This window comes from Thermonema rossianum DSM 10300 (genome assembly GCF_000426825.1).
Lineage (GTDB): Bacteria > Bacteroidota > Bacteroidia > Cytophagales > Thermonemataceae > Thermonema > Thermonema rossianum.
Window position 1 is genome coordinate 57,489 of sequence record NZ_AUGC01000007.1, and the last position, 115,343, is coordinate 172,831.

Genomic DNA, 115,343 nt, shown 5'->3' on the forward strand with positions numbered 1-115,343 from the left:
CAGCACTATAAGGGCTGTGGCGAATAGCAGATAATATGCCGGCACGAACCAAAAACCATTTTTTTCGATTCAAACAGTTTACCGTAGAGCATGCCTTGTGCGGCATGAAGGTAAGCACCGAAGCTTGCATCTTGGGCGCTTGGGCACCGGCACCGGCCACACCCCCCACCCGCATTTTAGATATAGGCACGGGCAGTGGCCTGCTGGCACTCATGCTGGCGCAGCGTTTTGCGCAAGCCGAAGTCCATGCCGTTGAAATAGAAGCCAATGCCTGCCGGCAGGCATCGTTGAATTTTGCACGCAGCCCTTTTGCGGAACGTCTCCGGCTGTTTGAACAGCAGGATGTATTGCGATGGGAAGCCCCTTGTCTTTACGACCTTATCGTGGTGAACCCTCCCTTTTTTGCCAGCAGCATGCGCCCACAAGATCAACGCAAGCAGCTGGCAACCCACGGTGTCGATTCACTTCCGCCCTCCCGACTGGCTGCCTGTTGTGCCCGCTTGCTTTCAACCGAAGGGCATTTGGTTGTGCTCTATCCCCCGCACGAAATGCAACAGTTTGAGCAGCATGCAAGGGCAAGCGGCTTGCATCCGAGGCAGCAGCTGTGTATTTACCACAGCGAAAAGCACCCGCTCTTTCGTCTTATTACGGTATTTGGCAGACAGCCGGCAGCCGGAAAACAACAGCACACGCTTTACATACGCCAAGCCAATCAGACAGACTACCACCCTGCTTATGTAGAGCTGCTGCGCCCCTTTTACATTATATTCTAAGCGACGGTCTCTTGCAAATACTCCGTGTCAGGCTTGCCTTCCAATGCTTCAATGACACTTTCTAAATATTCTTTGTTTTCGTGAATCATATTAAGAAAAGTAGCGGCTTCGTTCAGCCCGTAACGCACCGTACCCTGCAGCACTTCTTCGTTTAGCTGTCGCTGCCATTGGCGGTTCCGCTCCCAAAGAGCTTGCATCACCAAATCTTGGCTCTGCAGCCAAAACTCTTTTTTCTCTTCCAAAGCAGCCAAGGTAGTAGCTACTTGTTCGCGCATGTGGGCAAGCAACAGCTGCACTGCTTCGCGCTCGTCGTGCCTGTAGTGCTCTATGTTGTGGCGTATGTCTTTTAAACTCTTGGCAGCACGCAACAGGCGACGTACCGACCATAAAAGGGCGGTCAGGTTTTGCGCATTGGCTTCGGTTTTCATGTGCTGTTGCAACTGTACGATGTAAGCGATGATTTCGCTTCCCAGCTGCTTGATGGAGGCATAAACCACAGTAGGCTCACCGGCACCGGCTGCCTCACCCAAGCCCCACAACAAGCGCCCCCACGCCAACACGCGTTCTGCCAAATGCACTACTTCTTTTTGAAGGGCAATCAGGGCGGCATCGGTTTGTGAAACGGGCACCCGGTGAATGAAGTGGGCTTCTGTCTTTTTCTTGGGTTTCACCAGACGTTCAATCAAACGCATGAACGGACGGATGAAAGGCAGGAAGAGCACAGCGCCCAATATATTCATTCCGGAATGAAAGGTAACCAATGCCAGCAGGGGATCTGTAATGCCCAATAGTTTTTCCACCGCGGCAATTTCCCAAGGCAGCAGTGCAAAAGCTATCAGGTTGATAATTAGGTTGTAAAGAAAATGAGTCAAAGCCACTTGCCGCTTGGCAACGTTGCCATCGAGTGTTCCCAGAAATACGGTTATGGTAGTGCCCAAATCTGCGCCAATCATCAAGGCTGCCCCCTGATAAAAGCCCAAAATGCCGGCATGCATGGCACTCAAAGTGATGGCCATCGTAGCCGAGCTCGATTGAATGATGGCCGTCAACACAAAGCCAAAAACAAAAAGCGTGAGACTGCCTGCATCTTGCCAGGCAGAGAGGTCCACCACCTCGGCAAAACGGGCAATGGCATTTTTCATCCACTCCAAGCCTATGAAAAGCAAGGCAAAGCCCGCAATGGCTTGCCCCGACAGCTGCAGCCAACGTTTATAGTTCCATATGACCGCCAAAAACGCCCCAATGCCCAAGCCCCACAGAGCCAGTTCTTCTATGTTTAATTTAAAACCCAGCAAGGTTACCAGCCATCCGGTAGCCGTCGTGCCTATGTTGGCGCCCATAATCAGACCGAAGGCCTGCGCGAGCGTCAAGATGCCGGCCCCCACCAAAGCCACCACCATCAAAGAGACCAAAGAGCTGCTTTGCAGCAGGGCAGTGGCTACTGTTCCCCAGAAGATACCCAACAGGGGGGTACGCGTAGCCTTTCGCAACAGACGACTGAAAGAGCTGCCGCCGAGCTGTTCCAATCCTGTTTCCAAAAGATGCATTCCCAGCAAAAAAGCGCCCAGTCCGCCCAAGAACCGGCTCCATTCAATGACTTGTCCCATCGTGTATTTTCTTTTGGTGCGAAAATAAGACTTATCTTTTAAGTCTGTGGCCTAAGAAGAAAAAAAACAGCTGTGGCTTCCCCTTAGCAGTCCTCTTCTGTTGCGTCTGTTTCTACCCGGAATAAAATCTTGGCTTGTTGCAGCTGCTGCCGGAGCAGCGCCGCCTCTTTATGCTGCATGATAACATAACCGAAATGCTCCCCCACCCCCGCACGCGGTTTCACACGGGTGCCTGCTTTCAGCTTTGTGAAGCGGCTTTCTACAACCGCAGGAAGCGCGGCTATGTCTTTTAGCCCATCCACCGAGCGAATCACGCCCACAGGCGGATAAAAAAAGCGCACGGCTGCATGTCTGCTTGCTTCTGCCGGGAAGGGCGCCACGGGCAAGTGGCTCATCAGACGCCACCACTGCCCCCAGCTGTCGATACCATAGGCAAGGTCCATGAGCTTCATTATATGCCCTCCGGGCGGTCGCAGGGCTATTTCTCCGAATATCCATTGCCCCGAAGGGGTAAGAAAAGCCTCCAGGTGTGTGAGCGCATTGCGTAGCCCCAAAGCGGCAATCACCTGCCGGTTTAGTTCTTTCAACCCCTGCAAATGCTGCTCTGCGAGCATGGCAGGCAACAAATTGGCAAACTTGGGCTCTACATATTCGGTGCAGTTTTCAAGCAAAATATTACCTTCCTGTACCCATGTTTCCATGCTGTACTCCACGCCTTCCACAAAAGACTCCACCAGCATGCCGGCAGGTAAGTGTGCCGGTAACTCTTCTTCGCTGCGAAAGATGCTTGTACCTCTGCTTCCCGAGCTGTCGGGGGGCTTAAGCACCACGGGCAACTGCCAGCTTTTCAAAAAATCTTGTTTGGAAACGGGCGCTTCCAAGAAAGCAAAGCGGGCCATAGAAATGCCGGCTGTCTGCAAAAAGCCCTTCATGACATGCTTTAAGCTGCCGCGCTCCGCTTGTTCTACGGTTATGCCCGGGAGCCCCAACACCGCCCGCATGTAGGCAGCAGGCAAAACAGCGGCTTCGGTGCATGCCAAAACTGCCTGCGGCATACCATACTCTTGAACGAGCTGCAAGGCTTGGGCTTCCCAAGCCGGGCGCAGCATGCCCCGCTCCATAGCAAGCACTTTTAGGCAAGCGGCTTGCACAGGCGGCGGGTTCAGCTTGGGGTCACACCATAAAACATAGCGCACGGTGGCAGGTAGCACATGCAACAAAGGGGCACGCAAGCCTACAAGCCATAAAGTTATAGACTGCTCCAAGTGATTCCCTGTTTATTTTTTCTTTTTTTGTTGCCCGGGTGCATAGGGCTTTGCCGACTGGCTGCCCGTTACTTTTTTCATCTGACCGGGTGGCAAGGGCTTCCCTGCCGGCACATGCACGGAAGCGCTACAGGCTGATAAAAGCCATACTGCCACGCTCATAAGCCATAATCCCCAACGACGTCTCATAAGAAAGAATTTTGGAGTTGAAATAACGTTTTTTAAATAAATTTGGTTACCTTTTCAGTACGAATATTGTCTCTTGGCTGTTCGTTCATCTTTCATACTTTTCGTAACTTTAAAGCACTAAACAACTTCCGGTATGCAAAAAATAATTTCCCTGTTTGCTTTATTATGCCTTGCAGCGATTGCTCCTTCAGCCATTGCACAACAAAAAGAAGACAGCCTGCAAACCGCCGACAGTGTGAGTGTGGAACAGCGTCGCCTTGACGCCATAGAAAAAAGCTGCCTTTCCAAGATAGCAGAAGGCTTTCAAGTAGTGAAGACTTACCGTTTCAACGTATCGACCAATCCCAAAGAAGGATACAAAATCAATCAGAATTACATATTCAGCAGTACAGCCCAATATAATATTGCCATTTGTGGCGAATGGGAAGAAGACCGGATGCCGGTAATTTATGTATTCGACAGCCGGAATAACAAAATAGCAGAATCGAAAAACGGCAGCGTAAGCATCAAGCCACAACAAGGCGGCATCGTGCGTATTGTGTATGACTTTAAGAATCCGCCTGCTCAACTGCTGGGGGTGAGTATTATTGCTTCGGCACCTAAGGCAAAAAAGAAATAGGCAGCATTGGGAAAGCTTACTTTTCTTCCTCAATGCTCCACTTGCTTCCGGGGCTAAGCTGCTTTTTCTTTCATCTTTGCCATCTGCCTTTCCTTTTTTGTCATTTCGAGCGTAAGCGAGAAATCTCTTTTTTTCTTCTTGCGGCAGATTTGAGTTTTCTCGCTCCGCTTACGCTCCGTTCGAAATAATACACTTTGCCGCACCCCGTTTGCACTTGTCAATAATTTAATAACGGAAGGGGCGGCTTTGTAAGTTGTGGAAGTAATGAAAGGTGGTTTGCCCGGCTTCCACATCAAAGACGAAGTTATAGGTCTTATTTTCGCCTTCTGCGCCTTGCACTACCAGCTTTACCGTTTGCTTTCCTTCCGGCAAGCGCACACGCGTGTAGTGAATGGCATAGGGCAAAGTCATCCATGCGCGGGTGTCGGACTGCTGCCCCATTTGTAACAAAAGCCCCACCCACATGGCGGCCTCTTCGTTGTCTTCTTCTATACCCTTTTCTATGGCTTTGCGTAAAGCCATACGAAGCACCGCCGAAGACACTTCCCAGAACAAACGTTGTTTCAGTGTATAAAAGGCAACCGCATTGATATCTTCTGCCAATTCAAAAGCAAGCGTGTCATTACCTGCCAGCAAATAGGCCGACTGATAAACAGGGGGGCGCTCTTTGTATTCGGGAATTACTACATTAAAGACTTCCAGCTTGTCCAGCTTCTCTTTTTCGTCTTTAGACAAACGACTTTCAAAAGTCCAGCCGTACTCTTCGTTATAAAAATAGGCTTTGTTGCCCTTCACACGCGTAGCAAATGAAATGCTTTTATCTACTTTCACCGGCGCCAAGCCTGTATGCCAAAAGAATATGAGTTCGCCGTAATCAGATTCGGACGGTTCGGCTTCATAGGTCATGCCAAACTCTTTTTCATAAGCGTGCATTTCTTCAATGAAGCCGCTCAAATAAGCCGTACGTAGCAGATCTTTTTTCAATTGCTGTGGTGCATGCACCCCGAACAACTCGCTGTGAATGGTTTGGTATGCGTTCCACGCATTGCGGTAAGCAATGAAGGCATTGTTGTAATCGTGCATGGCGTCGTAGGCAAGCCCCATAATCAGGTAGAAGAAGGCATCGCTTCTATACTTCACCTCTTCCGTATTCTTGTAATAGCTTGTCCAGCGTCGCAGCAAAATATCGACGCGGCGGCACTCCACCAGCGCTTCTTCGTAGCGTTTTAGTTTTAAGTAAGCCAGCGCTTTGTAGTAGTGCACCATCAGCAGCTCGAAGTACTCTCCCCGGTAAGGCGCGTACATGGGATTGATCAGCTCGGCAGCCCCTTCCGCCAAGTAATTGCGCGACAGATTGTCGCCCAAGCGATAGGCTATTTCAAAATACTGAATGGCATCTTCATAACGCTGCGCCATGAAGGCAGCCATACCCATGTTCATATAATGCAGCAGGTAATTGCGGCGGGGCACTTTCGACTTCTTCAATATCTGCAGTGCCTGCTCAAAGTCGCCTTTTTCGAAGGCTTTGTGGTATTCAAGATAACGCACATAGTAGGAAGAGCAGCCTCCTAAAAAAAGCAGGCAGCAGCCAAGCAACAAGCTACGTAGCCGGCGGCGTATCATCTGTTTAGTTCTTTACAAACTTTTTGATTTCTTTTTTGCCTATCCAAACCACTTCGTTGGTCTCGATATTGGTAAGTTCCAAATTCACCTGATAATAGATGACACGCTTACGCTTTTCTATGTCCACAATGGAAGAGATGGTCCCCAACAACATGAAATCGGCACCCAACTCTTTGCCCCACTGCTTCTGTGTAGAAGGCGACGCAAAGTTTTGTTGGTCAAGGCGTTCTTCCCGCACTTTGTCGCGCAGGGCGGCATTTTGCACAACCCGCACCCGGCGCGACTCGATAAGTGCCCGCTCAATGTCTTTAATAAAAGTCTCTGTGTTGATGTGTTCGTGTGTTTTATTTTGAATGAAGCCCACTATCACGACCGGTTCGCGTTCATGGTCCATATAAAAATTACGATGCCAATGGGCTTCCATGATTTGGCGTGTCATTTCTTCGGCTACCAAACGGGAATCGGTGTCGTTCCATACACCGCTTAGGTCAATGGCCTGTGCGGCGTCGATTCGCTGAACACTATGGGGGGCACAGGCTGCCGACAGCATCAAACAAAGGCAGGCAGTCAATAGTGATTTTATGCTTTTCATAATGTAAGTTTTGAGTTTTAAGCTTAAAATTCTCCCACTATGCGAAAGTTCAAAAACCTTGCCGAAAGCGTATTGGGCACGGCATATCTTTGCCCGGATACATCTTCTATCCATGTGTAGGAAATCACGTTGTTGATACCCAATACATTCAATATATCGGCGCCTATCCATAGGGACTTCAGGAAGGGGCGTTCGCGCCAGCGCACATCGGTAATGTATTTTGAAAAGCCCAAATCCACGCGCCTGTAGGCTCTTCCTTGAAAAGCACTGCGAAAAGCCGGCTCATTGGGCACGCCAAAGGGCAAACCGGTCCCCCACTGAAGTTGCATATTCACCCGCCAAGACGGATTGGAAGGCAAGTGGTCTTCGAGATAGACCCCCACAGTCAGACGCTGATCCATGGGGCGGCGCAAGTACCCCCTGTCGTCAAAAGCGAGGTCTTCTTCGGTGCGCAGCAAACTGAGGCTTATCCAAGACTCCGTGCCTCGAATCAGTTCGCCGTTCAGGCGCATGTCCAAGCCGGCAGCATAGCCTGTGGCATCATTGCGGGCATAATATCGAATGCGCACATTCTCCACGTCATAAGGATTCAACTGCATCAGATGCTTGTAGTAGGCTTCGGCAGTGAAACGAAACGGGCGCCCCAACAGCGGCAAAAGCAAATCGGCACCCATCACCACATGCCACGCTTGTTGGGCACGCACCCCGGGATGCAACTGCCCGGCGAAGTCGCGTAACTCGCGATAAAAAGGGGGCTGCTGATAAAGCCCCACGGCCCCACGCCACACCCAGTCGGGGCGCCGGCGGCGGCGCACACTCCATTGCAAAGAAGGACTTACGTTCCATTCGTTGTTGTAAGTCCAATAGGTAGCACGCACACCGGCACGCAAGCTCACCAATGAATCAAGGTAAAGGCTTTGTTGTGCAAAAAAACTAAGGCGTTGCCCTTCTACCCGGTTGTGCCCGTCTATTTGCTCCGTGATGCGCACGTAGCCGGCAGAGTCCACAAAACGGTATTCGTCAATAAACTCTTCCACTGTTTCATAACTCCACCGCATCCCCCACTCGGTAAGGTGCCCTTGGCGCCAATGAAAGGCCGAACGGTTTTCCAGGGCGGCCACCCATGCCCCCATACGGTTGCGCAGGTGCAGGTAATTGCTGCCTGCCCCCACTTGTTTCACACATTGATTGAAACCACCGGCGCCATAATTTTGCCCTACTTCACAGAGGCGGTAAGCCCCCTCCACCTCAGTAAATTCCCGCTCAACGGTGCGCATGTAAGAGAGCACCCACTGTGTTTTCAGTTGGTCGTTCCAGTGGCTTTCCAGCTGCAGGCTGTTTTGAGTAATGTCATAACGCATCTGCTCTTGCCCGTCGAAACCCACTGACAAGCGTAACTTGCGATTGACGGTGCCGAAGTCTGTTTGTGCAAAGTCGGGCTGCACAAAATAACGGTTGCGCGCATAGGTCAGCAGGCTCTTCAGACTATGGCGCGCACTCAGCTTGTAGGTAAGCCACGCTTGCACGTCTATAAAGTTGGGCAAATACTGCCCCTTTACCGGTAGCGTATTGAGCAAATAGCGGGCACTTTTGCGACGCACACCGGCTACATAGGTCAAACGTCCACCGCCTGTGCTGCCTTCTACATGGGCAGCGCTGTTGAGAATGCCCGCACTCACCGACGCCTTGAATTCTTTAGGTTCTTTGTAACGGATGAGCATCAAAGACGACAGTTTGTCGCCATAGGCGGCTTGCCAACCGCCACTGTAGAAGCGTACTTCTTCCACCAAGTCGGGATTCACGAAGCTGAGCCCCTCTTGCTGACCGGCCCGAATCAACAAAGGGCGGTACACCATCATGCCATTGACATACAGCAAGTTTTCATCGTAGTTGCCACCACGAACCGAATAGGACGATGACAGTTCGTTGTTGCTCACCACCCCGGGCAAGGTAGCCAATATCTTATTGAAGTCGCCGAAGGGTGTGGGCGCCCGCTTGGCCTGCAGCGCAGTAAAACGGAAGGCACTTACCTCTTCTTGCAGCAAGGTATCCTTGGCTTCCACCACTACTTCTTCTATGCGCAGGTTCTCCCAAATCCACCGTACAGGCTCTGCGGCGGGCATTTGCACCGAAAAGGTCTTTTCTTTTCCCAAAAAATAAACGCGCAAGGTTTGGGAACCGGCAGGCAGACGCAGTTCAAAATAACCACTGCTGCGCGTGACGGTATAGCGGCTTGAGTCGGTTGTCCACACCACCACTGCCTGCTCTATGCCTTGCCCTTGGGGGTCGAGCAAATAGCCACGCAAGGGCGTCTCTTGCTGCGCCCATGCATGCCCCCATAACAACACAAGCAAGCACCCCCATGCCCAACGTGCCATCATGCCGTTGTTTGTTTAAGCGTGGCAATTGTGTGCAGAGGATCGGCAGCAGAAAAGACAAAGCTGCCTGCCACCAACACATCGGCACCGGCAGCGAGCAAATCTGCCGCATTGCTTTGCTTTACGCCTCCGTCTATTTCAATCAGCGTCTGCAAGCCTCGTTCATCTATCATGCGGCGCAGACGGCGCACCTTGTCGTAGGTGTGTTCAATGAATTTTTGCCCGCCAAAGCCGGGATTTACCGACATCATGCATACCAAATCGGCTTCGTGCAAAATGTCCCGCAGTGCTTCCACAGGCGTATGTGGATTGATGGCAATGCCTGCCTTGCATCCCAGTTGTTTGATTTGCTGCAAAGTGCGATGCAAATGGGGGCATGCCTCATAGTGCACACTGATAATGGAAGCGCCCAAACGGCTGAAAGCTTCCAAATAGCGCTCGGGCTGCACTACCATCAGGTGCACGTCCAACGGCTTGGTGGCATGACGCTGCACGGCTTCACACACGGGCATGCCAAAAGATATATTCGGAACAAAAACGCCATCCATAATATCGAGATGCAACCAATCGGCTTGGCTTTGGTTCACCATCTCAATGGCTGATTGTAAGTTGGCAAAATCGGCGGCTAAAAGAGAAGGGGCTACAATAGGCGTTCGCATCTTTTTTGTGCTTTGGTTGGTTTTGGTTTCAATAAAAAAAGGTGTTTTCTTCTTTCTGTTGAAGCCGTCACTGCCTTCAACTCAACAAAGATAATAAAGATAGCGTGGAATAAACGCCCTGGCGCCTTTGTCTTCCCCTGCTTTTGCGTTCGCCTTTCTGTCATAGCAAAGGACGAAGCATGCCGCCACGTCCATCTTTTTTCGTATTTTAGCTATGCGTTTCAAAGAACAACACCATGCCACAAGAAGAAAGAGTACGCTGCCCGCAATGCGAATGGGAACCCGACGGGGGCGCCTACTGGCAATGCCATTGCGGGCAAGTGTGGGACACCTTCGAGACCTACGGACAGTGCCCCAATTGCAAGACCGTGCACCGGCACACGCAATGCCCCATGTGTCATCGCTGGTCACCACATGCCGACTGGTACATAGACCTCCCTCCCATTCGTTTTGAAGAAAAAGAAAATACCGAAGCCAACTCAAAGAAAAGCACTTCATGAAACTACGGATGCTTGTTTGTCTGTGCTTGTGCCTGAGCCTTGGCACACAAGCACAAGACCTTACGCGCGTGCGCCAAACCATCGACACTTTGTGCAGCCCTTTCATGGATGGGCGCGGCTACCGCCACGACGGAAGCCAAAAGGCAGCATTCTATCTGGCAGAAGAATTCCGGAAAATAGGGCTTCGCACATTTGCAGATGCCCCTAATTACCTGCAGCCGTTCAAGCTGACAGTCAATACTTTTGATAAGGCTGTGCTGCGGCTAAACGGGAAGAAGCTGCGGCTTGCCTACGACTACCTGCCACACCCGGCAGCGCGTGGCGGCAAAGGACGAAAACGCCTGCTTTTTTTGGACTCTTCCTTTGTTTGGGACACCTCCAAACGTCAAGCCTTACTTCAGATGAAACGCCCCGGGCGCTATGCCGTCGTGACGGATGAACGCAGCCTTGCCTACCTGCAAGAAGACAGCCTCATAGCCCGTAAGCTACAGCAAACCGGTGCATGGATAGACTTTGTGCCCCGTGTCATGGGCAGCCTTGCGCCCCGCGCGGTGCTGGTGCCCACTTTTCAAGTCCATGATTCGCTTGCCGTCTTGGTGCATGCGAGCAAGCGGCTGCGGTTCAAGCTGAAGCAAAAACAAATTGCCGGGTATCCTTGCTACAATGTGGCAGGATATGTAGAAGGCAGCCGCTATCCACAACGTTTTTTGGTCATCACGGCACATTACGACCATCTGGGCAGCATCGGCGAAGTGTATTTTCCGGGCGCCAACGACAACGCCTCCGGGGTAAGCATGCTGCTGGATCTGGCCCGCTATTTCAAAGCGCACCCGCTACCCTATTCGGTGGCTTTTATTGCTTTCGGTGCCGAAGAAATAGGGCTAAAAGGCTCTTTGCACTATGTGCAGCATCCCCTCTTTCCTCTTTCCGATATCCGCTTTTTACTTAACCTGGACCTGGTAGGCACCGGCGAAGAAGGCATTACCGTGGTGAATGGCAAAGTGTATGAAGAAGCCTTCCGCCTGCTTACGCGCATCGACCTGCAAAAACAGTATGTGGCAAGCATAGAAGCAAGGGGCATAGCGGCCAACTCCGACCACTATTTCTTTTCACGCATGGGCGTGCCTGCCTTCTTCATTTATGCCCGTGGCGGCTCGCAGGCTTATCATGACCCCAGCGACCGCCCCCAAGCGCTCTCGCTTGCCGCCTACCGGAATCTTTTTTCCCTGATTGTGGATTTTTTTCGAGCCTTGAGCGAAGATGCACACAACACTTCTCAGCCATAGGCAGAAGCCACACATTTTTATATCTTTGCGTTGCAAAACCAATCCATCCGGTACCATGAAATTCTTTATCGACACCGCCGACTTAGACGAAATACGCGAAGCCGCCGAATTCGGCATTTTAGATGGCGTAACTACCAACCCCTCTTTGATGGCAAAAGTGGGCGTTTCGGGCAAAAAAAACATTCTCGACCACTATGTAAAAATCTGTGAGCTGGTAGATGGCGACGTAAGTGCCGAAGTGGTAGCTACCGACTTCAAAGGCATCATTGAAGAAGGCAAAGAGCTTGCAGACCTGCATCCCAATATTGTGGTGAAGGTGCCCATGATTCCCGACGGCGTGAAAGCCATCAAGTATTTTTATGAAGAAGGCATCCGCACCAATTGCACGCTGGTATTTTCGCCGGGGCAAGCCATTCTGGCTGCCAAAGCCGGGGCTACCTATGTGTCGCCCTTCATCGGACGCTTGGACGACATCTCAACCGACGGCATGGAACTCATCGAACAAATCGTAACCATTTACAACAATTACGGTTTCGATACGCAAGTATTGGCGGCGTCTGTACGCCATCCCATGCATATCATTCAGAGCGCACTGATTGGTGCCGATGTGGTTACTTGCCCCTTGAATGCCATCAAAGCCCTGTTTAAGCATCCTTTGACGGACATTGGCTTGGAAAAGTTTCTTGCCGATTACAAGAAAGCCAATCCCGGGGCGTAGGCTGTTCTTATCCGGAAAGGCATGTATTTCATCCACAGGGGATGCCTCCTCTGTGGATTTTGCTTTGTTCCAAAGCTAAAAACTTATTGAGCCCCCCTTTCGAGCGTAAACAAGAAACCTCTTTTGCAAAAAAGCTTGGTTTGAAGAGATGTCTCACCTCGTTCGACATGGCAAAAGCATGTTTGGTTTGATAAGATTTCTCACTCCGCTTACGCTCTGTTCAAAATGACAAGCCGTGCTTCGCTCGTTCGAGATGACAAGCTGCGTGAGGTCTTAGACTTGTAAACTTGCATAAAGAGGCAGTGGGTTTGCCCCTAAAAATAAAAAACGGCTGCCCCAAAGAGGGCAGCCGTTCGCTTGTCGTTTCCGGATGAGATGGGATATTGATTAGCGGTGCAAGTCGAAGCGGTCGAGATTCATGACCTTATCCCATGCCTTCACGAAGTCATGTACAAACTTCTCTGCGGCATCGTCGCAGGCATATACTTCTGCCAGTGCGCGCAATTCGGCATGTGCTCCAAAGATAAGGTCCACGCGGGTAGCGGTCCACTTGGGCGCTCCTGTTTTGCGGTCACGTCCTTCAAACAGATACTGTTTGTCATCGATGGCACGCCATTCGGTGCTCATATCCAACAGATTCACAAAGAAATCGTTGGTCAGTGTTTCGGGGCGGTCTGTGAAGACACCATGCTTCGAGCCATCGTAGTTGGCGTTCAACGCACGCATGCCGCCTATGAGCACGGTCATTTCGGGGGCAGTCAAATTGAGCAGCTGCGCCTTGTCCACCATCAGGTCTTCCGGACGTGCCAGGGCATCGTCGCAGATGTAGTTGCGGAAGGCATCGGCTACGGGCTCCAACACTGCAAAGGCCTCTACGTCGGTTTGTTCTTGGGTGGCATCGGCGCGGCCGGGTGTAAAGGGCACTTTCACCTCAAAGCCTGCTTTGCGCGCCGCTTCTTCCACGGCAGCACAGCCGCCCAACACAATCAAGTCGGCCAAAGATACCTGCTTGCCGTCTTTTTGTGCGGCATTGAACTGCTGTTGAATGCTTTCAAGCACTGCAAGCACTTTATTGAGCCGTTCCGGATTGTTGACACGCCAGCTACGCTGCGGCTCCAGACGTATGCGCGCCCCATTGGCACCTCCACGGCGGTCTGAACCACGGAAGGTAGCCGCCGACGCCCATGCCGTAGTCACCAAATCGGATATGCTCAAGCCCGATGCCAGTATTTGCTTTTTCAATGCCTCAATATCTTGCTCGTCGATCAACGGATGGGTTACCGGCGGCAAGGGGTCTTCCCACAAGAACACTTCCTTGGGCACGTCAGGACCTAAATAGCGGCTGCGTGGTCCCATATCGCGGTGGGTGAGTTTGAACCATGCACGAGCAAAGGCGTCGGCAAATTCATCGGGGTTTTCATAAAAACGGCGTGCAATTTTTTCATAAACCGGGTCGAAGCGCAAGGCAAGGTCGGTAGTCAACATAACCGGCGCATGCCGCTTGTTGGGGTCGTGGGCATCGGGTACAGTGCCCTCGCCTGCACCATTTTTGGGCTTCCATTGCCAAGCCCCGGCAGGGCTCTTGGTCAATTCCCATTCATATTCGAAAAGGTGCTTGAGGTAGTCGTGCGTCCAACGGATGGGATTGGTGGTCCAGGCACCTTCCAAGCCACTGGTAAAGGTATGCTCCGAATGCCCTTTGCCGTAGCTGTTTTTCCAGCCCAAGCCCATTTGTTCTATGGGGGCAGCAGCCGGTTCGGGCCCAATGTATTTGGGGTCAACGGCACCGTGCATTTTACCGAAGGTGTGCCCGCCGGCAATCAGTGCCACGGTTTCTTCATCATTCATTGCCATGCGGCTGAAAGTGGTGCGTATGTCGCGTGCTGCCAACACGGGGTCGGGCTTGCCTTTGGGTCCTTCGGGGTTCACGTAAATCAAACCCATATGGGTAGCAGCCAGCGGGTTTTCCAACTCGCCCCCCGGCTCTTGTTGACGTGCCTCATGTCCGAGCCATTCGCGCTCGCTGCCCCAATAAATGTCTTCTTCTGACTGCCATATGTCTTCACGCCCACCGGCAAAGCCCAAAGTTTTGAAGCCCATGGACTCCAAAGCGCAATTGCCTGCCAGAATGATAAGGTCTGCCCAAGAAAGCTTGCGTCCATATTTCTTTTTGATGGGCCACAAGAGATAACGGGCTTTGTCAAGGCTTACGTTGTCGGGCCAGCTGTTGAGCGGCGCAAAGCGAATGGAACCACGACTGCCGCCCCCGCGCCCATCGGCAATGCGATAGGTACCGGCCGCATGCCAAGCCAAGCGGATGAAAAGCGGTCCATAGTGCCCATAATCTGCGGGCCACCAGTCTTGCGACTGTGTCATCAGCTCCATGATGTCTTTCTTCACCGCCTCCAAATCCAGCTTTTTAAACTCTTCGGCGTAGTTAAAATCTTTGCCCATGGGGTTGACCAACTCCGAATGTTGGCGCAGAATGTTGAGCCGCAGCATATCGGGCCACCAATCGATGTTTTTCGGTCCCTTGCCGCCGGCATACTTCATTTGCCCGTTGTGGAAGGGGCATTTGTTTACGCTGTTTCCGCTTTGTTTTGTTTCCATAGTCTGCTTCCTTTTTTAGATAAATAATTTAATAATTGCTATTTTCAAATAATAATTTTTACTGACTACAAAGTAAAAAAAAGCATCATTATCATTCAAATCAATTTTGACTATATAGTTATAACTTTTAATTATAAACATTGATTGTTTTTATGTAAGGCAATAAAAAAAGCCTCCACCGGAACGTTATGGCTTGGTGGAAGCTTTCGGCTGAGCGGAAAGTCTTTTATTTTATTCCCCTTTCCAATACATTTTCACATGCAAGATGCCACACTCATCAAAAATATCGCCTTCAGGCACAAAGCCGGCGCGTTCATACAGGCGGCGCGCTGCCAATTGAGCATGCAGGTAAATCTTCTTGCCGGGATGCTGCCGGCGCACGTCATCCAAAACAGCCCGTACCAGCTGCGCGCCTATGCCCCGGTTCCGGTATTCGGGCAGCACTGCAAAGCGCTCGAGCTTGACGCCTTCGCCGGTTACACGCCAACGGGCAGTAGCTACCGGCACGCCTTCTACCAAGACCAAAAAATGCCGGCTTTCGTTTTCGTGCTCATCCAACTCTTCGGAAGCAGGCACTCCCTGCTCTTCCACAAACACCCGGTAGCGAATGGCAAAGGCTGTCTGTAGCTCCTCTTGTGAATCAATGCGACGTATTTCCGGTGTATTCATGAACTACAATGAATTTTATAACAGAGCCGGTAAAAATAACGAAAGCCGGAAGTAAAAAGCAAAGCAAGAAGGGAGCATTTGCCAAAAAAGCTTTTGTTTTCAATCTTTTAATGTTTTATCTTTGCTGCTCTGAATAGGTTCTATTAAATTACGCGCAAACCGTCATTAGTATGAAATTCGTCGTATCAACCGGAGCACTTCATAAAAAACTATCTGCCATATCGGGCGTCATCAGCAACAACCCGATAGTACCTATTTTGGAAAACTTTCTATTGAAGATAGAAAACGGACAGTTGACGGCCATTGCTTCCGACCTGCAAACCACCATGATGACCTCCTTGCCGGTGGAAGTGGATGAAGAAGGCAGTGTGGCCGTGCCCGCCAAAATATTGATGGACACGCTCAAGAGCTTGCCCGAGCAGCCGGTTACCATCAGTGTGGATTTAGAGAGCTTCGTTACCGAAATCCATTCTGCCAACGGACACTACAAGCTGGCCGGCGAAAACGCCTTGGATTTCCCCAGCATTCCTACACCTCAATCGGGCACCGAAATCTTTATATCTGCCGACGTACTGAGCGAAGCCATCAGCAACACCATCTTTGCTGTAAGTAATGACGAGTTGCGTCCTGCCATGAACGGCATCTTCATAGAGCTGAAAGGTGACCATATCAATTTCGTGGCTACCGATGGCAACCGTCTCATTCGTTATCGCCGCAACGACATCAGCACGCCCATAGAAAGTGCATTCATTGTACCCAAAAAAGCTTTGAACCTATTGAAGGGGGCGCTGCCCAATGACAACACCGAAGTAGCCATTACTTTCACGCCTCATAATGCTTTCTTCTCTTTCAATAATACCCGGACGGTTTGCCGCCTGATTGAAGAGCGTTTCCCCGAATACGAAAATGCCATTCCGCAAAACAACGATAAAATACTGATAGTCAACCGTCAGGAGATGCTCAACTCTTTGAAGCGCTTGGATATTTATGCCAACAAAGCCACGCACCTGGTGCGCTTCAAGCTGGGGGGCAGCCGTTTGGAAATCTTGGCCGAAGACATCGACTTTTCTAACGAAGCCAGCGAAACCATCGCTTGCCAGTATGAAGGCGAAGCCATGGAGATAGGCTTCAATGCCCGCTATTTGATAGAAATGCTAAGCGCCATTGCCACCGATGAAGTGAAAATCACTTTGTCGGAAGCCAATCGTGCCGGCATCATTATGCCTGCCGAGCAGTCGGAAGAAGAGGATATCCTCATGCTGCTCATGCCCATCATGCTGAACAACTACGTGTAGGCTGTAAGACACAAAGCAAGAGCATACTTATAAAGAGAAGGGGCATCACATCGCCCCTTCTTTTCTTTTTTATAGCTGCCAAGTTAGCTTGCACAAGATATTCAACGGACGAAGGCTGTAGCGTTGCTCTTGCCGGCGGTTATTTTCCACACTCTGCAGCTCAAGTGCCGAAGTGTTGCCTATATTCCACCATTGGCATTCGAAGGACATGCGCCGCAAGCGATAGCGCACTCCCGCATCCATGAAAGCAATTGTCTGCTGCTTCCGCTCCGTGAAGCTGCCGAAGCCCTCCCACTGCAGGTGTAGCTCCCAACGCTCAGCGGGCAACCAACGCAGCAAGTAGCGTTGGCGCAGTTGCCATACCATAGGTGACGGGGGCTGCTCGCCCCACTGCGTACGGTTCCCTCTTGCTTCCAACTCTGCTACCAAATGAAAGAAGGTCAGTTTTTCGAAGGAAAGACTGCTACGCAGATGATAGCTGCTGTTTGTAAACCAAAAACCCTGCCCGTCCTGTTGCATTCTTTGGCGCAGGTAGAAGCTTGTACCGCTCAGCTCCCAAGTCGTACGCCAATGAAAGAAGTGTTTCTTGAAATGGAAGTTCGTCATGGTATAACTTACCGGTGCAGGTTCCGGCAGACGGTGGCGTGTCTCCAAAAAGCCGCTGTAATCGAAGGCATCCAAATAATTTTGCTCGCCTTGCTGCCGGCTTACGCTAACAAACAACCCCCACCCACCTGTGATATTGCTGAATGACAGCGTGTAGTTTCCGGATACCACCTGTGACCAAGGTATGAAGTCACCATTGACGAACGATTGCCTGTAGGTGCGCCACAAAGGTTGCCGGTTATTGACAAAGCGGCGTTCCGGTTGCCGGTAGGCAGACAACGAAAGCCCCATGCCCCAACGCCCCTGCCGCCAATTGAGCGAAGAAGAAGCTTTGCCGAAAGGTATAAAATCCAACAATTGATTGATGCGGTGCTGCGAGGCGCTGTACTCCCCTTCCACACGCCACTGAAAGCCACCTCCCAAACGCCGCTGCCATTCGCCGGCGGCAAACAGATAAGCTGAAAGGCGCTCCGTATTTCCACTCAGAGTGTCTTTGGTCCCCAAAGAGTTGTTCATGCTTATGTTTTGGCGTAGTGCCTGTGCCTGCAAGTCCGTGCCTATTTGCCACTGCCACTGTGTGCGCATGCTGCCGCCTCTTTGGTTACGGAACAAAAGCGTTTGCCATTCCGACAGGCTCGCCTGTTGCCGCCAGCTTTCTGTTTCGGCAGAAAACCACTGTGCCGGACTTACGGTCAATTGTTGTGGCAAATGACGCGCATAGGTATTGGCTACCCACTGCCTGACACGGCGCCCCTGCCCGGGCAGATAGCTCATATATTCGTTTTTCAGTTCCCAATAGGGCGTTTCCAATTGTTGAAGCAATTGGTTGCTTCCTTCCAACTGCCCCCAATGCCGGTCCATGTGGGCGCGTATCAGGGTAGTATTTCTTTGATAGCGTTTTGTGGTGTTTTGTTCGTAATCCAGCTCGGCTTGCAGCAGATGGCGCCGGCTCTCTACGCGCTGCCTTTCGATGAGCCGGAAGGTATCTTGTAAAAGAAAGAAGCGGCTATCGGTATCAAAATCATAATGGGCAGCGTCGTAAAGGTAAGTTACATGGTAGCGCAGCTGCTCTGAAGCAGACAAGCGGCTCACGCCGTTCAGTGTAGTACTTGCCGATTGGTTGAACCTGTAGCGCTCGGGGGGCAGCAGAGGCACTGCCTGTGACGAGAGCGCCAGCAAGTCTTCCCGCGGAAGGTGATAGCGGCGCAAGCGTAGATTTTCCACGCTCAACGGGTGCTCTGTAAGTGCTTTTTCAAGGTCTTTGGCTATGTTGTTGCTTTCTGCCACATGGATGAACTGATGGCGGTCGAAAAATTTCACAGCCACCAGCCGGGCGTCCCAAAGTAAAAATGGTCCCCCCACGCCCGTTTCACCATTGAGTTGTACATGACGCATTGCCTCGGGGGTAAGCTTCAGATTGAGCGCCGGCCCACCCCCTGCCACCCCCAGGCTGTCAAGCAATTTCACATCTTGGTGGTTTTCATAAAATTCCACCTCTTCTACCCACTGCCATGGCACATTGTTGGCAGCTATGTTGTAGCGCTGCCCCAGCATATCTAAATTTTCTATATAAAAACGCCGGATGGGCATGCCTTTATATTTTATCATGCCGTCGGGGCTTACTTCCACCCCCGGCATCTTTTTCAGCACCTCTCCTATGTTGCGGTCTGCTTCCGAAGCAAAAGAAGCTACATCATACACCACCGTATCTTTTTTGATGGTTACGGGGGCTACCTCCACCTTTACCTCCTCGATATCGAAGGCGGATTCCTGCAACACAAAAGATCGGCGCTGCGTAGTTGCCGCAAGCACCTCGCGATAGGTGGCATAGCCTATATACCTGATTTCTATGCCTATGCTGTCAGGCGGGGCGGGCGGCAGACTGCACACAAACTGCCCTTTTTCGTCTGTAATAGTGTTTTTGATGATTTGCCCGAAAGCCGCATCATAGACAATGACAGTAGCAGCTATGAGCGGCTCCCCTTGGGTATCTGTTACCTGCCCGCGGATGACCGCCTGTGCCCGGGCGGCTTGCACTGCCAACAGCCCACACAAACATAGCAGTATCCATCTGTGCATTTTACTCCAATTCTATGGGATTGGAAACTACTTTGGTAATTTTTTTATTCAGTTTCTTGCGATCAATACCTTCAACTTCTATACTTGCATTACTGTTCCCACTCATTGCACGTACATGGTATGTGAGAGGGTCCTCCAAGAACATACTTAATTCTTTCAGGTAGCGTTCCCTGCTTATCTTCACAAAATTTCTCGGTTCGGAAGGGTCATAGTGTGTGACCATCTCATAGCCGGCGGGCAGGCGTTCAAAGCCTATCAGTTCGAAGCGGAAGTGGCGCAGGCTGTCTTCGGCATAGACCACCAAGCCGGGCAAGCCGTAAAACTTCCAAGGTCCGAAAGGCGTCGGTATATCGGTGGTGTACCACACCTCCCACTGTCTGCCACGAAACGTCGCCACTGCCTTTTGGCAAGTGTAATTACCGATTTTTTTGCTTTCCTGCCGGTACTGCCAGTCAAACAAAGGATATTCTTCTTCGTAGCGCCAGAAGGCGCCCAACAAATCCGCTGTAAAAAAAGTAAGCTTCTTGTTGTTTGGATAATGATGAACTACTACAGCGCTTGTGTAAGCACGTATCTGTTCCCCGGAAACCGGCATTTGGAAAGAGGCACCGCTTTTTATGGAACGACGGATGCCTTCATACATTAACGAATCATAGTAGCGCCGGGTAGGCGAATAGAACACCGAATGCTTCGAAGAGAATTCCAAATACATGGTGTCCACTCGAAGGCTCGTAGTGTCTGCGGGGTCAGTTACTGTCTCTACGCGGTACACTGCCCGGAATTCACCTTTTCCTAAGCGGGCTTGTGCCCAAACTGCTGCAACAGAAATCGCAAATACAAATGTTAGTAGATACTTTTTCATATCTGCTTGTTTTTAAAAATTCAAACAAGGTGTATAGAGAAAAGCCGCAATCGGGCTTTAAACAGCCACGATTGACGGCTTTATAATTTAGAATCAGAACATAATCACTACTTTATCTGCCCCGCCACAAATAGCCACGTCGGCAGAAAGAATAGCAGTAACTATTTGAGAGGTTGTTACGTTACACGCCGTGACCGTAACCGCTACCCCACAACTTAAAGTAGCCCCAAAAGTTACACAATCATTAGGCTTGGCCACTGTTGCCTCTTCATTTGAGCTTTTGGCTAAAGTTGCCTCAAAAGCAGGCACAGTGGGAAGCTGCGATGCGGCCTCATTTGCCCAAGCAGCAGGCACAGCAGCAAGAAAGCTTAGAAGGAATAACAACAATAACTTTTTCATAGTACTTGATGTTTTTGGTGAAACATTAAGTTATCGAAAGCTTGCGCGCTTGCTTTCTTGCCACTAAGAAAGAAAGAAAGAAAGAAAGAAAGAAAAAGTCAACACTTTTGCTTAAAAAATTTTTAACAACCTGATATTAACAAAGATAGAAATGCAAAACAAATTTAAACCAAAAAAATAAACCTTTATTAAATCAACAAAAAAACGCAAAACAAAACAAATCAACGAAAAAACATACACCAAATCACGCTTTCTTATGCTTCTTGCTTGTAAGAAAACTTTCCGGTCCGGGCTGTTTTAGTTTTTATCAAGCAAAGTTGCTTGTCCGGCAATGCATGTAATTTAAAAACGATGAAAGATAATTTTTACACGACGAAAGAAGCATTTTTAACGATAAAAGAAAAAAATCTTTAAAAACAACCACTCCCCTTTCCGGCAACACCACACACTAATCGACAAAAGATATATTTTGCTCGACGAACGAAAAAAGCACCGGCCTAAAACCGGTGCTGCACACAGAATAACCAATACAAAACATACTTGCGATTTACTGCACAGCAGACAACCAATATACTTTTGGATAAGGTGCTACTTCTTGCGGGCGGGTAGCCAAAAGAAAAAGCAGCCGCGTGGTGAGTGCTGCCACAGCCCAACTACCTACCGCTAATTGAGGCGGCGACTGCCTTTCCGGCATGGCAACATAGCGCCGGGCTATCTCATGCAACCAAGCGGTTTCTTCCTTTGAAAGTTGCGCTTCCAGCAGGTGTTGTACAAAGCGCACCTCTGCCCTTTGCGGATCAGCACCAATAATATCATCTAAGAATGGCCCTTCCGGGGACACCACTATTGCCAGAGCAGCCCACCCCAGATTGTAAGGGTGAATAACCGGTATTTGACGGCGTGCACAAGCACGGTCAAACAAAAAAGGAACATCAGAAGTAAAATCCAAGGCATTCACGGCTATATCCACTCCCTGAAGGCAGTCTTCCATATTGTTTTTATCGATAAAAGCAGATATTGCCTCTATGGAAGCTTGCGGATGGATCGCCCGCAGGCGTTTGGCAAGGGTTTCGGCCTTTAACCTGCCGATGTCCTGTTGTGTGTAGTTCTGCCTGTTCAGGTTGCTTAATGATACGGTATCGCCATCGACAAGCCGCAGGCGCTCAAAGCCCAAGCGCAAGGCGCATTCGGCAATGTTGCTGCCGATGCCGCAGCCACCTAAAAGGACGCGACATGTTGCCAGGCGGGCTTGTTCTTCCGGCTCTATGTAAAGGTAGTTTCTATCGTAGCGCATAGCGTTCTGTTTGAGCATTTACCCAATCTTCCAAGTCATGGTGTTCTATCATGACGGGCACCGTCAGCGATCCTACGATGTATTTTGCTTGCCCCAGCTCCTTAATATTCAACCCAAGCTTCTTTAACAAGCGCAGCACGCCGGCATCTACTTCCGCCACAAGCACTCCCTCGTGGGCTGCCACAAAACCTACTGCCCAGAAACAAAGTGCCGGCAATACACTTTGCTTTTCGAGGGGGATGTCGTCGTGCCAAGAGGCAGCCAAGCGCCCACAATGCCAAATGGGACGGTCACTTAAAGTAGCGGGGTCTATGCCGAAGTATTTCTGCAAAGGCAGCTCCAATGAGGGGTTCCACAAGGTAAGCTTTACGCTTCCTACCGTGTACTTGCCTATTTTAAAAAGCCAATAGTGTGAAAAAGGATAAAACAGTTCATCTTCTTCGAGCAGCTCCCGGTAGTCGTCCTCTGTGGGGCGCCAACCATTGAGGCGGGAATAGGTGCGCGCATACACATCAAAAACAAAACGGGTAAAATCCGGCAGCTCTTCATAGCGAACCTCCCATACACCAAAAGGACCGATTTGCCCTGCCCATTGGTGTCTCTTTGCTTGTCCGGTTAAAAATGCAGTTGTGTTCATCACCGTATCTGTTAGTAGTTTTACCTACACAGAGTTACGCAATGCCGGGGCGCTTGTTGGCTGCCCCGGTACCATTCCAATATCATCGGTGCAATATTTCCCGGAGAGTTGGCCGTTTTATCAAAAAAGCGACATACCAAAGGCAAAGTCGCTCATAACAAGTGTTTTGTGTTATTTTTTTTGTAACTTGTAGAAAAACCAAATCATTGAAAAGCTATGACTAAAATCAGAGGTAAAAAAGTGCTGGTCACCGGCGGTGCCAATGGCATTGGGCGCTTGCTGGGCGAACGCTGCCTGAAAGAAGGCGCAGCCCATCTGGTCATTTGGGACATCAACGAGCAGCGCTTAGCCGAAACAAAAAAAGCATTTGAGAAGCAGGGCTACCAGGTCAGCAGCTATATTGTGGATGTGTCGAATGTAGAAGAAATCAAGACGGCAGCGGCGCTTACCTTATCCGAAGTAGGCAAGATTGACATTTTGTTCAACAATGCCGGTATTGTAGTGGGCAAGTTCTTTCATGAACACACTCACGAAGAAATCAGCAAAACCATCGATGTGAATGTTCTGGGGGTGATGCATGTGGCACGCGCTTTCTTGCCTGACATGCTGCGCGAAAAGAGCGGCCACATCGTGAATATAGCATCGGCTGCCGGCCTGTTGGCCAATCCCAAAATGTCGGTGTACGTGGGCAGTAAGTGGGCGGTGCTGGGCTGGTCTGAGTCGCTGCGTATTGAAATGGAAGAAGAAAAAACCGGTGTGAAGGTAACCACGGTCACGCCCAGTTACATCAAAACCGGCATGTTCGAGGGGGTGAAACCACCGCTGTTGGCACCGTTGCTTGAGCCGGAAGAGATTGTAGATAAAATCATCGATGCAGTAAAAGAAAATGAAATTTTGGTTACGGCGCCCTGGTCGGTACACCTGATTCCTATCTTGCGCGGCTTGATGCCTGCACGTATTTTTGATTGGGTCATAGGCAAAGGGTTGGGCATTTACGAGTCGATGGCAAGTTTTGTGGGACGCCCCAAAGAAGAAGCCGTGCCGGAAAAGAAAAGCTCAAAAATCAAACTGGATGAGTAGCATTTGATTATTGTCTGAAGCGAGCCTCTGCCGTATGGCAGGGGCTTTTTTTATTCCACCGCTTTTTTTAAAGTGCAGGCGTATTCCTGTTTTTGTATTTTTGCCGGGTAGCCTCTAAAAAAACCGGAAAGACTATGACATTATGGAAGCATTTTGTATGGGTAGCAATTGGCGGGGCAAGCGGCAGCATGCTGCGCTATGGTACGGCACTGCTTTTTAAAGAATGGCAATGGGAACGCTTGCCGTTTGCCACGCTTACCGTCAACTTACTGGGCTGTCTTTTGATCGGTTTTCTCTATGGGTTATTGAACGAATTGCCTCACTTTCCCAGAAAATATATATTGCTGTTGGCAACAGGTTTCTGTGGTGGGTTTACTACTTTTTCTTCTTTCGCCTTTGAAAATGTGGAATTGTTGGAGACACAAAGCCTTGGGCACAGTTTGCTTTATATCTTTTTGAGTGTTGCCGGGGGGATTCTCTGTGTGATAGCCGGCGTGTGGATAAGCCGCCAGGTAGTGTAAAAACAAACTTATCTTATTGATCATGCCGAACGCAGTGAGACGCCTCGTCAAACCAAGCTTTTTTAAGACAAGAGATTTCTCGCTTGTGCTCGAAATGACAAAAGGAAATGCTCGAAACGATAAGTACAAAAGCGGGACGACGAAAGCAAGCCAAACAAAAAAACGGGCAGCCGTCTGACTGCCCGCAATGATTGGCTTCTTCGTTCGTATGAACAATCTTACGCCAACTCGCCTTTCACTGCCTTTTGTACCTTCTCGGCGGCTTCTTGCAGCGTGATGGCAGAATATACTTTCAAGCCTGATTCGTCGATGATTTTGGCAGCTTCTTCGGCATTGGTGCCCTGCAAGCGCACGATAATCGGCACATTGATTTCACCAATGTTTTTGTACGCTTCCACTACGCCATTGGCTACGCGGTCGCAGCGCACAATACCACCAAAGATATTGATAAGAATAGCTTTCACGTTCGGGTCTTTAAGGATGATGCGGAAGCCTGCCTCTACGGTTTGTGCATTGGCTTTGCCACCTACATCCAAGAAGTTGGCGGGTTCGCCTCCCGACAGTTTAATCATATCCATGGTAGCCATTGCCAAGCCGGCACCGTTTACCATACATCCCACGTTGCCATCCAGCTTCACGTAGTTTAATCCATACTCACCGGCTTCTACTTCGGCGGGGTCTTCTTCGGTGATGTCGCGCAGGGCAGCCAAGTCAGGATGACGGAAGAGTGCGTTGTCTTCCAAGTTTACTTTGGCATCTACGGCAATGATTTTATTGTCGGAAGTTTTAAGTGCCGGGTTGATTTCCACCAAAGAAGCTTCAATATCTACATAGGCACGGTAAAGGTTCTTGATGAATTTCACCATTTCTTTCATGGCGTCGCCTTCCAGCCCCAACGCAAAAGCTACTTTGCGGGCTTGGAAGTCGCGCAAGCCTACACGTGTATCGATAAATTCTTTTACGATTTTATCGGGGTGTTTTTCTGCTACTTCTTCGATGTCCATGCCCCCTTCTGAGCTGGCAATGATGACGTCTTGCCCCGTGGCACGGTCCAGCAAGATAGATACGTAGTATTCTTTAGGCTCGGAAGGTCCGGGATAATACACATCTTGGGCTACCAGCACTTTGTGTACTTTTTTGCCTTCGGGGCCGGTCTGGGGGGTTACCAGCTGCATGCCCAATATTTTGCCGGCTACCTCTTCTACTTCGTTGATGCTTTTGGCAAGCTTCACACCACCACCTTTGCCGCGTCCACCGGCATGGATTTGCGCTTTGATAACAAAGATTTCGGTACCGGTTTCTTCTTGCAGCTGACGGGCAGCCTCTACGGCTTTGGCAGGCGTGTCGGCTACGATGCCTTCTTGCACGCGCACACCGTAGCGCTTCAATATGTCCTTAGCCTGATATTCGTGAATGTTCATGTTGTATAGACGTTTATTGATTAGAACACGATTGTTTGAACGTTTCAAATATACAAAAACAAGCGGCTTGAAAGCAAAAAAAGATGCCCGAAGGCATCTGTATTCTTATGTATTCTTAGGCTTCCAGCTCTACACGCTCTGCCAGGCTTGGGTCGAGCATGTCGGTTTCTATGCGCAGATTATTGATAATAAATTCCTGACGGTCAGTTGTATTGCTTCCCATGTAGTAAGAAAGCAGCTTTTCTATGTTGGTATGCTCTTGCAAGATAACAGGCTCGAGACGCATGTCTTCGCCGATAAACTGCTTAAACTCTTCGGGCGATATTTCACCTAAGCCTTTGAAGCGTGTGATTTCCACACCCTTGCCCAGCTTTTCTACTGCCTGTATCTTCTCTTGTTCCGAATAGCAGTAAATGGTTTGTTTTTTATTGCGCACGCGGAATAAGGGGGTATCTAAAATATAGACATGACCGTGGCGTACCAAGTCAGGATAAAAGCGCAAGAAAAAGGTCAGCAACAGCAAGCGTATGTGCATGCCGTCGGTATCGGCATCGGTGGCAATTACCACACGGTTGTATCGCAGCCCTTCCAGGCCGTCGTCCAGCCCCAAGGCGTGATGCAAGAGGTTCAGCTCTTCGTTTTCATACACTACCTTCTTGCTGGCATTCCAGCAGTTGAGCGGCTTGCCACGCAAAGAAAACACGGCTTGGGTGCGCACGTCGCGCGCCTTGGTCATGGAACCACTGGCAGAATCGCCTTCGGTGATGAAGATGGTGGTTTCGTAACGCTCGTCTTTGTTGGTATCGTTGAAGTGAATGCGGCAGTCGCGTAGTTTGCTGTTGTGCAAGCTGGCTTTCTTCACTCTCTCTTTTGCCAACTTACGGATGCCGGCAATCTCTTTACGCTCCTTTTCCGACTGCTGAATGCGCTTGAGCAGGGCTTCGGCGGTTTCGGGGTGCTGGTGCAGGTAGTTGTCCAGCTCCGTTTTCACAAAGTCAAGGATAAAAGCCCGTATGGTAGGACTGTTGGGGTCGGGCGACAGGTTGGTAGAACCCAGCTTGGTCTTGGTCTGCGACTCAAACACAGGTTCTTGCACGCGGATGCTAATAGCTGCCACAATGGAAGCCCGGATGTCGGTGGTGTCGAAATCTTTTTTGTAGAAGTCGCGCACCGTCTTCACGACTGCCTCACGGAATGCCTGCTGGTGGGTGCCCCCTTGGGAAGTGTATTGCCCGTTCACAAACGAATAATAATCTTCGCCATATTGCGAGCCATGGGTCATGGCTATTTCTATGTCTTTGCCTTTCAGGTGAATGATGGGGTAGCGAATTTCCTCTTCATTCACTTTATGACGCAACAGGTCCAAGAGGCCGTCCTTAGAATGAAACTCTTTGCCGTTGTACACCAAGGTCAGTCCGGCATTCAAGAAAGCATAATTCCACAGCAAGTTTTCCACGAACTGCGGAATGAATTTAAAATGTTTGAAAATGGTTTCATCGGGTTCGAAAACAACCAAGGTGCCGTCCGGCTCGTCGCAAGGCTTTACGGGGTGGTCTTTGACCAGGACGCCCCGCTCAAACTCCGCTATTTTGGTTTTTCCTTCGCGCACAGACTGCACCATAAAGTAGGTAGAAAGGGCATTGACGGCCTTGGTACCTACCCCGTTCAAACCAATGGACTTTTGAAATACGGAAGAATCATATTTTCCGCCGGTATTTATCTTCGACACGCAGTCAATCACTTTGCCTAAGGGGATACCGCGCCCATAGTCGCGCACACGCACGCGGCGGTCTTCTATGGTTACCTCTATGCGGTTGCCATAGCCCATCAAATGCTCGTCTATGGCATTGTCTATCACTTCTTTCAACAAGATATAAATGCCGTCTTCTTGCGAAGAGCCATCGCCCAGTTTTCCTATGTACATGCCGGGACGCAGGCGTATGTGCTCCCGTGGTTCAAGGGTGCGAATGCTGTCTTCGGTATAAGCTACTCCGTTGCTGCTGTTTGTGTTTTTCTTTGCCATTGTTCGTTCCTTCAAAGCTTATGTTCTGCAAATGTAAAGGAAAAATATGTTCCTTCAGTCTTGTTTGATGATACAACTTTTCACGAAAAGAAGCAAGGGCACCCCCGGTAAGCAAAAAGCGGAAGGCTGTCAAACAGCTCTCCGCTTTTGTTTGAAATGTGGGCGGTCTGTCAGGCGTCGAACTCCAGAACAAGGTCGTTTTGTTCTACCAGTGTGCCTGCCGGCAGGTGTATCTTCCCTACTTTTCCTGCACGCGGCGCTGTCACTACCGACTCCATTTTCATGGCTTCAATCACAAAAAGCGGTTGGTTCACCTTTACCTCCTCGCCTTCTTTCACTTTGATTTCCGATATTTTGCCTTGCAAGGGGGCGCCTACGTGGTGTGCTTCGGTGGCTTTGGCATGTGCTTGTTTCACTTGCCCCACCGACTCATCGCGCACACGCACGCGGCGCAGCTGACCGTTCAGCTCAAAAGAAACCGTACGGTAGCCCTCTTCATCCACAGTAGATGACACGCCCACTTTTTTAATCAGGATGGTTTTGCCTTCGTCTATGTTCACCAAAATTTCTTCCCCATCTTTCAGGCCATAATAAAATGCCGGTGTGGGGATATACCACACATCGCCATAGCGGCTGCGGTGCTCGTGGTATTGCTCAAACACCGCCGGATATAAGCAGTAGGACAGGAAGTCTAAGAAAGAATATTCCTCACCAAACTTTTGCCGGAAAGCATCAAATTCAGCATCAAAATCGATGGGCTCAAGATATTCGTTCGGGCGCTTGTCGAAGGGTTGTTCCCCTTTCAGCACCAGCTGCTGCAGCTTTTCGGGAAATCCGCCATAGGGCTGCCCCAGCTCGCCGCGGAAAAACTGCTTCACCGACTCGGGGAAAGCAAGCGTGGCGCCCTTCTCCAAAATTTCCGCGGGGGTGAGCCCGTTCGAAGTCATGAAAATAGCCATGTCGCCAACTACTTTTGAACTTGGCGTTACTTTGACGATATCGCCAAACAGTTCGTTGGCAAGACGGTAATTCTCCTTGATGGTCTCGAAACTTCCTTCCAGCCCCATGGATTCGGCTTGCGCTTTCAAGTTAGAGTATTGCCCACCGGGCATTTCGTGCTCATATACCGTGGCAGTGCCGGCCTGCAGCCCGGCTTCAAAGGGGTAATAATACGCCCGCACGGCTTCCCAGTAGTCGGAAAGTTTATTCAGGTGATTAAGGTCGTAGGGGTTTCCCCGCTCGTGTCCCTTGAGCATGGCTACAATAGAGTTGAAGTTGGGCTGCGAAGTAAGCCCCGACAGTGCGGCAATAGCCACGTCCACCACGTCCACGCCGGCATCGATGGCTTTCAGGTAAGTGGCCGGCTGCACCGAAGCGGTATCATGGGTATGCAGGTGAATGGGTATGCTCAGGTGCTCTTTCAGCGCATTGATAAGCATTTCAGCAGCATAGGGTTTCAATAAACCGGCCATATCTTTGATGGCTAAAATATGCGCGCCGGCATCTTCAATGCGACGTGCCAAATCAATATAGTATTGCAGGTTGTATTTCTTGCTGCGCCCGGGGTCTTGCAGGTCGCCCGTATAACAAATGGCAACTTCAGCAAGGCTATTGGTGTATTTGCGTACTGCCTGAATACTTACTTTCAGGTTTTCAAGGTAGTTCAGTGAGTCGAAGATACGAAAGATGTCGATGCCCTCTTGCGCTGCCTTTTCTATGAACTTTTCTATCAGATTATCGGGATATGCCTTATAGCCCACGGCATTGGAGCCACGCAGCAGCATCTGAAGCAAAATATTGGGCACAGCTTGGCGTATCATACGCAGCCGCTGCCAAGGGCATTCTTTCAGGAAGCGCAGGGCTACGTCGAAAGTAGCACCGCCCCATACCTCCATAGAGAAGGTTTGAGCGTGGTGGTGGGCAAAGCAAGCCGCCGCCTCCACCATATCGATGGTGCGCATACGGGTAGCCAACAGCGACTGATGGGCATCGCGCAGGGTGGTGTCTGTAAACTGTATTTTCTTTTCTTGCTTCAACCACTCTACAAAACGCTCCCGCCCCATCTCTTCAAGCATCTGCTTGGTTCCGGGCGGCGTTTCGGTATAACGGTCTTTGGTGGGCAGCTTCGCTTGTTTGAAAGTGCGGTCGTCCAGGCGTTTGTTTTTCAGGTCAGGATGTCCGTTCACGGTGACATGCGCCAAATATTGCAGGGTGCGGGTGCCGCGGTCCAAGCGTTTCTCTATGTCGAAGAGCTCGGGGTGTTGCTGTATAAAGTTCACGGTGGCTTCGCCCCGCTGAAAAACCGGATGGGAAATCACATTGAGCAAAAAGCCGATGTTGGTCTTCACGCCCCGGATGCGGAACTCGCGCAAAGCACGATGCAGGCGCTGCGCAGCCCCTTTCAGGGTACGCCCCGAAGCAGATACTTTCACCAGCATGGAATCGAAAAAAGGCGAAACACGCACACCGGGATAAGAGCTGCCCTCATCAAGGCGTATGCCAAAGCCGGCTGCATTGCGGTAAGCAATGACGGTTCCGAAATCAGGCTTAAAGTCGTTCAAAGGGTCTTCGGTGGTGATACGGCACTGAATGGCAAAACCATTGACCTGAATGTCGTCTTGGCTGTGAATCCAAATGGGTGGGTCGCTCAGTTTATAACCACGGGCTATTTCTATTTGTGAACGCACGAGGTCAATGCCGGTGACCTCTTCGGTGATGGTGTGCTCTACTTGGATGCGCGGGTTTACCTCTATGAAGAATATATTTTCTTGCGGGTCCACCAAAAACTCTACCGTGCCCACATTGTTGTAGTTCACGTAGCGGGCAATGCGCAAGGCATAGTCGTAGAGCTTTTGTTTGGTTTCGTGCGAAAGTGTTTTGGCAGGGGCTACTTCCACTACTTTCTGAAAGCGGCGCTGCACCGAGCAATCCCGTTCGTAAAGATGCACAATATTGCCATAGTTATCGCCCATGATTTGCACCTCTATGTGCTTGGGGTTGTCTATGTAGCGCTCCATAAAAATGGTATCGTCGCCAAACGCACGTCCTGCTTCGCGCTTGGCTTCTTCGAAGGCTTTCAGCAGTTCCTGCTCACTGCGCACTACACGCATGCCCCGCCCCCCACCACCGGCTGCTGCCTTCAACATGATGGGGTAACCAATGCGTTCGGCTTCTTTTAGGGCTGTTTGTTCGTTGGTAATCGGGCTCCGGTTGTCTTCAATCACGGGTACGCCGGCTTGGCGGGCTATCTCTTTGGCAGACACCTTATCGCCCAGTGCCGCCATGACTTCCGAACGCGGTCCTATAAAAATAATGCCTTCTTCTTCGCAGCGGCGGGCAAAATCCACGTTTTCAGAAAGGAAGCCATAGCCCGGATGGATGGCATCCACCTGTTTGCTTTTGGCCAGTTGTATGATCTCTTCAATGTCCAGATAAGGCTTCAAGGGCTCGTCTTCGTCGCCTATCAAATAGGCTTCATCGGCTTTGAAGCGGTGCAGGGAATAGCGGTCTTCATAAGTATAAACAGCTACGGTGCGAATATGTAGCTCAGAAGCAGCGCGTAAAATACGAATGGCGATTTCACCACGATTGGCTACCATCAACTTCTTGATGGGACGCGGAGGCAAAGGTGTTACCATAGTATTGAATGATTTTTAAAATGGAAGACAGGTGTTATACAAATACAGTAGCGAAACTAATAAAAAAGTGTATTTTTTTCAAAAAGCGAATTTTCGCAAAAATGATTATGGCAAATAAAAAAGCTGCGGAAACAGTCTTTCGCTTCCACAGCCCTCTTTTTTGGTTTGGTTGATATAGTTTCCTAAACCCCTCGCCGCTTGATGCGTTTTTCCACTTCTTCGGTTTCTTGCTGTATTTTTCGAAGACGCTCGTTGTTTTTGGCAGTCAGAATCACCGAAGCCAAGTTTTCCGATACGCGTGCCAGGAAGTCCCGTTTGTATTCGGGTATGGGGGTCAGACTCATCAACTCCACTACCGCATATACGTTTTCGTTCAGCTTCAATGGTGCCACCAATACACTACGGGGCTTGGCACCGCCCAAAGCAGAGCTTATTTTATCGAAGGTCGGGGGTACATCTTCGAGGTAAATCATATTTTTATCGCGAAAAGCTTGCCCCACAAGCCCCTCGCCGGGCAAAAATTCTTTGTCTATATAGCGCCGCTTGTTCAGGGCATAGGCTGCATAAAGCTTAAGAGTAGTTTTGGCAATATTTTCTTCAACGAAATAGATGGCTCCCTGCTGTAGGTCCATGTATTTTACGAGATTGGAAACAATGAGGTAAGCCAACTCATCAAGCGCCAGGTTGGAGGCGCCGCGCAGTACGCCTGCGAAATGAGCGACCCCTGCTTCTATCCAGCGCTCTTCTTGGTCGCGCCGGGCTACTTCTTTCAATTGTTGCCGCATTTGCTCGAGAATCACGATGAGGTTGTTTTCCGTATCGCTCAGTACTTCTTTACTGCCTTTATATTGTGCATCGAGATTCCCTTGCCCTATTTCCTTGGCAAACTCGGAAGCATGGTAGAGTGTCTCGGAAATGCGGTTCAGGTTGCGTGCTACAGTACCTATCTCATTGTTGTTGTAGTGTGTTACCTTCACGCCCAGCTGCCCATTGGCCAGCAAAGCCGTAACCCTTGCTATCTGGCGTATAGGTTGAAGAATTAAGTAACGCCCCACAATAAACAAGATAAAAAACAGCAATACGGTCAGGCTAAGCAAAGTATAAAACCACACATATTGAACATGCTCCTGCTTTTGAGCCCAGTCCAAATAAATTGCCTTCAAGGCATTGTTTTTACTTGCAAATTCAGAGGCTTGAATACTTACCCACGCCCTGTCGTAAGTAGCTTGACGGGCTTCGGGCATACCACTCAAGTAACGCACCAACCATTCTATGGAAGGCGATAGTTCCTTCCAGTCTTTACGCAGCTCTTTTAGCTTTGCTTCGGCTTCTTTGACCCGCACAATTTGCACTTTCTGCCGGTTACCGATGGTATGCACGCCCCCACTTTGCAGCACTTCCAAGTAGGTGGTGTAGCGTGCCCGCAGCTGTTCCAACTTATCGGCAGAATGAGAAAGGACGACGGTAGTATCGGACGTAGTAGCCCACACTTCTACCATGCCGGCGATTTCATCTGCCAAGCGACCGGTCTCTACTGCCAATGCTACCGTATTGACATGCTTCATCTTAATGCCTTTGTAGTACACAGTAGCGAAGTAGGCAAAAAGCAACAGCATGGAAAAAGCGGCTGCCACCAAGGCAATCAGTCGCAAAGGCAGATTGTTCAATAATTTCATAGGCACTCACTTTGAAAGTGAAATATAAAAAAACTTTGCCATTCTCTTACACCTTATTTCATTTATTGAAGGCTGTTTGTGAGTGTGCTTCTTCCGGATCAAGTGCCCGGAAAAGGTCTTCGCCTTGCTCCTGCGGCAAAATGGTAAGCACGTTTGCCAACACCAGTAAAGTAAGCGTGCGGGAAGCCATACGTCTTGTAATGCCGGCTACTTCGGCAAAAGTGGATACATTGATATGTCCATGCTCAGCCAGGTGGCGCATCAGCAGCTGCTCTTTGGTGCCATAACGAAAACGGAAAGATTTATTTTTCCGCTTCTCCCGCAGGATGACACGCATTTCTTTGCTTGCCTGTATGGTCTTGTCATTGACCCGCACATATACTTTTTTGCTGCCGCTTTCGTCTATAAAGTAAAGCAGTGTCGGTGACTTGGGGATGTTAAATATAAGCACTTCCCTTTCTTTCCGGTCTTCTACTTGGAGCACATCCAGGCGGTACTCCAAAGCCGGCTGTATGTGTTTCTGTATGGCACGCCGCAGCACGTATAATTCTTCATCCGGAAACTTTACGCCTTTTATTTTCAGATCATCGCTTACACCTACTATCAAAATGCCGCCTTCGGTATTGGCAAAGGCAATCATCTCTTTAATGATTTTTTCCGGGTGTGAAGATTTCAGTTTGAATTCGAGATGCAAGCCCTCGCCTTGCCGTACCAGCCGCTTTAGCTCTTGCCATTCCATAACTATGTGTTTTTCCAAAAAAACAGGACCTATATGATAGGCAACAAGGCGCAAAGAAAAAAAATTACAGCAAGCAAAGCGAATTTTTAAAAGCATGCCTTTGCAGCCCTCTCCATGCAGATGAAAGCGGTAGCTTTTTTAGCAGGGCTTCTAAGTGCCGTACATGGTGCGCGTCGGTAGCCACAAAGTCAGCCATTCCTTCTTTGAGCAAAGTTTCGGCCTGTTTGCGCACGCCGGCGCCATAGTAGCCTATAAAAGAAAGCAAATTCAATTGAAAGAGTCCGTCATAGCGGCGCCAAAGCTCTATCAGTGGCTTTCCTATGTAAAGGTAGCGCTCCGGGTGCGCCAATACAGGCACATAAGCCCGGTGACGCAACTCAAAGAGTACTTCGGCAAGCAGGGCCGGCTGTTGAAATACAGGCAATTCAAGCAAAACATACCGCTTTCCAAATGTAAGTAGCGTTTCGTTCTGTTTCAGTGCATCGAGCAAGTGTTCATCGGCATAGTACTCGGCGGCATAGGCAGTGCGAGGCAAAGGGGCAGCCACCGCCTGTGTCTTCACCTCCTTATAGGCAGCGGCAATGGTATGGGGTGTATTGGGATAATGGGGCGGCAGTATGTGGGGCGTAGCCACGGTGGAATGCCATCCCATATGCCGCATAAGTAGCAGCATATCGAGAGATTCTGTAAGAGTCTTTACACCATCATCGATGGCAGGCAGCCAATGTGCGTGCAAATCGGCACCTAAATGATTGGAAATCCAGGTAAATAACTGCTTCTCACGCCGGCGTGTATTCCCCCAAAAGGCAAACCACATGTTTTTTTCATCTTTTTCGTTGTAGTATATGCTTCAAGCGATGCCAGATAGAAGTACTCTCCACGTTTTCATCACCATAGTAGCCGTAGCCGTAGCCATAGCCGTAGCCATAGCCGTAGCCGTGTTCTTCACTGCTCACGGCATTTAGAACCAATCCCACGCGGTCAAGGCGGTGTGCCTTAACCATCTGTTCTATTCTTTTGACAAACAAACGCTTGGAGTAAGAAGCACGCAACACAAATATACGCAGGTCCGCATGCTTCATAATTAACATACCGTCTGTAACTAACCCTACCGGTGGAGTATCCAGTATGACCACATCATACTTTTCCTTTAAGTGTTTTAATGTGGTAGTGAAGGTCTCACGCAAAATCAGTTCAGAGGGGTTGGGGGGTATGGGACCGGCCGGAATAACAAAGAGGTTTTCCACACTTGTAGGGTGCACACAGGCTGCTATATCATGTTGTCCACTAAGCAAGGTGCTGGCGCCCTTGTGGTTAGGCAACTCCAAAGAAAGATGCAAGCGGGGTTTGCGGAGGTCTAAGTCAACCAAAACTACTTTCAATCCGGACATGGCAATAATAGCCCCCAAATTAAGGGTAGTAAAAGTCTTGCCCTCCCCACTAATAGTAGATGATATGGCAATGCTCGTGTTTTTAAATCTGCTTAGTGTCTTATCGGGTGAGGGCGGTAGCATAAAATCAAGATTTGTACGTATGGTACGAAACGCCTCACTCACAAACGATTTGGGGTTATCGTTCACCACTATTTGAGACACCGCCATATCCTTTTTACGGCTTCTGGGCAAGCTACCCAATACAGATAACCGGGTCAGGCGCTCCAAGTCTTGCACAGACTCAACGGTATTGTGCAGCAAGTACTGTATCACGAGCCATAAGAGGGTAAGTACAACTCCGGTCCCTATGGAAGCCAAATAAACATTACGGCGATTGGGAGCTATCGGCTGGTGAGGTACAACGGGCGCAGACAGCACCTCAAAATCAGGTACGGTACCGGCTGCCGCCAAACCCAATTGTATCTTCTGACTAAGTAATTCGTTATAATACCGTTCAATAAGCGAGTACTTTTGCTGTAGTTTATTGAAAGACCGGTTTCGGGAAGGGATACCAACAAACTCGGACTCCGATCGCTCAATTTGGCGATTCAGTTTAAACAATTCCGCAAGCAGATAGCGCCGCTTCTCGGCAATATAGGTGCGCAGTTGTTCTTTTAAAGCGGCTACCTGCATGATGCTTTTTCTGTATAACAAGGTGTTTTCGTTGACTGATAAACGCAGCTGTGCTTGTGACTGCTTCAGTTCATTGAGCTTCATTAAGTTTTGCAGAATAAACTCGTCTTCTATGGCAGTAAAAAAGAAAGAGTAAGGGCGGGTGGTGGTATCATCAAGCAGCTGCTCTACTTTATTAAGGGCCGCTACTTGCTCTTCAAGCAGGGTTTTCTCCTTTGTCAGGCTTTTGATAGCCTGAATATAGTCTTCTATATTATCGCCTACTTCTTGCGATTTGTTTGAAATGATAAACGCTTCTATTTCCCTTTCAATGCCCCCCAGCTCTGCCTCTGTTTCTTGTATTTTCTGCTCAAGCCATTGCTCTTTTTGTTTATTGGCCTTATTCTTAATATCAATGCTTACCGCTGTATATGCTTCCACTGCCTCCTTGATGATTTCATATGTTTTGTAAGGCTCATAGCCCCGGAATGTAATCTGTATTACCTTAGCCGCCTGATTGGCAATGCGCGCCTCCAAATTGCCTTGAAGGTACTTATACAGGTAATTGTCAGTGTGAAATACGAAATACAAGGGGGTTGAAAATTCCTGCAAAGCATTTTCCGGAACGTTGGCGTGAATAAGCAAGCGCATGCCGTCAACTGCAAGCAGCTTCCCCAACGTACCTTCATACTCTTGTGTTTGTTCGCCCGCCTTCACTTTTAAGCGGTAACTTCCATTACCGGCGTAGTCAAAATAAATCTTACGCTCGTACCAAGCAGGGTCACTTATCTCATAGTCCTTTACCTCTATGGGGGCCGTTTTATATAACTCTTTTTCCAGGATGCGTCCTTCGGCATAGTAACCCACGCGCAGGGGCAAAGCATCTATAATCCGGCTGTAAATAAGCGGCGACTGAATGACTTCCAGCTCACCGGCCATTAAGTTATCCCATTCCTGGCGCATCACATTGCCAAAGGGCGAAAACTGCACCTCTGCCTTGGGAATCAGCTTCAGGGTAACTTCTGCCTGATAAAGTGGCTTGGTATAGCGAAGGAACAGGTAGCCGCCTAAAAAGGCAAGAAGCGGGAAAAGCAGCATACTCCACCAATGACGTCGAAAAATAAGCTTTACTTTAGCCCAGTCCACGCCCGGCTCTTCCTGCCCGGACGACGGGGTCTCGAAGGAATATGGATTAGCTTGATAATGGGCTATGGCTTTTAATTCTTCCTCTTTCATGGGTGGGGCTGCTTCAACTTACGCTTATTTTTTTCCATTTAAAACTGCCGGATAAGCAAAATGGTGCTAATCACGAAGGTGCTCAAGCCGGTAATCATACTAACCACCGGCGATACATCCTTGAATGCTTCAATAAAGGGCCGGCGCAGGGGTTCTATATAGATGATGTCGTTGGGAAGCGCTTCCATATTGACGCGCCGCATGCCTTCCACCGTAGTTAAGTCAATCACATACACATTGGGGTTTTGCAAACTACCACGTACCAAGCGCACGTTCGTGAGGCGCATTTGGTTGTTTATGCCCCCCGCTTCGGCAAGCACTTCCAGCAAGGTCATGCCTTCATGCTTCAGAGGCAAGACGGTGGCCTCTTGCCCCCGAAATACTACCACTCGCCGGCTGGTGGGGTTTATTTTCACGAAAGCGCCTTTATAATACGCACTATAGGCTACGGACAGCAGGCTGTCGGCCTGCACAAGTGTATAACCTGCCAGTTTCTGCCTGCCCACCAAAGGCAGCACCACGGTGCTATCGGCCTGAATGCGATAGACCCAAAACCCCTGCTGCGTTTGAAACATCTGCGGGTTTGTGCCTCCTTGTTGCCCTACCCCGCCGTTCAGTGCATCTACTACTTGTATTTCCTCGCCTTGATTGCTGTACACCCGCAACTGAAACTCCTCATAGGGGCGCAGTATGTAGTTGTTTTCTGCCTCATAACGCTTTTCCAGCAAACTGTCATAAATAATGTCGCGCTCTGTCTGTAGCAACAAGCTTTGCCTGTACACCCCACAAGAGGTAAGCAAGAGTAGCAGCGCGATTCCTGTCAACAAGACCCTCATGGCGTATAAAATTCTTTGATTTTGGGTAGTACTTCTTCGCAAAATACCTTAAAGGAAGGCAACTGCCGGTCTTTGCCCGATACAATAGGCGCACTTACACCCCAATCAATAGCCAAGTCAGGGTCGTTCCACACAATACCCGACTCAGCCTCCGGATGATAGTATTCACTGCATTTATAAGCAAAGACCGTATCTTCGAGTGTTACAAAGCCATGTGCCATGCCCTTGGGCACAAACAAGCGCTTATGCTCACGTGCGTCTAAATGAAATGCCTCCCAGCGCCCAAAAGTAGGCGACCCGGGGCGTATATCCACCACCACATCTATGACACTTCCCCATATGACGCCCACCAGCTTGTCTTGTTCATAAGGCGGCAGCTGCAGATGCAGCCCCCTCAACACGCCCTTCTTCGAAAAAGACTGATTGTCCTGCACAAAAGCAACATCAATGCCTTGTGCTCGCAGTTTTTCCTGCTGAAAAGACTCGAAAAAGTAACCTCTTTCATCCTCAAATACACGGGGATATATTTCATATACCCCCTCAATGGTTGTAGGTTTTACAAGCATAATACTTAAACGGATTCGTAACTTTCTTTATAAAATCACAAGCGATTTCAAACAAAAATAGAACTTTTGCCCGGAAAAACAATCAGGCATCAGGGCTTCAAAGCCTGCAATACACGCTCATAGGCTTCTATGACCCGTTGCACATCGAAATGTGCTTCTACACGACGGCGCGCTGCTTGTCCCATGCTTTCACGCACCTCTACGGGCAACGCCATCATGCGCTTCATACACATAGCCAAGGAGTGAGCATCGGCGGGCTTGCACAGAAACCCATTTACGCCTTCTTGCACAATATTGTTACACCCCGGCACATCGGTGGCAATCAGCGGGCGCCCCATGGCAGCCGCTTCGAGCAAAGCCCGAGAGGTGCCTTCCCGGTAGGAAGGAAGCACCACACAGTCTGCCGCTGCAATTAGCGGGCGCACATCATCAAGCACACCGGCATATTCAATATCGCCGGCTGCCACCCAAGCCTCGATCTGTTCGCGCGGGATATCCACCGCTGTCGGGCAGTCAGCTATTTTGCCTAAGAGAATCCCCCGCACCTCAAGCGCATATTTTTGCCGGAGCAAGCGCAGGGCTTCTACAAACTCCACTACCCCTTTGTCGTAAAGTGCACGGGCAATCAAAAGAAAAGTAAAAGGACGGGCAGCAGGCAAGGGCGAGGGCACAAAATAAGAAGTATCGATACCCGAGCCGGGTACCAAGCCGGAGCGTTCTGCCCGTACCAGACGCTTGCGCAGAAAGAGTTGGCGGTCGTCTTCATTTTGAAAGAAAACCCAGTCTGCTGCCGGCAGCATCAAACGATACATCCAACGGGCTACGCGCGTGGCGGGCGTGGCGTGCAGAAAGACCGTACCTAAACCCGATACATTACACACCGAACGCACCCCCGCCCACCGGGCAGCCACCGAGCCATAAAGATTGGGCTTCACCGTAAAATGCAAAGCCACATCGAAGCGATGCTTACGGTAATAAGTATACAGCTGCCACAGAGTCTGCAAATCTTGCCGTGGATTCACCCCTTTGGCTTGCATATGCAAAGGCAAATAAAGAACCCCCAAGCGCCGGAGCGCCGGCGTGAATTCGTCATAAGGCGCAATAGCCCACACCTCCTTGCCTTGTGCAAGAAAATGATGGATAAGGGGCGCACGAAAGTGCAGCAAATTCCAACTGCTGTTAGCCACCAATGCTATTTTATGCATGGAACGTGTAAATTCTATTGAACGAAATTCAAAAGAATGGCTGTTTTATAAAAGAGCTAAACAAAAACACTAATTTTGCAAATTAACACAATTTGCACTGTAAACATAGCCTATGATTGATAACTTCAAAGAGTTAAAAGAAAACGAAAGTGCCGTTTTGGTAGCACTGCAAACCCCCAAACTAAGCCGCGAAAGAGTAGAAGAGTATTTGGATGAGCTGGCTTTTCTGGCACAAACCCTCTCCATCGATGTCAAAGGGCGCTTCATTCAGCGCCTTGAACGCCCCGACCCGCGCACCTTTGTGGGCAAGGGCAAGCTGGAAGAAATCAAACAGTATATTGAAGAACACAAAATAGACACCCTTATTTTTGATGATGAACTTAGCCCTTCGCAAGTGCGCAATCTGGAAAAATATTTCAACAAACGCATTTATGACCGTAATCTATTGATACTTTATATCTTCTCGCAAAGGGCACAAACAGCCCAAGCCAAAGCACAGGTGGAGCTGGCACAATATGAGTACCTCCTGCCGCGCCTGACCGGTCTTTGGACCCACCTCGAACGCCAACGCGGCGGCACGGGCACGCGTAGTGGGGCCGGAGAGAAAGAAATAGAAACCGACCGCCGGATTGTAAAACAAAAGATAGCTCTACTCAAGAAAAAGCTTGAGAAAATAGACAAGCAAAACCAAACCCGCCGCAAGCAGCGCCAAAGCATGGTGCGTGTGAGTTTTGTAGGCTACACGAACGTGGGCAAATCAACCCTCATGAACCTGCTTACCAAAAGCAACGTGTTGGCAGAAAACAAACTTTTCGCGACCCTCGACTCCACGGTAAGAAAAGTAGTATGGGACGGCATTCCCTTCCTGCTTGCCGACACCGTAGGATTCATACGGAAACTGCCGGCCACTTTGGTCGAAAGCTTCAAATCTACCCTGGACGAAGTGCGGGAAGCCGACATACTGGTGCATGTGGTGGACATCACCCATCCCTCTTTCGATGAGCAGATAGAGGTGGTCAACCAAACACTGCAGGAGATTGACGCCGGCGACAAGGATATTCTACTGGTATTCAACAAGGTAGATGCGCTGCCGCTTGAAAAGCAGGAGCTGCCGCAGCTATTGCAACAAAGCCATTGGGTAGGCAAAGTGCGGGGCATTGTAGCGGTATCGGCACTGCAAAAACAGGGCATCGATGAGCTGCGCAGCAAGCTGCTGTCAATTGTAAAAGAACGTTTCTACCAAATCTACCCCAACTATTTAAACACGCCTTAAATACTCTGCATTCTTGACAATTTAGAGGTGATTTCAGATAATTGCACTTGGAAGTTGTCCCCGTAGTTTAATGGATAGAACAGGAGTTTCCTAAACTCTCGGTGCAGGTTCGATTCCTGCCGGGGGCACTATTTTTTGACAGAAAGGGAAATACGCACGCACAAACCTTTGTCGCGCTCGCCGCTGACAGATATGCTCCCGCCCATGGCCTCTGCCTTCACTTGTGCCATGTATAACCCCATCCCCTTCCCGGAATTGCTATGAAAGGTCTGGTAAGGATGCAGTATTTTGGAGTGGAAAGCATCGACCTCCAAGCCCAGGCCGTTGTCTTCTACTTCTATTACATGAAAATCGCCTGACACAAACACCCGGACACGAATAACAAGCTCTCGTACAGGATTCCGGAAGCGAAAACAGTTATCCAAAACGCTTTCAAGAATATCTGTCAAATAGGTACGATTGGCATGAACCACACTCACTTGATATTCTTCTTCCAAAGAAAAAGGAAAAAGATAGCGCGTCTTTAAGCCTTGTAGTACGTCGGCTATTACCTCCTGCACCGGTACCAGCTGTACTTCCACCAAGCCTTCTGAACGTATGGCTACGATTTCATTCAGGTCGTGCAGCACCTCGTCTGCTTCATGGGCAGATTTCACCATGGCTTGCACCAATGACTGCAAAGACACTTGCACGGCTACCGTATCTGCCTGCTTGCGCTCCAACTCCATCAACTGAGCCAGCCCCATCATGCGTGCCAAAGGCGCCCGCAGGTTATGTGCCAAGGCAAAAGCATAATCTTCTACCTGCCGTGCATATTGCAACAAGCGTTCGTTCGATGCCTTCAGCTCAGCAGTGCGTACCCGCACACGCTGCTCCAACTCGGCATTTAACTTTTTGATTTCATTTAACTGCTGTTCTATCTGCTTGTGCTGCTCCGCCAACTGAATACTCTGCTGCAATAATTCTTCATTTTGCGTTTCTATTTCTTCTTTTTGCTGCTGCAAGTTCTGCAGCTTCTCTTGCAGGTCTTTTTGCAAATGCTCGCTTATGTTTTGATACAACTCGGCTTTTTCTTCTTCTATTGCCAAGCGTTCCCGCATTTGAGCGGTTTGCCACAAAGCATAGCGGTGAAACAAAGCCAATACAAAAAATAAACTCTGCAGCAGCACACTCACCTCTGCCCAATGATAACGCGCAAAAAACAAACTGTTACCCGTCAAGGCTGCCACCACATACACCCCCATGCAGAGCGAATAGATGCCCCAGCCTATCATCAAAAAAAACAGAGCACGCTCGCCCCGCCGCCAGCTTAACCATACCAGGTAAGTAATTACGACATTCATCAAAACGGCAAGGCTTCCTGCCAAAGCAGAAATGAGCGCATAAGAAAAAAGCCAGCTTCCCCACAGACACCCCAAACCAAATCCCAAATAAAACTTCAGGGAAATTGCCCCCCAAGCCGGCATGTGTTTGCGGGGCACCAACGTGCGCACCAGCCCCACAGCGCCAATTACCCACACGCCAAGGGCAGAACTCAAAGCTAATTTTGCACTTACCACCGGCAAATGAAACCACCACTGCGGAACCCCCGCATTAATACTCAATGTAATGCCGGCACCCAGTAGAAAAAGGGCAAAATAAAAATATACACGTTCTTTAAAGTAGCCCCATGCCAAGCAGGACAGCACAAAAAGCAAGGCAGTAAAACCGGTTGCAAGACCGTAGAACAGAAAATAAGCGGCTTCTTTCTGATGCAACTCTTGAAGCGACAGACAGTAAACGGGCAGTACCAGCGGTGTTTCAGATCGTATTTTCAGCAGAAAAGCAGCAGTAGTATCCTCTATTGCACAGCGGGGAAATATTGATATATGTTGCTGCCCGGCGGTACTGTCCCAGCACGGTTGCCACCGCCTCCCCGCCACGTCTTTTTTAAAAAACACGACTTCATCCAGGAACGCATTCCCTACTGCTATTACCCACTGTCGCCCCTCCTTTTCCGGCAAAACGATCCTTACCTTGAGCCATACTTCCTTATGGGGCAATACCCCCAGGCTAAGCCCTTTGGCCGGCACGGCTTTCCAAGGCAAAGCAGCCTGCTCAATAGACTGCACACGGAAACTGTCGGCCGGCAAAACTACATAATACATCTCCATCCGGGGCTGTGAGCTAAGCTTTTGCCTTTGACACCCGCCCAGTATCGCACTTAAAAACACCCATAGAAGGGGCAATATGTAAGTATAGAAAAGCCTTTTCCGGTGCCGCACAGACAGTTTTTATTTTGTATTTTTAATGTAGTAGCTTCGCCAATTCCCGGGGGAATTTCCCGCGAAGAGAAGGTGTTTAGAATTTCATACTTTTTACCTATAAAAGCAAGAAAATGCAGCAAATTGTTCTCTTTATTTCGTTACTGTGGGTCTTGGCAGTCATTCCGGCGGCTGCGCAAAGTGTGCAGACCGATATCGCCGGGGCGGTCAATCAAGTATCTGTTAGCCGCCTGCAAGCGCTCCTGCAGGAATATGAGCAACTGGGTATTAAGAACATAGGTAGCCAAAATCTGGAAGCCACGCGTGCATGGATAAAACAGTGCTATTTGGACATGGGCTACGCCCCGGAGCAAATCAGCGAACACGCCTTTTCTTATGCCCAGAAAACCCTGTATAACATTGTCATTACCAAAGAAGGCAGCCTGTTCCCTCACATTTACATTTACTTGACCGCCCACTACGACAGCACGCCCAATGGACCGGGTGTCAACGACAACGGCAGCGGCACCGTGACGCTACTCGAAATTGCCCGTATCATACAATCTTGGGACCTGCCCTACTCGGTACGCCTGGTGCATTTCAGCGCCGAAGAAGCCGGTTTGGTTGGCAGTCAGCGTTATGTATCGGAAGTAGCTGTTCCCCGACACATCGCCATCCGGGCACTCATCAATTTGGATGAAGTGGGCGGCGACAAAAACAAAAACAATACTTTTGTGCATTGCGAGCGCGACGAAAGCAATACTTCTACGGTAAACAATGCCATTTCGGCACATTTCACCCAAAGAATGGCAAACATCACGGAACTGTACACTTCCCTAAATGCCGTGGTCAGTCATGCCTATGCGTCGGACTATATGCCCTTTGAGGCAGCAGGCTACAATATCATGGGCTTTTATGAAAGCTACCAAACGGCACACTATCATAGCAGCACCGACTTGCTACAGAATATGGATGTCCCCTATTTCCACAAAGTGGTGCAGGCTGCCCTGGCTACCCTGCTGCACTTTGCCGGCGAAGTGCCCCCCCAAATCGAGCGCCTCAGCCCACAAGCCGGCGACAGCCTCTACCGGTCGCAGCCGGACAGCCTGCTCATAGACTATGACCGCCCGCTGCAATACTTTGGCGGCAAGTTGCAGATTCGCCGTAGCTCAGATGACCAAGTGGTGCAAAGCATCACGCTTCAGCAAAATCATATTCAAGGAAAGTCAATCAAAATAGCTTTGAGTGAAAAGCTTGCTCCCGGGCAGGGCTATTATGTAACCCTCCCCTTCGGTTGGGTATCCGGTGCAGAAGGCATCCTTACCGACTCACTGGGCAAGGGGCAATGGCAATTTTATGTTAAAGACGAAACCCCTCCTGCCGAACCCGCCTCCCCGCCACTCAACAACGATACGCCGCAACCGCAAGGGCTGCAGCTATATCCCAATCCGGCGGGGCAAGAGCTGCACATTCAACTAAACGGCGTAAAGCCGCAGGCCACCCTCCGGGTGTTCAATAACGAAGGTAAACTCATACATGAGCAATCTTTAACAAGCACGGCAAACATCCGCTTAGATATTTCTCAATGGGCACGCGGCGTGTATTTCATCAAGGTGGAAGCGAAACAAAAACAATGGGTGCGACGCTTTGAAAAAGTTTTTTAAATACTTCTGAGAGGTCATGATTACATAGAAGACAAGTATATTTGTATTCAACATTATACAATGTTTCTTGTCTTTAATTAGTGTCGAAGTTGTTTAAAGTTTCCTGAGTAAAATTACGGTAAAAGCCAATAACCACAAGGACTTCCAAGTTTCATCTTGGGTTTCAAAACGGACTAAAATCGCCTTGAAAGCGTCTAACCAAGCGTTGGTTCTTTCAATAGCAAATCTGTATTTGTAAAGCAAGCGGTCAAAAACATACTTTCCTTGTTTATTTTTTGATTTTCTGCCATTCTCTACAATATTGGCGATGATTTCACGACTACTGCAAAGCTTGCGAAATTCCCTTGTGTCAAAACCTGCATCCGCATTCAGAAACAACCCTTGTGTCGGAACGGACGATTTTTCTAACATTTGTAGCATACTGTTGAAATGCTCGTTTAACTTATATGCATCATGATGGTTTCCTGCCATTGGCCGGCTGATAGCCAACCGAATGCCTTGACTGTCGGTGAGCAATAACATATTGGTTGTTTTACTTTTTTTACGCCCTTGATAGCCTACCGATTCGCCTCCTCTTTTAGCCGGTGTATGGGTGCCGTCTATTTGTATACAAGATAAATCCAAGCTGCCTGCATACTTGCCTACCACCTTATTCCATACTTTTTGCCAACTGCCGTCCATGCTCCATTTACGATAATGGTAATATACACTTTGCCAAGTGTATTTATCTTTGAAAAACTGTTTGACCGGCAACTCCCGCCATTGGCAGCCGGTCTTTAAACGATACAGTATCGCACTGACAATTTGCCAAGCTTGAACCTTTGAATTATTCTTTCTGCCGAACGTTCAATGCGGGCAAATCTCTTTTTTATTATATCTTTGCTTAACACCATGTCTTTTTGAGCGAACACTATTTATTTCTTTCTTCTTTACAAAAAGAAAGTTGGTATTCGCTCTTTTTAATTTTTTAACTTTAAACAACTTCGTCTTAAAAAGATATACCTACCAAATCAAATACAACATTATGGAATTCTCACACACAAAAGTTGCTCTAAAAGATAAGCTCTACCATATAGAACAAGAAATAATTGACCAATACATAAACGATAAGCCTAATCGAGTATGGATTGTAGGGTTTAGCGGAGGCAAAGACAGTACACTTTTACTTCAACTCGTATGGCAGGCTATAAAAAAGCTTCCTGTTTCCGAAAAGAAACGCCCTATTTACGTAGTATGTAATGACACATTGGTAGAGAACCCTCATATCGTATCATTCATTTATGATACACTTTCAAAAATAGAGTCGGCAGCACAGAAAGACAAGATGCCTATAAAAGTTGTCCGTACAGTTCCAAAGCTTGCCGACACATTTTGGGTCAAACTTATCGGCTTGGGTTATCCAGCTCCAAATAAGTTCTTTAGATGGTGCACTGATCGTTTGAAAATAAACCCTACAACTCGGTTTATTAAAGAGGTAATAAAAGCAACGGGTGGCGCTATAATCCTGTTGGGGACTCGCAGTGATGAAAGTGCTACCCGGGCTGCATCGATAAAAAAACACGAGATTAAAGGTAGCCGTCTGCGTTCCCACTCGCTACCTAATGCGTACATTTATGCTCCAATCAAGGATGTTACTACCGATGAGCTATGGCGCTACCTGTTACAAGTGCCGCCTCCATGGGGTGGAACCCATAGGCAACTTGCTGCCCTCTATAAAAATGCAAATGGAGGGGACTGTCCTTTGGTCATAGACACATCTACCCCTTCATGTGGACAAAGCAGATTTGGGTGTTGGGTATGCACAGTAGTTAAACGTGATAAATCGATGGAAGGCTTAATTGATACGGGGGAAAGCTGGATGCAACCTCTCCTCGAAATCAGAGACTTTTTAATTGAAACGCGTGACAATCCAGAAAAATGGCGGATGAAGAAGGGGCGCAATGGCAGTGAAAGAGAAGGCAAGTGGGGACCATACAAATTTGAAACGCGTGTTGAGATATTGAGAAGGCTACTGATAGCACAGAAAGAGCTTTCTAAGGTTGATCCAAACATAAATCTTATATCGGATCGAGAGTTAGCCATTATCCAGCATCACTGGTACAAAGATCTTTTCTTTAATGTAAAAGTTTCAGATATTTATAGGGAAGTTTTACAAAAAGAGTTCTTTATGAGCAAACATGATGAAAAGTTAAAAGAAGAGTTAGAGCTGCTACTAGAAGTCTGCCAAGATGCTGAAAAAGTAAAGCTAATTGAAAACCTATTGAAGCTATACAGAAGCAAAACGCTTTATCTTCGTAAAAGAAACATTTTAAATGAGTTTGAAGACCTTATAAATAAAAATATCAATCTTCAAGAACAAGAAGAAGAAGAATAACACTCAATACAACTACTATGAAAATTAAAGAGATTACATTCTGCAACTACCGAGTATATAAGGGGATAAATACCATTGACCTTAACGTAGAAAATGGTAAAAATATCATTATTATTAGCGGCAACAATGGGTATGGAAAAACATCTTTCTTGACAGGGCTTGTGTGGTGCTTATACGGTAAGCAGATGGAAATGGTAGATGAAATGTATAAAAAAGAGGTTGATAGTCAAGGAGGATACCAAAACCTTTTTCGCAAATCATTAAATAGAGATGCTGAAAGAGAAGGCATATCAAAGTATTATGTTGAAGTTCTTATAGAAGATGTGGAGTTGGTAGATGGAATATATAATGTACGAATAAAGCGGGAATACGATATACAAGATGGTACTGATAAATTGTATATCAACTCTGATACAGAAAACATGCCTCTTCCAGACGAAGAGTATCTGAATGAAGATAAAAATAAAGATTACTTTATTAGAGAAAATATACTTCCAATAGATATTGCCAAGTTCTTTTTATTTGATGCAGAAAAAATAGTAAATATTGCAGAACTGTCTCTTACTCAACAAGGAGAAGAACTTAGTAAAGCTTACTCTCAAATATTAGGGATTCATAAATATGAGCAGATTAGCGACTACTTGGAGCAACTTCTGGGGAAAATAAAAAGAGAGTCAGCAAGTGCTCATGAGGTAGCTGAATTTAAGAATTTACGAAATGAATATGAGACCTTAACGGAGATAACTATTCCGGATATAAAAGCTCAGATTGAAGAACTCAACGAAGAGAAAAGGAAGCTAAACTATCTAAAACAACAGATAGAAAACTCTCTAATGGAAAAGGCTTTTGGATATAGTGAAGATTATATAAATGAACTTAGAAAAAAAGAAGAAGAGTTAAAACAGAAAGAGAGTGAACTCAAGCAAGAACTGCTGTCACTTTACGAGCAGACCCCGTTGGCAAGTGCAGGTAACTTACTCTTACTAATAAGAGAGAAAATAGATGCCGAATTACAAGAAAAATGGCAAGAAGCAGCGAACAAAGATATCGATGAAAAAATAGACAAAATAATAGAAAAGTTCTGGGAAGAGTATGAAAAGCTAAATGAAGATATGTTTGCTCTTCACAGAAGTGTCAGAACCGCTATTGAACAAGCTATTGAACAAGCAGTACGAGAAAATCTTTATAAATCGCCAGTAGAAAACACTTCTATTTCAACAAGCGCCTTCAAGCTTAACTATACAGAAAATCAAAAAAAAGAGGTAGAAAACCTAATAAGCTACATTACTACATCTTTCAAAGAAAGATTTGAAAAAATAATTGAAAATCGCAATATAATAGAAAACAACCTTCTTGATATAAGAAATAACATAAAAAAAGCCGAAGCATCTGTTAATACAGAAGAAACTCAGCAACTACGAGAAAAAAAGAAGCAAGTAGAAGAGAAAATAGAAAAGCTATTAAAAGAAATAGGAATCAAAGAACAACTACTGAAAGAAACTGAAAATAAAGCAAATGAAATAAACCACAGCATCAAAAAGCTGGAGGAAAGGGTCAAAACCCGTGAAGAGTTTAAGAAAAAAGAAAAGTTTATTAAAAGCCTGCGTTCCAATCTTAACGAATTTATAAATAAGTTCCATAAACAAAAAAAGGAAACATTAGAGAAGCGGATTCTTGCAGGCTTAAAGTCACTTATGCATAAAACTAACTTAATTGATAAAGTAGAAATTCAGACTATTGAACGCTCCATGAGTATTAAGTTATATAACAATCACGGAGAAGAAATACCTAAAAGTTCCCTTAGTAAAGGGGAACAGCAGATGTTAGCTACAGCTATTCTTAAAGGACTGGTCGAAGAAAGCGGCATTGAGTTTCCTGTATTTATAGACTCACCAATGCAAAAGTTCGATCAACTCCATGCTACAAATATCATTGAACACTTTTACCCCAAAATAAGCGATCAAGTTGTAATTTTCCCTCTTTTAAATAAAGAGCTAACAGAAAGCGAGTATAAAAAACTTAGCCCCTATATCGCTAAAAGCTACCTCATTATAAACAAAGATGGCAAAAGCTCTTTTAAAGAAGTAAGCCCAACAGAACTACTAAGTACCTACAATAAAAAATATTTAACTTATGATAAGTAGTATTCATATAAAAACATCAAAAGAAAATCAAGATAGAATAAGTACCCTAACTAAAAAAATATACACCGATGCTCCAGAGAACCACATTGCACGTCTTGCATTGGTGCTTTCTCTGCGCACCGGAAGAAAAATAGACTTAGACACAGAAAAAAAAGATAGTGGAGGAAAGGAGTATAAAGAAGAAACATTGTTCGGCAGGTATAAAGACATCTATATAGCCTTGGTCTGTCAACACTATGGCATTTCTCCTGATGACCCCAAGCTACCACAGTATGTAAAAGCGCATGTAGATCATGGAATAGAGCTCATATACAATGAAGTAAGTCAATCCAGTACTATTAGAGGCACAGACTATCTTCTAAAAAAAGTAACCGATGGAATATTTGAATTAACCTCTATTGATACTTTAGCTCCTACTATATCAAATACCTCTTATAACAGTATTCCAGACAAAAGCTATTTCTCTGCTCCTATTAGGATAAAAATCGGAGACTTAAAGAATGGTGAGGTAATTCACTTGGAGTGGAATAATACACAATTTCGCCCCAACTGTCATATAGCGATTGCGGGAACTTCTGGCAGTGGAAAAACAAGATTTGCCCGCCACCTCATCAAAGAAATAGTAAATAACACGAATCACCAAGTAAACTTTTTATTTATAGATTTCAAAGGCCAAGGTAGGCAACAAGAGAGTTATTCGGATCAGTTTATTAATGAAACGAACTGTGAATATAGAGATTTATCTAAAAGTAAATTTCCTATTAACCCCTTATCTATTATCAATACAATTAACGAAAACGAAAAAATATCTTCTATTCTCAGATTTATAGATATCCTTACAAAATGTAACCCTAAAATCGGTGAGGTACAGAAATCCCATCTCAAGACAGCTATAAAAAATGCAATCGACAATTTAAGCCCAGGTGAGCCTTTAACGTTCAATGACATATACCAACAGCTTGAATCCAATAAACCTGATAGCCTTACTGAATTAATAGAACGTCTGGCAGAGCTCCCACTCTTCGATACACAAAACAATGCAGAGGTCATCAATAAAAACTACTATTTAAGTATTCCCAGCAGCTTACCTGAAAATGTTCGAATAACAGCAGTATTTCTTGTCATATACTACATATACAACACTTTCATCCAGATGTCCGATACTCCCAACGAACAAGGTTACCAAGGAGTCAGGTTCTTGTTAGTTATAGATGAAGCACATTTTGTCTTTAAAGACAAAGCTACACATAGCTTACTGGAGGAAATCCTACGAACTATCCGTAGCAAGGGAGTTGGTATTATACTAATATCTCAAAGCATTGCAGATTTTGTGCATAGAAGCTTCAATTTAGGTAGCGCTTGCAGCACCAATTTCCTTTTTCAACTAAAAGAACAAAAAATTCAGACTATAAGAGAGTTCGCCAATTACCCTCAGAGTTTGGACTCCAAAGTAAAACAAGCCATGGAGCAATTAAAACCGGGAGAAGCTCTTGCTAATTTAAGGAAGGAAGAAGGATATCAATTAGGAACTCCATTTCAAACTTATACCACCTAATTAATTTGCTCTTGTGGAAGATATCTTCCACAAGAGTTTTCATTTATAATGAAGCCAAGTCTCGGAGCTCTTTTACAGCAAGGCTTATTCTATGAACTGCAATATCTATTTCTTCTTCAGTTGTAAACTTGCTTAAAGATACTCGTATGCTTCCAGCTGCATCATCTTCTGAAAGCCCCATTGCTCTCAAAACATAAGAAGGTTCAATAGAATGAGAACTACATGCACTACCATTACTTATAACAATCCAAGGTATGTCATCATCATCTGGGCATAGAGTAGCAATCAAAGCTTCCGAATCAATAGCCGTTATAGCTATGTTGCTTGTATTGCATACTCTTGGAGCGGTTTCTGAGTTAATCTTTATACCATCTATAGATTTTTTTATTTTCTTTTCAAAAGAATTTCTCAGATACTCCATTCTCTTTATATTACTTTCCATTTCTAAAAAAGCCACTTCTGCTGCCATCCCCATGCCTACAATTGCTGGAACATTTAGAGTGCCACTTCTTTTGCCTTTTTCATGTCCTCCTCCGTGTAATAAAGGAGATATCTTTAGCCGCATTCCATCAATAATTTTTTGGGTGTACCATATTCCTCCAACCCCTTTTGGTCCATGAAACTTATGCGCACTAAAGCATGCTATATCAACCCCATCTTTGTTTAAATTCACTGGAAGCTTTCCTAAAGCCTGAGTATAATCAGAAAAACAGATAGCACCTACATTATGAGCCATTTCAGCAATCTTTTGTATGGGCTGAATAACTCCTGTTTCATTATTCACATACATAATAGCCACCAAAGCCACATCATCTGACAAAATATCAGCTAACATGTCCAAGTCTATTAGCCCATTATCTTTTACCGGCAAGTAAGTAACACGATAGCCTAAAACTTTCTCTGCATAGGCACATACATCCAGAATAGCCTTATGTTCTGTTTGACATGTTACTATGTGGCGCCTCTTAGTATTATCAGGAAGAACTGCTTTTATTACCTGATTAATAGCCTCAGTGGATCCGCTAGTAAAGACAACTTCTTCTGGATGCGATGCACCAACCAATGCAGCTACTTGCTTCCTTGCCTTAGCGATAGCTTGTTCTGCCAAAAAACCAAAACGATGTCTGCTACTTGAATTAGCATATATTTCATCAAAAAACGGTAGCATAGCATTCACTACTTCGCTCGGCACTTTCGTTGTTGAGTTATTATCAAGGTAAATAATCCTACGCTCATTCATATTTTTGGACTTTTGTTTTGTGTACTTTTAAAATAAACCAAACTTTCGTATCGTTGTTAACAAAAGTATTAAAACCTCAAACAATATGCATAAGCTATACACTTTACTCATATCCGGCTTGCTCTTTTGCTTGGCAAGCCACGCCCAAAATCCGGCGCCGGCGCCGGCACAGAGCCGGCCGGTAGTGATAGAAAACACTACTTTGCACCTGGGCACCGGGCAAGTCATGCAACATGCCTACCTGGCTTTTGAAGAAGGCAAAATTACGGCCATCAGCCAAGAACCCATCCGCATCGAAGGGGCAGAAGTCATCGACGGGCGTAACAAGCACGTGTATCCCGGCTTTATTTTACCCAACACAACGCTCGGCTTGCGTGAAATCGATGCGGTGCGTGCGACCTTGGACTTTGCCGAAACCGGGCAGTACAACCCCAATGTACGGGCGCTGATTGCCTACAATACCGATTCGGAGATTATCCCCACTGTGCGCCTCAACGGTGTGCTGATTGCACAAACGACGCCCCGCGGTGGGGTTATCTCGGGCACTTCGTCTATTATGATGCTCGACGGATGGACATGGGAAGAAGCCGTGCTGAAAGCCGACGACGGCATTCACCTCAACTGGGTGCCTATGTTCCGGCGCCGCGGCTGGCGGGGCCCCATTGAGCCCAACAAGGAACGCAACAAGCAGCTGCAATACATAGAAGACTTTTTTGCCGAAGCGGCCGCCTATGCACGCCAAAGTAAACCGGCAGAAGTCAATTTGAAATTTGAAGCCATGCGTGGCTTGTTTGATGGCAGCAAAACCCTGTATGTGCACGCCGACCGGGCACGCGAAATGGTGGAAGCCGTTCAGTTTGCAAAAAAAATGGGCATCCGCCGCGTGGTGTTGGTTGGAGGCACCGAAGCATGGCTCATTGCCGGTTTTCTGAAAGAGCACCAAGTGCCGGTATTGCTCAACCGGGTGCATGACCTCCCCCCCTATGAAGACAGTGACGTGGACCATTTCTATAAGCAAGCAGCGCTTTTGTTCCGCGCCGGTGTTTTGGTAGGCCTGCAGTATGCCGGCGATATGGAAGCCATGGGAAGCCGCAATTTGGGCTTTACGGCCGGTACGGCGGCGGCTTATGGCTTGGACCCCGAAGAAGCATTACAGTTGATTACCCTCAACAATGCCCGTATTTTGGGCATAGACAAGCAGACAGGCAGCCTCGAAGTGGGCAAAGATGCTACGTTGTTCATTTCCCGCGGCGATGCCCTCGACATGCGCAGCAATCAAATAGAACGTGCCTTTATTCAAGGTAGAGACATTACGCTTGAAAGCAAACAAACCCGTTTGTATCATATTTACAGCAAAAAATACGGTTTGGAAGAATAGAACAACTTCGCTTGTCTTTTTTGCATAAAGCGACTGCCGGCAAGCTGCCGTGAGCAGTCGCTTTTTCTGTTTTTCCTGAAAAAAGTCAAACTGCTGACCAAGTTTGTTTTTCAAAGAAAGTATCTTTCGTGCCAATGAAAATGCTTATTGTCATGCATAGCCACGAAACGAAAGACAAACTTGCTTTTTGGCAAAACAACAACTGGGAACCGGAACTGTTTATCTCCGGTGGGGCTATTTTTGTACTTATGCAGTTGAACGAATGGTTGCACAGATTCAGCACACTGCTTTTTGAACAAAGTGGCTTTTTTGAAAACATTCTCATCTTTCACTTTGTCATTACGGCTATTCAAGCCCTTATTTTTGGCTTTGGCTTACACTTGATTTGCCGTGGCTTTTGGGTGGCTATGGTAGGTCTAAGCATTGCCTTTCCGCAAGACATACGCCCCGAAAAGCTTCCCCAACAAGAGCCTTTTCGCAGCTTCATTCAGAAACACCTAAGCAGCAATCGCACTTTCATAGAGAAACTACACCACACGGCCGGGCTGGTGTTTGGCTTGTCGGTATTGTCGGCATGGGTCATCTTGAGCATATTCACGGTATTGCTGGCACTGGTGCCCCACACAGGCTTGCGTTATGCGCTGGGCGAATCGTGGTTTTTGCTGCTGCGCCTTGCCGCCGGCTTCTTGCTGTCTGCCGGTCTTCTGTATCTGCTCGATTTCATTACTTTCGGTTGGTTAAAAAAGCAGGCAGGCATTGCCCGGCTTTACTACCGGGTTTACCGCTTTTTTTCTTTGCTTTCTCTGGCTTTCTTTTATCGTACGGCTTACTACACCATTGCTACCAACATTAAGCGCTGGAAGTTTGACCTGTATTTGCTGGTGTTTGTCAGTATTGCCGTGCTCAGTACGGCTTACACTTATGGCGGCTTGATTCATTGGGGCAATCCGCTGCATTACCTTCACCTTCAGCAAAACAACGAGCAAATAGAAGCCCGCTTCTATGACAACTTGCGTCCCGAGGGGGCACTTATTGAACTGGCAAGCATTCCTTCCGATATAGTTGACAAGCCGGTGGTGCGCCTTTTCGTCGTACGCCAAGGGTACATAGAAAGACTGGCAGGCATTGACCCCAAACAAGCCAATATCTCTACCCTTGCGCGACATTACCGCGTTTCGCTCAATGGCAAAGCATGTGATGCTTTACAGTGGTTTTACTTTACCCACCCCCAAACCAAAGAGAAAGGCATAGCCACCTACATTCCACTTCATGCCCTTGCCCCCGGCTTGCATACGCTCGCCGTTCACTTGCCCCACCTGCCGAATCGCTTCCGGCAGGGCTACGTGCAGATTCCTTTCTACAAGAGCACTCCGGCTGAGGGGCAGCCAAAAGCTCAACACTGACAATAAACAGGCGGCTTGCCCGGCATTGCCACACCAACAACCTACCCCCTTTTGCTTTGCGCCAACAGCTCACGGGCACTCTGCAGTGCCGAAGGTGATGGCTGCTGTCCGCTAATCATCTGCGCGATTTCGTGCACTCGCTCCTCGGGGCTCAACAACTTCAAGCGGCTGAAGGTGCGGCTGCCTGCTTCGTCTTTATAGACGTAATAATGTGCATCGGCAAGGGCAGCAATCTGGTGCAGATGGGTAATGGCTATCAACTGATGTTGTTTGGACATGTCGGCCATCATGCGTGCTACCTTCATGGCGGTTTCGCCCGAAATGCCCGTGTCTATTTCATCCAAAATCAAGGTGGGCAAGGCTGTTTTTTGCGCCAGCAGATATTTGATGGCCAGCATCAAACGGGAAAACTCCCCGCCGGATGCCACCGCCTTCAGGGGCCCCGGTGCAATACCTTTATTGGCACTGAACAGCAGCTGCACTCTGTCTAAGCCCCCCTCATAAAGCACCTCACAGGGCTCTACCAGCACTTCTACGGTAGCATGCGGCATGGCCAGCTCCTGCAGAAGGTTTACCAACGCTTCTGCCAAGGGGGGGGCATGCTCCCGGCGGCGTGCCCGCAGGGTCAGCGCCATTTCCTGCAATTGCTTTTCTTGGCGCTTGATATCCTCTTCGAGCGCTTCCAGCTCCTCGCGCGATACCGATGCCTGCTCGATGCGCCGCGCCAGTTCCTCTTTGCGCTGCAACAGCTCTGCCTCGCTGTTTACTTTATGTTTTTTTTGCAGGGAATAAAGCAGGTCCAAACGCTCTTGAATACGCTGCACCTCACGCGGGTTGACTTCTACCTCTTCCACGGCGTCGGCTATGTCGCGGCTCAGCTCGCGCACCTCAATCAAGACGCTTTCGGCACGTTCGTGCAGCTCGCCAAAGTCTTCGGAATAAGAACGCAAGCGTTTGAGCGCTTCCACGGCTGTCAGCAGCACACTTTCAGCCCCGTATTCTTCATTTTCCAGGGCTTGCATGGCTTCGGCTGCCGCCTGCTGAATGGCTTCGGCATGCTCCAGCTTTTCCAAACGCTGCTCCAGCTGCTCCTGCTCCCCCTCTTCCAGCTGTGCCTTTTCCAGCTCCTGCCATAAAAAGCGTTCATAATCGAGTGCCTGCTCTTGTCGTTCTATTTGTTGCTTAAGCACTTCATAGCGCTGCAGTGTGGTGCGGTAATGGGCAAAACAGCGGCGATATTCATCCAACAGCGCCCCATTACCGGCAAACGTATCGAGCAAAGCAAGCTGGTAAGCCCCCTCGCCCAACAAAAGATGGTCATGCTGCGAGTGGATGTCTATCAAGCGGCGCCCCAAAGCCTTCAACACCTCTAAAGTTACGGGGGTGTCATTGACAAAAGCCCGCGACTTGCCGGCGGGGCTAATCTCGCGCCGCACAATGGTGAGCGCCTGATAGTCCAGGTCATGCTCTTCAAAAAGCGCCTCCAGCTGATAAGGTGCCAAATCGAAGGTAGCCTCTACAATGCACTTCTCTGCCTCATTCATCAAGGCTTTTTTGTCGGCACGCTCGCCCAAGAGCAAGCCAATAGCCCCCAACATGATGGACTTGCCGGCGCCCGTTTCGCCGGTAATGACGTTCAACCCACGATGCGGGCGCATCTCCAATTGCTCAATCAGGGCATAATTGCGTATAGACAAGTGAATAAGCATGAGCCAATGTTTTTGGATGTTTTTATGAAGCCGGCAGGTCGTACCATATTTCTTGCAATTGCCCCAGCTCAAAAGTCAGGCGCTTGCCTTTGCTGTCTATGCCTGAAAGCTCTTGTGCGTCGAGGCGATCCGCTTGTATGGTCCACACCCGTCCTTCGTTGTCAACAAGGTGCAGATGTGGCGTAGGCAGTTCTGCCCACCGCCGGGGCAAGTCTTCGGGCATTATATACGCCAAACGTTTAGGCATCGTTCAACGGTTTTGTATTTGTAAGCTGCCGGCGGCATTTTGTCCAAATGCTTGTTGAAACAAGGGTACCTTGGGCGGGTCCACACGCCGGAATATGTCCGTTACTTCTTTCTGCTGCTGCGCCGGTATTTTTTTCAAAATAGAAGCCAGCTCCTGCGCCTTGGTGTCGCTGAGTACTGCCAACAGCAAGGCGTTGGGTTTCAAACGGGCGGCTTCGCCCATGCTGCGCACCAGCTGCATGGCAGCCTCCACGGCGGCTTCGGGCTTTTCGGTGTAGTAGTCCAAGCCCTTGCGATGATACACATAATACGCTTGCAAGACGGGCTGCAGTTGCTGGCTCAACAGGTTTTCTGCCAGCCAATAGCGGTTGCGGACGTCACCACGCCGCCACCCCACATTGCCTGCGGTCTGTGCCAGATTCACCAAGTTGTTCATCTTTTGCACCCACTCATCGCCGCCCTCTTCGGCAAACGAATAGCCATCCATGGCCAGCACAAAATAGGCATAATAAGCCAGCATGGCAGTGAGGTCGTCGGTAAATACATTTTCGTTAAAAATCAGCTGTTGCCCTTTTTGAAAGCGGAAATTAAACTGACGGTCCACGTAAATAAGCAAAGGGGTTTCGTAATCGCTATTGTACACGGGGCGTAGTGCCCGAATCTGAGCGGTAGCTTGGTAGTTTCCGCTGTTCACGTCGCCTTGGATAAGCGTAATTTCCAGCGTACAGTCAATGCGCTCTTCGGGCAAATAGGCATCGGTACCCCAGCTGCGCTCGTTCATGAACACCGTGATTGCCTGCTCCATTTCGCGAAAAATGCTGCGCTCGGTGGTCTGTGCCGTCTGTATTTGCTTGTCGTTCACAATGACGCGGCAGTTCAGCTCCTGTGCAGAAGCTGCCGGCACGCTTACAAGCAACGCAATAATAATGATGAGTATTTTCTTTTGCATGAGACAAAGAGCATTTCTGCCAAGTGGTGAAGTTAAAAAACAAAGCCCGCTCTTGCAAGCGGGCTTCTTCACAGCTTTATTTTACCAGTTTTTTGTAACGGAAGCGTCGTATTTCATCGCCTAAGCGCTGACGGCGGTTTTCTTCGTATTCGCTGAAGTTGCCTTCGAACCAATAGACTTGGGCATCGCCCTCGAAGGCCAGTATGTGCGTACAGATGCGGTCAAGGAACCAGCGGTCGTGCGAAATCACCACGGCACAGCCGGCGAAGTTTTCCAAGGCTTCTTCGAGTGCCCGCAGGGTGTTCACATCCAGGTCGTTGGTGGGCTCGTCCAGCAACAAGAGGTTGGCTTCTTCTTTCAGCATCATAGCCAAGTGCACGCGGTTGCGCTCGCCCCCCGACAGGTTTTTGATTTTCTTCTCCTGGTCAGAGCCCGAGAAGTTGAAACGGCTCACATAAGCCCGCGCATTCACCTGGCGGTTGCCCAGCTGAATGAGTTCGTTGCCGCCGGAAATAGTTTCAAATACAGTTTTTTCCGGGTCAAGCACATCATGCTCTTGGTCCACATAAGCCATCTTCACGGTTTCGCCAATGGTGATGGTACCGGCATCGGGCTTTTCTTTGCCGGCAATCAGTTTGAAAAGGGTGGTTTTACCTACCCCGTTGGGACCAATCACGCCCACGATGCCACCGGGCGGCAAGGCAAAAGTCAGGTTTTCGAATAGCAGCTTGTCTTCAAAACCTTTGGTCACGTGGTCAAACTCCACCACTTTGTTGCCCAAACGGGGTCCGGGTGGTATATACAACTCCAAATGTGCTTCTTTCTGCTTGCTTTCTTCGCTCAATAGCTTTTCGTAAGCATTGATGCGGGCTTTGGCTTTGGCTTGGCGGGCTTTGGGCGTCATGCGAATCCATTCCAGCTCGCGCTGCAGGGTCTTCATGCGCTTCGATTCGTTTTTTTCTTCCTGTGCCAAGCGCTGCTGCTTCTGCTCAAGCCAGGATGAGTAGTTGCCCTTCCACGGAATGCCTTCGCCACGGTCCAGCTCCAGTATCCAGCCGGCTACGTTGTCAAGGAAATAACGGTCGTGTGTGACGGCAATAACGGTGCCTTTGTATTGTTGCAGGTGCTGCTCAAGCCAATGCACCGATTCGGCGTCCAGGTGGTTGGTAGGCTCATCCAGCAAAAGCACGTTGGGCTGCTGTAGCAACAAACGGCACAAAGCCACCCGGCGCTTTTCGCCCCCGGACAAATGCTCTATTTTGGCATCGGCAGGCGGCAGTTGCAGGGCATCCATGGCACGCTCCAGCTTGCTGTCCAAGTTCCACGCATCGAGCTGGTCCAGCTTTTCCTGCACTTCCCCTTGGCGTTCAATGAGGCGGGCCATCTCCTCATCGTCCATGGGCTCGGCAAACTTCATGTTGATTTCTTCAAACTCTTTGAGCAGGTTTACGACTTCCTGCACCCCTTCTTCCACTACTTCCCGCACCGTCTTGTTTTTGTCCAATTCCGGCTCTTGGGGCAGGTAGCCCACACTGTAGCCCGGTGACCACACCACCTCGCCTATGTAGTCTTTATCGACGCCCGCAATGATGCGCAAAAGCGTGGATTTACCCGAGCCGTTCAAACCAATGATGCCAATTTTGGCGCCGTAGAAGAAAGATAAATAGATGTCTTTTAACACATAGCGGTTGGGCGGATATACTTTACCCACCCCCGACATAGAGAAAATAATTTTTTCGTTGCTCATACAAGCCTCTTTGATTTGCTGTTGTTGTCAAATGTGCTGCAAGTTAGCAAATTTTGCGCTCATGCGCCCGGCTTCTGCCTCTTGCTCACACCCCTTGCATGCGGCATAAAAGCAGCCAAGTAAGATTTATTTTTTCAAAAAAAATTTAGAACTTAGCAAAAAAGTGGAAATTTGCAGCTTATTGCTGCCCAAAAGTGGCAAAAAAAGAACGGATTACCTTGATTCGTTTCCTTTTTCGCTTGACAGACCCGATAAACACTTTGAATATTGGCAACCCTTAAAAAGATGTACTACCATGAAGTATGATTTAGAAACCACTTACGGCTATGTAAAAGATGGCAAGGTGTATTTGAAAGGCTACCTTGACTACCCCGACCGTGAAATAGGCTTTGTAAAAGAAACCCCTGAAGCTGCCATTGAGTACTTCGAAAAGCGCTACCAATTAGCCGTAAACAAGGTGGAAGAGCTGAAAAAACAAATAGAAGAAGCCGAAAACAAAGGCTCTTACTTAATGAAGCTCTTGCACCTGCGCGAATATCTTTTGAAATTCAACGGTTTGGGCGACTTTCCCAGCCTGCTCAAGCAACTCGACGAGCTGGAGATTTACCTGCGTGAAATGATTGCCCAAAACCGCATCAAAAATCTTGAAATCAAGCGTGAAATACTGAAAGAGCTGGAAGATATTGCCCAACAACAAACCAACTGGAAGGCCAACAGCGAGCGCATTCAAGATTTAAAAATGCGCTGGATTCGTACCGGACCGGTGGATGAAATCTATGAAGAAGAGCTCGAAGAGCGCTTCACCACTGCACTCAAAACCTTCTTTGCCAACCGCAAAGAGTTCTTCCAAACCAAGCGGCAAGAGGAGAAAGAAAAAGTCGATCGCTATCGCCAGCTCATTCAAGAAGTCAACGACCTGAAATATTCCAACGACTTCGAAGCCGTGGCCGAGCGCATCAAAGAAATTCAAGCGCAATGGAAAGAGGTAGGCAAGGTGTCGCACAAGCGCATGGTCAAGCTGTGGAAGCGCTTCCAAAAGGTAAACAATGAGTTTTTCCACCGGTACAAGCAATATAAAGAGGGCGTGCCCGTAGAAAATATTCAGCCGCTCAACATGGATGAATACATACGGGTAAGACAAGCCGAATTTTGCAAAGAGATGGAAGCTTTGGTGGGCATCAATACGGATGAGTCTATCCAACGTGCCAAGTTTCTGCTGTCGGAATGGAAAAAGCTCACCCAAGACCCGCGCCTGCTCGACAAAGCTTTGGCACGGCGTTTCCGTCTCATCAGCGACCGTGTGTTTGAAGAAAGTTATTTGATGCGTGTGGTACGCCGCAAATATCCGGACTTTGACTTCAAACCCGAAGAGGACCAATTAAAAATCAAAATCAGCTTTTTGCGCGAAACCATTCGCCGCGATGAGCAGGAAATAGCGGAAGCCGAACGCGACCTGGAAAAAGTACGCGCCTATAAGCCCAATTTCAACCCGCGCACACAACAACGCAAAGTGATGGTTAAGCAAGTGATGCTCAGAGAATTTGAAGAGCGCCTGCGTGTGGTGCTGGGCGAAGAAGAAAACGATAATTTCAAGTTCTTTTAAGCTTCGAAAAAAAAGCACTGCTTTTTGAAACCTTTTTTTGTAAAAATCGATTACAATTGCGATAATCGATTAGGGATAACTTAAAATTGTGTAGCGTATGTACTGGACACTCGAACTGGCATCTTATCTGGAAGATGCACCTTGGCCTGCTACCAAAGAAGAGCTGATTGACTATGCTCTGCGTTCAGGTGCACCGATGGAAGTGGTAGAAAACTTGCAGGAACTCGAAGACGACGGCCAACCCTACGAAAGCATCGAAGAGATTTGGCCCGACTACCCCACCAAAGAAGATTTCTTCTTTAACGAAGACGAATTCTAACAATCATTAAAAATCAAGCAAAAATAAAAAGAGCTGCTCAAAGGCAGCTCTTTTTATTTTGACAGCAAAGCCGAAGCAATCAGCAAGTCTTCGGCAGTAGTGATTTTTAAATTCCGGTAGTCCCCCTCTACCAAACATAAGCGATGCCCCGCTGCCTCCATTACCGAAGCATCATCGGTGAAGCGTTCCATGTCTCCGGCAAGCCATGCTTGGCGGTAGGCTTCCAGCAGGTCTTGCAGGCGAAACACCTGTGGCGTTTGTACCAAACGGAAACAGCTGCGGTCAAGTGCGCGGTGTGTGCCTGTGGGCGTCACTTCCCGGATAGAGTCCTTCAAAGGCACCGCAGGAATGGCACTGCCATGATTTGCCGCCATGGTAAAAGCACGCTCAAGCAAAGCCGTATCCACCAAAGGGCGGGCGCCGTCGTGCACCCCCACCAATGTGCTTTTTTCTGAGGCACCCAAGCGCTGCGCCAACGCCTGCAAGCCGTTCCAAACCGAATGGCAACGCGTGGCACCACCCGGCACACATACAAAGGGCATTTCCGGCTCTATCTTTTGCCACTCGGCTTGCCAATAGTCAATATACTGCTCCGGCAGCACCACCACCAAGGGCATCCGTGCATCAAACTGCAAAAAAGCCCGGATGGTATGCCACAAAACGGGCTTGCCTTGCAAAGGCAGAAATTGCTTGGGCATGTTTGCCCGCATCCGGCTACCGGAACCGCCGGCTACAATAACAGCTGCAAAAGAGGTCGTACTCATTCGTTTAGTCGAAATGGCGTTTGGGGAATCCATCCATACCGAGTGCCCGGATACGAGGCAACAGCAACAGGGCTTCTTCACGTGTAGGATATGCCCCCACGATGACACGGTAAATGCGTCCACCGGACCATCCCACTTGAATATACACTTCTTCCAGCCCGCCTTCCTTTATGAGCGTACGGCACTGGTCTATGGCATTTTCCACATCGCGATACGAGCCCACCTGAAGTCCTACACCTTTGGGGAAGCGCTCTGTGCCCCACATGCTGTAAGTGTGGCCGGTCTTGAATTTTTGTGCTACCGGCGCGCTCTCTTCTGCCCCCACCGGCACGGCCGGCACCTCGCTGTCTGTGGGTTCAGGCGCTGCCACCTCTTCTACCAGCACTTTGGCGGTACCGGTGCGCACCATATCCAACTGAATGGCTGCCGCCTTGGTAAGGTCTATGATACGCCCGTGTGCATAAGGGCCCCGGTCATTGATACGCACCACCACACTTTTGCCGTTGGCTAAGTTGGTTACCTTTACATAGGTGCCAAAGGGCAAGGTGCGATGCGCAGCCGTCATACGGGAATTGTCAAAAATTTCTCCGCTGGCCGTTTTTCGCCCGTTGAATTTATCGGCATAATACGAGGCCATGCCTTTGGCTTTGTAGGTGCGCTGTGCGTGCAGCGGAATGACTGAAAAACAAATCATTACCCCCCACAACACACACACCCAATAAGAGCTTTTCATACACTTCATTCTCTTAACTTGCTTGATTCACTTCTTCAAAAATACACAAAACACACAAATGAGTGCCTGTTTTTTTAAAATACGAAGAATGAAGCCATTACACAATTGGGCTAAATGCAAAAAAAATAATTCATTATTTTACTTGTGACTTAAGGAAAAAACTTTATATATTTACAACCGATGTTTAACCAAACTGTCAGATTTGTGGAAGAGAAAAGAGTGAACAACGGACAAAAGGAAGAGCTCTTCTCCAAGCGCGTGCGCGCCGGTAAAAGAACCTACTTCATTGATGTAAGAGCTACTCGCGGTGATGATTTTTACCTGACAATCACTGAGAGCAAGAAGCGTTTCCGCAACGGAAACTACGTGTACGAAAAGCACAAAATTTTCCTCTACAAAGAGGACTTCGCCAAATTCACCGAAGCATTGCAGGAAGCCATCGACCACATCAAGAATGAGTTGATGCCGGATGTGGACTTCTCACAGTTCGAGAAAACAAGCGAAGAGCTGACAGAAAGCTTTCTCAACGATGGCTTGGATTCGCTCGATACCGAGTTTTCTACCGAAGACAGCGACTTAAAGTGGGACTAAGCGCCCGGGCGCATAGTTCATTCACGATTTTATGATGCGGGCAGTTCTTTTAACCAAAAGGGCTGCCTTTTCGTTTATTGTTTCATTATCTTTTGCCCACGGTCAACGGCTTCAATTTCTTTTTTCCATGCAGCAGAAAAAACAAACGCGCATTATTGCTCTGGTTCGTTTTATTGACTTTCAAAAGCCTATCAACCGTATTTTGGTGCAAGGTGCCCTGCTGTTGACAGGCTTATGGCTTTTTACTTACTACTTCGGCAATATTGCTTCTTATCTCATCATTTCGCTGATACTGTCGGCCATCTTGGGCCCCATTGTCAATTTTCTGCATGACCTTCAGTTTTTCGGCATTCGCATGCCCCGGGTGCTGGCAGTCATGCTAAGCTTTCTTATATTTTTCGGCTTTCTCATTACTTTTTTGGTGCTGTTTGCACCTTTGGTTTATGACCAAATACAACTCATTAAAAGCATACAGTTCGACGAGCTGCTCAAGCGGGGGCAGATACCGCTTCTCAGAATCGAGCGTTTTTTGAATGACAGCTTCGACATGCAAATCGCCGAAGGGCAACTGCTGCAAGAAATACAGCGGTCACTTTTGCGCCTGCTCGACTCGGTGCGCTTTGGTGACCTGTTCAATACCTTGCTCAGCTTCGCCGGACAGTTTTTTATCGGCACCTTGGCCGTTTTCTTTATTACCTTCTTTTTTCTTTATGAAAAGAATTTCATTCACAACCTGCTCACCGGCATGATTCCCAACCGCTATTTTGAAGTGGGTATCAGCACCATTGACAAAATCGAGCGTTTGCTGTCCAATTACCTGTTGGGCATTCTGCTGCAAATGGTGGCTATCTTCACCATCGTATCTACCGGTTTGAGCCTGCTGAATATCCCCTATGCCATCACCATCGGGGTATTTGCCGCAGTGGCCAACCTCATTCCTTATTTGGGTCCTGTGCTGGGCGGTAGCTTCGGCTTGATTGTGGGCATCTCTTCCATAGCCCTGCACGCCGAATTGAGTACCCAAGCCGTTTCTTTCCTGGCACTGAAAATACTGATTGTCTTTGCCATCACACAACTTACTGACAATGTCGTGCTGCAGCCGGTCATTTTTTCGCGTAGCGTGAAAGCCCACCCGCTGGCCATCTTCATTGCCATATTTTTTGGTGCCAACATAGCCGGCGGCATCGGTATGATATTCGCCATTCCGGTTTATACCATTTTTAAGGTTATCATATCCGAGCTGCAAAGGGGCATTAAAGAATATCAAGTATTCAAAAAAGAGAGAGAGGTTATATTGAAAGACAACAGGGATTTACTGCAACGGCTCCCCTAAGGGCGAAAGTTACGCACGCCTTCTTTTTGTCATGCAAAAGATTGCATAAGTCGTTAAAAAATCAGATATTTGCGCTTCGTATTTTGCCCGCGAAGGGTAATAGCGCTTTGAGACTTAGAGAAAATAGCCTAAGTTTGTAAAAAATTTCAAAACAGGAACGTTTCAAAACCATGGCTGACCCAAACTTTGTCAAACTGTTCTCAGGCACCAGCTCCCGCTATCTTGCCGAAAAGATAGCCGAAGCGTATGGTAAGCCCTTGGGCGCTATTACCATTCAGCGATTCAGCGACGGCGAAATATCGCCTTATTACAACGAGTCTATCCGCGGCTGTGATGTATTCCTCATTCAGTCCACCTTCCCGCCGGCAGACAACCTCATGGAACTGCTGCTGATGATTGATGCAGCCCGCCGGGCATCGGCAAAATACGTAACCGTCGTAATGCCTTACTTTGGCTATGCACGCCAGGACCGCAAAGACAAACCACGCGTGGCCATTGCTGCCAAGCTGGTAGCCAATTTGTTGTCGGCGGCCGGCGCTGATCGTCTAATGACCTGCGACCTGCATGCCGGGCAGATTCAAGGCTTTTTCGATTTTCCGGTTGACCATCTGGACGGGTCTGCCATCTTTGCCCCCTATCTTGAAAAGCTCAACTTGGATAATCTTGTATTTGCAGCGCCGGATGTGGGGGGTGTGGGACGTGCCCGTGCCTTTGCCAAGATGTTTGAAGCCGATATGGTTGTTTGCGACAAGCACCGCAAGCGTGCCAACGAAGTAGCCGGCATGCAAGTAATTGGCGATGTAAAAGATGCCAATGTGGTCATTATAGATGACATTGTGGATACAGCCGGCACCATTTGCCGGGCTGCTGCTGTCCTTAAAGAAAAAGGGGCGCGTAGCGTGCGTGCCATCTGTACGCACCCGGTCTTGTCGGGCAATGCCTATGACAACATCAACAATTCGGTGTTGGAAGAGCTGGTGGTGTCCGATACCATTCCTTTGCGCCAGCAATCACCGAAAATAAAGGTGTTGAGTGTGGCTGACTTGTTTGCTACTGCCATCAAGAAAGTGCACGATTACGAATCCATCAGTTCGTTATTTATCTCAACTCATAAATAAACGTTTAAAACGAAATAAAGAAGGATTACCTAAACAAAAGAAAACAATGAGAACTGTAGAAATTGTAGGGTATAAGCGCAACGAGCTGGGAACTGCCGCAGCCAAAAAACTTCGCGTAGAAGGATATGTTCCTTGTGTGTTGTACGGTGGCGAAGAAGTCGTACACTTCTATGCTCCCATGTCTTTGTTTAAAGACCTGGTGTACACCCCCGAAGCAGCTTTCGTGAAGCTGAACATCGAGGGCGATGAGTACGATGCCATCCTGCAGGAAGCTCAATTCCATCCGGTAGCTGACTACATCACCCATGCCGACTTCTTGTTGCTGCAAGAAGACAAGCCCGTGAAGATGGAAATCCCTGTGAAGGTAGTAGGTTCTTCCATCGGTGTGCAAAAAGGTGGAAAAGCCGAAATCAAGCTGCGCAAGCTGAAAGTAAAAGCTTTGCCGAAAAACATGCCTCAATATGTAGAGGTGGACATCTCACACCTGGACTTGGGTAAATCAGTAAAAGTAAAAGACTTGAACCCCGAGAACTATACCATCTTGAACAGCCCTCAAAACCCCATCGTTTCGATCGCCATTCCTCGTGCTTTGCGTTCGAAACAAGCACAAGAAGCAGCTGCCGGCAAATAAGCAGTGCTTGCATAAAGCTGAAACCAAGCAAGAAGGCTACCTGCCGGGTAGCCTTCTTTGTTTTATGTTGTTCCAATAGACCGGTTTGCCGCTACTCTATGACAGGATAACGCTTAAAAGGTTTTTGGCGGTCAAACAGATAGCGATACGTAATGTGTGTTTTGTAGAGGCGCCCCCCTACATCTTCGGCTACGCGCATCATCTTAGGATTAAAATCACCTATCCAGTTCATTTCCATCTCTTTATAGCGATAGCCGGGCTTATGCGCCATGGTTGAATAATAATAAACAATGGCAGACTCCACGCCTTTCCCCTGATGTTCGGGCACCACGCCAAATACCACTCCAAACAATTTTTTCACTCCCACCACGCGGCGATACCATAAAAACTTCAGCTTTCCCCACCAATTCAATTGCCCATTCAGATGCTTGACAATTTGGTTCATTTCAGGCAACATAATGAAAAAGGCAACGGGCTCACCATCATAATACGCATACAAAATAATTTCAGGATCCAAAATAGGCTTCAGCTTTTTCATGATGGTCAATGCCTGTTCGGTAGTCATAGGCTCTACACCACTGTGTTTTACCCATGCTTTGTTGTAAATGGTGCGAAAATCTTCGGCATACTTTTCCAATTTAGACAGGCGCATGTGGTCAAAGGTGTAGCGCGGGTCGTCGTATATCTTTTTTGCTTTTTCGTGCACCTTTGGCTTTAGCGGGTCGGGAATCCAGCGATAATAAGTGTATTGTTTAAAATAGGTTTGAAAGCCGTAATTTTCGAAAAGGGTGCGGTAGTAAGGGTAGTTATAAGGCATGCAATAATTAGGCTCGGTAAAACCATCGACCAAGCATCCCCACCAACGGTCGCGCGTACCGAAATTAATGGGACCATCCATGGCTTCCATGCCGCGAGCCTGCAACCAGGCTTTACAGGTATCGAAAAGCAGGTTGGCTGCCGCCTGGTCGTTGATGCAATGAAAAAAGCCCATGCCACCGGTAGGCTGCTCGTTGTCTTTCATCGCCAGTTTTTCATTGTAAAAAGCCGCCACACATCCGATGGTTTGCCCCTGCGCATCTTGTAAAATCCAACGGCAGGCATCCCCCCCGCGGAACAACTTGTTTTTGGTGGGGTCAAAAACTTCTTCAATGTCCTTGTCCAGCGGTCGAATATAAGCCGGATCGTTTTTGTAAAGGCGCACCGGAAACTCTAAAAACTCCTTACGCAGCGCCTTGTTGTTCACTTCCACAACTTTCATAAGACTCTCAAAAGACAGGTTTTATTTTTAAATTTGGGCAAAGCTATGAAATTGAACTTTCAGAATAAAATGCTGCACAAAGCTTTTAGCTTCCCCCTTTGGTTGACCATCTGTTGCTGCTTATGGATAAGCGCCTGCAGCAGTAGCCGCATCACCCACAGCACCGACCGGGCACCGGCGGTCGATTTCAGCCAATACCAATCTTTTGTCGTGGTGGATTATTACCGCTTTCGCAACGACAAATACCCGGTAGTAAACAGCGAGCTCAGCCGCCAACGTATGGCACGGCTCATCACAGAGGCGTTGGAAGGAAAGGGTTTATTGCCGGCTTCCGAAGCGGCAGCAGCGCAACTGCACGTAAAATTCCGCATGGACCTGCAAACCCAGCAAGAGTTTCAACAGAGTTTCAACAACAACTGGGGCTGGACAGGCTGGCGCTCCTACCCTTTCTATCCGGCTACCGTGAACACCTACCAGCGGCAATATGAGGAACTCACGCTTGTTGTGGATATTGTAGATGCCCAAAGTGGGCGCCTGCTATGGCAAGGATGGGCGTTTGCAGAGATAGATAAAAAACGAAAAAAGCTGCCCGCACTTCAGGCAGCCATTGTAGCACGCCTTTTTGCAGAATATCCCTATCCTGCTGCAAAGAAATAAGCAAGCAGTGGTTTTTGTTTGTTTATTTCAACAGCCCTTCGGCGAGCATACGCTCTACTTTCTGCACGTCTTCGGGGGTTTCCACACACACGCTGTCGTAGCTTGTCATTGCCGTGCGGATACGGTATCCGTGCTCCAACCAGCGCAATTGCTCAAGCGACTCGGCGCGCTCCAGCATCGAAGGCGACAAGCCACATACCGCTTTCAAAATATCGGCACGATACAGATATAAGCCCACGTGCTTATAGAAGGTGTAGTGTTTCCATGCTTCTTCGAGCGGCATATCGCGCACAAAAGGCACCGGATAGCGGCTAAAATACAAAGCCTCGCCCCGGGTGTTGAGCACCACTTTTACCTCGCCCGTGTCGGTGAGCTCATCCAGGCGCTCTACCTGCTTGATGAGCGTGGCAATTTCCAAGCGGTGTGCTTCATCAATCAGCGCAATCAAGGCTTCAATCTGTCCGGGCACAATAAAAGGCTCGTCGCCCTGTATGTTCAACACATAGTCGTAATGCGCACCGCTTTTTTGTAGCGCTTCAAAGCAGCGGTCGGTGCCACTTGGGTGCGCAGGGTCGGTCATAACCACACGCGCCCCCAACGCCTGCACGTGCCCGGCCACACGTTCGTCGTCGGTAGCTACCAATATATCTGCCAAACCTTGTGCTTGTTTTACACGCTCATAGACACGCGCTATCATGCTTTTCCCTGCAATAGGGTGCAACACCTTGCCGGGAAAGCGAGTCGAAGCATAGCGCGCAGGTATTACTGCCAATACTTTTGTTGCCATATGGTGGATGTGCGTTTTGTTCAAAAAGCAAAATAAGAAAGGCAGACACCGCCTGTGGTGTCCGCCCTCGGTCTATTTTCAAAATTTCATTACTTAGAAGCAGCTTCCACTACGGGTGCCCCACTCATGATTTCGTCGTTGGCAAACTCTTCGTACTTCGCAAAGTTCTGTATAAAGAGCTGAGCCAGCTTTTGTGCTTGCGCGTCATAGGCTTCTTTGTCGCTCCATGTGTCGCGCGGGTTCAGCACTTCGGCAGGCACACCGGGGCAGCTTTGCGGCACAGCCACGCCAAACACAGGATGTGTTTTGTACTCTACGTTCTCCAGCTTGCCTTCGAGCGCCGCACTCAACATAGCACGGGTATAAGCCAGCTTCATGCGCGAGCCCACGCCGTAAGGTCCGCCGGTCCAGCCGGTATTCACCAACCAAACGTTTACTTGGTGCTTACGCATGTTTTCGCCCAGCAGTTCAGCATATTTGGTGGGGTGCAAAGGCAAGAAGGCAGCTCCAAAGCAAGCCGAGAAGGTAGCTTGAGGCTCGGTAATGCCTACTTCGGTGCCGGCTACCTTGGCAGTGTATCCCGAAATGAAGTGATACATCGCCTGACCGGGGGTGAGCTTCGAGATAGGCGGCAATACGCCGAAAGCATCGGCCGTCAGGAAGAATATGTTTTTGGGATGCCCGCCAATAGAGGGTTCCAATGCGTTTTCTATGTGGTAAATAGGATAAGCCGTACGGGTGTTTTCCGTTACCGACTTGTTGGTATAGTCGGGTGTGCGGGTGCCCTCAAAACAACGGACATTTTCAAGAATAGCACCAAACTTGATGGCATCCCAGATTTGAGGCTCACTCTCGCGGGTAATGTTGATCACCTTGGCATAGCAGCCACCTTCAAAGTTAAAGACGCCATCGGGCGCCCATCCGTGCTCGTCGTCACCAATGAGCTTGCGATTGGGGTCAGCCGAAAGGGTGGTTTTTCCTGTGCCCGACAGCCCAAAGAACACAGCCGTATCGCCTGCTTCGCCCATGTTGGCAGAGCAGTGCATAGACAAAATGCCGCGTTCGTGCGGCAACATGTAGTTCAATACCGAGAATATTCCTTTTTTCATTTCACCAGCATAACCTGTGCCCCCAATCAAGATCATGCGTTTGCTGAGGTTCAGGATGGCAAAGTTTTTTTGACGGGTGCCATCCACAGCCGGGTCTGCTTCAAATTCGGGAATGCAGATAATGGTGAAATTAGGCTCGAACTGCGCCAGCTCTTCACGGTTGGGGCGCAAGAACATATTGTAACAAAACAGGTTTTGCCATGCTTTGGTATTAATGACACGCAAGTTCAAACGGTAGTCGGCATGTGCCCCGGCATAGGCATCACGCACATAAATAGTTTTATCCTTCAAATAGTCGAGCATCTTGCGATGCAGGGCATCGAATTGCTCGGGTGAGAAAGGTATATTGATATCCCCCCACCAAACGGTACTTTCGGTGAGTTCGTCTTTTACGATAAATCGGTCTTTGGGCGAGCGTCCGGTAAACTGACCGGTATCGCACATGATGGCTCCGTTGTCGGCAAGTAGCCCCTCGCCATTGGCTAAGGCATGTTCTACAAGCTCTGCGGGACACAAGTTCCAGTACGCCTTGGCAGCCGTTATGTTCATGTCTGCCAAGCTGCGTTTTTCAGACTTCAATCCGAACTCTTGCATTTTTTATAAAAATTAAAAGGTTCAAAATAGACGAAAAGTCACGAAGGACGGGGCAAAGTTACGCATTTGTTTTCAAAAGATTAAATGATAAACATCAAAGCGCTGCCCTAAGGGCAACGCTTTGAGCTACATACGGTAGGCGGTCTGTCTTTTGGGCGCTTTCTTTTTAAAGAGCCGCTTGGTGGCATAGCCGCTCCATGCTGCCATAAAAGCCACTATGCCCCCCAACAAAGCCGATACCAAAAAAAGCCACTCACCGATTTGGGGCATGCCCAGCATGGCCGCAATACGGCGCGAGAGCAGTTGGTCGTTTTGCAGGTCGGCAAAGAAAGCCCGGATTGCCCAAATAAAAAAAACCGCCAGAAAAGCAGAAAAAGTAGTTCCCCAAAAGCGCTTGCCAAACAAGGCAGCCACCACAAAGCAGACCACTGCCATGCTCCACCAGGGGAAAAATATTTGCACCAAGATGCTAAGTATTAAAATCAGAATAAAGACCATAATAAGCAGTGCTTTTAGTTGATTATTTAGATTTTGCCCATTGAATGCCCGGCCCAATTACAAAGCTTATACAACATGCGGGCGCCCACATTGGCGTCCCACTCATCTTCGAAGCTGCCCCCTACTTCCACCAAATCGAAACCTATGATTTTACGCCCCGAGCGTACCACTTGTTTAATCAAATACAAAGCTTCAAAGAACTCCAGCCCGCCGGCTACGGGGGTACCGGTCATGGGGCACAGCTTGGGGTCCAGTCCGTCAATATCAAAGCTAATATATACATTTTCAGGCAGTTGTTCCACGATGGCTTGGCAGTAGTCTTTCCAGCTCTTGCCTTCGTAAATGCCTTCTTTTATTTGCTGGTCGAAGAAGGTGACGATGCGCTCCGGCTGCGAACGAATCAAATCCCATTCTGCTTCGCAGTAGTCCCGTATGCCTACCTGTACCAGCTTGGTCACTTCGGGGAAGTCCTGAAGCACATTGTACATGATGGAAGCATGAGAATAACGAAAGCCCTCATACGCTTCACGCAAATCGGCATGAGCGTCTATTTGCAAAATGCCAATGTCGTCGTAGCGCTCGGCAAGGGCACGTATCAGGCCATAAGGGGTGCTGTGGTCACCGCCCAATACTGCCACTATTTTGTCTTCATCGAGCCAGTCGGAAGCCGTTTCATACACCCACAAGTTCATCTTTTCGCACTCTTGATTGACCACCGACGGTATTTCGTGCATGTAAGGGGCGCCCTCCCAGTCGGCAGGCTTGCCTTGTTCGAGCCAATGTATGTAATCTTCGGTTTCCTCGCGCAAGGTGGCACTCATCTCTGCCAGATGCTCCGGCAAGTCGAGCATGGCGATGCCCATCTTCCAGGCATCGGGAATATCCGGGTCGTAGAGGTCCACTTGCGCCGAGGCATACAATATGTTTTCGGGGGCGTCGGAAGTACCGGTACCATAAGACACCGTCACTTCCCAAGGCACGGGCACAATCACCACTTCGGCATGCTCGGGCTCATAGGGCAAGCCAAACAAGCGCCCTACCTGCCCCACATCATTGGGGTCTATGCTCTTGATAATTTCTTCTTTTGAACGCTTTGCCATATTGCTGCTTTTTTAAAAAGGCTTACTGTATTGAGTCTGCAATGTTACGCATTTTTCAAGACAAGACCGGTAGCTTCTCTATCGCTTCTTGCACTTTGCGATACACCGCTTCCAAATCTATGCTTTCCGGGTCGTTTTGTTGACGGCAGATGTCCAACAAGATTTTATTTTGCAGCTCCCCTCTTTGCTTCGCCACAGAATAGGGAATTTCCGGATGAAAGGTTACCAAAGCATATTTTGAGAAGTAATCCGGATAGTGTTGCTCCAGGCGGTATTCCAGCTTGCGCATGCGCTGAAAGTCTTCATCATTCACCCGGTCGCGCATTTCATAGAAGTTATCTATGGCCAGGTCGGCAATGGCATCGGTATCTTTTTTTCTGCTTGCCTGGTAGGCATCAAAAGCCTTTTGCCAATCGCCCCGGCAGGCATCCAGGTGCTCTTCCAAACGCAGGCAGTCTTCAAAAGCGGCATTCATGCCTTGCCCGTAAAAAGGCACAATGGCGTGGGCGGCGTCGCCAATCAACAACACCTTGCCTTTGTATGCCCAAGGGTAGCAGCGCACCGTTCCCAAAACACCCACCGGATTGCGGAAATACTCTTCGGTAAGCCGGGGCATCAAGGGGGGCACATCCGGGAAGCAGGTATCAAAGAAAGCGCGCACTTTTTCGGCTGTGTTCAGCTGTTCGAAGCTATAGCCCGGGCCCTCTTTAGGCAAAAAAAGTGTGCAAGTAAAGGTGGCGTCCAAGTTGGGCAACGCAATGAACATAAAAGTCTCACGCGGCCATATGTGCAAAGCATGTTTTTCTATCAAGAAAGCGCCATCTTTGCCGGCCGGCAGGGTCAGTTCTTTGTAGCCGTAATCTAAAAAATCCACCTCTTCCTGCAGCAAACCGGCACTCTTCAGGGCGCGGCGCACCACCGAGCCGGCACCGTCGGCAGCAAAAAGCACATCGCCTTCTATGCGTTGGCGTTGTCCATTTGCTTCTACTTCCACAGCCGGGTATTCCCAGTCCACGCCCACACAAGCAGTGCCAAAATGTATGTTTACATTCGGATATGCCTCGGCATGGTTTACTAAAGCCACGTTCAACTCCAGGCGGGAAATAGAGTTGATATATTCGTGGGGCTTGGTGCTGTAGGGCAGCAGCAGGGTGTGCCCCTCCGTGTCGTGAATCATGCGCCCACGCATGGGAATCATCAAAGGGAACACGGCATCTTGCAATCCCAAACGCTCCAGAGCGCGCAAGCCGCGGTGCGAGAGCGCCAAGTTGATAGACCGCCCTTCTTCCATTCCGTACAGACGGGGGTCACGGCGCTTCTCAAATACTTCTACTTCATAACCACGTCGTGCCATGAAAGAGGCGAGCAAAGAACCTACCAAACCGGCACCTACAATGAGCACTTTAGGCATACTACTTTTCGTTTTCTTCGTACATGAAATCGCACATAAATGAAGGGGGTAATTTAAGAAGATTGCCTGTAATTGACCGATGACTTTTCTTCTTTTGCCGGCTTATTTTTTTGTTTATACTCCCAAAAAGGCTGCGGGTCTAAATTCAACCAGGCAAAAGCATTTTCGCCCAAGAGTTTGCGTTTTTGAGCTTCGGTTAACCCTTCGGTTTGCTCTATGAGGCGCCCGGGTGTCAGCTCGCCCAAGGGGAAAGGGTAGTCGGTGCCCAAGGCCACCTTGTCTTCGCCAAACAACTGCACAATAAAACGCAGGGCTTCGGGCGAGTGCACCAGTGAATCCACCCAAAAGCGCCCAAGATACTCTTTCGGATGCACGTTGTTGTCTATGGCGCAGAGGTCGGGGCGCACTTCAAAGCCATGGGCAATGCGCCCAAAAGTAATGGGAAACGAACCGCCACCATGGGCAAAAGCTACCCGCAAGCGCGGCAGGCGCTCAAACACCCCGCCGAAAATCATGGAACAAATAGCCAAAGAGGTTTCGGCAGGCATGCCCACCAACCAAGGCAACCAATATTTGGGCATACGCTCTTTGCCCATCATGTCCCAAGGGTGTATAAAGATGGCTGCGCCCAGCTCTTCGGCTGCCTGAAAGAAAGGGAAGAGCTCCTCGTCCGACAAGTTCCAATCATTGACATGCGTGCCTATCTCTACGCCTGCCAAGCCCAAATCCACCACACAACGCTCCAGCTCTTTGATGGCCAACGAGGGGGCTTGTAAAGGCACCGTGCCCAAACCGATGAAGCGGCGCGGATAGCGTGCCACCACCTCGGCTATGTGGTCGTTCAAGTATTGACTGACGGCAAGCGCATCCAAAGGCTTCGCCCAGTAACTAAACATCACGGGGATAGTAGAAAGCACCTGCACATCTACGCCGAAGTCGTCGCACTCGCGTAAACGTGTCTCGGGGCTCCAACAGTTGTCTTGAATCTCGCGGAAAAACTTACCGTCAATCAACATGCGGGCGCGGCAATTCTTATGATGGTCCAACGACACAAAGCCACCATAGCCGAATTTCTCTTTAAAAGAAGGCAGCTTCTCGGGGATAATGTGTGTATGTATATCGACACGAAGACACATGAGCAGAAAAATTGAGTTGTTTGAATCAATGAAAAGATAGGACGTTTGCAAGTATTTTACAAGCCGGCGCCCCACTCCTTTTCCGGGAAAACTTGCATACAAGGAATTTCTTGCTTATCATTGCGGCAACGATGCTTACGAGAAACCGCATATATTCCCTCCTCACCGGATTTTCTCTGCAATCCGCCCACCGGACTGCATGGCATCATCATGCCTTCCATCATGGCTCTCTGTCCTAAGAGAGCCAAAGCAGCAACATATTACCCCATTCCTTTTGGGGCATGTTCAAAAAAACATGCCGGCATGGTGTTTTAAAACAAACGCCCCATCAAGCAGTTATATTTTCCTTTTTCCATTCGTCTAAAAAAACACAGTTATATGTTGCGCATAGCATTACAAAAATCCGGAAGGCTAAGCGAAGCGTCGCTCAAGCTCATAAAAGAATGCGGCATTAGCTTCACCAACGGCACAGGCAAGCTGAAAACCATTGCCGACAACTTCCCCGCCGAGTTTCTTTTCCTACGCGACGACGACATTCCGCGTTATGTGGCCGACGGCGTGGCCGACATAGGCATAGTAGGTGAAAACGTAGTGGTAGAAGACCGTTCCGAAGTAGTCATCACCAAAGCGCTGGGCTTTTCGAAATGCCGCCTGTCCATCGCCATACCGCGCAGCGAAATGTATGAAGGCATCGAAAGCCTGCAAGGCAAACACATTGCCACCTCTTATCCCAACATTCTGCGCGACTTCCTGAACAAAAACGGCATCGATGCCACCATTCATGAAATCAGCGGCTCGGTAGAAATAGCCCCAAGCATCGGCTTGGCCGATGCCGTCTGCGACATCGTCAGCACGGGCAGCACCCTCATGAGCAACGGGCTGAAAGAAGTGGAAGTCATTTTCCGCTCTCAAGCCGTCTTGATTCAAACGCCCGTATTGAATGAAGAGAAGCAGGCTATACTGCAAAAGCTGCTGTTTCGTATTGAAGCCGTGCAAAACGCACGCAACAACAAATACATTCTTTTGAATGCCCCCAAAGAAGCCATTCCCGCCATCATCGACATACTGCCGGGCATGAAAAGCCCCACGGTCCTGCCTTTGGCAATGGAAGGCTGGTATTCGCTTCATTCGGTCATTCAAGAAGACCAATTCTGGGAAATCATCGAGCAGCTCAAAGCGGCCGGTGCCGAAGGTATATTAGTGGTTCCTATCGAAAAAATGATTTACTGATGAAAGTATTTATTGAACCTGCACCCGACCAATGGGCAGAGCTGTTGGCGCGCCCCGTGTTGCAAACGCAAGACCTGCGCGCACGCATTGCCCCCATCATCGAAGCAGTGCGCCAAGAAGGCGACGCTGCCCTGCTGCACTTCAACCGCCGGTTTGACGGCTACGAAGGGGCTTTGCAAGTCCCCGTGCATGCCATCGAAGAGGCCCCCAAACAAATAGACGCCTCTTTGTGGCAAGCCCTGCAGCAAGCCTATGCCAACATACGGGCATTTCACGAAGCGCAAAAAGAAGAACCCAAAATAATAGAAACCATGCCCGGTGTGCGCTGCTGGCGGCGCAGCGTGGGCATCGAACGAGTGGGCATCTATGTGCCCGGTGGCACGGCGCCCCTCTTTTCCACGGTGCTGATGCTGGGCGTGCCGGCTCAAATTGCCGGCTGTAGCGAAGTGGTGCTGTGCACCCCAGCCAGTGCCGAAGGTGCCGTGCACCCCGCCATATTGGCTGCCGCTTCGCTCTGTGGTATTCGCAAAATATTTGCCGTAGGGGGCGCGCAAGCCATTGCTGCCATGGCTTTCGGTACCGAAAGCATTCCCAAGGTGGACAAGGTCTTCGGACCGGGCAACCAATATGTAACCGCCGCCAAGCAGATGCTTTCAGCCGAAGGCATCATTGCCATAGACCTGCCGGCCGGACCTTCGGAAGTAGCCGTGTGGGCAGATGCCCAAGCCCCTGCCCCCTTCTTGGCAGCGGACCTGCTGTCGCAAGCCGAACATGGGCCCGACAGCCAAGTAATATTGGTATGCGACACCGAAGCTCAAGTACAAGCCGTTTTGCAAGCCATTGAAAAGCAGCTGTCACAACTGCCCCGTGCCGGCATAGCACGCGAAGCCCTGCGCCACAGCCGCGCCTTTGTCATGAAGCAGCCCGAACAGGCTTTGCGCCTGCTCAACAGCTACGCCCCCGAACACCTTATCATAGCCCGTCAAGATGCAAGCCGCTGGGTCAACCACGTCACCCATGCCGGCTCGGTGTTCTTGGGCTACTACACCCCCGAGTCTGCCGGCGACTATGCTTCGGGCACCAACCATACCTTGCCCACCAACGGCTTTGCCCGTATGTATAGCGGCGTGTCACTCGACTCGTTCGTGAAGAAAATCACCTTTCAGGAAATCAGCGCCGAAGGTTTACAAAAGCTGGGCAAAACCATTGGCACCATGGCAGCCGCCGAAGGCTTGGATGCCCACCGCTTAGCCGTAGATGTCCGTTTAAATGCCTTGTCTCCCAATCCACCTCAGCTATGAACATGAACCCAACCATTCGTATTGAAGACATCATGCAGTGTGTGCGCCCCCACCTGCGGGGGCTGCAGCCCTACAGCTCTGCCCGCGACGAGTTCAGCGGGCAGGCACACATCTACCTCGATGCCAACGAAAACCCTTTTGGCAGCCCTCTGTTAAGTGTTTCTGTGTATAACCGCTATCCCGACCCCCACCAGCAAAGCCTGAAAGAGCGCTTGGCAAAGCTGAAAGGCGTGGAGCCCGGACAAATTTTCCTGGGCAACGGCAGCGATGAAGCCATAGACCTGCTCATAAGGGCATTTTGTGAGCCGGCACAAGACCGCATCCTTATCACCCCGCCCACCTACGGCATGTATGAAGTGAGCGCTGCCATTCATAATGTGGGCGTGCTGAAGGTGCCCCTTCTGCCCGAAGTGTTTCAGCTCAACACAGACGAAATAATAGCACAAAGCCGGCAAGCCAAGCTCATATGGCTTTGCTCGCCCAACAACCCTACAGGCAATCTGCTTCGTCGTGAAGACATTCACGCCATTTTGACACAAGTACACTGCCCGGTGGTAGTCGATGAAGCATATATCGATTTCAGCGAAGATGAAGGCTGGTTGCCCCACTTGGAACATTATCCCAACCTGATAGTGCTCCAGACCTTTTCCAAAGCATGGGGGCTTGCCGGCTTACGTCTGGGAGTTGCCTATGCTCATCCGCAAATCATTCATTTGCTCGACAAAATAAAACCACCTTACAACATCAATGCTTACACCCAAAAGATGGCACTGCAAGCCCTCGACCAAAGACGCCAAGTGGCGTTGTGGATAGAAAACACACGCCGTGAACGCCAAGCCCTAAGTCAAGCCTTGACAAGCCTGCCTTTCGTGGAGAAAGTGTTTCCTTCCGACGCCAACTTCATATTGGTGCGCATGCAGCAGGCAAGTGCCATTTACCGCTACTTAATAACGTGCGGCATTATAGTTCGTGACCGCAGCCGCGTTGTTCTGTGCGACAACTGCCTGCGAATCACCGTCGGGAAGCCCGAAGAAAACCGGCAACTATTAAATGCTTTACGGGAGTGGCAAAAAAATGGCTAATTTCCTTTTGCTGCTTTTGGAGTTCCTCTCGTGATTTAGTAGCTTCCATCATATGGTTCAACCCTAAACACTTTTATTCTCATGACTCCCGAAGTACAGAAAGTGCATGGCATGATTGAAAAATTTGCCCAATCGGTAGGTGTCGATCCCAAAAAAGCCTTCGACCCGGAGAAAAAGGCTTGGTATTTTCAACGTGGTTCTGCCCGTATCGAGGTGTTTGTGCAGGGCATTCCGCTCAGCAATGGCGAAATGCGCTACTTCTTGCGTATTTTCTCCCCCATTATGAAAATACCGGCCGGGCGCGAATGCGAAGTGTATAAGCACCTGCTCGAGCTCAACGATCAGTCGCTGGGCGTAAAACTCACGCTGATGCCCAATAGCAATCAGGTATATGCCACCTACGAGCGCGACATACAAGGGCTCGATGACGAAGAACTGGCTACCTGTATGCTCGACTTAGGATGGTGGGCAGACAAGCTGGACGATCAGTTGCAAATCACCTTTTCTTCTGACCGTTAAGCCAACACAGGGGGCGGCCGTTTTGCCCGCCCGGCTGCCCGCCTGTTTTTTCTATACAACAACCCAACAGCAAACCCATGAAGCCCGAAGTGCAAAGAGTACACGATATGATTCGCCAATTTGTGGCGTCGGTAGGCTTGGACCCCGACAAGGCATTCAACCCCGAAAAACAAGCATGGTTCTGGGTGCGTGGTTCTGCCCGCATCGAGGTGTTTGTGCAGGGCGTGCCGCTCAGCAATGGCGATACCCGCTACTTTCTGCGCCTTTTCTCGCCCATTGCCAAAGTGCCCAGTTACCGCGAAAAAGAGTTTTACCGCCATCTGTTGGAACTCAACGACTCGCGCCTGGGCGTAAAACTCACCGTCATGCCCAACAGCGATCAGGTATATGCCACCTATGAACGCGACATACAAGGGCTGGACTACGACGAGCTGGTGACCTGCATTGCCGACCTCGAATGGTGGGCCGACACCCTCGACGATCAACTCATGGCGGCCTTCCCCCCCGACGACCGCTAAAGCAGCCTTGGCTTTTTGCACTTTTTTTGCTACTTTTCTTGTTTAGAAGACAAAAAAGTAGCGGCATTTCCTATGCGTAGTATTTATTTTCTGCTTGCATGCCTCATAGGCTTTGAGCTCCATGCACAAACGCCTTCCATCCTGGAAACCGACAGCATCCCCGACCTTTCGGTAGAACTGTCACAAAAGAAGGAAAAGAAAGACAAGGGGCGAAAAATAAAAAAGCGCCGGGTTTATTATGGTGTCAAAACCAAAAAGACCTTCATCAAGCATGACAACGGCACCGTAGAGATTTTTCACTACCTGCCCGAATGGCACGAGCCATACAACAAAGTGGAAGAGATTGCCTGGTATTGGGAAAAAAGGCGCAAACTATATCATACTGAATACGGCTCCATCAAACGTGGCGAAGCCAAGTTGCTACATGGACCTTATCGCAAGCTCTACAAAGACCAGGTCATGGAAGAAGGTTTCTACTACTACGGGGCAAAGCATGGTCGCTGGGTGCGCTATGGGCGCGATGCCCTTGACCGCGACTGGGTGCTCATCGACAAAACCAAGTATTTCCGCGGCTGGCTCAAAGAGTCGAAACGCACTTACTACGATGAAAAGCAAAACAAGCTGAAGGAAGTCATCCCCATCAAGCACGGCAAGCTGGAAGGCAACTACTATTTCTTTTACCCCAATGGGCGCATTGCCATCAAAGGGCAATATGAAGCGGGGCAGCGCGTGGGCGTATGGATGGAATACTACCCCAACGGGCAGCGCAAACGGGAAATACACTACCCCCGCAAGCCGGATACCAACGAAAAGCCCTACATCTTGCGCCAATGGGATGAACGCGGCAAAGAAACACGCTATCAGCCCCATGAAGTAGAGCTGGACGACTACCACCCCTTGAAAGAAGACCGAGAAGAAGCCCGCCTGCAAAATTAAGGGCTTCTCTTGCACGAGCATGGCCAATGGCTACTCTCTGCGCACTCCCTTCTTTCTGTGCGTCTCTTTGCGCTTGTCTTTTCGGGCTTTCCTTCCTGTCATTCGCTCCATCCCTTCATTTCGGGCGCAAGCAAGAAACCTCTTTCACCTCTTGTTGCTTGGTTTGACGAGGTATCTCGCTATACTACATTCGAAGAGACAGGATTGGCTTCCATGGCGTTCGACACAATATATGTCGCTTTCATTTTAGAGCAGGGCAATAAAAAAAGCCCGGCTTTCACCGGGCTAAAACGTGCAGTGGCTATGGACAGTTACTCGCCAATAATTTTGAACCCTATGGTAAATTGGAAAGTGCTCACACGGTCATCGGCTTCGAAAGTGCGGTTAAATACCTGATAGCTGTCTTTGCCCAACTTACTCAGGCTGCCTTCATAGCGGGCATCAATAGTGAACTTGCCGAAGTCGAAACCCACCCCCGCCTGATAGCCGATGGTCGAGTTCTTTACTTCATAATCGGTGGTGGTGGTTTGTCCGTTGCTGTCGGTCGCTTCTTCTTTTACAGAATAAGGGAAGCTCAAGACCGGACCGGCGTTGATGCGCATCACGCCACCCAAGAAACGGCGCCCCAGCAAAATGGGCACATCCAAGCTGTTGATATTGCGCTTCACGGTTTCGATATTCGAGAAGTTGCCACTGCCTTTCATGTTGGCACCCTTTTGCGAAATCAATAATTCCGGTTGCACAAACCAGTCGCCAATGCCCAAACGCAAGAAAGCGCCGCCCACAAAACCATATTTATACCCATCGTTTTTCAGGTCGTCGCTGTTTGGTATCAACTTATTGGCATTGATACCGGTGCGAATACCAAAGCTATAAGACTGCGCCCAAGCCGAATGAGCAAAAAGGGCAATCACTGCCATCATCATCCATTTTTTCATAGCGAGTTTTCTTTTTGGTGAACATTGAGAGCATACGCAAAAAATAGACCAAAGTTTGCCTAACGCAGTTTCAGCGTAACCAAAGTCAAGATTGCCAGCAAGATACCTACTATCCAAAAGCGTGTTACAATCTTGGCTTCATGGTAGCCCAACTTTTGATAGTGATGGTGTAAGGGCGCCATTTTAAAAATACGCCGCCCCTCGCCGTATTTGCGTTTGGTGTATTTGAAATACCCTACTTGCAACATCACCGACAGGTTTTCAACTACAAAGATGCCGCACAGCAAAGGCAACAAAAGCTCTTTGCGCACACACAGAGCCAGCACCGCAATGGTGCCCCCCAGCGAAAGGCTGCCCGTATCGCCCATGAACACCTGTGCCGGATAGGCATTGTACCACAAAAAGCCGATGCAAGCCCCGGTAAAAGCGGTACAGAAAATGGCTGCTTCGCCCAAATGCGGGATATACAACACGTTCAAATAATCGGAAAAGATGACGTTGCCCGAAATATAAGCAAAGATGGCCAGCGTGGTGCCTATAATAGCCGATGAGCCGGCAGCCAAACCATCGATGCCGTCGGTAATGTTGGCACCGTTCGATACGGCCGTGATGATAAATGTAACCACCAAAATATAAATCAGCGGCGTAAGCCAATCTACACCGAAGACATTGAGCATTTCATAATCAAACTCGTTATTCTTCATGAAAGGCACATTGGTCTTGGTGCTTTTGTACGTAACAGCCCAATAAGCGCTGCCCTCGCGCACAACCAGCCGCTTGCCCGTCACAGCCGGCAATGCTGCCATCTGTTCCGAGTGCTCGACAGGTATGTTCTCCTGCAAAACCACCTCTTCGTGAAAAAAGAGCGTAGTGCCTACTACCACGCCTATAATCACTTGCCCCACTATTTTCAACTTGCCCGACAAGCCCTCTTTGCTTTTTTTCAGCTTCAAGTAATCATCTACGAAACCAATGATACCCAAGCCCCCCGACGTAATGAGCAACAATATCACATAGATATTCGACAGGTCGGCAAACAACAGCACGGGAATAAAAATAGACAACAAAATGATGATGCCGCCCATGGTAGGCGTGCCTTGCTTTTCGCTTTGCCCTGCCAAGCCCAGCTCACGCACCTTTTCGCCAATCTGCTGTTTTCTTAAAAATAAAATGATTCTTTTGCCCAAGATGGTGGCAATGAGCAATGAAAAAACGGCCGCCATGCTGCCACGAAACGATATGTAACGAAAAACACCGGCACCTATCAGATCAAATTCTTGGTCTAAGTAAGTAAACAGATAGTACAGCATAATAATTTTCGACTTGTTTTTCTTTCTTCATTGAAAAATGAGCACTCACCAAAGGCACAAGTTAAAGCGCTTATGGAAATCAAACAAAGAAGTCAGCGGCTTTCGGTGTTTTTTTGCCAAATAGCCTTTTGCATAGCCTTTACAAAAGATTGTTTTTCAGAGCCTTGTGGTATTTTGTAGCCTTCAATTTCCTGTATGCTGCGCACCCCGGTTACATTCACCAGCCAACAGCCTTCGGCCCGAGCCATAAGCTGCGCAGGCTGCAACCGTACTTGGCGGCATTCAATGCCTTGTGCGTGCAAATAGCGCAGCCATTGCAGGCGCATGATGCCCGCCACGCAGCCCGTATGCAAGGCAGGCGTATAGAACACATCACCCACTGCCCAAAATAAATTCGACGAAGTGGCTTCGGCCACATGCCCCTCCACGTCCAGCAGCAGGGCGTCGTCGAAGCCTGTTTGCTGGGCATGGCGTGCTGCCAACACATAGGGCAAGGCTGCCAGGCGCTTTACCCCCGCCAACGGATGGGCATGCAGGCGGTAGGCATCATAAAGCGTGACGCGTATTGCCTCCCCGTCATGAAGGCGCTCCTGTACCCTGACGCCAAGCATACAGTGGGCATCGGCATGCGTGGCTCCATAAAGCCCCCCTTCGCGCCGCCACAGCATGATTTTCAAGCGCAAGCAAGGCGCTGCCACCCCCGACAGACGCTGCCACTCTGCTCCCCTTTCCGCCAGCCAAGCCGCAAAACCGGACGCTTTCGCCGGCAAATAAGCAGGCAAATCCAAACCCAAAGCTTCGGCACCGGCTTGCAGGCGCGCGTAGTGGTCTGCGGCAAACAATGCCCGCCCCCCACGCAAAATAATGGTCTCGAAAATGCCGTCACCATATTGAAAAGCACGGTCTTGCGGGGCAATACATGGATTTTTCACCCATTGGTTATCGAAATAATACCACATTTTCTTTGAAATATTGTGTACCTTTACCCACAACAAAACTACAAGATTATGTCTGAAGGCAGCAGCATCTTCGATATGATTGGACCCGTTATGATTGGACCCTCCAGCTCACATACCGCCGGAGTGGTGCGCATCGGAAGAGTGGCCGTCCGTTTATTGGGCGGCATACCCGAAGAAGCCACCATCACCTTTTTCAACTCTTTTGCACGCACCTACGAAGGGCACGGCAGCGACCGCGCCATCATTGCCGGCTTGCTCGACTTTAAAACCGACGACAAGCGCATCAAAGAGTCGTTTGAGTACGCCAAGCAACAAGGCTTGAAGTACCGCTTCCGGGCAGTGGGCAACGCCTCTACCCTGCACCCCAATACCGTCAAGCTGGAGCTTCGCCGGGGCGAACGCAGCATAGAAGTAGTGGGCGAAAGCCGGGGCGGCGGCCTCATCAATATTGCTTCTTACAATGGTTTTCGTGCCAACTTTTCTGCCTCACTGCATACCCTCATCGTGATGGCGCAAGACACCAAAGGGGCCATTGCTTTCCTTGCCGACATCCTTGCCCACGACGATTGCAACATTGCCACTTTATCCGTATCGCGCAAGGCAAAGAACGAGCTAGCTTGCCATTGCTATGAAATGGATTCGGGCATCCGCCCCATCACCCTCGAATACATGAAAAGTATTCCGTGGATAAAAGAAGTCATCTACATTCCCGACATCGACCTGTAAGCAGCTCTTTCCCGTCGATTCGCTGTTCGATTCAGAGAGCAAAAATGCAAATCTTTTTGCCCATAGCATACTAAAAAGTAACTTGTAAGAGTTATTTCAACAAAAAACCGATACAGCATGAAGCGAATCACGGGACTTTTCCTTTTGCTTTTTATTCTTGCAGGCACGGCAAGCCACGCCCAGCAAACATACACGCTGGAACAGTGTGTAGAAACCGCCGTACAAAACAGCCTCAGCATACAACGCAGTAGCCTGCAAGTGGAAGCTGCCCAAAGTAACTTCCGTCAATCGAAAGAGAACCTCTTGCCCACCATCAGCGGCAGTGCCACCGAAACTTTTCGCACGGGGCGCTCCATCGACCCTTTCACCAACCAGTTCATTCAAACCACCATCAATTCCACAAGCGTAGGCATCAATGCCGGTATGACCCTCTTCAATGGCTTTCAGCAAAGCAACAACATACGCAAGAACCGCATCGATTATCAGGCTGCGCAATACGATGTGGAACAGCAAAAGCAACAGGTAGCCATCGACGTAGCCAATGCTTACCTGCAGGTGGTCATGGCAAAAGAGCAGCTGAAAGTAGCCCAAGCACAGCGCGCCTCTACCGAAGCCCAGCTTAAGCGTGTGCAGGCGCAGTATGCAGCCGGGGCGGCAGCCGAAAATCAGGTGCTCGACCTCGAAGCCCAACTGGCAAACGACGACATCAACATAATAGCTGCCGAAAACCAATTGCGCCTTGCCAAGCTCAACCTGCAGCAAATCATGAACATTCCTTTGGATACTGCCTTCGACGTGGCAGATGTGCAAATAGAAACCATCACCAATCCTTACAGCGGGCAGTCTGTTGAAAGCCTGTACCAAATGGCTGCCCGGCATCAATACAGCCTCAAAAGCGCCGAGTTGCGCGCCCAAAGTGCCCGCATCAGCCGCGAAATAGCCCAAGGCAGACGCCTGCCCACCCTCTCGCTCAATGCCGGCTTGAGCTCGTTTTACACCAGCTCGGCACCCGAGCAGATTTTTGAGCCCGACGGCACCACCCGCACCGTAGAAGTGCCCATCGGTTATTTGCAAAGCGACCCTTCGCAGGTGGTTGTTGCCCAACAGACCGTGCCCAACGGCAAAATCGTAGATAACCGTTTTTGGAATCAGATGGATTATAACCTCAGCTCTTTCGTATCCATCAACCTGAACATACCCATCTACAGCGCAGGCACCACCCGCAACAGCATACAGCAAAGCAAAATACAAGAGCGCACGGCGCAAATACAAATGCAAGAAACACGCAACCAACTGCGCCAAAGCATAGAGCAGGCATACAACAACCTGTTGAGTGCCGAAATCACCTACAATGCACGCCTCAAACAGGTAGAAGCCCTCGAACGCACCTTCCGCAATGCCGAAAAACGCTTTGAGCTGGGCGGCACTTCCTTCGTCGATTACAACCTGGCAAAACTCAATCTTGCCCGGGCACAAGCTGACCTCATCCGTGCCAAATACGAATACTTGTTCCGCATTAAAGTGCTCGACTATCTCACCCAAGGCAACAACCCAAACGGACAGTAAAAAAGTATTTCACGCATCCCTTTTCATCCAAGAAAACAGAACTTTATTCATCATGGAACAGCATACGGTTATGAAAGAAAACAAAACTAAAAAAAGCCGCCGTTGGAAAGCATGGCACTTCATCGTGGCCGGCATCGTGTTCATTGTGCTGCTTATTGTGGCTCAAAAAGCCGGCTGGATAGGCAAAAAGCCGCTGCTTGAAGTAGAAACAGCCAAAGTGCAGCGTGCCACCATCGTAGAGAAAGTGGCAGCCTCCGGCAAAATACAACCCGAAGCCGAAGTGAAGGTAAGCCCCGAAGTGTCGGGCGAAATCATAGAGCTCACCGTGCAGGAAGGCGATTCGGTAGTGAAAGGGCAACTGTTGGTGCGCCTGCGCCCCGACCTGCTGCAAGCCGCCGTGGACCGCGCCCGTGCCGCCCTGCAGCAGCAGCAAGCGCAGCTCATGCAGGCACGCGCCCGTGAATCGCAAGCCAACGCCCGCTATATGATTGCCAAAGCCAACTTCGAACGCAACGAAAAGCTTTATGCCGAAAAAGTCATTTCGGACCTTGAATACCAGCAGTCGAAAACCGACTACGAAGTAGCCAAAGAAGAGTATGAAGCAGCCAAAAGCAGCACCAAAGCCGCCGAATATGCCGTGGCAAGTGCCCGCGCCACGCTCAAAGAAGCACAAGACAATCTGCGGCGCACCACCATTTACGCCCCCACCAGCGGCATCGTTTCCCTGCTCAACGTAGAATTGGGCGAGCGCGTCGTGGGAACCGCTCAAATGGCAGGCACCGAGCTGCTGCGCATTGCCGACCTCAACAACATGGAAGTGCGTGTCGATGTGAACGAAAACGACATTGTAAAAGTGTCGGTAGGCGATACGGCCACCGTCGAGATTGACGCCTTCATGGATGTGGAAGAGCCCATCTTGGGCGTGGTTACTGCCATTGCCAACACAGCCAACCAAACGGCCACCGCCGATGCCGTTACTGAATTCGAAGTGCGCATCCGCATTTTGCCCCGCTCCATAGAGATGCTGCGCCGCCATAGCGGCAAGCGCTACCCCTTGCGTCCGGGCATGACCGCTTCGGTAGAAATCACCACCAACCGGAAGGAAAACATTTTGGCAGTGCCCATTGCCGCCGTCACCACCCGTTTGCCCTCCGAGCTGAAACAGTCCGGCAACAAAGCCCCGGACGAAAACAAAAAACAAGCAGACAGTGCGCAAGAAAAATCCAATGCACAGACCGAAGAAGAGCCGCTGACCGTGGTCTTTGTCTATAAAGACGGAAAAGTAGAAGCCCGTGTGGTGGAAACCGGCATCAGCGACTTCGACAACATAGAAATCACCAAAGGACTGAAAGAAGGCGAGCAAATTGTAGTAGCTCCCTTTATTGCCATCTCCAAACAGCTGACCGACGGCAAGGAAGTGCAGCTGAAAGGTGAAGAAAAAGGCAAAAAAAGCAAGTCCGGCAAAGAACAAAGCGAAGACAAATAGCGCACTCACACCACACGCAAGCAAGACGCCCGGCATGGGCGTCTTTTTTTGTTTCGGCCTGCTTACAGGACTTTCAAGAACACGCCGCCTGTTCTTCTTTGCAAGACAAGCGACAAGAAGTATTGCGCGCCGAAGCGGATAAATCAAAACCAAAGAGCTCACAGGCAGCCCGTGCCCTTCCTTTCTATGCCCCTTTCAGCTTTTAGCTGCCTGCATGGCAAAACGGTTTTTCTTTTTGTCTTTCCGCCTGCCCTTTCGGGCACCTTCTTCTTTTGTCATTTCAAGCGCATGCGGGAAATCTTTTTTAGCTGCCTGACGCTTGGTTTGAGTGTGCCCAAAGCCTTCAAAATGCATGAAATCACTTCCGTTTAGAGAAGCCAACCGGCAACAAAGGCGCCAAAACCAGAAGGAAGAAAAAAAGGCAGCCCGGTGGCCTGAGGCTGTTGAGGCATCTCACGCCTGACTGTTTATCCTTCCCTCTGTCAAAGATTTTTGACTTATGAAGTAATGACACAAAACTATTTTCAATTGTCCCAAAAATTGCAAAAAAATTTACCGGCACCGTGCCATAAACGCTTTTGCACACACAACATGCCCTGCTACCCCGCAGCCCTCCTTTTGAGGATAGATGCACTATGTGGCATAGGCAAGCTTACCGAAGGTATCCTGCGGGATTCCGGAAACAAAATAAGGTATGCCTTTTTTCATGGGGAAGGCACTTGTTTCCCCCGCCCTTAAAGGCAGCAGGGAAAAGATACTCGAAAAACTGCGCAAGCTGTTAAAATAAAAAATGCCCCGTCGGGGTGGTCTTATGTGCCGTAGCACTGCCACCCGGGGCGGAGCGTCTTGCGACGCGGGTACCCTGCCAAAACAGGGCGCCCGCATCGCAGCGCGTTGTTTCGAATATAGCAAATTAAAACCAATCTTCCAAATCTCGAACCATCGCAATCCTTCTTTTAATGGTAGATGCGCTGCGCGGTTTCGCTTAGTCGAACTTTTGATAACTCTCTGGCTGAAAACGGCGAAAGTGCTGTGTATTTAAGTTGTCTAAAATTGTCAGTAACTACGCCATCATAATTTGGTCCCGTCAAAAAGAGAACAACATTTGGTTTGATAATTTGTAACTCGTCTTTTATAACTGAAAAATGTTTTCTTTCAGTTTCATAAATAATGTAGCCGGGTGGAAAACCTTTTTCACCGGACTTTCCTATTTTGACAATGTTATTCCAGATGTATTTAATTTTTTTGTTCGAAAATTTTTCTTCAAACATTGTCCTGAACTTGCTGAACCCATTCCAAAATTGTCCACCGTAACTCCAACATTCTCCACCGTTGTAAAACTTGTCGTCATAATCAAGAATTGGTTTTATGTGTTTGTGAATTGATGCTCCGTCTGTAAGAACTATGTCTGTATTAAAATCTCCCCAATCATTAGTTTCCTGTCCGAAAATCATAACACGAATGTCTGCATTTTGCCATTCGTTTTCTTTGTCAATGTAGAGCAGAAGCGGATTTGTTTAGGAATGGCACACAACGGTTTGCATATGGCTTGTGACGGTTTAGAAGCGTTTTCCTGTCCAACGAAACCAAAGCTGGCTACGAAGCGAAAAATCTTGCTGGCAGCCGTTCACCCACCATAAGCTATATGCTTTGTTGTGTGGCGTTTTATTTTAATTCGTATGTTTTCTAATCAATATTTTGTTCTCTAAATACCAAGATTTACCATTGTCGCCTGTTCCAAAAAAGAAGTCAGGATGTCCATGGTAATTAGGGTTGCTATTCAATAATTCTTCTCGTATATCGTTTGGAAGCCAATCAAAATTGAATTCCTCTTTCTTAAAATTTGGTGCGTCATACTCTGTATTTCTGTCAAACTCATAGAATTTCTCCATTGTAACTGTGTCAAAGTACAAAAGTGCTTCAAGAGAATAGTCAGATGGTCCAGATACTGAAATTCGCTTGTTTTGCCCTAAATTGTCAATATAAGTGTACTTGAATTTCACAGAAATAGGTTTGTAGGTCGAAAAGTCAAGTAATTTTCCGAGTTTATCAATGTCTGTTGAAATAGTTTCAGTAACGTTCTTAGATTTCACTACTTCTTCATTCTCTCCAGCTTTTTCAGAGTTTTTGTTAGCCTGCCGATCACAGGCAAACAATAGAGAAGACGTCAATAAAAATGCCAATATGTATTTCAAGTTATTCATATCTTAATGCCACATAGCAGTCTTGTATATGAAAAGTAGGCGGTTTCGGATCACTTCACTGTCAACCAAGCACAAATGTTGATAGAAGCACTGCACTTGATTTAAGCAAGTCAGCCCCCATTGCGGCAAACGGCTGTTACAGGCTGGCTTTATATTAAAATGTCTTGATGTGTCCATTTTCTAGCCAATCAGGAATTTCAAAATTATTTGCTTTTGGATGTTGATGAAAAATATTTCGCAGGTTTCTGAATACGGAATATGCTTCATTCATTATTTCTTTTTGTTTTTCAATATACTGTTTGTCGTATTGATTTTCGTTGATTTTGTGAGCTGGATTTTGTCTTTCCCTTCTAATTTTTTTCAACGGCTTAAATAAATCACTTACAGCCCCATCGCCTTTTACATTAAAAACTTTAGTTAGCCATTCTTCAAATAGTTGAAGTGTACCTTTCGATTTTCTTTCAACTACCCCATTTTCTAAATTTACATACTCAAAAAGCTCAACTTTACCTTCAAAAAAATCTCGGTTTATGTTCTCCGAAATCATTTTGTCAAGCAATAGGATAAAGTCGTTATAGTTTTTCAAAGTAGGCGTAAAAAAAAATGTAAACTCTTTTGGTCTATTTTCTTTTTCATATGTTCTCCTAAAGATTGGTTTTGAAAAAGCTAATTCTGTCAAGTCATTGATACATTTTTGCTCACCAAGAAAGCCAGAAAAGATTGAGTATGAAAATGTCCAATCGCCTTGAATTGTATTTTGATGATATTCTTCGAGCATTTTACAATTGCCCGACTTTTCTTTACTTCTCCAAAAAACTTGATGTTCAGGCGTTAAGTCTTTTAAGTATCTCAAATAAACAACAGCTAACCTGCCACCATTCTCATCAAATCCAAGTCCAAAGGTTTTTAAGAACACTTCATGTTCTTCTCTTACAATTGGATTTTCATTTTTGTCATACAAACAAGAAATTTGTCCTGAATAATCTTCAAACTTAAAATCAAATCTTGGGTCATTGAAATACAGGTCTAAAACTTCTATTTCAAAGAAAATCGGTTTAAAATGCGGTTCTCCTAAAGCAAGTTGCTTTGTGTAAAAAGCATTGCCAAATTCGACTAGGTTTCGGTTTTTTTGAAGATAAGTTTTACTAGGGTAAAGACAAATTGGGAATTCTGTATCCTCAGATGAAAAAGTAATTTCTCCAAATGATTGAAGAATTTCTTTTTTCTTCTTTGCTTCTTCTAAAATATGTACTTGGCTGTCAATTGGATAATGCTGAAAACTGATAATGTGTGGATTAGTGCTTGATTGAATTGAAATTATATCATCTTTAACTAATTCCTTTATAAGGTCGATTGAATTTTCATATTCAATGTTTAACTTTTGAGAGATATTCCTCAAAGGAATTCCATTGAAGTCCGATGAGGCTACAAAAAAATCATAAACCATATTTTCAATTCTGTCTTTCACTATAGCGGTGTCTCTTTAAGCTTGCCTGTAACGGTCTCGTGTATGAGCAGTGGCGGGATTTTCCGCACCTAGTTTCATATTTGCAGTGCCGTTTGTTTTATTCATTTTTGTTCCAATATTAGCACTTTGCCCGCCATTGCTTATAGACAATGTTGGCAGCTGGTATTTTAGTTGTCTTATCTATTAAAAATAAATTTCACAATTCTGTTAGCAGCTTTTTCTGTTGCAGTGTCTATATCTTCTTTTGTCCATGTATCTTTAGGATAACTAACAAGGCTTTGCGCTAATGCATATTTACTATCTTTATACCCAGCTTTACCTTTAATCGATTTTTGTTTTTTGGTTTTAAACCATTCATTACCAATCGATTTATTTATAACTTCTTCAAGTAGAATCTTATTACCAAGTTTGTTTACAACCCGTATAAATTCTTCTTTGTCTGTTATTCCAGCATCTTGTTGTATTGTGGTAATGTTTTTACCACTTGCGGGCATTATATGTTCAATATTTATCTTTTCTGTAAGATCAAATTCTATTCCTTTACTTTTTGAGTAAATATATTCGTTGAGAAATACTAGAAGGTTTTTTTCGTATTCAAGGATAGCTTCTTTTATGCTTTCTTCAGACCAATTTTTATTTATATGCTCGTTGAAATCATTTTTAATAGTTTCAATTGATACGTTCTTATCAACAAATTTTATGTTTTCACCGAATAAAAAAGTCTTGAATTTAGAACTAGAATAACCTGCATCGCTTAATTCCAAAATTGTAAATAATCTCAATAAACATTCACATATATCCAAAACTATTTCTTGATTGATTTCATTTGGTTCAAAACGAAATAAGTAACTAGTTAAAAACAGCTTTGCGTTTTCATTAAATTTTAGAAGTAATTTAATTATAGGATAGTCCTTAACTTCATTCCAAATATTTGTAATTTTAGATAAATTACTGCATAATTCTAAAGGTTCCTTTAATAGTTCCTTTTTAATATCAGTATAATATCTTCTTAAACCAGGGGTTGTAACATCCACAGAAACACTACCATCTTCTTTTAGGCTGATATATTCTCTGTTTCTTGCACGATTAATATACATAAATTGTTGTAATACACCGTTTATATCTATTATCCTGCGATTATTCAGTTCACTAGCCACTTTGTTTATATATTCCCACTGCTCGTTGAATGCTGATTTATTTTCACCGGCATTGGAATATAGTTGAGCAGAAATTATATCTGCATCGGTAAGCGGTAATCCCGTTGAGTTAAGCGAGTTAAACATTGTTATTGCTTGCTCAATTTGCCAACTACGTATTTCTATCACTTGACATTCCTGTAGGAATTTTTTTGCAAATTGATTCAATTGTGTTTCCGTCTTTTCACCTAATTTGGTATAGAAGAACTTGAAATTACGAAAATGGTTTGTATACTTATTGTCTTTTTGTTTGCGTGGTATTTTGTGAACGCTTTGCTCTGCACTTTCATAGTTTTCAGCCTCGATAATTTTTGTCACTTCATCAGGATATAATTCATTTATAGATTTATTTTCTAAAATCAAAATACCTTTAATTTTTGAGCTGTCTTTTAGCATTGACGGTATATCTTCATCTTCGGCTTTGTATAAAATTGCCATAATTTTATTTCTATTCGCTATAAGACCGGCTTTTAATGCTTCTGACTCTTCGTCATTAGGAACTTTTGGAATAGCTTCATTTAACCTTAATAGTAAAGCTTTAAGTAGCAAAAGAAAAGTAGTAGTCCTTTGTTGTCCATCAATTAGACTGAATTTGTTTGCCAATGAACAGTCAACAATGATTGTTCCGAAAAAATAGGGGTCACTTGCATCTGAAGAAATAAATGCTTCAATGTCTTGCCATAACTTGTCACATTGTGTTATGTCCCACGAATAGCTACGTTGATATTCAGGAATTACGAAATTCTCAACTTTTTTCAGTTTTAGATATTCACTAATCAGTTTTAGATTTGGTTCTATATTTTTTGCCATTTTTCTTTTTATATTTAGTTGTTGTTTTCTTAGTTGAGTCCTGTTTACACTTGCTGCCAACACTCAAATATACGCAATATATTCTTTTTTCGCATCTTTATGACGGGAAAACTACATAAGAATTCCAACATTATGCAACATAACGGGAAACAGAATATATTGTAAGATTTCACAAAACTTATGAAAATTAAGTGTTATGTCTATATTCCATTCGTTCCTACAAATTTCAGGAAGTTTTAAGTGAAATTTTATAGAGCATAGCGGATGCACTTTGATGTGAAAGGTGCAATTTGCACAACAATTGCATTTTAAGTTTGGGCGGGGGTTTGAAGCACAAAACTGTCAAGCCGCTACAAAGGTAGTTGCTTGCACACACTCCGAAACTATTTGTCAGCCGGCATATTTGCATAGCCCTTGTTGGCGGGAGGATTTCTTTTGTTTGCCGTTAGAGTTTAATTTCAGAAGTTTTAATTGTTTTAAAAGATGCAAATCTTTTTTTAAAAAACTCACTTTGGTCCGCCGGGGTCCTGCAGCCCTTGCCAAAGGGTTTGCATTTTATAACAGGTTTCTTTCCATTCTTTTTCCGGCTCGGAATCGGCCGTGATGCCGCAGCCGGCATAAAAGTAGAGCTTGTGCCTGTCGTATTGCATGCATCGCAGGTTTACGAACAAAGCGCTTTCGCCTTCTATGCCCATGGGTCCCCAAAAGCCGCTGTAGAGGCGGCGGTCATAGCCTTCATGCTTTTGCAGGAAAGTCATGGCTGCTTCTTTGGGCATGCCGCAAACTGCCGAGGTAGGGTGCAACAGCGGCAGCATGACATCGAAAAGGTTGGGATAGGCTACTGCCCGGGTATCTACTGCAAAGTCGGTGCGCAGATGAATGAGATTGGCAGCCCGCACGGTGCGCGGTCCCTGCTCTTCGAATTCGCGCAGGCGTATTTGCTTAAAGCAGTTGATGATATAGCGGCTTACCAGTGCCTGCTCTTCTATTTCTTTTTGCCGCCAGGCTACTTCCTGCAAAGGCACGGCAGGGTCGTAGGGCTGCGTGCCGGCAAGTGCCATGGTGCGAAAAATGCCGTTTACATCTTGCGATGCCAGGATTTCAGGCGTGGCGCCCAACCAACAACCATAGGCGGGCACATACAACAAAGTAACCATGGCATGAGGATAGCGCGCGGCCAGGCGCAAAAACCAGTCGCTCAGCGGGGGCAGCTGTGGCATGGGCAGGGCTTTGCGGCGCGAAAGCACCACCTTTTGCAGTTGTCCCCTGCCGATGGCACGCACGGCACGGCGCACCAAAGCTTCGAAACGCTCTTTTTCTTGTGGCGGCTCGTCGGGCCAGGCGGGCAGCTGCCCCATTTGCCTGCGGTGCTTGCCTTCCAGGTAGGCATAGATGCTGCCGGTGAGGGCAGCGGGCAATGCGCCCAGGCGGTCTTCAATCGCGGCGGTGGTCATGTGGGTAGAAAAGTGGCAGGAAGCCCGCAAACAGAGCGATTGATGCAGTCCGGGGGTGTTCACAAAGGGGCTTACGACAAAAGAGGGGCGGGCATCGAGTACCGAAGGGGGCGCGCCGTGGCTGCCGCCGCTCAGGTCTATCAGGCAGTGCTGCTCGGTGCGGTAAGGCAAACGCCACAACACCACCGGCACTTGGTGGTGATAGGCAGCGTAAAAGGCGGCTTCGAGCCAGGCCGCCTGTGTGGGGGTATCGACATCGGCGGTATGTATCATGGGCGGATAAAGTCAGCGATGGTAAAAGAAAAAAGCGTTGTGCCGGCAAAAGGTTTTCTTGGGGCGAAGGTCTTAGCGCTCTTTCACTGCCATGGTCAAACGGCTGATGCAGGTAAGCTTGCCTTCTTCGTTGGTGATGCGTATTTCCCACACTTGGGTGGTGCGCCCCAGATGAATGGCTTCGGCACGCCCGTAAATCCACTGCCCTTTGGGCACCGGGCGCAGGTGGTTGGCATTCACTTCCAGCCCCACACAGTAGTATTTTTCGCGATCTACGGCGAAGTTGGCAGCTACGCTGCCCAGCGTTTCGGCAAATACGACATTGGCGCCCCCATGCAAGATGCCGAGGGGTTGTATGCTGCGTTCGGTCACGGGCATTTTACCACAAAGGTAGTTTTCGCCTATTTCGGTAAACTCTATGCCCAAAAAATCCGACATGGTGCCTTTGTTGCGGGCATGCAGGGCATCTAAGGTAGCTTGTTGGTTCAATTTCACGCTCATCGCTCAATTCGTTTTATCTTTGTGCTTAAAAATACGGTTTCGCAAAGTAAATGACAAACCTACAGACTCACGAGCCGCTGCCCGAGCCGGCAGTGGTGTATTTGGTGCGCCACGGACAAACAGACTACAACAAGCGGCGCATAGTGCAGGGCAGCGGCGTAGATGCCCCGCTCAACGAAGAAGGACGGCGGCAAGCCTGGCTTTTCTATGAGCGTTTTCGCGACTATCCTTTCGACAAGCTCTATATTTCGCGCCTGCGCCGCACCTATGAATCGATGGAACCATTCATACAGGCACAATTGCCTTATGAAAGCCATGAGGCACTGAACGAAATCAGTTGGGGCATACACGAAGGCAAGCCCTTCGATCCGGCACAGCACCGCGAATACTTACAGGTGGTGTCGGCATGGCAACGGGGCGAAACACATCTTGCCATCGAAGGGGGCGAGAGCCCCGAACAGGTGGCTGCACGGCAGCGCCCTTTCATCGAGCAGCTCATTGCCCGCCTGCGTAGTGGTCAAGAGAAACGGGTGCTCATATGCATGCACGGGCGCGCCATGCGCATCTTGCTCACGCAGCTGTTGCGCTATCCGCTCTCCTATATGGATGTGTTTGAGCACCACAACATGGCTGCCTACAAGCTGCTGTTTACGGGCAACATGTTTCGTTTGGAAGGCTATTTTCTTGCCGGTGAGGAGCAGCAGCAGTAAGCAAGGTGTCCGTTTAGTGCTCTTGCTCTTTATTCCAGAAAGGCAACATCACTTCTTCGATGCTTTTGCGGCGCTCCATGAGCTTGAGGGCATACTGTTCGTAGGCTTTTTGCTCTTCGGTTTGGGGTTCCCAGCGGGGCACTTCCACACGCCGGCCTTCTTCATCTACCGCCACAAAAACGATGATGCAGTGGGTGGTTTTGTGATGATAGCCTTTGCGCAGGTTTTGCGCCCACACGTCAACGGCTATGTGCATGCTGGTGCGGCCGGTGTAAATGACTTGGGCTTGAATTTCCACCAAGTCGCCAATATGAATGGGCTTCATGAAGCGGATGCCCCCCACGTACACCGTCACGCAGTAGTGGCGCGACCAATTGACGGCACAGGCATAGCCGGCCTGGTCTATCCACTTCATAACGGCACCGCCGTGCACTTTTCCGCCGAAGTTCACATCTTGCGGCTCTGCCAAAAAACGCAGCAGAATGCTGTGGTTTGTTTCCATATAGTATAGGGTTTGAGTTTTTAGCGTTTGTTTCAAAACGTAGGTTGCCGCTTCCTTTTGCCGCAAAGCAAAGGGTGACTGCTGCCATGGTATGCGCCCCCTGTTTTATGTATTGCTTGTGTCCAAAGGCGGGTAGCGTAGCGGCAGGGCTTCGAGTGTTTCTACCACTTTCGACAACACCACGTAAGTTTTATACCAGTTTTTGTCAGCAGGCACCAAATGCCAAGGCACCCGGCTGCAGTGTTTGAATATTTGTTCATAGGCACGGTAATATTTATCCCTTTTTTCAGCCACTTCCCAATCGCTGTCGTTGTGCTTCCAAAACTTTTCGGGGTTGTTGCGGCGCTCTATGAGGCGGCGGCGCTGCTCGGCAGGCGACACGTGCAAAAAGAATTTCAACAGGCGGGTTTCGTTTTCTTCTTCGAGCAGGGCTTCAAAGCAGTTGATAAACTCATAGCGGCGGCGGGTGCGGGCTTCGTCTATCAGGCCTTCCACAACCGGCACCAATACGTCCTCGTAATGCGAACGATTGAAGATGTGAATCATGCCCTTGGCAGGCACATGTGGATGCACACGCCACAAAAAATCATGAGCCCTTTCTTCTTCGGTAGGCACCTTGAACGCTTTCACATGCACACCCAAGGGGTTCAAACCGGAAAACACCTTTCGAATGGCGCCATCTTTACCGGCTGCATCCAGCCCCTGAAAAATGACCAGCAGGCTGAAGCGTTGCTGCGCATACAACACTTTTTGCAGCTCTGCCAATCGTTTTTTCAGCGCTTTGGTCTTTTCTTTGATTTCTTCTTTTTGCAAAGAAGCGGGAGGCGCCGTGGGGGCTTGTTTCAGGTCTATGGTCATGCTTGTGTTTTTGTTGGGAAAAATAAAATACTGATTTGTACCTTTTCAGCCAAAAATGCAGTTGACAAAACACGGTCATTTCTGTTCTTTTGCTTAACTTGAATGTTGCAACAACTCACTATCGCTCTATGACTCAACCTTCTGATGCCGAAAGAGAAAAACATTTGCGCAGCCTGAAAGAAAGCATTACACAGGCCCGCTATGCTCTGCGCCACTATACCAATGAGCGTCGTCTGTCGCTGAATGCCGAGCAACTCTTCGAGTTGGTGATTGCCAGCCCCATTGCCTTTGCCATTTCATGGGACGAACAGGTCGATGAAGTGGAAAAGCAAATCATGCAATATGCCGCTCAAAGCGTGGCTTTCTTTTTCAATGAGCAGTTTACGCCCGAGCTGAAAGCCCTGTTCGAAGAGCTGCCCGTGCCCGACGACCTGCTTGATGACCGCCGTTTTCCGGAAGTTCTTTTCAAAGAACTTCGCTATTTGGCAGCTCACGCCGGTGAGTGGCAAACTGCTTTCACCGATGCCCTCAAAGCCATATTGCAGCTCGATCCGCTGGTGCGCCACTATGTGCCCGAACTCAAGCCCCTGGCGGAAACCATCACCGAAACCTTGCTTATCATCTTATTGAAAAACATAGGCAGCGACCACATAGAGGAAGAACACCTGTACACCATGCTTTCGCGCCTGGGGCTGAGTTTCAGCAAAGAGTTGTATATGCGTGTGCTGGACCAAGTATCGAACGACTAAGTGTCGCGGCGATTCACCAAAGTAGAGGTAGCCTGGTCAGCCGGGAGCACCAACACTTCGGCTATGTTTACATGGGCAGGCCGCGTGACAATGAACCATATCAAATCGGCAATATCTTCGGGGCGCAGGGGGCGGTAGCCTTCATACACTTTTTTGGCGCGCCCGGCGTCCCCTTTGAAGCGCACCAGAGAGAATTCGGTTTCTACCAAGCCGGGGTTGACTTCCGACACACGGATACCTTCCTTGTAGAGGTCTATGCGCATGGCTTTGGAAAGGGCATCTACCGCAAACTTCGAAGCACAATACACATTGCCTGCCGGATATACTTCTTTGCCTGCAATAGAGCCTATGTTCACGATGTGCCCCTGCTTGCGCTCAAGCATATAAGGCAACACCGCTTTGGTTACATACAGCAGCCCCTTCACATTTCCATCAATCATGGCGTCCCAGTCGTCCGGGTTGCCTTCCTGAATGGGTGCCAAGCCATGGGCATTGCCTGCATTGTTTATTAGCACATCGATGGCCTGCCATGCTTCGGGCAGCTGGCTCAGGGCTTGAGTCACGGCTTCGCGCTCGCGCACATCGAAGCGTAAGGTAAGCACTTCGGTGCGGGGGCTTAGTTCTTCTTTCAGGGCGTCGAGGCGTTCCCGGCGGCGTCCGCATAAAATAAGGCGCACGCCATAGGCTGCCATCAAGCGGGCGGTAGCCAAGCCAATGCCCGAAGTGGCGCCGGTAATCAAAGCGGTTTGTGGTTGTGTGCTCATAATAGTAAGACGGTTTGAAAGGTGTTTCATTTATTGGCAATAATGCAAAAAGATTTTTATTTTGGAATAGGTCGAAGCCCCATGCCCTTATGCTTACGCTCTCTTCTTTGCTAAAATGCAGTGCCCGGGCTTACCATATCAGCCGCCACGGGCAAGCCTGTCATCTATACGAATGGCTACAAAGCCACAACGGTGCCTGCTCAGCCTTGTTTTGCGCGCGGGTGTTGCCACGCGTAGCACGTAGCGCGCAGGAAGCATTAGGCGTTTTTGCGGATATACATGCCCATTTTCCGCTGCCCGGCTTCCGCAAGCAGCAGCACCCACCCCACAACAGCCATGCGTATTTTCAGTGGGGCAAAGCCATTTTTCACGCTTACATACGCTACTATTCTTCCACGCCGCCCTTGCCTCATGCCTTTGCTTTCGGCTTTGAAGCCGGTGACTGGCGTGCTTCGCTGGGTTTTCTTGCTTTCTTGGAAGAGCACCACAAGCATATCGCCCCTAAGGCAAGGGAAGAGCAGGCAGCAGCCCTGCAGCGCCGTTTGGGCAACCGCATCACACAATTGCAGTCGCTGCTGCCCTTTCTGCCTCATGTTCCCTATCACTCTCTTTATGAAAACATGGCAAAAAGCCGGCAGCCCGGTGCCACTGCCCTGTGCCCGCATGCACTGATTGCAGAGTGGGAAAAAATTTATCAAGATGTGTTTCTTTCAGAACCGTTTGCCTTATGATACTACGCTTACCACAGAGCGCCACTGCCCGCATCGCCTACCCTTTCCGGCTAATTGCCTATAGTCTGGCATTTGTTTTATGCCTTATCAACTTTGAACAATATGTACAGGTGCACAAAACACAGCTCTACTTTTTAATGGGCTTTTCTTTGCTTTACCCACACCTTATCCATTGGCTTTTCGCCTACCTGGAGCAGCACGTATGGTGGCGGCAGCACTTTCTCTTGCCCGATGCCGTGTTGCTGGGCTATACACTTCATGTGTTTGGTTTGCCGCCGGTCATTTCCATTACACTCAACGCCATGCTATTTGGCAGCCATGTTGCACTGCGTGGGTGGCGCCACAGCCCGGTCCTCCTTCTTGCCGAAATGGCAGGCTTTGGGGCTACCGTGCTCATCGAGGGGGGGCATTGGTACCTTACCCCGCCCAACTATTTAAATGCCGTCATATGTTCTATGGTCATGGCTTTTTATTGCCTTGCCTTCGGTTATGAAGCCTATCGTCAGTCTTCTTCACTCAAAAAAGCACGGATAGCCATTGAGCAGCAAGCGCATATGTTGCAGCAGCAAAAACAAGAGCTGGAAGAACTCCACCACAAACAAGTACAATTGATGCAGATTATCGCACACGACATGAAGACCCCCTTACACAATATTATGGGCTTGTTGGATGTGATGCGCCTGAGCGGCAGTTTCAACCAACAGCAAACCGAGGCTTATGAGCGCATCCTTAAGGTAGTGGAACAGCAAAGAGAACGTATCAATAAAATACTAAGCGAGCGCGCCCGGCAAACGGGACAAATAGAAATGCAAATCGAGCGGCTGCCCGTCAATGAGCTGCTACACGAGTGTTTGGAACTGCAGCTTCCTTCACTCAAGCGAAAGCAACTGCGCCCCTTTGTGAGCTTCGATAAACGCCCCCTGCATATTCGCGCCGACAAAAAGCTGCTCATGGAAGTGATGGAAAACCTGCTTTCCAATGCCATCAAGTATTCGCCACCGGGCAAGTGCATAGAGCTCAGCAGCTATGCCGAAGGCGGCCAGGTCATCATAGGCGTCCGCGATGAAGGACCGGGCATTCCCGAAAAAGAGCAAAGTCGTTTGTTTAAACGCTTTCAAACCCTCAGCCCCCGCCCCACTCAAGGCGAAGACAGCAGCGGGCTGGACTTGTTCATTGCCAAACAGCTTACCGAACAAATGGGCGGGCACCTGACCTTCAAAAGCCAAGAAGGCAAAGGAAGTACTTTTTATTTGTTTTTTCCTGAAGCGTAGTTTTTTCGAAAATTTTGTATATTTTGGCTAAAAGGGAATTGACTAAAATTTTTACGGACATGAATACCAAAGCTTCTGTAGAAACCATTCAACTGGCATTGTCTGACGAAGCTGTGCTGCGTTGCAAACACATTTTACGCGAACTATATCCGCATATACCACAGGAAGACGACGCTTTTTTGTTTGCAATCCGGAAGTTGCAGGTAGAGGGCTATAACCTGGCTTATATCGAAAAAGAGGGCATTGCCGCTTCTTTGGTAGGATTTCGCGTAGGCGAAAACTTGGCATGGGGCAAGTATATTTTCATTGATGAACTTGCGACGGCAAAGAAGTACCGTCATCAGGGGCTGGCATCTGCCATTATCGACTGGCTGGTAGATTATGCCAAAACCAAAAAATGCAGCAAGATATTTCTTGACTTCGTAATGGTGGACGATAGAGCCAAAGCATGGGCAAAACAAAAAGGATTTAAAGAATACAGCACCCGCTATGCCATCACCTTGTAAACCGTATCTTTTTGCCGTGGCTTGGCTCCTGCTTTTCTGCTTGGGACAGCCGCCGGGCGCAGTGGCTCAAGAGGTGCATCCGGCCATGCTCTTCCACGATGTGCAGGTGCTTGCCCACGACAACATGCAGGGCAGAAAAACAGGCACCGAAGGCAACCGCCAAGCACGGGCTTATATTGTTCGCCGTTTAAAAGAAATCGGGCTGCAGGGCTTTGCGCCCAACTATAGCCATACATTCAACTACCCACAGGGCGAAGGCATCAACCTGGTGGCATACATCAAGGGGCAAAGTGAAAAGTACATTGTAGTGAGTGCCCACTACGACCATCTGGGCGTGCAGGAAGGGCAGGTATTCAATGGCGCCGACGACAATGCCTCCGGGGTGGCTGCTGCCCTGCAGCTGGCTACTGTCCTGAACCAACAAAGCTCACTGCGCTATTCGTGGTTGTTTGTGTTCTTCGATGCCGAAGAAGACGGCCTATTGGGTGCCCGGGCTTTTGTCAACAAGCCACCAGTGCCACTAAAAAACATCGTGCTCAATCTCAATTTCGACATGCTGAGTCGCAGCAGCCGCCACGAATTGTATGTATGCGGTACTGCTCATTACCCCAAATTGCGTCCGCTGGTGGAGCGCTGTGTGCCCCCACCGGGGCTGCGCATTGCCTTTGGGCACGACACCCCCAAGCTGGGCACCCAAGACTGGACCAACGCCTCTGACCATTATGCCTTTCACCAAAAGGGCATCCCGTTCCTTTATTTCGGCGTAGAAGACCACCCCGACTACCACCGCCCTACCGATGATTACGACAAAATAGACCGGGACTTTTATTTGAAGGTAGTAAAGTATTTGGCTCAACTTGCCCTGCTCATCGACAAGCAGCTGTAGGCACTCAGGGAGCCGGGGGCTCGGTAAACACATGGCAAGGAATATGATGAGCGGCGCAAGCTGCTTCAAGCTGCTTGAGGCGGGGCGTGTGCCGGTGTTTTTCTTTTATCAGGCGCAGATAAACGCCCTTTATGCGCCGGGGATAGCGTTTCACCAAATGGGCATATATGGAGGGGTCTTGTTGCCCGCTATCGCCTATCAACACAAAAGGCAGCCGATACATTTCCAAAAGGTGTTCAATGGTCGTGCGTTTGTGCGAATGCTTTTTTTGAAAGAGTGTCTTCCAGTGGTGCACACGCTCGCGTAACAACAAGCAGCCGTCAGGGAAATGGTTGATTTTTAGAAAGTCGTGAATCAAGTCAAACAAATTCCACTCACTGTTGGATACATAAAAAAACAAAGGCGGGGCAGCCTCGCGCCTTATTAAGGAAGCATAAAATGCCTGCATGCCGGGGACGGCTTTCCGTCTGTGTGTGTCATAAAACAGGAGGTATTGCAGGCGCTTCCACCAACGGGTGGCATGTGTTTTCAGTACGGTGTCGTCTACGTCCGACACCACAATATAGGGCGTATGTTCCCGGGGTTTATGCAACGGTATTTGTATATACACGCGGTGGGCTTCCATTCCCAACCGAACAGAAGATGGCATGAAGCCGCTTGCTTCTACTTCAAAGCTAAAACTTCCGTCTTGGCCCGTGGTGTGCACATGGCGGCGGTCCTGTTCATAAAGGACCACGGGCACATGCTCAATGCCTCTTGCCAAATAGCGGCGCAACAACAAACGCAAAGGACGCCAAAAAGAAGAGGACTGCCGGGCAGAGGTTTCACTACACTCCACCACATGTCCTTTTACACAAATTTTCGTATTATTAGCGTACGCAACGCAAGCCTGAAAGCAGGGATGCGGGCGTATTTTCAATATTTTTCTTAGTAAAGCCGGTAACATATATGTCTCACGAATTGAAACGTTTTTTGTTTGTGGTCAATCCCATTTCGGGGGGGCGTGACAAAAGCACTTTTTTGCAACACCTTCCCCAATGGGCGCAAAACCATAACTATGAATTACATATTTACAAAACGACCGGCAATAACGACCGGCAAAGTATAGAAGAAACAATAAAAAAAGAAAAACCACAAGTGGTGGTGGCGGTGGGCGGCGACGGCACCTGCAAATTGGTAGCCGAAAGCCTGCAAGGAAGCGATGCGGTGCTGGGCATCATCCCCTTTGGTTCTGCCAATGGTTTGGCCACCTCCTTGCGTATTCCTACCGACCCGCAAGCAGCCCTGCAAGCCCTGCCGCAAATGCAAGTTTACAAACTGGATGCCTTGTATGTAAACAAATCACTGACTTTGCACCTTGCCGACATAGGCTTCAATGCGAAGGTCATTCACCGTTTTCAGGAAGAAGAAGTACGCGGGTGGTGGGGATATTTCAAACTCTATTTGCAAGAGCGGCGCTCGCTCACCCCTTTCAAAATACGCTTTCACCTGCCGCACGCCCAAGAGCGCAAGTGGTTTAGCAAAAAAGCCTATATCTTGGTCATTGCCAACATGCAACGCTATGGAACCGGGGCGCTCATCAACCCTGTGGGGCGTGCCAACGACGGCAAGTTTGAACTGGTGCTCATCCGCCCCATTCAGTGGTGGCGTCTGCTGCTGGCACTGCCTCTGTTCTTTTCGGACAGACACCTGCAAAGAGGACTAAGCAAGATATGGCAAACCGATTATGCCGAGCTCTATTTAAAAAAAGCCGAAGAGCTGCAAGTGGACGGCGAGCCCATGGGCAAGCATAAAAAGGTGGTTGTGCGTCTGAAAAAACAAGCTATTCCCATTCTCTGCCCCCAAGAGCAAACAAACAACGGGTTTTCATTGTTTTCTTAGCAAACACAAGAGACAAGCCCATGCTTTATCGACTAATTATCAGTAGCTTTTTGCTGATGAGCCCCCTGACTGCCTGTGGCCAAAGCCCTCAACAGAACCAAAAAGAAACCTCACAAAAAAGTATAGCCATGGACAAGCCCAAACACCCCCTCCCCACTTCCGAAGAAGAGTGGCGCCGGATACTTACCCCCGAACAATACCGGGTACTGCGCCAAAAAGGCACCGAGCCGCCGTTCAGCGGCAAATTCTATAAACACAAAGAAACAGGCACCTATGTGTGTGCAGCCTGTGGTAACGAACTGTTCCCCTCCGGCACCAAATACGACTCCGGTTGTGGCTGGCCTGCCTTTTACGACGCCCTTCCCGGCGCTGTTGTCTTTCAAGATGACTACAGCCACGGCATGTACCGCATAGAAGTGCTGTGTGCACGCTGCAAGAGTCATTTAGGGCACATTTTCGACGATGGCCCGGCACCTACGGGTAAGCGCTACTGCATCAATTCGGTGGCAATGGACTTCAAAAAAGAAGAAGATGATGCAAACAAGTCTTCTGAATAAGAAGAACCACGAGAGTGCAAGCTAAAATCAGCCGGGCTTTCCTTCTTCGTCATTTCGCTTCCTTTTCATTTCGAGCATAGGCGAAAAAGCTCTTTGTTTCCTGTGGCTTGACGGGATGAGGTTGAGATTTCTCACCTCACGCAGTGAGGTGAGAAATCTCAAATAGCTTTTTCTTCTTCTAAAAGTATCCTTTTCTAACACTCTCCCCTTGTCATTTCGAGCGTAGCGAGAAATCTCTTTGCCTCGTATAACTTGGGTTTGACGGCGATCCCTCACTCGCTTCACTCGTTCGAAATGACAAGCTGTGTGAAGTTCAAAGCGACAACCGGCGCCAATATAATATTGATACATACCCTGTTTTTTGGATAACACACTCAAAACAAAAAGCCCCTCATAGTGAGGGGCTTTGCTATCTACTACATTGGTAGTTTCTACACATCAGGGGAACAAGCCCATCATTTGATAGCTCAAAGCTACCTTGTTGATACCGTTGAAGAAAGCAGCCGTGCGGTAATCGGTAACACCGGGCACGGTCAGCAAGGTTTCGCGCATTTCGTGGAAAGCCTCAATCATGGTGTCTTCCAATCCGGAATGCACCAAGGTTTTTTCATCAGCGCCCTGAATAAGCATGGCTTTTTCTTCGGGTGTCAAACTTCTGCCGGTCAGTTTTTCTATGGTGCTTACTATCATCGAATATTTGCGTTCTTCGGCACGCTTGGCCATACGACCGAAACGCACGTTGGCCAGGTTTTTCAGCCATTCGAAATAAGACACGGTTACCCCGCCGGCATTCAGCCACAAGTCAGGCAGAATGACCACGCCTTTTTGATGCAAAATTTCTTCGCCTTCACGTGTCACAGGACCGTTGGCTGCCTCGGCTACTACTTTTGCCTTGATACGCGGTGCGTTTTCAGCATGGATTTGGTTTTCCAAAGCCGCCGGTATCAAAATGTCGCATTCCATTTCAAGCAATGCTTCGGGCTCGTCGTAGTGCTCTACCTCAGGATACTGCGTGATGAGGTTTCCATCTTTTCTAAATTGAAACACGTCATCTACATCCAGTCCTTTTTTGGAATAGATGCCCCCTTCCCGCTCGGCAATACCTACAATGATGGCACCCGCTTCTTGGCAGAATTTGGCTACGTGATAGCCCACATTCCCCAAGCCTTGCACAATAATGCGCTTGCCCTCTATGCCACGGCTCAAGCCCAGCTTAGCCACCTCTTCTTCTATATCGAGGAATTCACGAATACCGAAAAATACCCCCAAGCCGGTGGCTTCCGTGCGTCCGCGAATACCACCTGCCCCTATGGGTTTACCGGTTACACAACCTTGGGCGTCGGTATCGCCGTGTTTAAAAGCCAGATAGGTGTCCATAATCCAAGCCATCTCGCGGCTACCGGTACCATAATCCGGCGCAGGCACATCCAAAGAAGGACCAATCAGGTTTTTGCGAATCAGTTCAGCAGCAAAACGGCGGGTGATTTTTTCCAATGCTCTTTCGCTATACTTGGTAGGGCTGATTTTCACCCCGCCTTTGGCACCTCCAAAAGGTACATTGACCACCGCACACTTAAAGGTCATCAAGGTAGCCAGTGCCTTCACCTCGTCTTCCGATACATAACTGCTGTAGCGGATGCCGCCTTTGGTTGGCAATTTATGGTGGCTATGCTGCACACGAATACCTTCTATCACCTCTACTTTTCCGTCGATTTCTACGGGAAACATCACCTTATACACACTATTGGCGACGCGGATTTGTTGAATCAAACCCTTGTCCCATTTGGTATGACGCGCTGCCTTGTCGAAATAGTACAGCACGTCGTTCATAAACTTGGTGCCCTGATCTGCTATCTTGTTCATAGACAATTGGGTTTTAAAATAGATGGAATCTTCGTGCAAAGTTTGTAAAAAATAAAGATACAATAGCAATTTTTTGTAAAAAACATTCAAAATAACGATTCGTCACTTGCTATCAAGCTAACGTTTTTCTATCTTACAGAGAAATAAGCTATTCCTGCCTTGCTGCCTTAGTTTATTTGCTCCTTTGCATCTTGCTTCATCGTTATTTTTTTGCTCCCTTCACATTAGTTGCCATAGCAACTAAATTACTTCCTATATTTGCACACTACAAACATCCACTTTAAAATTTTTCTTATGAGTACCTCATTGATTCAATTATCCCCTGAAGAAAAAGCCGCTGTAAAAGAAGTATGGGTTCAGCTGCTCGTACACAAAAAAGAATGGGGCTTGCGCTTTTATGAGCGTTTGTTTGCCCTTTATCCTCACATGCAACACCTGTTCAAAGGTAACATGGAACATCAAGGGCAAAAGCTGGTCAATGTGCTGACATTGATTATCAGCAAACTGGATAAGATTCACAATATCCGGGAAGAGGTCAAAGCATTGGCCGAACGCCACAAGCAATACAACGTAAAGCCGGAATACTACCTGCCCTTCATCAACCTGCTGCTGTCGGTATTGGCCGAAGCCATGGGCGACAAATGGACCGAAACCACGGACCAAGCCATGCGAAAGGTCATGTTTATTATGATGGAAGCGGTCATTGAGCACATGAGCAGCGGCAGCGATTATCAACAAGCCGTAGAGAATGCCAAGCAGGTATTAAAAGTAGCGAGTTGAGTGCCCCACGGACTTTCCTCAAACAATTGCTTTGACAATTTCATTTTTTCCCTAAATTAGTGTCAGGGAAAAGTTATTGATGCACTATGAAACCTGCCTTATATTTTATTTTGGGGCTATGCCTATGCTTTCAAGCCTACGCACAAACCATACCTCACACAAGCGACAGCCTGTATAAGCTTATACAGGAAAAAGAACAAAGGCAGGAATACCGGGAAGCACTTCGCTATGCCAAAAAAGAGATTGCCATACAAGACAGCCTTTTGAATGCCACCCGGCAGGCACAGCAAGAGATGGAAGAAGCCGTGGACAAAGAAAAGCAGGCTATGCGCCTGGGACTGGTCTTGATGATCGTGCTGCTGCTGGTGTTGCTTTTATTTTTCATACAGTATCAAAAAATAAAAGCAGGTCTGGAAAAAAGCAAAAGAGAGCTTGAAAATAAAAAATTTGAGCTCGAACGCTCCGAAAATGCTTTAATTCAGCAAAACCTGCGGTTGAGCCAACTCAGCGACGAGCGCAACCAAATTGCCAAAATGGTCAGTAAAGACCTGCGCATGCCTTTCAACCGCATTATTTCTCTAGTTGACCTGCTTCGTTTAGACGAAGGCTATGACCGCCTCACGCCCAACCAAAAAGAATACATTCAAAATATATTGCAAGTAGCAATGGACGGGCTGAACACCCTGCAAAACCTCATAGACATTCGAGACATAGAGAAATACAAGGAAGAGATCCGGGTAGAAACTTTTGATGTGGTAGAGCTGCTCGACGAGCTGCTGCGCTCTTTTCGCAACTATGCCTATGCCAAAGAGCAAGTCATACAAATAGAGCGTAACCGGGAAGAAATAGAGATGCGCAGCGACTCTTTTTTGGTGCGGCGTATCATTGCCCAATTGTTATCCAATGCCATTAAGTTCTCGCCCAAACATTCCGAAATATTTGTGCGCCTTCTGGACCATGGCGACGAGGTCATCATAGAAGTAGAAGATGAGGGCCCCGGCATTTGTAAAGAAGACCGCGAGCGCCTCTTTCAAAGCGGCGAACCCGGTATGTTTAAAAATAAACCGACCGGCGCCGAGTCATCGCCCGGTATGGGGCTCATTATTTGCAAACAACTGGTAGAAGCCCTGTATGGTAGTATTGAATGTGAGAGCGAAGAAGGCATGGGGACGCTCTTCCGTGTTCGCTTGCCCAAAAACTATCACCGTAAAGTGAAGGAGCTGAAAGAGCAAGCTCAAGCATAAGCAACTTACCGGCGCTTCCGGTACAAACAAACATTTCCCCGGCACTCCACCGGCTCCCATGCCCCGCTGTTAAAAACAGCCTCATAATCCCGCCCCAGCAGGCGGAATTCGTTCCAACTGCTTTTGTTTTTTAACAGCCACACGGAGCGGCACGCTTGCAAGGTGGTATCGTCAACGAGCATCAAATCATAGAGGGCGGGCGCATCTTTTCGAAAAGCAAAATAAAAATCACCGCCCGTAGCCAAGCGGTTATCGCTCACCAAACAGTCTTCTTGTTTACCCTTTGAAAAATACTTGTGCAGAAGATACTTTTCGTCCCAATAGCTTCCCTGCGTGCGGGCTTTGTAAGCTGCATACGCAGGATGTATAAAACTCAAAGCAATTAAAACAGACAGAACTGCCCGGTACGGCACCGTTCGAAAAAACGTGCCCCCCCACAACACTGCTCCTTTAAGGAAGTAAACTGCTGCCAAAGCATGATTCCCTTGGTAGGATACCCACAAGGAAGCCGCCCATAACAAACACCCCCACACTGCCAAAGCCTTTTTATTTAAAGAAAAAAAATTGCGCCCTATGACGGCTGCTGCCAAAGGCACCAATGGCAAGACCATACGGGCATGTAATGTGATAGGATTATAATAACGAAAAGAAGTCGTAAAGAACCAGAACATTCCCAGCATGCTCAAAAAGACAACACCCCATACAGACAAGCGCCGCCCGCTGCGCCAACTTGCTATCAGAGCAACCATGGCACCGGAAAAGCCCACCCACATATCCGCGCCCACAAACATCAACAAAGGCTGGTAGGTAATGCGGCGCAAAGTGTAAATCCATGGCTTGTCATAGTAACTAAAGGCGCCATAGTTTGGGCTATGCTCTGCTTGAATATGCCAAAAGCGATACAAAGGATGCCCAAATGCCCAAGCATAACAGGCAAAATATAGCACCAATAACAAGCCGCCGGCGAAGCCCAACATTTGCCAGAAAGCAAGATATTGCTTGCGGCGCATATCTTGAATGAAAAACAGCAGCAGCGCAGGCATCATCCATATGACGGTTTCTTTGGTCAGGAAAGCAGCAAACAGCGCTAAAGCAGCCCACAGCCCGGCTACACGCCCACAATGGCGCTTATCCAATGCCATGCAGGCCGCCACTACCCAAAGCATCAGGACAGTATCGGGATACAGCTTGACTGCGAAATGGAACACGTAATAATCGGTTATCAAAAACAGTGTGGCTACCCACCCCCAATCATAAAAACGCCAAAACAAGATAAGCACCAGAAGCACACATAAGCCCGGGTAAGCCACGGCGGTCCATTCGTTCACGCCCCCCCAAGCAACAAAAAGCGATACGGGGGCATAGAGCCCCAAACGGTGATCCATAACATGACGCAACTGCCAACCGCCCCGCAGCAGTTCTACCGCCTTGCGCAGGTAATAAACATCATCGTAAAAATAGAAGCCATCGAAGCTTGCCCACAACAAAAGCAGCCAAAACAGCAGGATGCCCACGCTTACTGTTTTTTCGCGAGACAAGCCGGCAGATACATCAAGCCTTTTCATGTGTTTTTCGTAATTTGCAGGCTCAAAATAGCCAAAGCACTGAATATTTTAAAGCCATGAACAAATACGACCAAAGGGGCGTGTCTGCCTCAAAAGAAGATGTACACAAAGCCATAGAGAAGATAGACAAAGGGCTTTATCCCAAGGCTTTCTGCAAGATTATTCCCGACCACCTCACCCACGACGAGCAGTATTGCCTCATCATGCATGCCGACGGTGCGGGCACTAAGTCGGCCTTGGCTTATGCTTACTGGCGCGAAACCGGCGATTTGTCCGTATGGGAAGGCATAGCGCAGGATGCCCTGGTGATGAACCTCGACGATTTGTTGTGCGTAGGTGCCACCGACAATATACTCATCTCTTCTACCATTGGCAGAAACAAAAACCTGATACCGGGCGAAGTGATTGCAGCCATCATCAACGGCACAGAGCGCTTCGTGGAAAAAATGCGCCAATACGGCATTCATATGTACACTACGGGGGGCGAAACCGCCGATGTGGGTGACCTGGTGCGTACCATCATCGTGGATAGTACCGTTACCGCCCGCATGAAGCGCAGCGATGTTATAGACAATAGCCGCATTCAGGCCGGCGATGTCATTGTAGGCTTGGCAAGCTATGGGCAAGCCACCTACGAAGAAGCCTACAACAGCGGCATCGGCAGCAATGGACTCACGGCTGCCCGCCACGAGGTCTTTCATCAAAGTGTAGGGCGCAAGTATCCCGAAACTTTCGACCCTGCCATCCCCGACCGGTTGGTTTACAATGGAAAGTATCAACTTGGCGATTTGATAGAAGTGGCCGGGCAAAAAATACCGATGGGCAAGTTTGTTCTTTCACCCACACGTACTTATGCCCCCATACTCAAAACTGTATTCGATGAGATACGCCCCTACATTCACGGCATGGTGCACTGCAGCGGTGGCGGTCAAACCAAAGTGCTGCATTTCGTCGAAGATGTCCATGTAATTAAAGACAACTTGTTTGCTACTCCGTTACTGTTCCGTATCATACAAGAGCAAACAGGCATGCAATGGCAGGAAATGTATCAGGTGTTTAACATGGGGCACCGTATGGAGGTATATCTGCCTGAAAAATATGCACAAGTGGTCATTGAAGCCGCACAGAGCTTCGGCGTGGAAGCCCAAATTATCGGACGGGTAGAACCCTCATCATCAGGCAAAAAACTTGCCATCCGGTCACCCTATGGCGAATTTGTGTATGCTTAGGCATCTTGTTTGCTCGAGACAGAAGCAGTAAATATTCAACAAACCGTTCTAACCTATGCAAAAAACAATATTAGTTACCGGCGGCTTAGGCTTTATTGGCTCCCATACCGTGGTAGCCCTGCAAGAAGCCGGCTACGAGGTAGTTATCGTAGATAACCTCAGCAACTCGTTCGCTTTCGTACTGGACGGCATCCGGGCAATTACCGGTATCCTTCCCCGCTTCTATGAAGGCGACTGCAACGACCGCGATTTCATGCAGCAGGTATTCAGCAAAGAAAAAGTAGAGGGCGTCATCCACTTTGCCGCCTACAAAGCTGTGGGCGAGTCTGTTGCCCACCCCTTGAAATACTACCACAATAACCTTGTATCATTAATTGTGCTGCTTGAGCTTATGCAGCAATACGGAGTTGCGAACTTGGTTTTTTCTTCGTCTTGCACCGTATACGGGCAGCCGGAGCACTTACCCGTTGACGAGTCGGCGCCCATCTTGCCGGCACAGTCGCCCTATGGCAATACCAAGCAGGTGTGTGAGGAGATTATCCGCGACAGCGTACAGGCAGGTATGCCCGTGAAAGCACTAGCCCTGCGTTATTTCAATCCCATAGGGGCGCACCCAAGTGCACATATAGGCGAGCTGCCTATAGGCGTTCCCAACAACCTGGTGCCCTACATCACCCAAACGGCTGCAGGCATTCGCCCCGAGCTTTCTATCTTCGGTAAAGACTACAATACCCCGGACGGCACCTGCATACGGGACTTCATTCATGTAATGGACTTGGCAGAGGCACATGTCAAAGCACTGGACTACCTGCTACGACAAGATGCCCCCTCGCTTTACGATTACGTAAACATAGGCACGGGCAAGGGGCATTCGGTTCTGGAAGTAGTACAAACATTCGAGCAGGTCAACGGCATCAAGCTGCCTTATAAGTTTGCCCCCCGCCGCCCGGGCGATGTAGAGCAAATTTACGCCAAAGCCGACAAAGCCAAACAAATGCTGGGCTGGCAAGCACGCCGCAGCCTCGATGAAGCCTTGCGCGATGCATGGCAATGGCAGAAAGCTTTGAAAGAAAAAGGCATTTTGGAAAAAATGCAAAAAGCAGAAGCCAACTCATGAAGTTCTTAAAAGAAGGACTTCTCCCCTTTCTTTTTATTTTTACCAATCGCAACTGTTGAATCAGGCAAAAAATGGAAAACAAAACCATACTTATCACCGGCGGTGCCGGCTTTATAGGCTCTCATGTGGTGCGTTTGTTTGTAAAGAAATATCCCCATTATCACATCGTGAACCTTGACAAGCTCACCTATGCAGGCAATCTTGAAAACCTCAAGGATATAGAGTCAGCCCCAAACTACACCTTTGTGAAGGGGGACATCGTAGATGCAGACTTCCTGCATGAGCTTTTTCAAAGATATGCCTTTGACGGTGTCATTCACCTTGCCGCCGAGTCGCACGTGGACCGCTCCATCCTCAATCCCATCGATTTTGTGATGACCAATGTGGTGGGCACGGTGAACCTGCTCAATGCTGCCCGGCATGCATGGAAAGATAATTATGAAGGCAAACGGTTTTACCATGTATCCACCGACGAGGTGTATGGCTCACTCGAAAACGACAGTAGCTTTTTCACAGAAACCACACCGTATGACCCACGGTCGCCCTACTCGGCATCGAAGGCTTCTTCGGACCATTTTGTGCGGGCTTACCACAACACCTATGGACTGCCGGTGGTGCTTTCCAACTGCTCGAATAACTACGGACCCAACCAATTCCCCGAGAAACTAATTCCTCTGTGCATTCTGAACATCAAAAACAACCGCCCTATTCCTGTGTATGGCAAGGGCGAAAACATACGCGATTGGCTGTATGTGGTCGATCACGCTCGTGCCATCGACTTGATATATCACAAAGGGAAAACGGGAGACACCTACAACATAGGCGGACACAACGAATGGAAAAACATAGATGTAGTACGGCTTATTTGCCGTCTCATGGATGAAAAGCTGGGACGCCCCGAAGGCACCTCTGAGCAGCTCATCACCTTTGTGAAAGACCGTGCCGGTCATGACCTGCGCTATGCCATCGATGCCGGCAAGATACAAAGAGAACTGGGCTGGACGCCTTCAGTGCAATTTGAAGAAGGACTAAGCCAAACCATCGACTGGTATTTGGCAAACGAAGCATGGCTTGAGCGTGTAAGCAGTGGCGCCTACCGCGATTATTACCGTATTCAATACGAAAATCGTTCGTAACACATGAGTAACTTGTATAAAAAACCTTTTCACCCGGGCTCTTTGCATAAACTGCGTTTTTTGGTAACCGGCGGTGCCGGCTTCATTGGCTCTCACCTGGTAGAGTACCTGTGTGAGCACAAGGCTGCCCTGGTACGTATTATGGACAACCTAAGCACCGGCAAAATCGAAAACATTGCGCCCTTCCTTGCTCTGCCCAATGTAGAGTGGGTAGAAGGCGACATTCGCGACCTCGACACTTGCATGCAAGCATGCAAAGGCATAGACATCGTATTGCACCAAGCGGCTTTAGGTTCCGTGCCGCGCAGCATTGCCCAACCGCTGCAGAGCCATGCCACCAATGTGGACGGCTTCTTGAATATTCTTTATGCAGCCAAAGAGAAAGGCATCCGGCGTGTGGTTTTTGCCTCTTCTTCATCGGTTTATGGCGACAGCCCGCACCTGCCCAAGCAGGAAGAAATCATAGGAAAGCCTCTTTCGCCCTATGCACTCACCAAGCTTATCAATGAGCAATATGCCGAAGTGTTTGCGCGTACCTATGGCATAGAGTACGTGGGCTTGCGTTATTTCAATGTATTTGGTCCCCGCCAAAATCCGGAAGGACCTTATGCCGCCGTCATACCGCTGTTTATGAAAGCAGCCCTGACAGACAGCGCCCCCACCATCCACGGCGACGGGCAACAGTCCCGCGACTTCACTTTCGTAAGTAATGCGGTAAAAGCCAACCTGCTGGCAGCGCTCACCCGGAAAGCAGAAGCCATCAACCGCGTGTACAATGTAGCTTGTGGCAAGCAATACACTGTTCTGGATATATGGCAGCATATAGCCCGGCTGACGGGCACAGCGGTGCAGCCTGTCCATACGGCGCCCCGCCCCGGCGATGTGCGCCACAGCCTCGCCGACATAGGCGCCGCCCAACAACTGCTTGGCTATGAACCGGAGCATTATCTTGAAGAAGGACTTGCCCATTCATTGGCATGGTATCGAGCGCTTTATAGCACAAAATCGAAAGCTTGACAAGCTTGTAAAACAAAGATTTTATACCGGCTTTTTGCTATCTTGTTTATAAAGGTTCAAGAACTAAAAACCACCTGACCTATGAACAAGATAGCTTTTTTCATTCTATGCTTGTTGCTTGGCAGCAGTTTTACAGCAAGCAGCCAAAAAAGCAAGGAGCGGGTGCTTATAGGCATTCCAGAGTACGTAGACCCACACAGTCTTTTGCCCGAAGCTCAGGCGTGCTTGCATATCAATCGCAAAGAAAGAACCGACAACAACATTGACGACGACGGAAACGGTTATGT

At 48.5% G+C, this 115,343-nt stretch carries 102 protein-coding genes, 1 tRNA gene and 1 pseudogene (2 of these 104 cut by a window edge); 48 read left to right on the forward strand and 56 right to left on the reverse strand.

All coding sequences use genetic code 11. The features are described 5' to 3' along the window. Window positions 1-27 carry the 3' portion of a COG3650 family protein gene (locus K384_RS05885; RefSeq protein WP_038030368.1) on the forward strand. 399 nt of this gene lie to the left of the window's left edge, so 27 of the gene's 426 nt are visible here — the last part of the coding sequence; the start codon falls outside the window, past its left edge; it ends in the stop codon at window positions 25-27. Window positions 28-35: 8 nt separating this feature from the next. Further along, window positions 36-773 carry a tRNA1(Val) (adenine(37)-N6)-methyltransferase gene (locus K384_RS05890; protein WP_038030369.1) on the forward strand — a complete coding sequence of 246 codons (738 nt, stop codon included), beginning with the start codon at window positions 36-38 and terminating at the stop codon, window positions 771-773. On the opposite strand, the gene K384_RS05895 is transcribed toward K384_RS05890, so the two are convergent. From K384_RS05895 to K384_RS13830, 3 genes are all read right to left on the reverse strand, one after another. Beyond that, window positions 770-2,380, reverse strand: a complete 1,611-nt coding sequence (locus K384_RS05895) for a Na/Pi cotransporter family protein (RefSeq protein ID WP_038030371.1) — start codon at window positions 2,378-2,380, stop codon at window positions 770-772. The genes K384_RS05890 and K384_RS05895 overlap by 4 nt on opposite strands. Before the next feature lie 83 nt (window positions 2,381-2,463). Next, a complete protein-coding gene (locus tag K384_RS05900) occupies window positions 2,464-3,645 on the reverse strand; it encodes an ATP-grasp domain-containing protein (protein WP_038030373.1) in 1,182 nt (393 codons plus the stop codon). Window positions 3,646-3,657: 12 nt separating this feature from the next. Then, window positions 3,658-3,834: a hypothetical protein gene (locus K384_RS13830; RefSeq protein ID WP_169737621.1), complete on the reverse strand. Its 177-nt coding sequence runs from the start codon at window positions 3,832-3,834 to the stop codon at window positions 3,658-3,660. A 133-nt stretch (window positions 3,835-3,967) separates the two neighbouring features. Here K384_RS13830 and K384_RS05905 point away from each other — a divergent pair, with 133 nt between their 5' ends. Then, window positions 3,968-4,453 carry a hypothetical protein gene (locus tag K384_RS05905; protein ID WP_038030374.1) on the forward strand — a complete coding sequence of 162 codons (486 nt, stop codon included), beginning with the start codon at window positions 3,968-3,970 and terminating at the stop codon, window positions 4,451-4,453. A 225-nt stretch (window positions 4,454-4,678) separates the two neighbouring features. On the opposite strand, the gene K384_RS05910 is transcribed toward K384_RS05905, so the two are convergent. The 4 genes from K384_RS05910 to rpe are packed head-to-tail and all read right to left on the reverse strand — an operon-like array spanning window position 4,679 to window position 9,705. After that, window positions 4,679-6,076, reverse strand: coding sequence for a COG3014 family protein (locus tag K384_RS05910; RefSeq protein ID WP_051633168.1), 1,398 nt, complete (start codon window positions 6,074-6,076; stop codon window positions 4,679-4,681). A gap of 4 nt (window positions 6,077-6,080) precedes the next feature. Further along, complete coding sequence (locus K384_RS05915; RefSeq protein ID WP_038030376.1) at window positions 6,081-6,668, reverse strand: penicillin-binding protein activator LpoB; 588 nt, start codon at window positions 6,666-6,668, stop codon at window positions 6,081-6,083. 23 nt (window positions 6,669-6,691) lie between these two features. Continuing rightward, a complete protein-coding gene (locus K384_RS05920) occupies window positions 6,692-9,049 on the reverse strand; it encodes a TonB-dependent receptor (protein ID WP_084147137.1) in 2,358 nt (785 codons plus the stop codon). Next, the gene (rpe, locus tag K384_RS05925; protein WP_038030381.1) at window positions 9,046-9,705 is read right to left on the reverse strand and encodes a ribulose-phosphate 3-epimerase; all 660 of its coding nucleotides are present in this window, start codon (window positions 9,703-9,705) and stop codon (window positions 9,046-9,048) included. Before rpe ends, K384_RS05920 begins: the two co-directional genes overlap by 4 nt. A 236-nt stretch (window positions 9,706-9,941) precedes the next feature. Here rpe and K384_RS05935 point away from each other — a divergent pair, with 236 nt between their 5' ends. Genes K384_RS05935 through fsa form a run of 3 tightly spaced genes read left to right on the forward strand, consistent with a single transcriptional unit; the run spans window position 9,942 to window position 12,209 of the window. Beyond that, window positions 9,942-10,205 carry a hypothetical protein gene (locus K384_RS05935; protein ID WP_051633169.1) on the forward strand — a complete coding sequence of 88 codons (264 nt, stop codon included), beginning with the start codon at window positions 9,942-9,944 and terminating at the stop codon, window positions 10,203-10,205. After that, window positions 10,202-11,491, forward strand: coding sequence for a M28 family metallopeptidase (locus K384_RS05940; protein WP_051633170.1), 1,290 nt, complete (start codon window positions 10,202-10,204; stop codon window positions 11,489-11,491). The genes K384_RS05935 and K384_RS05940 overlap by 4 nt, the downstream gene beginning before the upstream one ends. A 55-nt stretch (window positions 11,492-11,546) precedes the next feature. Continuing rightward, on the forward strand, window positions 11,547-12,209 hold the full coding sequence (fsa, locus tag K384_RS05945) for a fructose-6-phosphate aldolase (RefSeq protein WP_038030384.1): 663 nt from the start codon (window positions 11,547-11,549) through the stop codon (window positions 12,207-12,209). Between the two features lie 387 nt (window positions 12,210-12,596). Here the strand turns inward: fsa and katG are convergent, their stop codons facing one another. Both katG and K384_RS05955 read right to left on the reverse strand, forming a co-directional pair. Next, a complete protein-coding gene (gene katG, locus K384_RS05950; protein WP_038030386.1) occupies window positions 12,597-14,819 on the reverse strand; it encodes a catalase/peroxidase HPI in 2,223 nt (740 codons plus the stop codon). 231 nt (window positions 14,820-15,050) lie between these two features. Beyond that, entirely contained in the window at window positions 15,051-15,488 is a 438-nt protein-coding gene (locus K384_RS05955; RefSeq protein ID WP_038030387.1) for a GNAT family N-acetyltransferase, read from the reverse strand. Between the two features lie 170 nt (window positions 15,489-15,658). Between K384_RS05955 and dnaN the strand changes: the two genes are divergently transcribed. Further along, entirely contained in the window at window positions 15,659-16,783 is a 1,125-nt protein-coding gene (dnaN, locus tag K384_RS05960) for a DNA polymerase III subunit beta (protein WP_038030389.1), read from the forward strand. A gap of 69 nt (window positions 16,784-16,852) precedes the next feature. On the opposite strand, the gene K384_RS05965 is transcribed toward dnaN, so the two are convergent. From K384_RS05965 to K384_RS05985, 5 genes are all read right to left on the reverse strand, one after another. Continuing rightward, the gene (locus K384_RS05965) at window positions 16,853-19,468 is read right to left on the reverse strand and encodes a carboxypeptidase regulatory-like domain-containing protein (RefSeq protein WP_084147138.1); all 2,616 of its coding nucleotides are present in this window, start codon (window positions 19,466-19,468) and stop codon (window positions 16,853-16,855) included. Between the two features lies 1 nt (window position 19,469). Further along, entirely contained in the window at window positions 19,470-20,330 is an 861-nt protein-coding gene (locus K384_RS05970; RefSeq protein ID WP_038030393.1) for a GLPGLI family protein, read from the reverse strand. 93 nt (window positions 20,331-20,423) lie between these two features. Beyond that, window positions 20,424-20,729, reverse strand: coding sequence for a hypothetical protein (locus K384_RS05975; protein ID WP_038030395.1), 306 nt, complete (start codon window positions 20,727-20,729; stop codon window positions 20,424-20,426). Window positions 20,730-21,276: 547 nt separating this feature from the next. Then, the gene (locus tag K384_RS05980; protein ID WP_038030397.1) at window positions 21,277-22,023 is read right to left on the reverse strand and encodes a HesA/MoeB/ThiF family protein; all 747 of its coding nucleotides are present in this window, start codon (window positions 22,021-22,023) and stop codon (window positions 21,277-21,279) included. Then, on the reverse strand, window positions 22,010-22,660 hold the full coding sequence (locus tag K384_RS05985) for a hypothetical protein (protein WP_038030399.1): 651 nt from the start codon (window positions 22,658-22,660) through the stop codon (window positions 22,010-22,012). The genes K384_RS05980 and K384_RS05985 overlap by 14 nt, the downstream gene beginning before the upstream one ends. 216 nt (window positions 22,661-22,876) lie before the next feature. Between K384_RS05985 and K384_RS05990 the strand changes: the two genes are divergently transcribed. Beyond that, window positions 22,877-23,740, forward strand: a complete 864-nt coding sequence (locus K384_RS05990) for an SDR family oxidoreductase (RefSeq protein WP_038030401.1) — start codon at window positions 22,877-22,879, stop codon at window positions 23,738-23,740. A 134-nt stretch (window positions 23,741-23,874) separates the two neighbouring features. Beyond that, the gene (gene crcB, locus K384_RS05995; protein WP_038030403.1) at window positions 23,875-24,261 is read left to right on the forward strand and encodes a fluoride efflux transporter CrcB; all 387 of its coding nucleotides are present in this window, start codon (window positions 23,875-23,877) and stop codon (window positions 24,259-24,261) included. A gap of 218 nt (window positions 24,262-24,479) precedes the next feature. Here the strand turns inward: crcB and sucC are convergent, their stop codons facing one another. The 10 genes from sucC to K384_RS06045 all read right to left on the reverse strand — a co-directional run bounded on the left by sucC (window position 24,480) and on the right by K384_RS06045 (window position 39,646). Beyond that, window positions 24,480-25,682 (reverse strand): ADP-forming succinate--CoA ligase subunit beta, encoded by a 1,203-nt coding sequence (sucC, locus tag K384_RS06000; protein WP_038030405.1) that lies wholly within the window; start codon window positions 25,680-25,682, stop codon window positions 24,480-24,482. Window positions 25,683-25,797: 115 nt separating this feature from the next. Next, complete coding sequence (locus K384_RS06005) at window positions 25,798-27,705, reverse strand: DNA topoisomerase IV subunit B (protein ID WP_038030406.1); 1,908 nt, start codon at window positions 27,703-27,705, stop codon at window positions 25,798-25,800. A gap of 170 nt (window positions 27,706-27,875) precedes the next feature. Beyond that, a complete protein-coding gene (locus K384_RS06010; RefSeq protein ID WP_038030408.1) occupies window positions 27,876-31,343 on the reverse strand; it encodes a pyruvate carboxylase in 3,468 nt (1,155 codons plus the stop codon). 182 nt (window positions 31,344-31,525) lie between these two features. Further along, a complete protein-coding gene (locus tag K384_RS06015; protein ID WP_038030410.1) occupies window positions 31,526-33,019 on the reverse strand; it encodes a GAF domain-containing protein in 1,494 nt (497 codons plus the stop codon). 58 nt (window positions 33,020-33,077) lie between these two features. Continuing rightward, on the reverse strand, window positions 33,078-33,758 hold the full coding sequence (locus K384_RS06020; RefSeq protein WP_038030568.1) for an AlbA family DNA-binding domain-containing protein: 681 nt from the start codon (window positions 33,756-33,758) through the stop codon (window positions 33,078-33,080). A 64-nt stretch (window positions 33,759-33,822) separates the two neighbouring features. Next, on the reverse strand, window positions 33,823-34,575 hold the full coding sequence (locus K384_RS06025) for a tyrosine-protein phosphatase (protein WP_051633171.1): 753 nt from the start codon (window positions 34,573-34,575) through the stop codon (window positions 33,823-33,825). A 7-nt stretch (window positions 34,576-34,582) separates the two neighbouring features. Next, entirely contained in the window at window positions 34,583-37,039 is a 2,457-nt protein-coding gene (locus K384_RS06030; RefSeq protein WP_038030413.1) for a polysaccharide biosynthesis tyrosine autokinase, read from the reverse strand. Window positions 37,040-37,077: 38 nt separating this feature from the next. Beyond that, window positions 37,078-37,875 (reverse strand): polysaccharide biosynthesis/export family protein, encoded by a 798-nt coding sequence (locus tag K384_RS06035; RefSeq protein WP_038030415.1) that lies wholly within the window; start codon window positions 37,873-37,875, stop codon window positions 37,078-37,080. Next, entirely contained in the window at window positions 37,872-38,441 is a 570-nt protein-coding gene (gene rfbC, locus K384_RS06040) for a dTDP-4-dehydrorhamnose 3,5-epimerase (protein WP_038030416.1), read from the reverse strand. The genes K384_RS06035 and rfbC overlap by 4 nt, the downstream gene beginning before the upstream one ends. A gap of 89 nt (window positions 38,442-38,530) precedes the next feature. Further along, window positions 38,531-39,646, reverse strand: a complete 1,116-nt coding sequence (locus K384_RS06045) for a glycosyltransferase family 4 protein (protein ID WP_038030418.1) — start codon at window positions 39,644-39,646, stop codon at window positions 38,531-38,533. 112 nt (window positions 39,647-39,758) lie between these two features. Here K384_RS06045 and hflX point away from each other — a divergent pair, with 112 nt between their 5' ends. Both hflX and K384_RS06055 read left to right on the forward strand, forming a co-directional pair. Next, complete coding sequence (gene hflX, locus K384_RS06050) at window positions 39,759-40,919, forward strand: GTPase HflX (protein WP_038030420.1); 1,161 nt, start codon at window positions 39,759-39,761, stop codon at window positions 40,917-40,919. A 56-nt stretch (window positions 40,920-40,975) separates the two neighbouring features. Further along, window positions 40,976-41,047 (forward strand) — tRNA-Arg (locus tag K384_RS06055). Here the strand turns inward: K384_RS06055 and K384_RS06060 are convergent. Continuing rightward, complete coding sequence (locus K384_RS06060; RefSeq protein ID WP_038030421.1) at window positions 41,048-43,066, reverse strand: sensor histidine kinase; 2,019 nt, start codon at window positions 43,064-43,066, stop codon at window positions 41,048-41,050. 230 nt (window positions 43,067-43,296) lie between these two features. Between K384_RS06060 and K384_RS13315 the strand changes: the two genes are divergently transcribed. Further along, window positions 43,297-44,826 (forward strand): M28 family peptidase, encoded by a 1,530-nt coding sequence (locus K384_RS13315; protein WP_051633172.1) that lies wholly within the window; start codon window positions 43,297-43,299, stop codon window positions 44,824-44,826. Window positions 44,827-44,919: 93 nt separating this feature from the next. Here the strand turns inward: K384_RS13315 and K384_RS06070 are convergent. Continuing rightward, window positions 44,920-45,648 (reverse strand): annotated as a pseudogene (locus K384_RS06070) (IS5 family transposase); the annotation flags it as partial. Window positions 45,649-45,850: 202 nt separating this feature from the next. On the opposite strand from K384_RS06070, the gene dndC reads away from it, so the two are divergent. The 3 genes from dndC to K384_RS06085 are packed head-to-tail and all read left to right on the forward strand — an operon-like array spanning window position 45,851 to window position 50,899. Continuing rightward, on the forward strand, window positions 45,851-47,200 hold the full coding sequence (dndC, locus tag K384_RS06075) for a DNA phosphorothioation system sulfurtransferase DndC (protein ID WP_051633173.1): 1,350 nt from the start codon (window positions 45,851-45,853) through the stop codon (window positions 47,198-47,200). A gap of 17 nt (window positions 47,201-47,217) precedes the next feature. Next, window positions 47,218-49,344, forward strand: coding sequence for a DNA sulfur modification protein DndD (dndD, locus tag K384_RS06080; RefSeq protein ID WP_038030423.1), 2,127 nt, complete (start codon window positions 47,218-47,220; stop codon window positions 49,342-49,344). Next, window positions 49,334-50,899, forward strand: a complete 1,566-nt coding sequence (locus K384_RS06085; protein ID WP_051633174.1) for a helicase HerA-like domain-containing protein — start codon at window positions 49,334-49,336, stop codon at window positions 50,897-50,899. Before dndD ends, K384_RS06085 begins: the two co-directional genes overlap by 11 nt. 43 nt (window positions 50,900-50,942) lie before the next feature. On the opposite strand, the gene K384_RS06090 is transcribed toward K384_RS06085, so the two are convergent. Further along, complete coding sequence (locus K384_RS06090; protein WP_038030425.1) at window positions 50,943-52,139, reverse strand: cysteine desulfurase family protein; 1,197 nt, start codon at window positions 52,137-52,139, stop codon at window positions 50,943-50,945. An 85-nt stretch (window positions 52,140-52,224) separates the two neighbouring features. Between K384_RS06090 and K384_RS06095 the strand changes: the two genes are divergently transcribed. Beyond that, a complete protein-coding gene (locus tag K384_RS06095; protein ID WP_038030427.1) occupies window positions 52,225-53,517 on the forward strand; it encodes an amidohydrolase family protein in 1,293 nt (430 codons plus the stop codon). Between the two features lie 152 nt (window positions 53,518-53,669). Beyond that, window positions 53,670-54,920 (forward strand): hypothetical protein, encoded by a 1,251-nt coding sequence (locus tag K384_RS06100; protein ID WP_157630075.1) that lies wholly within the window; start codon window positions 53,670-53,672, stop codon window positions 54,918-54,920. A gap of 41 nt (window positions 54,921-54,961) precedes the next feature. Here the strand turns inward: K384_RS06100 and recN are convergent, their stop codons facing one another. The 4 genes from recN to ettA form a co-directional block, all read right to left on the reverse strand. Continuing rightward, the gene (gene recN, locus K384_RS06105) at window positions 54,962-56,629 is read right to left on the reverse strand and encodes a DNA repair protein RecN (RefSeq protein WP_038030429.1); all 1,668 of its coding nucleotides are present in this window, start codon (window positions 56,627-56,629) and stop codon (window positions 54,962-54,964) included. Between the two features lie 22 nt (window positions 56,630-56,651). Further along, window positions 56,652-56,876, reverse strand: a complete 225-nt coding sequence (locus tag K384_RS06110; protein ID WP_038030430.1) for a hypothetical protein — start codon at window positions 56,874-56,876, stop codon at window positions 56,652-56,654. A gap of 3 nt (window positions 56,877-56,879) precedes the next feature. After that, window positions 56,880-57,824 carry a type IX secretion system protein PorD gene (porD, locus tag K384_RS06115; RefSeq protein WP_038030431.1) on the reverse strand — a complete coding sequence of 315 codons (945 nt, stop codon included), beginning with the start codon at window positions 57,822-57,824 and terminating at the stop codon, window positions 56,880-56,882. 76 nt (window positions 57,825-57,900) lie between these two features. Then, window positions 57,901-59,571, reverse strand: coding sequence for an energy-dependent translational throttle protein EttA (gene ettA, locus K384_RS06120; protein WP_038030432.1), 1,671 nt, complete (start codon window positions 59,569-59,571; stop codon window positions 57,901-57,903). 295 nt (window positions 59,572-59,866) lie between these two features. Here ettA and K384_RS06125 point away from each other — a divergent pair, with 295 nt between their 5' ends. Further along, window positions 59,867-61,174 carry a DUF349 domain-containing protein gene (locus K384_RS06125; protein WP_038030582.1) on the forward strand — a complete coding sequence of 436 codons (1,308 nt, stop codon included), beginning with the start codon at window positions 59,867-59,869 and terminating at the stop codon, window positions 61,172-61,174. 97 nt (window positions 61,175-61,271) lie between these two features. Beyond that, window positions 61,272-61,493 carry a DUF2795 domain-containing protein gene (locus K384_RS06130; RefSeq protein ID WP_038030434.1) on the forward strand — a complete coding sequence of 74 codons (222 nt, stop codon included), beginning with the start codon at window positions 61,272-61,274 and terminating at the stop codon, window positions 61,491-61,493. A 53-nt stretch (window positions 61,494-61,546) separates the two neighbouring features. Here K384_RS06130 and K384_RS06135 read toward each other — a convergent pair whose 3' ends face one another. Together K384_RS06135 and K384_RS13655 are read right to left on the reverse strand one after the other, a co-directional pair. After that, the gene (locus K384_RS06135; protein ID WP_038030436.1) at window positions 61,547-62,257 is read right to left on the reverse strand and encodes a 2-C-methyl-D-erythritol 4-phosphate cytidylyltransferase; all 711 of its coding nucleotides are present in this window, start codon (window positions 62,255-62,257) and stop codon (window positions 61,547-61,549) included. Between the two features lie 4 nt (window positions 62,258-62,261). Continuing rightward, entirely contained in the window at window positions 62,262-62,990 is a 729-nt protein-coding gene (locus K384_RS13655) for a septal ring lytic transglycosylase RlpA family protein (RefSeq protein ID WP_211245227.1), read from the reverse strand. A gap of 204 nt (window positions 62,991-63,194) precedes the next feature. Between K384_RS13655 and K384_RS06145 the strand changes: the two genes are divergently transcribed. The 4 genes from K384_RS06145 (at window position 63,195) to K384_RS06160 (ending at window position 66,663) form a co-directional block, all read left to right on the forward strand. Continuing rightward, window positions 63,195-63,581, forward strand: coding sequence for a DUF3276 family protein (locus tag K384_RS06145; protein ID WP_038030587.1), 387 nt, complete (start codon window positions 63,195-63,197; stop codon window positions 63,579-63,581). A gap of 127 nt (window positions 63,582-63,708) precedes the next feature. Next, window positions 63,709-64,914 (forward strand): AI-2E family transporter, encoded by a 1,206-nt coding sequence (locus K384_RS06150; RefSeq protein ID WP_084147144.1) that lies wholly within the window; start codon window positions 63,709-63,711, stop codon window positions 64,912-64,914. Window positions 64,915-65,084: 170 nt separating this feature from the next. Then, complete coding sequence (locus tag K384_RS06155) at window positions 65,085-66,032, forward strand: ribose-phosphate pyrophosphokinase (protein WP_038030438.1); 948 nt, start codon at window positions 65,085-65,087, stop codon at window positions 66,030-66,032. Between the two features lie 46 nt (window positions 66,033-66,078). Then, window positions 66,079-66,663 carry a 50S ribosomal protein L25/general stress protein Ctc gene (locus tag K384_RS06160; RefSeq protein ID WP_038030441.1) on the forward strand — a complete coding sequence of 195 codons (585 nt, stop codon included), beginning with the start codon at window positions 66,079-66,081 and terminating at the stop codon, window positions 66,661-66,663. Window positions 66,664-66,754: 91 nt separating this feature from the next. Here the strand turns inward: K384_RS06160 and K384_RS06165 are convergent, their stop codons facing one another. Beyond that, window positions 66,755-67,921: a hypothetical protein gene (locus K384_RS06165; protein ID WP_038030443.1), complete on the reverse strand. Its 1,167-nt coding sequence runs from the start codon at window positions 67,919-67,921 to the stop codon at window positions 66,755-66,757. Window positions 67,922-67,966: 45 nt separating this feature from the next. On the opposite strand from K384_RS06165, the gene K384_RS06170 reads away from it, so the two are divergent. Continuing rightward, a complete protein-coding gene (locus tag K384_RS06170; RefSeq protein ID WP_038030445.1) occupies window positions 67,967-68,578 on the forward strand; it encodes a DUF4136 domain-containing protein in 612 nt (203 codons plus the stop codon). Between the two features lie 22 nt (window positions 68,579-68,600). Here K384_RS06170 and kdsB read toward each other — a convergent pair whose 3' ends face one another. The 6 genes from kdsB to K384_RS06200 form a co-directional block, all read right to left on the reverse strand. Then, window positions 68,601-69,365, reverse strand: coding sequence for a 3-deoxy-manno-octulosonate cytidylyltransferase (gene kdsB, locus K384_RS06175; RefSeq protein WP_038030447.1), 765 nt, complete (start codon window positions 69,363-69,365; stop codon window positions 68,601-68,603). Window positions 69,366-69,454: 89 nt separating this feature from the next. Beyond that, a complete protein-coding gene (gene pckA / locus K384_RS06180) occupies window positions 69,455-71,068 on the reverse strand; it encodes a phosphoenolpyruvate carboxykinase (ATP) (protein ID WP_038030449.1) in 1,614 nt (537 codons plus the stop codon). Window positions 71,069-71,194: 126 nt separating this feature from the next. After that, complete coding sequence (locus tag K384_RS06185) at window positions 71,195-71,566, reverse strand: hypothetical protein (RefSeq protein ID WP_038030452.1); 372 nt, start codon at window positions 71,564-71,566, stop codon at window positions 71,195-71,197. Window positions 71,567-71,592: 26 nt separating this feature from the next. After that, complete coding sequence (locus tag K384_RS06190) at window positions 71,593-72,666, reverse strand: agmatinase family protein (protein WP_038030454.1); 1,074 nt, start codon at window positions 72,664-72,666, stop codon at window positions 71,593-71,595. Window positions 72,667-72,721: 55 nt separating this feature from the next. Next, window positions 72,722-74,077, reverse strand: coding sequence for an FAD-dependent oxidoreductase (locus K384_RS06195; RefSeq protein ID WP_038030455.1), 1,356 nt, complete (start codon window positions 74,075-74,077; stop codon window positions 72,722-72,724). Between the two features lie 53 nt (window positions 74,078-74,130). Further along, window positions 74,131-75,213: an amidohydrolase family protein gene (locus K384_RS06200; RefSeq protein WP_051633191.1), complete on the reverse strand. Its 1,083-nt coding sequence runs from the start codon at window positions 75,211-75,213 to the stop codon at window positions 74,131-74,133. Between the two features lie 378 nt (window positions 75,214-75,591). Here K384_RS06200 and hisG point away from each other — a divergent pair, with 378 nt between their 5' ends. The 6 genes from hisG to K384_RS06230 all read left to right on the forward strand — a co-directional run bounded on the left by hisG (window position 75,592) and on the right by K384_RS06230 (window position 80,799). After that, on the forward strand, window positions 75,592-76,443 hold the full coding sequence (hisG, locus tag K384_RS06205) for an ATP phosphoribosyltransferase (protein ID WP_038030457.1): 852 nt from the start codon (window positions 75,592-75,594) through the stop codon (window positions 76,441-76,443). After that, the gene (gene hisD, locus K384_RS06210; protein ID WP_038030460.1) at window positions 76,443-77,744 is read left to right on the forward strand and encodes a histidinol dehydrogenase; all 1,302 of its coding nucleotides are present in this window, start codon (window positions 76,443-76,445) and stop codon (window positions 77,742-77,744) included. The genes hisG and hisD overlap by 1 nt, the downstream gene beginning before the upstream one ends. After that, window positions 77,741-78,826: a histidinol-phosphate transaminase gene (gene hisC, locus K384_RS06215; protein ID WP_245605285.1), complete on the forward strand. Its 1,086-nt coding sequence runs from the start codon at window positions 77,741-77,743 to the stop codon at window positions 78,824-78,826. Before hisD ends, hisC begins: the two co-directional genes overlap by 4 nt. Window positions 78,827-78,907: 81 nt before the next feature. Then, window positions 78,908-79,345 (forward strand): YbjN domain-containing protein, encoded by a 438-nt coding sequence (locus K384_RS06220; RefSeq protein ID WP_038030462.1) that lies wholly within the window; start codon window positions 78,908-78,910, stop codon window positions 79,343-79,345. Window positions 79,346-79,422: 77 nt separating this feature from the next. After that, the gene (locus K384_RS06225) at window positions 79,423-79,863 is read left to right on the forward strand and encodes a YbjN domain-containing protein (protein WP_038030464.1); all 441 of its coding nucleotides are present in this window, start codon (window positions 79,423-79,425) and stop codon (window positions 79,861-79,863) included. Window positions 79,864-79,935: 72 nt separating this feature from the next. Beyond that, the gene (locus K384_RS06230) at window positions 79,936-80,799 is read left to right on the forward strand and encodes a toxin-antitoxin system YwqK family antitoxin (protein ID WP_157630076.1); all 864 of its coding nucleotides are present in this window, start codon (window positions 79,936-79,938) and stop codon (window positions 80,797-80,799) included. A gap of 311 nt (window positions 80,800-81,110) precedes the next feature. On the opposite strand, the gene K384_RS06235 is transcribed toward K384_RS06230, so the two are convergent. From K384_RS06235 to K384_RS06245, 3 genes are all read right to left on the reverse strand, one after another. Beyond that, window positions 81,111-81,737, reverse strand: coding sequence for a porin family protein (locus K384_RS06235; protein WP_038030465.1), 627 nt, complete (start codon window positions 81,735-81,737; stop codon window positions 81,111-81,113). Window positions 81,738-81,796: 59 nt separating this feature from the next. After that, window positions 81,797-83,047 (reverse strand): phospho-N-acetylmuramoyl-pentapeptide-transferase, encoded by a 1,251-nt coding sequence (mraY, locus tag K384_RS06240; RefSeq protein WP_038030467.1) that lies wholly within the window; start codon window positions 83,045-83,047, stop codon window positions 81,797-81,799. A gap of 92 nt (window positions 83,048-83,139) precedes the next feature. Beyond that, window positions 83,140-84,006 carry an aminotransferase class IV gene (locus K384_RS06245; protein ID WP_051633177.1) on the reverse strand — a complete coding sequence of 289 codons (867 nt, stop codon included), beginning with the start codon at window positions 84,004-84,006 and terminating at the stop codon, window positions 83,140-83,142. 48 nt (window positions 84,007-84,054) lie between these two features. On the opposite strand from K384_RS06245, the gene sdaAB reads away from it, so the two are divergent. The 3 genes from sdaAB to K384_RS06260 all read left to right on the forward strand — a co-directional run bounded on the left by sdaAB (window position 84,055) and on the right by K384_RS06260 (window position 87,784). Continuing rightward, the gene (gene sdaAB / locus K384_RS06250) at window positions 84,055-84,732 is read left to right on the forward strand and encodes an L-serine ammonia-lyase, iron-sulfur-dependent subunit beta (RefSeq protein WP_038030469.1); all 678 of its coding nucleotides are present in this window, start codon (window positions 84,055-84,057) and stop codon (window positions 84,730-84,732) included. Window positions 84,733-84,849: 117 nt separating this feature from the next. Next, window positions 84,850-86,298, forward strand: a complete 1,449-nt coding sequence (locus K384_RS06255; protein ID WP_038030471.1) for a TolC family protein — start codon at window positions 84,850-84,852, stop codon at window positions 86,296-86,298. A 52-nt stretch (window positions 86,299-86,350) separates the two neighbouring features. Next, complete coding sequence (locus K384_RS06260; RefSeq protein ID WP_245605286.1) at window positions 86,351-87,784, forward strand: efflux RND transporter periplasmic adaptor subunit; 1,434 nt, start codon at window positions 86,351-86,353, stop codon at window positions 87,782-87,784. Between the two features lie 195 nt (window positions 87,785-87,979). Here K384_RS06260 and K384_RS13730 read toward each other — a convergent pair whose 3' ends face one another. From K384_RS13730 to K384_RS06295, 7 genes are all read right to left on the reverse strand, one after another. Then, window positions 87,980-88,138 (reverse strand): hypothetical protein, encoded by a 159-nt coding sequence (locus K384_RS13730; RefSeq protein ID WP_157630077.1) that lies wholly within the window; start codon window positions 88,136-88,138, stop codon window positions 87,980-87,982. A gap of 602 nt (window positions 88,139-88,740) precedes the next feature. Next, on the reverse strand, window positions 88,741-89,238 hold the full coding sequence (locus tag K384_RS06270; protein ID WP_038030474.1) for a hypothetical protein: 498 nt from the start codon (window positions 89,236-89,238) through the stop codon (window positions 88,741-88,743). Between the two features lie 216 nt (window positions 89,239-89,454). After that, complete coding sequence (locus K384_RS06275) at window positions 89,455-89,988, reverse strand: hypothetical protein (protein WP_038030477.1); 534 nt, start codon at window positions 89,986-89,988, stop codon at window positions 89,455-89,457. 154 nt (window positions 89,989-90,142) lie between these two features. Further along, complete coding sequence (locus K384_RS06280) at window positions 90,143-91,456, reverse strand: hypothetical protein (protein WP_157630079.1); 1,314 nt, start codon at window positions 91,454-91,456, stop codon at window positions 90,143-90,145. Window positions 91,457-91,632: 176 nt separating this feature from the next. Then, on the reverse strand, window positions 91,633-93,462 hold the full coding sequence (locus K384_RS06285) for a DUF262 domain-containing protein (protein ID WP_038030483.1): 1,830 nt from the start codon (window positions 93,460-93,462) through the stop codon (window positions 91,633-91,635). Between the two features lie 506 nt (window positions 93,463-93,968). Continuing rightward, on the reverse strand, window positions 93,969-95,189 hold the full coding sequence (locus K384_RS06290) for a chorismate-binding protein (protein WP_038030487.1): 1,221 nt from the start codon (window positions 95,187-95,189) through the stop codon (window positions 93,969-93,971). A 72-nt stretch (window positions 95,190-95,261) separates the two neighbouring features. Further along, entirely contained in the window at window positions 95,262-95,690 is a 429-nt protein-coding gene (locus tag K384_RS06295) for a PaaI family thioesterase (RefSeq protein ID WP_038030489.1), read from the reverse strand. A gap of 50 nt (window positions 95,691-95,740) precedes the next feature. Here K384_RS06295 and K384_RS06300 point away from each other — a divergent pair, with 50 nt between their 5' ends. Further along, the gene (locus K384_RS06300; protein WP_051633178.1) at window positions 95,741-96,400 is read left to right on the forward strand and encodes a histidine phosphatase family protein; all 660 of its coding nucleotides are present in this window, start codon (window positions 95,741-95,743) and stop codon (window positions 96,398-96,400) included. Between the two features lie 13 nt (window positions 96,401-96,413). Here the strand turns inward: K384_RS06300 and K384_RS06305 are convergent, their stop codons facing one another. Together K384_RS06305 and K384_RS06310 are read right to left on the reverse strand one after the other, a co-directional pair. Further along, window positions 96,414-96,902: an acyl-CoA thioesterase gene (locus K384_RS06305; protein ID WP_038030491.1), complete on the reverse strand. Its 489-nt coding sequence runs from the start codon at window positions 96,900-96,902 to the stop codon at window positions 96,414-96,416. Window positions 96,903-97,007: 105 nt separating this feature from the next. Beyond that, window positions 97,008-97,760, reverse strand: a complete 753-nt coding sequence (locus K384_RS06310) for a PPK2 family polyphosphate kinase (RefSeq protein ID WP_051633179.1) — start codon at window positions 97,758-97,760, stop codon at window positions 97,008-97,010. 128 nt (window positions 97,761-97,888) lie between these two features. Here K384_RS06310 and K384_RS06315 point away from each other — a divergent pair, with 128 nt between their 5' ends. Then, entirely contained in the window at window positions 97,889-98,509 is a 621-nt protein-coding gene (locus K384_RS06315) for a hypothetical protein (RefSeq protein WP_038030493.1), read from the forward strand. Here K384_RS06315 and K384_RS06320 read toward each other — a convergent pair. After that, window positions 98,506-99,273, reverse strand: coding sequence for an SDR family NAD(P)-dependent oxidoreductase (locus K384_RS06320; RefSeq protein WP_038030495.1), 768 nt, complete (start codon window positions 99,271-99,273; stop codon window positions 98,506-98,508). The two genes, K384_RS06315 and K384_RS06320, sit on opposite strands and share 4 nt — an antisense overlap. Before the next feature lie 89 nt (window positions 99,274-99,362). Here K384_RS06320 and K384_RS06325 point away from each other — a divergent pair, with 89 nt between their 5' ends. The 4 genes from K384_RS06325 to K384_RS06340 are packed head-to-tail and all read left to right on the forward strand — an operon-like array spanning window position 99,363 to window position 102,667. Further along, window positions 99,363-100,004 (forward strand): hypothetical protein, encoded by a 642-nt coding sequence (locus tag K384_RS06325; RefSeq protein WP_038030497.1) that lies wholly within the window; start codon window positions 99,363-99,365, stop codon window positions 100,002-100,004. Further along, window positions 100,001-101,275 carry a sensor histidine kinase gene (locus K384_RS06330; protein ID WP_038030499.1) on the forward strand — a complete coding sequence of 425 codons (1,275 nt, stop codon included), beginning with the start codon at window positions 100,001-100,003 and terminating at the stop codon, window positions 101,273-101,275. The genes K384_RS06325 and K384_RS06330 overlap by 4 nt, the downstream gene beginning before the upstream one ends. 59 nt (window positions 101,276-101,334) lie before the next feature. Continuing rightward, complete coding sequence (locus K384_RS13320) at window positions 101,335-101,781, forward strand: GNAT family N-acetyltransferase (RefSeq protein ID WP_051633180.1); 447 nt, start codon at window positions 101,335-101,337, stop codon at window positions 101,779-101,781. A 16-nt stretch (window positions 101,782-101,797) separates the two neighbouring features. Next, window positions 101,798-102,667 (forward strand): M28 family peptidase, encoded by an 870-nt coding sequence (locus K384_RS06340; protein WP_169737622.1) that lies wholly within the window; start codon window positions 101,798-101,800, stop codon window positions 102,665-102,667. 4 nt (window positions 102,668-102,671) lie between these two features. On the opposite strand, the gene K384_RS13325 is transcribed toward K384_RS06340, so the two are convergent. Continuing rightward, entirely contained in the window at window positions 102,672-103,505 is an 834-nt protein-coding gene (locus K384_RS13325; RefSeq protein ID WP_169737623.1) for a phosphatase domain-containing protein, read from the reverse strand. Window positions 103,506-103,615: 110 nt separating this feature from the next. On the opposite strand from K384_RS13325, the gene K384_RS06350 reads away from it, so the two are divergent. Further along, the gene (locus tag K384_RS06350) at window positions 103,616-104,548 is read left to right on the forward strand and encodes a diacylglycerol/lipid kinase family protein (RefSeq protein WP_051633182.1); all 933 of its coding nucleotides are present in this window, start codon (window positions 103,616-103,618) and stop codon (window positions 104,546-104,548) included. A gap of 20 nt (window positions 104,549-104,568) precedes the next feature. After that, window positions 104,569-105,105: a peptide-methionine (R)-S-oxide reductase MsrB gene (msrB, locus tag K384_RS06355; RefSeq protein ID WP_245605287.1), complete on the forward strand. Its 537-nt coding sequence runs from the start codon at window positions 104,569-104,571 to the stop codon at window positions 105,103-105,105. A 438-nt stretch (window positions 105,106-105,543) separates the two neighbouring features. Here the strand turns inward: msrB and K384_RS06365 are convergent, their stop codons facing one another. Next, complete coding sequence (locus K384_RS06365; RefSeq protein ID WP_051633192.1) at window positions 105,544-106,968, reverse strand: Glu/Leu/Phe/Val family dehydrogenase; 1,425 nt, start codon at window positions 106,966-106,968, stop codon at window positions 105,544-105,546. A 294-nt stretch (window positions 106,969-107,262) separates the two neighbouring features. Here K384_RS06365 and K384_RS06370 point away from each other — a divergent pair, with 294 nt between their 5' ends. Continuing rightward, the gene (locus tag K384_RS06370; protein ID WP_038030505.1) at window positions 107,263-107,748 is read left to right on the forward strand and encodes a globin domain-containing protein; all 486 of its coding nucleotides are present in this window, start codon (window positions 107,263-107,265) and stop codon (window positions 107,746-107,748) included. A gap of 86 nt (window positions 107,749-107,834) precedes the next feature. Continuing rightward, complete coding sequence (locus K384_RS06375) at window positions 107,835-108,992, forward strand: sensor histidine kinase (protein WP_038030507.1); 1,158 nt, start codon at window positions 107,835-107,837, stop codon at window positions 108,990-108,992. A gap of 5 nt (window positions 108,993-108,997) precedes the next feature. On the opposite strand, the gene K384_RS06380 is transcribed toward K384_RS06375, so the two are convergent. Beyond that, on the reverse strand, window positions 108,998-110,557 hold the full coding sequence (locus tag K384_RS06380) for a hypothetical protein (protein ID WP_038030509.1): 1,560 nt from the start codon (window positions 110,555-110,557) through the stop codon (window positions 108,998-109,000). Between the two features lie 56 nt (window positions 110,558-110,613). On the opposite strand from K384_RS06380, the gene K384_RS06385 reads away from it, so the two are divergent. From K384_RS06385 to K384_RS06405, 5 genes are all read left to right on the forward strand, one after another. After that, the gene (locus K384_RS06385; RefSeq protein ID WP_038030511.1) at window positions 110,614-111,786 is read left to right on the forward strand and encodes an AIR synthase related protein; all 1,173 of its coding nucleotides are present in this window, start codon (window positions 110,614-110,616) and stop codon (window positions 111,784-111,786) included. A gap of 55 nt (window positions 111,787-111,841) precedes the next feature. After that, entirely contained in the window at window positions 111,842-112,903 is a 1,062-nt protein-coding gene (gene galE, locus K384_RS06390; RefSeq protein WP_038030513.1) for a UDP-glucose 4-epimerase GalE, read from the forward strand. 71 nt (window positions 112,904-112,974) lie between these two features. Further along, a complete protein-coding gene (rfbB, locus tag K384_RS06395; protein ID WP_038030515.1) occupies window positions 112,975-114,039 on the forward strand; it encodes a dTDP-glucose 4,6-dehydratase in 1,065 nt (354 codons plus the stop codon). 3 nt (window positions 114,040-114,042) lie between these two features. Next, window positions 114,043-115,056, forward strand: coding sequence for an SDR family oxidoreductase (locus K384_RS06400; RefSeq protein ID WP_157630080.1), 1,014 nt, complete (start codon window positions 114,043-114,045; stop codon window positions 115,054-115,056). Between the two features lie 81 nt (window positions 115,057-115,137). Then, window positions 115,138-115,343: the start of a S8 family serine peptidase gene (locus tag K384_RS06405; RefSeq protein WP_038030516.1), read on the forward strand. The gene runs 799 nt beyond the window's last position; 206 of the gene's 1,005 nt are visible here — the first part of the coding sequence; its start codon is at window positions 115,138-115,140; its stop codon lies beyond the right edge, outside the window.

Bases quoted from the DNA above. Each gene is read 5' to 3' on its own strand.
- ettA (WP_038030432.1), bottom strand. From the start codon at position 59,571: ATGAGCAACGAAAAAATTATTTTCTCTATGTCGGGGGTGGGTAAAGTA.
- rpe (WP_038030381.1), bottom strand. From the start codon at position 9,705: ATGCGAACGCCTATTGTAGCCCCTTCTCTTTTAGCCGCCGATTTTGCC.
- sucC (WP_038030405.1), bottom strand. From the start codon at position 25,682: ATGAACATTCACGAATATCAGGCTAAGGACATATTGAAGCGCTACGGT.
- K384_RS06320 (WP_038030495.1), bottom strand. From the start codon at position 99,273: ATGAGCACACAACCACAAACCGCTTTGATTACCGGCGCCACTTCGGGC.
- dndD (WP_038030423.1), top strand. From the start codon at position 47,218: ATGAAAATTAAAGAGATTACATTCTGCAACTACCGAGTATATAAGGGG.
- K384_RS06295 (WP_038030489.1), bottom strand. From the start codon at position 95,690: ATGAGCGTGAAATTGAACCAACAAGCTACCTTAGATGCCCTGCATGCC.
- K384_RS06005 (WP_038030406.1), bottom strand. From the start codon at position 27,705: ATGGCAAAGAAAAACACAAACAGCAGCAACGGAGTAGCTTATACCGAA.
- hisC (WP_245605285.1), top strand. From the start codon at position 77,741: ATGAACATGAACCCAACCATTCGTATTGAAGACATCATGCAGTGTGTG.
- K384_RS06350 (WP_051633182.1), top strand. From the start codon at position 103,616: ATGTCTCACGAATTGAAACGTTTTTTGTTTGTGGTCAATCCCATTTCG.
- K384_RS05955 (WP_038030387.1), bottom strand. From the start codon at position 15,488: ATGAATACACCGGAAATACGTCGCATTGATTCACAAGAGGAGCTACAG.
- katG (WP_038030386.1), bottom strand. From the start codon at position 14,819: ATGGAAACAAAACAAAGCGGAAACAGCGTAAACAAATGCCCCTTCCAC.
- mraY (WP_038030467.1), bottom strand. From the start codon at position 83,047: ATGCTGTACTATCTGTTTACTTACTTAGACCAAGAATTTGATCTGATA.
- K384_RS06325 (WP_038030497.1), top strand. From the start codon at position 99,363: ATGCTTACGCTCTCTTCTTTGCTAAAATGCAGTGCCCGGGCTTACCAT.
- K384_RS06195 (WP_038030455.1), bottom strand. From the start codon at position 74,077: ATGCCTAAAGTGCTCATTGTAGGTGCCGGTTTGGTAGGTTCTTTGCTC.
- K384_RS06400 (WP_157630080.1), top strand. From the start codon at position 114,043: ATGAGTAACTTGTATAAAAAACCTTTTCACCCGGGCTCTTTGCATAAA.
- K384_RS06260 (WP_245605286.1), top strand. From the start codon at position 86,351: ATGGAACAGCATACGGTTATGAAAGAAAACAAAACTAAAAAAAGCCGC.
- K384_RS13655 (WP_211245227.1), bottom strand. From the start codon at position 62,990: ATGAAAAGCTCTTATTGGGTGTGTGTGTTGTGGGGGGTAATGATTTGT.
- rfbC (WP_038030416.1), bottom strand. From the start codon at position 38,441: ATGCTTGTAAAACCTACAACCATTGAGGGGGTATATGAAATATATCCC.
- K384_RS05905 (WP_038030374.1), top strand. From the start codon at position 3,968: ATGCAAAAAATAATTTCCCTGTTTGCTTTATTATGCCTTGCAGCGATT.
- dndC (WP_051633173.1), top strand. From the start codon at position 45,851: ATGGAATTCTCACACACAAAAGTTGCTCTAAAAGATAAGCTCTACCAT.
- K384_RS06290 (WP_038030487.1), bottom strand. From the start codon at position 95,189: ATGATACATACCGCCGATGTCGATACCCCCACACAGGCGGCCTGGCTC.
- hisG (WP_038030457.1), top strand. From the start codon at position 75,592: ATGTTGCGCATAGCATTACAAAAATCCGGAAGGCTAAGCGAAGCGTCG.
- K384_RS06010 (WP_038030408.1), bottom strand. From the start codon at position 31,343: ATGGTAACACCTTTGCCTCCGCGTCCCATCAAGAAGTTGATGGTAGCC.
- K384_RS05980 (WP_038030397.1), bottom strand. From the start codon at position 22,023: ATGCGCTACGATAGAAACTACCTTTACATAGAGCCGGAAGAACAAGCC.
- K384_RS06230 (WP_157630076.1), top strand. From the start codon at position 79,936: ATGCGTAGTATTTATTTTCTGCTTGCATGCCTCATAGGCTTTGAGCTC.
- K384_RS06085 (WP_051633174.1), top strand. From the start codon at position 49,334: ATGATAAGTAGTATTCATATAAAAACATCAAAAGAAAATCAAGATAGA.
- K384_RS05915 (WP_038030376.1), bottom strand. From the start codon at position 6,668: ATGAAAAGCATAAAATCACTATTGACTGCCTGCCTTTGTTTGATGCTG.
- recN (WP_038030429.1), bottom strand. From the start codon at position 56,629: ATGCTTATTCACTTGTCTATACGCAATTATGCCCTGATTGAGCAATTG.
- K384_RS06020 (WP_038030568.1), bottom strand. From the start codon at position 33,758: ATGGAATGGCAAGAGCTAAAGCGGCTGGTACGGCAAGGCGAGGGCTTG.
- K384_RS06045 (WP_038030418.1), bottom strand. From the start codon at position 39,646: ATGCATAAAATAGCATTGGTGGCTAACAGCAGTTGGAATTTGCTGCAC.
- K384_RS06025 (WP_051633171.1), bottom strand. From the start codon at position 34,575: ATGTGGTTTGCCTTTTGGGGGAATACACGCCGGCGTGAGAAGCAGTTA.
- K384_RS06275 (WP_038030477.1), bottom strand. From the start codon at position 89,988: ATGAATAACTTGAAATACATATTGGCATTTTTATTGACGTCTTCTCTA.
- K384_RS05975 (WP_038030395.1), bottom strand. From the start codon at position 20,729: ATGAAAAAGTTATTGTTGTTATTCCTTCTAAGCTTTCTTGCTGCTGTG.
- dnaN (WP_038030389.1), top strand. From the start codon at position 15,659: ATGAAATTCGTCGTATCAACCGGAGCACTTCATAAAAAACTATCTGCC.
- K384_RS06370 (WP_038030505.1), top strand. From the start codon at position 107,263: ATGAGTACCTCATTGATTCAATTATCCCCTGAAGAAAAAGCCGCTGTA.
- K384_RS05910 (WP_051633168.1), bottom strand. From the start codon at position 6,076: ATGATACGCCGCCGGCTACGTAGCTTGTTGCTTGGCTGCTGCCTGCTT.
- K384_RS05895 (WP_038030371.1), bottom strand. From the start codon at position 2,380: ATGGGACAAGTCATTGAATGGAGCCGGTTCTTGGGCGGACTGGGCGCT.
- K384_RS05985 (WP_038030399.1), bottom strand. From the start codon at position 22,660: ATGAACACAACTGCATTTTTAACCGGACAAGCAAAGAGACACCAATGG.
- K384_RS06300 (WP_051633178.1), top strand. From the start codon at position 95,741: ATGACAAACCTACAGACTCACGAGCCGCTGCCCGAGCCGGCAGTGGTG.
- K384_RS06255 (WP_038030471.1), top strand. From the start codon at position 84,850: ATGAAGCGAATCACGGGACTTTTCCTTTTGCTTTTTATTCTTGCAGGC.
- K384_RS06380 (WP_038030509.1), bottom strand. From the start codon at position 110,557: ATGAAAAGGCTTGATGTATCTGCCGGCTTGTCTCGCGAAAAAACAGTA.
- hflX (WP_038030420.1), top strand. From the start codon at position 39,759: ATGATTGATAACTTCAAAGAGTTAAAAGAAAACGAAAGTGCCGTTTTG.
- K384_RS06200 (WP_051633191.1), bottom strand. From the start codon at position 75,213: ATGTGTCTTCGTGTCGATATACATACACACATTATCCCCGAGAAGCTG.
- K384_RS06110 (WP_038030430.1), bottom strand. From the start codon at position 56,876: ATGCCTAAACGTTTGGCGTATATAATGCCCGAAGACTTGCCCCGGCGG.
- K384_RS06190 (WP_038030454.1), bottom strand. From the start codon at position 72,666: ATGGCAAAGCGTTCAAAAGAAGAAATTATCAAGAGCATAGACCCCAAT.
- K384_RS05935 (WP_051633169.1), top strand. From the start codon at position 9,942: ATGCCACAAGAAGAAAGAGTACGCTGCCCGCAATGCGAATGGGAACCC.
- K384_RS06315 (WP_038030493.1), top strand. From the start codon at position 97,889: ATGACTCAACCTTCTGATGCCGAAAGAGAAAAACATTTGCGCAGCCTG.
- crcB (WP_038030403.1), top strand. From the start codon at position 23,875: ATGACATTATGGAAGCATTTTGTATGGGTAGCAATTGGCGGGGCAAGC.
- K384_RS05965 (WP_084147138.1), bottom strand. From the start codon at position 19,468: ATGCACAGATGGATACTGCTATGTTTGTGTGGGCTGTTGGCAGTGCAA.
- K384_RS06185 (WP_038030452.1), bottom strand. From the start codon at position 71,566: ATGGTCTTTATTCTGATTTTAATACTTAGCATCTTGGTGCAAATATTT.
- K384_RS06310 (WP_051633179.1), bottom strand. From the start codon at position 97,760: ATGACCATAGACCTGAAACAAGCCCCCACGGCGCCTCCCGCTTCTTTG.
- rfbB (WP_038030515.1), top strand. From the start codon at position 112,975: ATGGAAAACAAAACCATACTTATCACCGGCGGTGCCGGCTTTATAGGC.
- K384_RS06375 (WP_038030507.1), top strand. From the start codon at position 107,835: ATGAAACCTGCCTTATATTTTATTTTGGGGCTATGCCTATGCTTTCAA.
- K384_RS13830 (WP_169737621.1), bottom strand. From the start codon at position 3,834: ATGAGACGTCGTTGGGGATTATGGCTTATGAGCGTGGCAGTATGGCTT.
- K384_RS05920 (WP_084147137.1), bottom strand. From the start codon at position 9,049: ATGATGGCACGTTGGGCATGGGGGTGCTTGCTTGTGTTGTTATGGGGG.
- K384_RS06165 (WP_038030443.1), bottom strand. From the start codon at position 67,921: ATGAAAGTTGTGGAAGTGAACAACAAGGCGCTGCGTAAGGAGTTTTTA.
- K384_RS06155 (WP_038030438.1), top strand. From the start codon at position 65,085: ATGGCTGACCCAAACTTTGTCAAACTGTTCTCAGGCACCAGCTCCCGC.
- K384_RS06015 (WP_038030410.1), bottom strand. From the start codon at position 33,019: ATGAAATTATTGAACAATCTGCCTTTGCGACTGATTGCCTTGGTGGCA.
- porD (WP_038030431.1), bottom strand. From the start codon at position 57,824: ATGCAAAAGAAAATACTCATCATTATTATTGCGTTGCTTGTAAGCGTG.
- K384_RS13730 (WP_157630077.1), bottom strand. From the start codon at position 88,138: ATGCATTTTGAAGGCTTTGGGCACACTCAAACCAAGCGTCAGGCAGCT.
- K384_RS06220 (WP_038030462.1), top strand. From the start codon at position 78,908: ATGACTCCCGAAGTACAGAAAGTGCATGGCATGATTGAAAAATTTGCC.
- K384_RS06125 (WP_038030582.1), top strand. From the start codon at position 59,867: ATGAAGTATGATTTAGAAACCACTTACGGCTATGTAAAAGATGGCAAG.
- K384_RS06225 (WP_038030464.1), top strand. From the start codon at position 79,423: ATGAAGCCCGAAGTGCAAAGAGTACACGATATGATTCGCCAATTTGTG.
- K384_RS06385 (WP_038030511.1), top strand. From the start codon at position 110,614: ATGAACAAATACGACCAAAGGGGCGTGTCTGCCTCAAAAGAAGATGTA.
- K384_RS06095 (WP_038030427.1), top strand. From the start codon at position 52,225: ATGCATAAGCTATACACTTTACTCATATCCGGCTTGCTCTTTTGCTTG.
- K384_RS06305 (WP_038030491.1), bottom strand. From the start codon at position 96,902: ATGGAAACAAACCACAGCATTCTGCTGCGTTTTTTGGCAGAGCCGCAA.
- K384_RS06160 (WP_038030441.1), top strand. From the start codon at position 66,079: ATGAGAACTGTAGAAATTGTAGGGTATAAGCGCAACGAGCTGGGAACT.
- kdsB (WP_038030447.1), bottom strand. From the start codon at position 69,365: ATGGCAACAAAAGTATTGGCAGTAATACCTGCGCGCTATGCTTCGACT.
- K384_RS06130 (WP_038030434.1), top strand. From the start codon at position 61,272: ATGTACTGGACACTCGAACTGGCATCTTATCTGGAAGATGCACCTTGG.
- K384_RS06030 (WP_038030413.1), bottom strand. From the start codon at position 37,039: ATGAAAGAGGAAGAATTAAAAGCCATAGCCCATTATCAAGCTAATCCA.
- galE (WP_038030513.1), top strand. From the start codon at position 111,842: ATGCAAAAAACAATATTAGTTACCGGCGGCTTAGGCTTTATTGGCTCC.
- K384_RS06235 (WP_038030465.1), bottom strand. From the start codon at position 81,737: ATGAAAAAATGGATGATGATGGCAGTGATTGCCCTTTTTGCTCATTCG.
- pckA (WP_038030449.1), bottom strand. From the start codon at position 71,068: ATGCAAGAGTTCGGATTGAAGTCTGAAAAACGCAGCTTGGCAGACATG.
- K384_RS06245 (WP_051633177.1), bottom strand. From the start codon at position 84,006: ATGTGGTATTATTTCGATAACCAATGGGTGAAAAATCCATGTATTGCC.
- K384_RS06035 (WP_038030415.1), bottom strand. From the start codon at position 37,875: ATGAGGGTCTTGTTGACAGGAATCGCGCTGCTACTCTTGCTTACCTCT.
- K384_RS06365 (WP_051633192.1), bottom strand. From the start codon at position 106,968: ATGAACAAGATAGCAGATCAGGGCACCAAGTTTATGAACGACGTGCTG.
- K384_RS06060 (WP_038030421.1), bottom strand. From the start codon at position 43,066: ATGTATTATGTAGTTTTGCCGGCCGACAGTTTCCGTGTGCAGTCTATT.
- K384_RS13320 (WP_051633180.1), top strand. From the start codon at position 101,335: ATGAATACCAAAGCTTCTGTAGAAACCATTCAACTGGCATTGTCTGAC.
- K384_RS05890 (WP_038030369.1), top strand. From the start codon at position 36: ATGCCGGCACGAACCAAAAACCATTTTTTTCGATTCAAACAGTTTACC.
- K384_RS05970 (WP_038030393.1), bottom strand. From the start codon at position 20,330: ATGAAAAAGTATCTACTAACATTTGTATTTGCGATTTCTGTTGCAGCA.
- K384_RS06100 (WP_157630075.1), top strand. From the start codon at position 53,670: ATGCATAGCCACGAAACGAAAGACAAACTTGCTTTTTGGCAAAACAAC.
- K384_RS05990 (WP_038030401.1), top strand. From the start codon at position 22,877: ATGACTAAAATCAGAGGTAAAAAAGTGCTGGTCACCGGCGGTGCCAAT.
- fsa (WP_038030384.1), top strand. From the start codon at position 11,547: ATGAAATTCTTTATCGACACCGCCGACTTAGACGAAATACGCGAAGCC.
- K384_RS06135 (WP_038030436.1), bottom strand. From the start codon at position 62,257: ATGAGTACGACCTCTTTTGCAGCTGTTATTGTAGCCGGCGGTTCCGGT.
- msrB (WP_245605287.1), top strand. From the start codon at position 104,569: ATGCTTTATCGACTAATTATCAGTAGCTTTTTGCTGATGAGCCCCCTG.
- K384_RS06285 (WP_038030483.1), bottom strand. From the start codon at position 93,462: ATGGCAAAAAATATAGAACCAAATCTAAAACTGATTAGTGAATATCTA.
- K384_RS06330 (WP_038030499.1), top strand. From the start codon at position 100,001: ATGATACTACGCTTACCACAGAGCGCCACTGCCCGCATCGCCTACCCT.
- sdaAB (WP_038030469.1), top strand. From the start codon at position 84,055: ATGTCTGAAGGCAGCAGCATCTTCGATATGATTGGACCCGTTATGATT.
- K384_RS13315 (WP_051633172.1), top strand. From the start codon at position 43,297: ATGCAGCAAATTGTTCTCTTTATTTCGTTACTGTGGGTCTTGGCAGTC.
- K384_RS05940 (WP_051633170.1), top strand. From the start codon at position 10,202: ATGAAACTACGGATGCTTGTTTGTCTGTGCTTGTGCCTGAGCCTTGGC.
- hisD (WP_038030460.1), top strand. From the start codon at position 76,443: ATGAAAGTATTTATTGAACCTGCACCCGACCAATGGGCAGAGCTGTTG.
- K384_RS06270 (WP_038030474.1), bottom strand. From the start codon at position 89,238: ATGATTTTCGGACAGGAAACTAATGATTGGGGAGATTTTAATACAGAC.
- K384_RS06150 (WP_084147144.1), top strand. From the start codon at position 63,709: ATGCAGCAGAAAAAACAAACGCGCATTATTGCTCTGGTTCGTTTTATT.
- K384_RS06170 (WP_038030445.1), top strand. From the start codon at position 67,967: ATGAAATTGAACTTTCAGAATAAAATGCTGCACAAAGCTTTTAGCTTC.
- K384_RS06090 (WP_038030425.1), bottom strand. From the start codon at position 52,139: ATGAATGAGCGTAGGATTATTTACCTTGATAATAACTCAACAACGAAA.